Origin of the sequence: Celeribacter arenosi (genome assembly GCF_039539485.1) — a bacterium.
Taxonomy (GTDB): Bacteria; Pseudomonadota; Alphaproteobacteria; order Rhodobacterales; family Rhodobacteraceae; genus Celeribacter; species Celeribacter arenosi.
Genome location: NZ_BAABDF010000002.1, coordinates 1 through 112576 on the forward strand (window position 1 = coordinate 1; position 112576 = coordinate 112576).

The 112576-nt window shown below is 57.9% G+C and carries 115 protein-coding genes (1 of these 115 cut by a window edge); 58 read left to right on the top strand and 57 right to left on the bottom strand.

What is annotated here, in order from left to right; genetic code table 11:
* The 4 genes from ABD815_RS01455 to ABD815_RS01470 all read left to right on the top strand — a co-directional run.
* The coding region (locus tag ABD815_RS01455) for a tyrosine-type recombinase/integrase (protein ID WP_344842462.1) at positions 1–817 on the top strand (817 nt) is incomplete at its 5' end.
* Positions 814–1962 (top strand): basic helix-loop-helix domain-containing protein, encoded by a 1149-nt coding sequence (locus tag ABD815_RS01460; RefSeq protein WP_344842465.1) that lies wholly within the window; start codon positions 814–816, stop codon positions 1960–1962. The genes ABD815_RS01455 and ABD815_RS01460, both read left to right, overlap by 4 nt.
* Positions 1963–2070: 108 nt before the next feature.
* Positions 2071–2298: a MerR family transcriptional regulator gene (locus ABD815_RS01465; RefSeq protein ID WP_344842467.1), complete on the top strand. Its 228-nt coding sequence runs from the start codon at positions 2071–2073 to the stop codon at positions 2296–2298.
* A complete protein-coding gene (locus ABD815_RS01470; protein ID WP_344842471.1) occupies positions 2285–2659 on the top strand; it encodes a helix-turn-helix domain-containing protein in 375 nt (124 codons plus the stop codon). The genes ABD815_RS01465 and ABD815_RS01470 overlap by 14 nt, the downstream gene beginning before the upstream one ends.
* 722 nt (positions 2660–3381) lie before the next feature.
* Here ABD815_RS01470 and ABD815_RS01475 read toward each other — a convergent pair.
* The 6 genes from ABD815_RS01475 to ABD815_RS01500 are packed head-to-tail and all read right to left on the bottom strand — an operon-like array spanning position 3382 to position 9975.
* Positions 3382–4674, bottom strand: coding sequence for a TRAP transporter large permease (locus ABD815_RS01475; protein ID WP_344842474.1), 1293 nt, complete (start codon positions 4672–4674; stop codon positions 3382–3384).
* Positions 4675–4685: 11 nt separating this feature from the next.
* Positions 4686–5222 (bottom strand): TRAP transporter small permease, encoded by a 537-nt coding sequence (locus ABD815_RS01480; RefSeq protein WP_344842476.1) that lies wholly within the window; start codon positions 5220–5222, stop codon positions 4686–4688.
* Positions 5223–5225: 3 nt separating this feature from the next.
* Positions 5226–6209 (bottom strand): TRAP transporter substrate-binding protein, encoded by a 984-nt coding sequence (locus tag ABD815_RS01485; protein WP_344842479.1) that lies wholly within the window; start codon positions 6207–6209, stop codon positions 5226–5228.
* 53 nt (positions 6210–6262) lie between these two features.
* Positions 6263–7438 carry a 4-hydroxybenzoate 3-monooxygenase gene (locus ABD815_RS01490; protein WP_344842481.1) on the bottom strand — a complete coding sequence of 392 codons (1176 nt, stop codon included), beginning with the start codon at positions 7436–7438 and terminating at the stop codon, positions 6263–6265.
* Between the two features lies 1 nt (position 7439).
* Positions 7440–8621 (bottom strand): OsmC family protein, encoded by a 1182-nt coding sequence (locus tag ABD815_RS01495; RefSeq protein ID WP_344842483.1) that lies wholly within the window; start codon positions 8619–8621, stop codon positions 7440–7442.
* A gap of 19 nt (positions 8622–8640) precedes the next feature.
* Complete coding sequence (locus tag ABD815_RS01500) at positions 8641–9975, bottom strand: OsmC family protein (RefSeq protein WP_344842485.1); 1335 nt, start codon at positions 9973–9975, stop codon at positions 8641–8643.
* 100 nt (positions 9976–10075) lie between these two features.
* Between ABD815_RS01500 and ABD815_RS01505 the strand changes: the two genes are divergently transcribed.
* Positions 10076–10816: a GntR family transcriptional regulator gene (locus tag ABD815_RS01505; protein ID WP_344842488.1), complete on the top strand. Its 741-nt coding sequence runs from the start codon at positions 10076–10078 to the stop codon at positions 10814–10816.
* A gap of 20 nt (positions 10817–10836) precedes the next feature.
* Here the strand turns inward: ABD815_RS01505 and ABD815_RS01510 are convergent, their stop codons facing one another.
* The 5 genes from ABD815_RS01510 to ABD815_RS01530 all read right to left on the bottom strand — a co-directional run bounded on the left by ABD815_RS01510 (position 10837) and on the right by ABD815_RS01530 (position 14152).
* Positions 10837–11592 carry a sulfite exporter TauE/SafE family protein gene (locus tag ABD815_RS01510; RefSeq protein WP_344842491.1) on the bottom strand — a complete coding sequence of 252 codons (756 nt, stop codon included), beginning with the start codon at positions 11590–11592 and terminating at the stop codon, positions 10837–10839.
* 218 nt (positions 11593–11810) lie between these two features.
* Positions 11811–12098, bottom strand: coding sequence for a nitrate/nitrite transporter NrtS (gene nrtS / locus ABD815_RS01515; RefSeq protein WP_344842494.1), 288 nt, complete (start codon positions 12096–12098; stop codon positions 11811–11813).
* Positions 12099–12121: 23 nt separating this feature from the next.
* Entirely contained in the window at positions 12122–12814 is a 693-nt protein-coding gene (locus ABD815_RS01520) for an OsmC family protein (protein ID WP_344842497.1), read from the bottom strand.
* A 22-nt stretch (positions 12815–12836) separates the two neighbouring features.
* Positions 12837–13301 (bottom strand): hypothetical protein, encoded by a 465-nt coding sequence (locus ABD815_RS01525; RefSeq protein WP_344842500.1) that lies wholly within the window; start codon positions 13299–13301, stop codon positions 12837–12839.
* Between the two features lie 92 nt (positions 13302–13393).
* On the bottom strand, positions 13394–14152 hold the full coding sequence (locus tag ABD815_RS01530; protein ID WP_344842502.1) for a GntR family transcriptional regulator: 759 nt from the start codon (positions 14150–14152) through the stop codon (positions 13394–13396).
* A gap of 122 nt (positions 14153–14274) precedes the next feature.
* On the opposite strand from ABD815_RS01530, the gene ABD815_RS01535 reads away from it, so the two are divergent.
* The 6 genes from ABD815_RS01535 (at position 14275) to ABD815_RS01560 (ending at position 20406) form a co-directional block, all read left to right on the top strand.
* A complete protein-coding gene (locus tag ABD815_RS01535) occupies positions 14275–15345 on the top strand; it encodes a TRAP transporter substrate-binding protein (RefSeq protein ID WP_344842505.1) in 1071 nt (356 codons plus the stop codon).
* 118 nt (positions 15346–15463) lie between these two features.
* Entirely contained in the window at positions 15464–16006 is a 543-nt protein-coding gene (locus ABD815_RS01540) for a TRAP transporter small permease (protein WP_344842507.1), read from the top strand.
* On the top strand, positions 16003–17361 hold the full coding sequence (locus ABD815_RS01545) for a TRAP transporter large permease (protein ID WP_344842510.1): 1359 nt from the start codon (positions 16003–16005) through the stop codon (positions 17359–17361). The genes ABD815_RS01540 and ABD815_RS01545 overlap by 4 nt, the downstream gene beginning before the upstream one ends.
* Before the next feature lie 19 nt (positions 17362–17380).
* Positions 17381–18820: an aldehyde dehydrogenase family protein gene (locus tag ABD815_RS01550; protein WP_344842513.1), complete on the top strand. Its 1440-nt coding sequence runs from the start codon at positions 17381–17383 to the stop codon at positions 18818–18820.
* Positions 18817–19638 carry a glutathione S-transferase family protein gene (locus ABD815_RS01555; protein ID WP_344842516.1) on the top strand — a complete coding sequence of 274 codons (822 nt, stop codon included), beginning with the start codon at positions 18817–18819 and terminating at the stop codon, positions 19636–19638. Before ABD815_RS01550 ends, ABD815_RS01555 begins: the two co-directional genes overlap by 4 nt.
* A 15-nt stretch (positions 19639–19653) precedes the next feature.
* A complete protein-coding gene (locus ABD815_RS01560) occupies positions 19654–20406 on the top strand; it encodes an SDR family NAD(P)-dependent oxidoreductase (RefSeq protein ID WP_344842518.1) in 753 nt (250 codons plus the stop codon).
* A 143-nt stretch (positions 20407–20549) separates the two neighbouring features.
* Here the strand turns inward: ABD815_RS01560 and ABD815_RS01565 are convergent, their stop codons facing one another.
* Positions 20550–20849, bottom strand: a complete 300-nt coding sequence (locus ABD815_RS01565) for a LysR substrate-binding domain-containing protein (protein ID WP_344842521.1) — start codon at positions 20847–20849, stop codon at positions 20550–20552.
* Positions 20850–21136: 287 nt separating this feature from the next.
* On the opposite strand from ABD815_RS01565, the gene ABD815_RS01570 reads away from it, so the two are divergent.
* Complete coding sequence (locus ABD815_RS01570; protein WP_344842524.1) at positions 21137–21319, top strand: hypothetical protein; 183 nt, start codon at positions 21137–21139, stop codon at positions 21317–21319.
* Between the two features lie 57 nt (positions 21320–21376).
* Entirely contained in the window at positions 21377–21574 is a 198-nt protein-coding gene (locus ABD815_RS01575) for a hypothetical protein (RefSeq protein WP_344842527.1), read from the top strand.
* Between the two features lie 747 nt (positions 21575–22321).
* On the opposite strand, the gene ABD815_RS01580 is transcribed toward ABD815_RS01575, so the two are convergent.
* Positions 22322–22657 (bottom strand): winged helix-turn-helix transcriptional regulator, encoded by a 336-nt coding sequence (locus tag ABD815_RS01580; RefSeq protein ID WP_344842529.1) that lies wholly within the window; start codon positions 22655–22657, stop codon positions 22322–22324.
* Between the two features lie 109 nt (positions 22658–22766).
* Here ABD815_RS01580 and ABD815_RS01585 point away from each other — a divergent pair, with 109 nt between their 5' ends.
* Positions 22767–23237 (top strand): SRPBCC domain-containing protein, encoded by a 471-nt coding sequence (locus ABD815_RS01585; RefSeq protein ID WP_344842532.1) that lies wholly within the window; start codon positions 22767–22769, stop codon positions 23235–23237.
* A 159-nt stretch (positions 23238–23396) separates the two neighbouring features.
* On the opposite strand, the gene ABD815_RS01590 is transcribed toward ABD815_RS01585, so the two are convergent.
* The gene (locus ABD815_RS01590) at positions 23397–24062 is read right to left on the bottom strand and encodes a DUF4259 domain-containing protein (protein ID WP_344842535.1); all 666 of its coding nucleotides are present in this window, start codon (positions 24060–24062) and stop codon (positions 23397–23399) included.
* Between the two features lie 419 nt (positions 24063–24481).
* Between ABD815_RS01590 and ABD815_RS01595 the strand changes: the two genes are divergently transcribed.
* The 5 genes from ABD815_RS01595 (at position 24482) to ABD815_RS01615 (ending at position 28011) form a co-directional block, all read left to right on the top strand.
* Entirely contained in the window at positions 24482–25486 is a 1005-nt protein-coding gene (locus ABD815_RS01595) for an AraC family transcriptional regulator (RefSeq protein ID WP_344842537.1), read from the top strand.
* A gap of 108 nt (positions 25487–25594) precedes the next feature.
* Positions 25595–26422 carry an NAD(P)H-binding protein gene (locus ABD815_RS01600; protein WP_344842540.1) on the top strand — a complete coding sequence of 276 codons (828 nt, stop codon included), beginning with the start codon at positions 25595–25597 and terminating at the stop codon, positions 26420–26422.
* Between the two features lie 41 nt (positions 26423–26463).
* A complete protein-coding gene (locus tag ABD815_RS01605; protein ID WP_344842543.1) occupies positions 26464–26892 on the top strand; it encodes a DUF4345 domain-containing protein in 429 nt (142 codons plus the stop codon).
* Positions 26893–26990: 98 nt separating this feature from the next.
* Complete coding sequence (locus ABD815_RS01610; RefSeq protein WP_344842546.1) at positions 26991–27488, top strand: anthrone oxygenase family protein; 498 nt, start codon at positions 26991–26993, stop codon at positions 27486–27488.
* 58 nt (positions 27489–27546) lie between these two features.
* Entirely contained in the window at positions 27547–28011 is a 465-nt protein-coding gene (locus ABD815_RS01615) for a GNAT family N-acetyltransferase (protein ID WP_344842549.1), read from the top strand.
* A gap of 243 nt (positions 28012–28254) precedes the next feature.
* Here the strand turns inward: ABD815_RS01615 and ABD815_RS01620 are convergent, their stop codons facing one another.
* The 17 genes from ABD815_RS01620 to iolD all read right to left on the bottom strand — a co-directional run bounded on the left by ABD815_RS01620 (position 28255) and on the right by iolD (position 45797).
* The gene (locus ABD815_RS01620; RefSeq protein WP_344842552.1) at positions 28255–28737 is read right to left on the bottom strand and encodes a VOC family protein; all 483 of its coding nucleotides are present in this window, start codon (positions 28735–28737) and stop codon (positions 28255–28257) included.
* Between the two features lie 66 nt (positions 28738–28803).
* Positions 28804–29505, bottom strand: a complete 702-nt coding sequence (locus ABD815_RS01625) for a DUF4386 domain-containing protein (RefSeq protein WP_344842555.1) — start codon at positions 29503–29505, stop codon at positions 28804–28806.
* 26 nt (positions 29506–29531) lie between these two features.
* A complete protein-coding gene (locus ABD815_RS01630) occupies positions 29532–30383 on the bottom strand; it encodes an alpha/beta fold hydrolase (protein WP_344842558.1) in 852 nt (283 codons plus the stop codon).
* Positions 30380–31258: an EamA family transporter gene (locus tag ABD815_RS01635; protein WP_344842561.1), complete on the bottom strand. Its 879-nt coding sequence runs from the start codon at positions 31256–31258 to the stop codon at positions 30380–30382. The genes ABD815_RS01630 and ABD815_RS01635 overlap by 4 nt, the downstream gene beginning before the upstream one ends.
* Before the next feature lie 194 nt (positions 31259–31452).
* Positions 31453–32103 (bottom strand): DsbA family oxidoreductase, encoded by a 651-nt coding sequence (locus ABD815_RS01640; protein ID WP_344842564.1) that lies wholly within the window; start codon positions 32101–32103, stop codon positions 31453–31455.
* Positions 32103–32726 carry an NAD(P)H:quinone oxidoreductase gene (gene wrbA, locus ABD815_RS01645; protein WP_344842567.1) on the bottom strand — a complete coding sequence of 208 codons (624 nt, stop codon included), beginning with the start codon at positions 32724–32726 and terminating at the stop codon, positions 32103–32105. The genes ABD815_RS01640 and wrbA overlap by 1 nt, the downstream gene beginning before the upstream one ends.
* Positions 32727–32831: 105 nt before the next feature.
* Positions 32832–33719: a LysR family transcriptional regulator gene (locus ABD815_RS01650; protein ID WP_344842570.1), complete on the bottom strand. Its 888-nt coding sequence runs from the start codon at positions 33717–33719 to the stop codon at positions 32832–32834.
* Positions 33720–34436: 717 nt separating this feature from the next.
* The gene (locus ABD815_RS01655) at positions 34437–35489 is read right to left on the bottom strand and encodes a sn-glycerol-3-phosphate import ATP-binding protein UgpC (protein ID WP_344842573.1); all 1053 of its coding nucleotides are present in this window, start codon (positions 35487–35489) and stop codon (positions 34437–34439) included.
* Positions 35490–35495: 6 nt separating this feature from the next.
* The gene (gene ugpE, locus ABD815_RS01660) at positions 35496–36332 is read right to left on the bottom strand and encodes a sn-glycerol-3-phosphate ABC transporter permease UgpE (RefSeq protein ID WP_344842859.1); all 837 of its coding nucleotides are present in this window, start codon (positions 36330–36332) and stop codon (positions 35496–35498) included.
* Between the two features lie 26 nt (positions 36333–36358).
* Positions 36359–37240, bottom strand: a complete 882-nt coding sequence (gene ugpA, locus ABD815_RS01665) for a sn-glycerol-3-phosphate ABC transporter permease UgpA (protein ID WP_344842575.1) — start codon at positions 37238–37240, stop codon at positions 36359–36361.
* A gap of 62 nt (positions 37241–37302) precedes the next feature.
* Positions 37303–38613, bottom strand: coding sequence for a sn-glycerol-3-phosphate ABC transporter substrate-binding protein UgpB (gene ugpB, locus ABD815_RS01670; RefSeq protein WP_344842578.1), 1311 nt, complete (start codon positions 38611–38613; stop codon positions 37303–37305).
* Positions 38614–39380: 767 nt separating this feature from the next.
* Positions 39381–40367 (bottom strand): inositol 2-dehydrogenase, encoded by a 987-nt coding sequence (gene iolG / locus ABD815_RS01675; protein WP_344842581.1) that lies wholly within the window; start codon positions 40365–40367, stop codon positions 39381–39383.
* Positions 40364–41200: a class II fructose-bisphosphate aldolase gene (locus tag ABD815_RS01680; protein ID WP_344842584.1), complete on the bottom strand. Its 837-nt coding sequence runs from the start codon at positions 41198–41200 to the stop codon at positions 40364–40366. Before ABD815_RS01680 ends, iolG begins: the two co-directional genes overlap by 4 nt.
* A 61-nt stretch (positions 41201–41261) precedes the next feature.
* Positions 41262–42110 (bottom strand): 5-deoxy-glucuronate isomerase, encoded by an 849-nt coding sequence (locus ABD815_RS01685; protein WP_344842587.1) that lies wholly within the window; start codon positions 42108–42110, stop codon positions 41262–41264.
* An 11-nt stretch (positions 42111–42121) separates the two neighbouring features.
* Entirely contained in the window at positions 42122–43108 is a 987-nt protein-coding gene (gene iolC, locus ABD815_RS01690; RefSeq protein ID WP_344842589.1) for a 5-dehydro-2-deoxygluconokinase, read from the bottom strand.
* A complete protein-coding gene (locus ABD815_RS01695) occupies positions 43105–43944 on the bottom strand; it encodes a phytanoyl-CoA dioxygenase family protein (protein WP_344842592.1) in 840 nt (279 codons plus the stop codon). The genes iolC and ABD815_RS01695 overlap by 4 nt, the downstream gene beginning before the upstream one ends.
* Positions 43944–45797, bottom strand: a complete 1854-nt coding sequence (gene iolD, locus ABD815_RS01700; protein ID WP_344842595.1) for a 3D-(3,5/4)-trihydroxycyclohexane-1,2-dione acylhydrolase (decyclizing) — start codon at positions 45795–45797, stop codon at positions 43944–43946. The genes ABD815_RS01695 and iolD overlap by 1 nt, the downstream gene beginning before the upstream one ends.
* Positions 45798–45920: 123 nt before the next feature.
* On the opposite strand from iolD, the gene ABD815_RS01705 reads away from it, so the two are divergent.
* Genes ABD815_RS01705 through ABD815_RS01715 form a run of 3 tightly spaced genes read left to right on the top strand, consistent with a single transcriptional unit; the run spans position 45921 to position 49073 of the window.
* Entirely contained in the window at positions 45921–47024 is a 1104-nt protein-coding gene (locus ABD815_RS01705) for a Gfo/Idh/MocA family protein (RefSeq protein ID WP_344842598.1), read from the top strand.
* A 13-nt stretch (positions 47025–47037) separates the two neighbouring features.
* Positions 47038–47928 carry a TIM barrel protein gene (locus ABD815_RS01710; RefSeq protein WP_344842600.1) on the top strand — a complete coding sequence of 297 codons (891 nt, stop codon included), beginning with the start codon at positions 47038–47040 and terminating at the stop codon, positions 47926–47928.
* Between the two features lie 11 nt (positions 47929–47939).
* On the top strand, positions 47940–49073 hold the full coding sequence (locus ABD815_RS01715) for a Gfo/Idh/MocA family protein (protein ID WP_344842603.1): 1134 nt from the start codon (positions 47940–47942) through the stop codon (positions 49071–49073).
* Between the two features lie 7 nt (positions 49074–49080).
* Here the strand turns inward: ABD815_RS01715 and ABD815_RS01720 are convergent, their stop codons facing one another.
* A complete protein-coding gene (locus ABD815_RS01720) occupies positions 49081–50082 on the bottom strand; it encodes a LacI family DNA-binding transcriptional regulator (RefSeq protein ID WP_344842606.1) in 1002 nt (333 codons plus the stop codon).
* Between the two features lie 197 nt (positions 50083–50279).
* Here ABD815_RS01720 and ABD815_RS01725 point away from each other — a divergent pair, with 197 nt between their 5' ends.
* From ABD815_RS01725 to ABD815_RS01735, 3 genes are all read left to right on the top strand, one after another.
* Entirely contained in the window at positions 50280–51230 is a 951-nt protein-coding gene (locus ABD815_RS01725; RefSeq protein ID WP_425549831.1) for a sugar ABC transporter substrate-binding protein, read from the top strand.
* A 96-nt stretch (positions 51231–51326) separates the two neighbouring features.
* Complete coding sequence (locus tag ABD815_RS01730) at positions 51327–52439, top strand: ABC transporter permease (RefSeq protein WP_344842610.1); 1113 nt, start codon at positions 51327–51329, stop codon at positions 52437–52439.
* A gap of 1 nt (position 52440) precedes the next feature.
* The gene (locus ABD815_RS01735; protein ID WP_344842612.1) at positions 52441–53220 is read left to right on the top strand and encodes an ATP-binding cassette domain-containing protein; all 780 of its coding nucleotides are present in this window, start codon (positions 52441–52443) and stop codon (positions 53218–53220) included.
* Positions 53221–53414: 194 nt separating this feature from the next.
* Here ABD815_RS01735 and ABD815_RS01740 read toward each other — a convergent pair whose 3' ends face one another.
* Positions 53415–54596 (bottom strand): MFS transporter, encoded by a 1182-nt coding sequence (locus tag ABD815_RS01740; protein ID WP_344842614.1) that lies wholly within the window; start codon positions 54594–54596, stop codon positions 53415–53417.
* An 84-nt stretch (positions 54597–54680) separates the two neighbouring features.
* Between ABD815_RS01740 and ABD815_RS01745 the strand changes: the two genes are divergently transcribed.
* Entirely contained in the window at positions 54681–55577 is an 897-nt protein-coding gene (locus ABD815_RS01745) for a LysR family transcriptional regulator (protein ID WP_344842617.1), read from the top strand.
* Positions 55578–55686: 109 nt separating this feature from the next.
* Here ABD815_RS01745 and ABD815_RS01750 read toward each other — a convergent pair whose 3' ends face one another.
* The 5 genes from ABD815_RS01750 to ABD815_RS01770 all read right to left on the bottom strand — a co-directional run bounded on the left by ABD815_RS01750 (position 55687) and on the right by ABD815_RS01770 (position 58711).
* Entirely contained in the window at positions 55687–56181 is a 495-nt protein-coding gene (locus ABD815_RS01750; RefSeq protein ID WP_344842619.1) for a VOC family protein, read from the bottom strand.
* Positions 56182–56414: 233 nt separating this feature from the next.
* The gene (locus ABD815_RS01755) at positions 56415–56966 is read right to left on the bottom strand and encodes a TetR/AcrR family transcriptional regulator (RefSeq protein ID WP_344842622.1); all 552 of its coding nucleotides are present in this window, start codon (positions 56964–56966) and stop codon (positions 56415–56417) included.
* A gap of 51 nt (positions 56967–57017) precedes the next feature.
* The gene (locus ABD815_RS01760; protein ID WP_344842624.1) at positions 57018–57662 is read right to left on the bottom strand and encodes a DsbA family oxidoreductase; all 645 of its coding nucleotides are present in this window, start codon (positions 57660–57662) and stop codon (positions 57018–57020) included.
* A 2-nt stretch (positions 57663–57664) separates the two neighbouring features.
* Positions 57665–58081 (bottom strand): hypothetical protein, encoded by a 417-nt coding sequence (locus tag ABD815_RS01765; RefSeq protein WP_344842627.1) that lies wholly within the window; start codon positions 58079–58081, stop codon positions 57665–57667.
* A gap of 60 nt (positions 58082–58141) precedes the next feature.
* Positions 58142–58711 (bottom strand): carboxymuconolactone decarboxylase family protein, encoded by a 570-nt coding sequence (locus ABD815_RS01770; protein ID WP_344842629.1) that lies wholly within the window; start codon positions 58709–58711, stop codon positions 58142–58144.
* Between the two features lie 436 nt (positions 58712–59147).
* Between ABD815_RS01770 and ABD815_RS01775 the strand changes: the two genes are divergently transcribed.
* Entirely contained in the window at positions 59148–59822 is a 675-nt protein-coding gene (locus ABD815_RS01775; protein WP_344842632.1) for an NAD(P)-dependent oxidoreductase, read from the top strand.
* A gap of 114 nt (positions 59823–59936) precedes the next feature.
* On the opposite strand, the gene ABD815_RS01780 is transcribed toward ABD815_RS01775, so the two are convergent.
* From ABD815_RS01780 to ABD815_RS01790, 3 genes are all read right to left on the bottom strand, one after another.
* Entirely contained in the window at positions 59937–60629 is a 693-nt protein-coding gene (locus tag ABD815_RS01780) for an alpha/beta hydrolase (protein WP_344842635.1), read from the bottom strand.
* 7 nt (positions 60630–60636) lie between these two features.
* Positions 60637–61542 carry a VOC family protein gene (locus ABD815_RS01785; protein ID WP_344842638.1) on the bottom strand — a complete coding sequence of 302 codons (906 nt, stop codon included), beginning with the start codon at positions 61540–61542 and terminating at the stop codon, positions 60637–60639.
* 65 nt (positions 61543–61607) lie between these two features.
* Positions 61608–62027, bottom strand: a complete 420-nt coding sequence (locus ABD815_RS01790) for a DoxX family protein (protein ID WP_344842641.1) — start codon at positions 62025–62027, stop codon at positions 61608–61610.
* A gap of 124 nt (positions 62028–62151) precedes the next feature.
* Between ABD815_RS01790 and ABD815_RS01795 the strand changes: the two genes are divergently transcribed.
* From ABD815_RS01795 to ABD815_RS01840, 10 genes are all read left to right on the top strand, one after another.
* Positions 62152–63048, top strand: a complete 897-nt coding sequence (locus ABD815_RS01795) for a LysR family transcriptional regulator (RefSeq protein ID WP_344842644.1) — start codon at positions 62152–62154, stop codon at positions 63046–63048.
* A 557-nt stretch (positions 63049–63605) separates the two neighbouring features.
* Positions 63606–64286: a MarC family protein gene (locus ABD815_RS01800; protein WP_344842647.1), complete on the top strand. Its 681-nt coding sequence runs from the start codon at positions 63606–63608 to the stop codon at positions 64284–64286.
* A gap of 54 nt (positions 64287–64340) precedes the next feature.
* Positions 64341–64985 carry a PEBP family protein gene (locus tag ABD815_RS01805; RefSeq protein WP_344842650.1) on the top strand — a complete coding sequence of 215 codons (645 nt, stop codon included), beginning with the start codon at positions 64341–64343 and terminating at the stop codon, positions 64983–64985.
* Between the two features lie 1227 nt (positions 64986–66212).
* Entirely contained in the window at positions 66213–67304 is a 1092-nt protein-coding gene (locus ABD815_RS01810; RefSeq protein WP_344842652.1) for a LacI family DNA-binding transcriptional regulator, read from the top strand.
* Entirely contained in the window at positions 67301–68560 is a 1260-nt protein-coding gene (locus tag ABD815_RS01815) for an extracellular solute-binding protein (protein WP_344842655.1), read from the top strand. Before ABD815_RS01810 ends, ABD815_RS01815 begins: the two co-directional genes overlap by 4 nt.
* A 61-nt stretch (positions 68561–68621) precedes the next feature.
* Positions 68622–69692, top strand: a complete 1071-nt coding sequence (locus ABD815_RS01820; protein WP_344842658.1) for a carbohydrate ABC transporter permease — start codon at positions 68622–68624, stop codon at positions 69690–69692.
* Position 69693: 1 nt separating this feature from the next.
* On the top strand, positions 69694–70572 hold the full coding sequence (locus tag ABD815_RS01825) for a carbohydrate ABC transporter permease (RefSeq protein WP_344842661.1): 879 nt from the start codon (positions 69694–69696) through the stop codon (positions 70570–70572).
* Positions 70573–70575: 3 nt separating this feature from the next.
* The gene (locus tag ABD815_RS01830) at positions 70576–71559 is read left to right on the top strand and encodes a glycoside hydrolase family protein (protein ID WP_344842664.1); all 984 of its coding nucleotides are present in this window, start codon (positions 70576–70578) and stop codon (positions 71557–71559) included.
* Positions 71559–72629, top strand: coding sequence for an ABC transporter ATP-binding protein (locus tag ABD815_RS01835; protein ID WP_344842667.1), 1071 nt, complete (start codon positions 71559–71561; stop codon positions 72627–72629). The genes ABD815_RS01830 and ABD815_RS01835 overlap by 1 nt, the downstream gene beginning before the upstream one ends.
* Positions 72630–73000: 371 nt before the next feature.
* The gene (locus tag ABD815_RS01840) at positions 73001–73579 is read left to right on the top strand and encodes a hypothetical protein (protein WP_344842670.1); all 579 of its coding nucleotides are present in this window, start codon (positions 73001–73003) and stop codon (positions 73577–73579) included.
* A gap of 104 nt (positions 73580–73683) precedes the next feature.
* On the opposite strand, the gene ABD815_RS01845 is transcribed toward ABD815_RS01840, so the two are convergent.
* From ABD815_RS01845 to ABD815_RS01870, 6 genes are all read right to left on the bottom strand, one after another.
* Positions 73684–75132: an aldehyde dehydrogenase gene (locus ABD815_RS01845; RefSeq protein ID WP_344842673.1), complete on the bottom strand. Its 1449-nt coding sequence runs from the start codon at positions 75130–75132 to the stop codon at positions 73684–73686.
* A gap of 12 nt (positions 75133–75144) precedes the next feature.
* Entirely contained in the window at positions 75145–75867 is a 723-nt protein-coding gene (locus ABD815_RS01850; protein ID WP_344842675.1) for an ABC transporter ATP-binding protein, read from the bottom strand.
* Entirely contained in the window at positions 75860–76588 is a 729-nt protein-coding gene (locus ABD815_RS01855; RefSeq protein WP_344842677.1) for an ABC transporter ATP-binding protein, read from the bottom strand. Before ABD815_RS01855 ends, ABD815_RS01850 begins: the two co-directional genes overlap by 8 nt.
* Complete coding sequence (locus ABD815_RS01860) at positions 76585–77499, bottom strand: branched-chain amino acid ABC transporter permease (protein WP_344842680.1); 915 nt, start codon at positions 77497–77499, stop codon at positions 76585–76587. Before ABD815_RS01860 ends, ABD815_RS01855 begins: the two co-directional genes overlap by 4 nt.
* Entirely contained in the window at positions 77496–78365 is an 870-nt protein-coding gene (locus tag ABD815_RS01865; RefSeq protein ID WP_344842683.1) for a branched-chain amino acid ABC transporter permease, read from the bottom strand. Before ABD815_RS01865 ends, ABD815_RS01860 begins: the two co-directional genes overlap by 4 nt.
* 67 nt (positions 78366–78432) lie before the next feature.
* Entirely contained in the window at positions 78433–79650 is a 1218-nt protein-coding gene (locus tag ABD815_RS01870; protein WP_344842686.1) for an amino acid ABC transporter substrate-binding protein, read from the bottom strand.
* A gap of 190 nt (positions 79651–79840) precedes the next feature.
* On the opposite strand from ABD815_RS01870, the gene ABD815_RS01875 reads away from it, so the two are divergent.
* Positions 79841–80710 carry a helix-turn-helix domain-containing protein gene (locus ABD815_RS01875; protein WP_344842688.1) on the top strand — a complete coding sequence of 290 codons (870 nt, stop codon included), beginning with the start codon at positions 79841–79843 and terminating at the stop codon, positions 80708–80710.
* A gap of 59 nt (positions 80711–80769) precedes the next feature.
* On the opposite strand, the gene ABD815_RS01880 is transcribed toward ABD815_RS01875, so the two are convergent.
* Entirely contained in the window at positions 80770–81810 is a 1041-nt protein-coding gene (locus tag ABD815_RS01880) for a LacI family DNA-binding transcriptional regulator (protein WP_344842690.1), read from the bottom strand.
* Positions 81811–82013: 203 nt separating this feature from the next.
* On the opposite strand from ABD815_RS01880, the gene ABD815_RS01885 reads away from it, so the two are divergent.
* The 7 genes from ABD815_RS01885 (at position 82014) to ABD815_RS01915 (ending at position 89272) form a co-directional block, all read left to right on the top strand.
* Positions 82014–83336 (top strand): ABC transporter substrate-binding protein, encoded by a 1323-nt coding sequence (locus ABD815_RS01885; RefSeq protein ID WP_344842693.1) that lies wholly within the window; start codon positions 82014–82016, stop codon positions 83334–83336.
* Between the two features lie 147 nt (positions 83337–83483).
* Positions 83484–84431: a carbohydrate ABC transporter permease gene (locus ABD815_RS01890; protein ID WP_344842696.1), complete on the top strand. Its 948-nt coding sequence runs from the start codon at positions 83484–83486 to the stop codon at positions 84429–84431.
* Positions 84428–85366: a carbohydrate ABC transporter permease gene (locus ABD815_RS01895; RefSeq protein ID WP_344842698.1), complete on the top strand. Its 939-nt coding sequence runs from the start codon at positions 84428–84430 to the stop codon at positions 85364–85366. Before ABD815_RS01890 ends, ABD815_RS01895 begins: the two co-directional genes overlap by 4 nt.
* Positions 85363–85551, top strand: coding sequence for a hypothetical protein (locus tag ABD815_RS01900; RefSeq protein WP_344842701.1), 189 nt, complete (start codon positions 85363–85365; stop codon positions 85549–85551). The genes ABD815_RS01895 and ABD815_RS01900 overlap by 4 nt, the downstream gene beginning before the upstream one ends.
* Before the next feature lie 4 nt (positions 85552–85555).
* The gene (locus ABD815_RS01905; protein WP_344842704.1) at positions 85556–86653 is read left to right on the top strand and encodes an ABC transporter ATP-binding protein; all 1098 of its coding nucleotides are present in this window, start codon (positions 85556–85558) and stop codon (positions 86651–86653) included.
* Complete coding sequence (locus ABD815_RS01910) at positions 86646–87641, top strand: ABC transporter ATP-binding protein (protein ID WP_344842708.1); 996 nt, start codon at positions 86646–86648, stop codon at positions 87639–87641. The genes ABD815_RS01905 and ABD815_RS01910 overlap by 8 nt, the downstream gene beginning before the upstream one ends.
* An 11-nt stretch (positions 87642–87652) precedes the next feature.
* The gene (locus tag ABD815_RS01915) at positions 87653–89272 is read left to right on the top strand and encodes a dihydroxyacetone kinase subunit DhaK (RefSeq protein WP_344842710.1); all 1620 of its coding nucleotides are present in this window, start codon (positions 87653–87655) and stop codon (positions 89270–89272) included.
* An 84-nt stretch (positions 89273–89356) separates the two neighbouring features.
* On the opposite strand, the gene ABD815_RS01920 is transcribed toward ABD815_RS01915, so the two are convergent.
* Entirely contained in the window at positions 89357–90391 is a 1035-nt protein-coding gene (locus tag ABD815_RS01920; protein WP_344842712.1) for a LacI family DNA-binding transcriptional regulator, read from the bottom strand.
* A 162-nt stretch (positions 90392–90553) separates the two neighbouring features.
* Here ABD815_RS01920 and ABD815_RS01925 point away from each other — a divergent pair, with 162 nt between their 5' ends.
* From ABD815_RS01925 to ABD815_RS01935, 3 genes are read left to right on the top strand one after another with little or no spacing between them, the layout of a single operon-like run.
* Positions 90554–92074 carry a sugar ABC transporter ATP-binding protein gene (locus ABD815_RS01925; RefSeq protein ID WP_344842715.1) on the top strand — a complete coding sequence of 507 codons (1521 nt, stop codon included), beginning with the start codon at positions 90554–90556 and terminating at the stop codon, positions 92072–92074.
* 30 nt (positions 92075–92104) lie between these two features.
* A complete protein-coding gene (locus ABD815_RS01930) occupies positions 92105–93112 on the top strand; it encodes an ABC transporter permease (protein WP_344842718.1) in 1008 nt (335 codons plus the stop codon).
* 55 nt (positions 93113–93167) lie between these two features.
* A complete protein-coding gene (locus tag ABD815_RS01935; protein ID WP_344842720.1) occupies positions 93168–94109 on the top strand; it encodes a substrate-binding domain-containing protein in 942 nt (313 codons plus the stop codon).
* Positions 94110–94200: 91 nt separating this feature from the next.
* Here ABD815_RS01935 and ABD815_RS01940 read toward each other — a convergent pair whose 3' ends face one another.
* From ABD815_RS01940 to ABD815_RS01970, 7 genes are read right to left on the bottom strand one after another with little or no spacing between them, the layout of a single operon-like run.
* Positions 94201–95559, bottom strand: a complete 1359-nt coding sequence (locus ABD815_RS01940; RefSeq protein ID WP_344842723.1) for an FGGY-family carbohydrate kinase — start codon at positions 95557–95559, stop codon at positions 94201–94203.
* Positions 95556–95870: an L-rhamnose mutarotase gene (gene rhaM, locus ABD815_RS01945; protein ID WP_344842726.1), complete on the bottom strand. Its 315-nt coding sequence runs from the start codon at positions 95868–95870 to the stop codon at positions 95556–95558. Before rhaM ends, ABD815_RS01940 begins: the two co-directional genes overlap by 4 nt.
* A complete protein-coding gene (locus ABD815_RS01950; protein ID WP_344842729.1) occupies positions 95870–96853 on the bottom strand; it encodes an ABC transporter permease in 984 nt (327 codons plus the stop codon). The genes rhaM and ABD815_RS01950 overlap by 1 nt, the downstream gene beginning before the upstream one ends.
* Entirely contained in the window at positions 96850–97830 is a 981-nt protein-coding gene (locus ABD815_RS01955) for an ABC transporter permease (protein ID WP_344842732.1), read from the bottom strand. Before ABD815_RS01955 ends, ABD815_RS01950 begins: the two co-directional genes overlap by 4 nt.
* Positions 97827–99347: a sugar ABC transporter ATP-binding protein gene (locus tag ABD815_RS01960; RefSeq protein ID WP_344842735.1), complete on the bottom strand. Its 1521-nt coding sequence runs from the start codon at positions 99345–99347 to the stop codon at positions 97827–97829. Before ABD815_RS01960 ends, ABD815_RS01955 begins: the two co-directional genes overlap by 4 nt.
* A gap of 54 nt (positions 99348–99401) precedes the next feature.
* Positions 99402–100397, bottom strand: coding sequence for a rhamnose ABC transporter substrate-binding protein (gene rhaS, locus ABD815_RS01965; RefSeq protein ID WP_344842738.1), 996 nt, complete (start codon positions 100395–100397; stop codon positions 99402–99404).
* A gap of 48 nt (positions 100398–100445) precedes the next feature.
* Positions 100446–101252, bottom strand: a complete 807-nt coding sequence (locus ABD815_RS01970) for a DeoR/GlpR family DNA-binding transcription regulator (RefSeq protein WP_344842741.1) — start codon at positions 101250–101252, stop codon at positions 100446–100448.
* A gap of 189 nt (positions 101253–101441) precedes the next feature.
* On the opposite strand from ABD815_RS01970, the gene ABD815_RS01975 reads away from it, so the two are divergent.
* The 7 genes from ABD815_RS01975 (at position 101442) to ABD815_RS02005 (ending at position 108703) form a co-directional block, all read left to right on the top strand.
* Positions 101442–103544 carry a bifunctional rhamnulose-1-phosphate aldolase/short-chain dehydrogenase gene (locus ABD815_RS01975; RefSeq protein ID WP_344842743.1) on the top strand — a complete coding sequence of 701 codons (2103 nt, stop codon included), beginning with the start codon at positions 101442–101444 and terminating at the stop codon, positions 103542–103544.
* Between the two features lie 10 nt (positions 103545–103554).
* The gene (gene rhaI / locus ABD815_RS01980; RefSeq protein WP_344842746.1) at positions 103555–104829 is read left to right on the top strand and encodes an L-rhamnose catabolism isomerase; all 1275 of its coding nucleotides are present in this window, start codon (positions 103555–103557) and stop codon (positions 104827–104829) included.
* A gap of 111 nt (positions 104830–104940) precedes the next feature.
* Entirely contained in the window at positions 104941–105114 is a 174-nt protein-coding gene (locus ABD815_RS01985; protein WP_344842749.1) for a hypothetical protein, read from the top strand.
* Positions 105111–105740 carry a ParA family protein gene (locus ABD815_RS01990; protein ID WP_344842753.1) on the top strand — a complete coding sequence of 210 codons (630 nt, stop codon included), beginning with the start codon at positions 105111–105113 and terminating at the stop codon, positions 105738–105740. Before ABD815_RS01985 ends, ABD815_RS01990 begins: the two co-directional genes overlap by 4 nt.
* A gap of 68 nt (positions 105741–105808) precedes the next feature.
* On the top strand, positions 105809–106978 hold the full coding sequence (locus ABD815_RS01995; RefSeq protein WP_344842755.1) for a pyridoxal phosphate-dependent aminotransferase: 1170 nt from the start codon (positions 105809–105811) through the stop codon (positions 106976–106978).
* An 8-nt stretch (positions 106979–106986) separates the two neighbouring features.
* Positions 106987–107931 (top strand): 2-hydroxyacid dehydrogenase, encoded by a 945-nt coding sequence (locus ABD815_RS02000; RefSeq protein ID WP_344842757.1) that lies wholly within the window; start codon positions 106987–106989, stop codon positions 107929–107931.
* Position 107932: 1 nt separating this feature from the next.
* Complete coding sequence (locus tag ABD815_RS02005) at positions 107933–108703, top strand: HpcH/HpaI aldolase family protein (RefSeq protein WP_344842760.1); 771 nt, start codon at positions 107933–107935, stop codon at positions 108701–108703.
* A 28-nt stretch (positions 108704–108731) separates the two neighbouring features.
* On the opposite strand, the gene ABD815_RS02010 is transcribed toward ABD815_RS02005, so the two are convergent.
* Complete coding sequence (locus ABD815_RS02010) at positions 108732–109880, bottom strand: fumarylacetoacetate hydrolase family protein (protein WP_344842763.1); 1149 nt, start codon at positions 109878–109880, stop codon at positions 108732–108734.
* Positions 109881–109943: 63 nt separating this feature from the next.
* Here ABD815_RS02010 and ABD815_RS02015 point away from each other — a divergent pair, with 63 nt between their 5' ends.
* The 3 genes in view from ABD815_RS02015 to ABD815_RS02025 are tightly spaced (at most 16 nt apart) and all read left to right on the top strand, a layout consistent with a single transcriptional unit that may run on beyond the window.
* On the top strand, positions 109944–110765 hold the full coding sequence (locus tag ABD815_RS02015) for an SDR family oxidoreductase (RefSeq protein ID WP_344842766.1): 822 nt from the start codon (positions 109944–109946) through the stop codon (positions 110763–110765).
* Positions 110766–110781: 16 nt separating this feature from the next.
* On the top strand, positions 110782–111705 hold the full coding sequence (locus ABD815_RS02020) for an NAD(P)-dependent oxidoreductase (protein WP_344842769.1): 924 nt from the start codon (positions 110782–110784) through the stop codon (positions 111703–111705).
* Positions 111702–112576 carry the beginning of an IlvD/Edd family dehydratase gene (locus ABD815_RS02025; protein WP_344842772.1) on the top strand. The gene runs 898 nt beyond the window's last position, so the window shows 875 of its 1773 coding nt (coding positions 1–875); the start codon lies at positions 111702–111704; the stop codon falls past the right edge of the window. Before ABD815_RS02020 ends, ABD815_RS02025 begins: the two co-directional genes overlap by 4 nt.

The following is a 112576-nucleotide window of genomic DNA, read 5'->3' on the forward strand; positions in this document are numbered from 1 at the left end:
CACGCTGCGCGATTATGCCTTCCCGAAGATCGGGCGGATGCCGGTCGATAGCATCGGCCAGCCCGAAGTGCTCATGTGCCTCGCGCCGATCTGGACCTCCAAACACGAAACCGCTCGGCGGCTCGCGCAGCGGATCAAGACCGTGCTCGACGTGGCCCGTTCGCGTGGATTCCGAGACGGGGAAAACCCGGTCACGGCCATCCGCGATGGCGGCGTTCTGCCAAAAGTTGCCAAGAAGCCGCGCCACCATACCGCGATGGTGTGGCGCGATGTGCCGGAGTTTTACGCGCGTCTGGGCGCGCAAAGTGGCATGGCGGCGAAAGCGCTCATGTTCACTTGCCTGACTGGCGCGCGGACGGGCGAGGTGCTCGGCATGCGGTGGGACGAGATTGACGGTGAGGCGCGCCTGTGGACTTGCCCTGCGGGGCGCATGAAGATGGGAGAAGACCACCGCGTGCCGCTGACGGAGGCGATGCGGGCCCTGATCGAGCCCTTGCGAGATCTGCGCTCCGAGGTGGTGTTTGAGGGGCAGAAACGGCACAAGCCGCTGTCGAACATGGCGATGCTGATGCTGCTGCGCCGGATGGGTGTCGAGGATGCGACGGTGCACGGCTTTCGATCGACTTTCCGGGACTGGGCCGGCGAAGTGGCAAATGCGCCGCGCGAGGTAGCGGAGATGAGCCTCGCGCATAAAGTCGGCTCGGACGTGGAGCGGGCCTATGCGCGCTCGGACCTGCTCGAGCGGCGGCGGGAGTTGATGGAGCAGTGGTCGGCCTTTGTGACGGGCGGCGCCATAGAAAAAGGGGCAGGGCTTTGAGCGACACACCGGAGAAGCGGCAGCTATTATGGCACGGGGAGCTTTATGAAATTGGCTTGGAGGAACTCTTGAGCCTGAACGACATGCCGCTAAGTGCCAGAAAGGCGCGCCGCGACACATTGGCGAAGATCGTGCCGATGCGGATGTACGGCGATGGCACTGAGGCCTACGAAGACTTTATTAAGCCCCATCATGCCGCAGATCCCGAACAGGGCGCTGCCGCAAATGAACTCTTCTGGATCCGAAAACTCTTTGGTGAGATCGAGACGACCCATCCGAATGAAGACACCACATTCTTTGCGCAGGCCGCCGAACAGGCACGGCGCTCCTTGCGCGATATGGGAATCGACTTTCGGGGATGCATGAATACGGTGGTCTTCTGGTCAGAACGGCGCGGGCGCCATGTTCAGATCGACCTCGATCTCTATCAAAAGCTGCTCACGAAAGGGCAAAGTCAGATTGGGTACAGGTTCGGGACCCCGCTTCGGTACGAGCGTAATTCGCCGACCAAAGACCTACCGAGTGGGAACCACCCGGCTATTACGGCAGAGCAGAGAGAACGCGCCGAAGTTTGGCTTCGCAAATACCCTTGGCGTCACGGGTCGAAGTTGCTGAGCATGCTGGGCACCATACCCAATCTCGAACCCAAAACACAGCTCTGGCATGCGTTGACCGTGGTGTTGAACCATGAGCGTTTTACAGGTGATCTCCAACAGTCGGTGCAATCGGCACAAGAAGCCGGGCTCGGGCCGAGCGAGGTTGAAAGCACCGTGAAAGACGCCTCTGAGGTCAGCTTTACCGCAGGCTTTAGTGCGGCCGCTCTTCTCAGGAAGCCATTGGAATATGAAGTGGTCAAACTTCAAGAGGCCAAGCGCAAACGCAGCAAAGCATCCGGCAAGGCGTCGATGAGCAATCGGGCCAAGCGTGTGGCGGCGTTTTGGGCACAGATCGTCGAATTGGCGCCGTTTTACCCAAAGATGAGCGAGGACCGCATTTTAGAGCAGGCGTTCGACCATGCGGTGGAGAAAGATCCCGATCTTTGGCGGCAGGGTAAGGGCCAGATGGAGGCCTATTTGTCCGACGACATCCGTTCCAAAGAACCCTACAAATCTCAGTACTACGCACTGTTCCAGAAAACCCCTTAAGCGGTTTTGGGAAATCTGCGAGCCGCTTGAGGCATCGGAAAACTCTGTTCCCAACCCAAAAGACCTGAAGATAATTGGAAGCCTGAGTTCGAAACTTGAGGCAATCCAATGAACAATCTTTTTGATGAAGCGCGGGCCTATTTGCCCGAAGATCCGGAAATCCTGGCGCTTTTGGGAAGCAAAGCCCGCCAGGCACAGTTGCGTCACCATGGTCGGTCTCCGGCCTACTTCCGGTTGGGGCGCAAGATCGTCTACCACGGCGCGGATCTGAACGCCTGGGCCAATGCGCGGCGTATCTCGCCTCGCTCGGAGGGCCAGGCGCATGGCAAAACGTGACAAGCGCGGAAATGCCGCGAGCTTTATCAAACTCGATACTTGGATTTTTGGACGACCCGCCTACCGGCGTCTTGGGCTCGGGGCGCGAGCTCTGCACTGGGAGCTGATCCGCGTTTACAACGGCCACAACAACGGGCGGCTGTTCCTCTCGCAGCGCTTGGCTGCCGAGAGGCTAGGGTGCTCGCGCAATACTGTCAGCCGCTACTATCGCGAGCTCGAAGAGGCGGGCTTCGTCGTCAAAACGCGGGGCGCCTGCCTTGGGCCTGAAGGTGTGGGCCAGGCGGCGCATTGGGCCCTGACGCATCTCAGTGTCGACGGTAAGCCGGCGACACTGGCGTTCAAAAACAAAACCCCGGCATGATATTGGGGCATGACATGGCACGGATTTGGGGCAGGCCGGCGCAATAATCGAGCCTAAGGGAAGCCCGAAAGCCCGAAAACTGCGCCATAGAACCAGCCCCCGCCACTGCGCAAAAAATGCGCCATATATATATCCTACCATACCAGCGAAATCACAGCGCGCCGCCCAAGCGCGCAGGGCAGGAGGGGTACCTCAAAATTCTAGCGACCTGCCTATCGGCCGGAGGGGGGACCTTTATTCTTGTGCGGTCGTATTTGAGGAAAAAAGCCCAGAGTTGTTTGGTGGAGGGCGCGCGGGATGGGCGGATTGCCGACGTTCGCAGCAAGTGCGAAAGTAAATTCCTCTTTGCAAGAAGTGCATGTTCGTTCGAGGTGATGAGCCGCCTCAGACCAATCAGAGTTCGTGCCCCCACGGTGGCGACACGGTCAATCAAACGGGAAATGCTGCTCGAGGATCAACTGAGAATGCTGCTGTATCTGGCACTTTCTAACAGCAGTTTTGTCTCGGGTCAGAGGTTGAGAGACGATCGAGGCAAGGTAAAAGTCTAAATACGAACACTGAGGCTCTCGGCAGCCGATGTGGATGCCGAGGGCCTTGTTTAGTGCTCTGGTTTTGGGCCTGTTGCCTCTGTGTACTATGCGAGGAGGCTATTTTCGCGCCGACGCCGACGTCGAGCTGTACGCCACGTGGATGATGGTTTGGCCATCACCCCTGCGGCCTTATCAGCCAAACATCTGGTGCGGTAGGAACAAGGCGATTTGCGGGAAGAGCAGGATGAGAATTGCTGCGACCAGCATCGCGATCCAAAACGGCCAGATGCCCCGGAAGATTGTGTTAAGTGAAACGTTGGGCGCGATCCCTTTCACCACGAACACGTTGACACCAACGGGAGGCGAAATCAGTGCCATTTCCAGAACGATGACCATCAAAACCCCGAACCAGATGAGATCCACGCCAAGGGATTCCAACAATGGCTGCAAGAGCGGCACGGCCAGCACGAGAATGGCGAAGCCTTCCATAAAAGTTCCCAGCAACATCAGACCTATAAGAACCGCGATAACGACCTGAGTGGGGCCGAAACCCTGCGCCTCGACCCATTGGGTCATCGCAAAGGTAACGCCCGTAAACCCGACGAACGTCTTGAATACGAACGCCCCGAACAGGATGAAGAACACCATTCCGGTCGATTTTAGTGTACTCGTTATGACGTCTTTCAGGGTTTCCCAAGTGATACATCGCCGGATCAAGCTGACGATGAAGGCAAGGAAGGCACCGATTCCCGCGGCTTCGACTGCAGAGAAGACGCCAGTGTAGATGCCGCCGATGGTCAGGACGATGATGCCAATGATCCAAAGCGCCCGTTTAAGGGCCGCCAAGCGAGCGCCCATAGTTTCTACTTGCGCGGCTGTGGGCGCTTTCGCGGGGTTGAGGGATACGACGATCATGATGGCCACAATGAACAGGGCGGTCAAAAGGAGGCCCGGGAAAATACCGGCCATAAAGAGACGGCCGATCGATTCCTCGGTGAGGATGGCGTAGATCACGAAACCTGCGGACGGCGGGATCAGAATGCCCAAGGTACCACCCGCCGCAATGGCACCTGTGGCCAAACCGTTATCGTATTTGTAACGCTGCATTTCAGGCAGGCTGACTTTGCCCATCGTCAAAGCAGCCGCGAGTGATGAGCCAGACAGCGCAGAGAACCCGGCACAGCCGACTATGGTTGCCGTCGCCAGCCCGCCTTTCATGTGCCCCATCCAACTATGCGCTGCATCATAAAGGTCGCGGCTCATCCCCGAGATCCCTGCAAGATTACCCATTAGTATGAACAAAGGCAGGATTGTCAGGTTATAATTGGTAGCCTCGCCAAAGATTTCGCCGGCCACCACTGGAAGGCTGGCCGCAGGGCGGATCATATAGATCCCGACGGCACCGACCAGCATCATTGCCGCACCGACGGACATCCGGAACAACAGCAACAACAGCAGAACGACGAAGCCTAAAATCGCAATCATAGACCCATCCATTAGACATCTTCCTCATTCGGGTCGGCTCCGGCCCAGTGCTGCAGGCCGACGATCAAGTGATAAAACGTAAGTGCTGCAACCACTGCCATTGCGGCAGACAGCATGAAGTAGAACGGCATTTTGGGGATCACCAGGTTTTCGGTGGTAAGCCCGCAAGACAGACCACAGGATCCCTTTTTGGCCAAGGCGTATGCGGCATAGGCACAAATGGATCCTCCAAACCCGCGAACGACGACATCAGTGAGCCGCGTAAGTTTTCGCCCCAAAATGGCGGCGATGATATTCACCGTGATATGCGCGCCGTAGACTGCGCCGTAGGCAACGCCGGCGGACACAACAACCGCAAGCGTCATGGACGACAGATCGCCTACGCCAAATATCGGGTCGCGCAGCGCGTAGCGCCAGAACACCGACACAACGGTGATGCCCATCAATACGATCAGACCAAGTCCGCCAATGACTGCAAAGACATTCGCGATGTGGTAAAACCACCGGTCGATCCGACCGGTGGTTTGCGAAGCGTTATGCACGCTCATGGCTTATTCGCCCTTCATCAGGCGCATGACGTCTTCACCTGTCATGCCTTGCCCGACTTCGCTTACGTACCACGTGTCCAGTACCGGCTGGATAGCCGCATCCCAACGGGCACGTTCATCGTCGCCCAAGGTGATGACTTCAACGCCGTTCCCGGCAGCAACCTCGAGCCCGCGAATGGCAAGGTCGTGGTAGACTTGCGCACCCTGCATCGAAAGCCATTTGCCGGACGCCTCGTTGACCCAAGCCTTTTCCTGATCGCTTAAGGCATCATAAACGCCTTGGTTCATCAACAATGCGAAGGACGTGACAGATCCGGGGACATTGGTGGTGATGTAGTTCGCAGGTTCATCAAGTTTGAACGACATATTGGCCGATGTGTCGATGGCAATACCGTCAATAACGCCGTTGGCGAGGTTTTGGTTGATGACCGAGACCGGCTGCGAGGCACCTGAGGCACCGAGCGCTTCCATGAACGGAACGTCTTGTGCCGAGGACACCCGAACGATCATGCCGGACATATCTTCGAGAACACGCACAGGTTTGTCTGCGGTGAAAATCACACTGGGATCGGTCGTCCAAAGCGCGAGGATTTGGGCGTCAAACTCCTGCTCGATCACATCATAGGCACGCCACAATGCTTCGGTGCATTCGACCGCGTCTTCACAAATACCCGGAGTGGTCACGGATGTCGTGACAGGGAACAGCTGTGCGGTGTAGCCAGGTGGGTGGAATGCGATGTCGGTTACGCCATCACGCAAAATGGAATATTGCTGTGTCGGCGATGAATTCAGCGCGCCACCGGGGAATTGGGTGACGGTCAATGCGCCATCGGACACCTCTGCGAGCTTTTCCGCGAATGGTGTAAACACCGCGCCGTTCATCGGGTGGTTCGGGCCCATAAAATACGCCAAGGCAAAATCATCGGCCATCGCCATTGGCGCCGCCGCAAGGCATGAGATGGTTGTCAGTGCATATAGTGTCTTCATTTTAGCTCCTCCCTGAGCTTGATTATTTTTTTGCGCAGCCTCCCGCTGACCGCTCAATCGTCGAATGGCAGTCCGATATATTCGTAGGCCAGCGCGTGCTGGGCCGCTTCGGACATCAAAAGCAGGTCGTAGTCGTTTTCACGGATCTTCTGTTCGAATGGATCCTCGTTGGGGAAAACGTGCAAAAGTTTGGTCAGCCGCCATGAGATATTTTCGGCCGACCACACGCGGCGCAACGCCGTTTGCGAATAGTCTTCCAACAATGCGTGTTTGCCATCCTTGAAGAAGGCAACGAGTGCGCGTTGCAGGTAATGCACGTCCGAGAACGCAAGGTTCAGCCCCTTGGCTCCGGTGGGGGGCACGATGTGCGCGGCGTCGCCCGCGATGAAAAGCCGCCCGTGGCGCATGGGTTCAGATACAAAGCTGCGCAATGGGGCCATGGATTTCTCGATCGTGGGGCCCGTCTGGATCTGGGCTGCTACCTCGGCTGGAAAGCGGTGCAGCAAGGTTTCCCAAAACCGGTCGTCGGACCAATCAGAGGGGCTGTCGGTGATAGGGGCCTGCACGTAGTACCGGCTGAGCATCGGGTTGCGCTGCGCCGCCATCGCCATCCCGTCGCTGTGATAGGCGTAGATAAAATCATCGAGGGGTGGCTTTTCGACCATGACACCCATCCAGCCAAACGGATATTCGCGCGTGAATTCGCGACGATGGGTCTGCGGGATCGCGCGACGGGACGGGCCGTGAAATCCGTCGCATCCGGCAATGATCTGACAGTCGACGCGATGTTTCGCCCCGTCCTTTTCATAGATCACGAAGGGTGCGTCGGTTTCGATGTCGTTCAGCGCAACATTGTCGGCTTCGCAGATCACCGCGCCGCCGGCACTTTCGCGGGCCGCGTATAGATCTTCGGTAATGTTTGTCTGGCCATAGGCCATCATCTGTTTGCCGGTCCATTTCTTCACGTCGATGAAGAATTCGGGCCGGTTTTCCCAAAGTATGAGCGTGCCGTTTTTCGGCTTCCCGATACGGTCCATCCGCTCACCCAGTCCGTAATCGCGCAGCATCTGAACCGAGTTATGTTCAAGCACGCCGGCGCGAATTCGGCCCAGGACGTAGTCCTTGGTCTGACGTTCCAGCACCACGTTGTCGATGCCATTCAGATCAAGGATATGGCTTAACAACAGACCCGACGGGCCGCCGCCGATGATACACACCTGCGTCTTCATCTCAGACTCTCCGAATTCGCAGTTTGGTTTTCAGATCCGTCCGGCAGAAGGCATGAAGGAAACAGGTCTGTTCGGAAATATCCAACATCTCCTGCGCGGTTTCTTCGCTCTCGCTGGTCTGGAGATAGACATGGGTTTCGATTGGATCGGCCTCGCCGGGCTTGCCGGTGCCCCCCGATGCGCCGCCCAACGAGAAATGCGTATCCTGCACGATACGGTAGTCCGGCAGGTCCAGCTTGAGCATCGAGACGAAGCGTCCAAACTGCGTCATGAAGCAGAACCCGATGCCCGCCGAGATTAGCGAGTTGGCATCTGGCGCGCGCCCGTCCTCGGAACTGAGGAAGCGGAACGAGGTGCCGTAAGGCGAATACTGCATCTGCTGGATTTCCTTGATCCCATCCTCGCGCAGCACCGCCACCGCACCGATGTTCAGCCGCCGGTCCTGTTCATCGGCCAGCGACGATCCTCCAGATGTGGTCCCCAGCACGACTTCTTTCTTCGGCGTTTTGCCGACCGGCTCCATCAGTGTCAGATCCGAGGTTTCCGGCAGCGAGGTGTCGAAATGTTCGCCCGGATCGGGGAACAGGGGTGCATCCAGTTCGGCGACCTTCCTGGTCGCCAGTTCCTGACCATTGCGGCCCAGCCTGAACAGGCTCTCCAACTGGCCGCGCATCAACCCGTTGAGCGGGGAGGCAAAAGTTGCATCCAGCAAAAACTGGTGCAGCGCCGTGTCGTCGAGATCGCAATCAATCTCGACCTGCAAGTCGATATTCTCGGCCCCGCCCACCATGGTGCGTTTTGGCATCGAGCCTTTCATGGTGTAGTAGTTGTCTTGGATCAGCTTCAATTTGCGGATCTTCACACCACGGATTTCCGAAAGCGCCGTGATCTCGTTCATGAAGCTTGCGACCATGCCAGTCGACAGGAAAGCTAAAGGACATGGCGCCGCGTCGTGACCGTTGAGGTATGGACCTTCATCGGAGACAAGCCGCCACGTGTCGCCCGTTTTGGCCGACCGCACCAGCGCCTCTTTCTGGAACCCCGAAAGCGACCGCACCCGCGTGCGAAGTGCGTCGCCCTTGCGGTTCTCGGGCGCGTCGATACCAACCTCATCTGCGTTGGCCAATTTGAAGAATGGCGCAAGTCCGCTTTGCGCAATGAGGTTTTCACCAAGTTTGGTCATGATGGTCTGTCTCCCGGTCTCAGGCTGTCAGCGATTGAACGTCACGCAGGCTTGTTTTCAATTTGGTTTTCAGGTCGGTGCGGCAGAACGCATGCAAGAAGCAGGTCTGCTCGCTTAGATCGAGCATCTCGCGCGCGACATCGTCGCTTTCGTTGGTCGTAAGGAAGACGTGGGTTTCAACCGGATCGGCCTCACCAGCTTTGCCTGTACCGCCAGACGCGCCACCCAGACTGAAATGAGTGTCCTGAATGATCTGATATTCGGGCAGATCGAGGCCAAGCATTGGCACCAGACGCCCGAATTGCGTCATGAAGCAAAACCCGATCCCCGCTGAAATGTAGCTTGCCGCGTCGGGCGCGCGCGCTTTGCCGCCGTCGACTTCGGCTTCTTCCGACAGGAAAAGCCATTCTTTGCCGTGGGGGGAGTAAAGTTGTTGGCGGATTTCTTTCATGCCGTCAGCGCGAAGGGTCGCGACGGCGGCAATGTTCAACCGGCGATCTTGGTGTTCAGACAGGGAGGATGCGGCTTTTTCAGTGCCGCCTTGAACGTTTTTTTTGGTGGTCTGGCCAAGATGGATTAGCAGGTTTTCTCCAATTTCGCCTGCTTTGGCTTTTTGCACGGCGTCGGCAGGGTCAGGAAGCAAATCAGCATCCAACTGCCCCACTTTCAGGGGCGCGATTTCTTTACCGTTCCGCGATAGTTTGAACAGGCTATGGTGTTCGCCTCGCATCAATCCGTTAAGCGGAGAGGCATGGACCGCATTCATCAAGAATTGGTTGAGCGCAGCCCCTTCAAGGTCGCAGTCTATTTCAACCTGCAACTCTACCGGTTCGGCACCACCGATCATGGTGCGTTTCTGCATCGACCCGGTCATCGTATAGTAGTTGTCCAGCGTTAGCTTAAGATGGCGAATTTCAACGCCATCACGCTGCGCCAACGCAGTGATCTCATTCATGTATGACGCGACCATGCCGACCGTCAAAAATGACAAGGGCGGAGGTGCAGCATCGTATCCATTCAGGTATTTGCCTTCGTCAGATACCATGCGCCAGGTTTTCCCAGAGCGACAGGAGGCGACGAGAGCTTCCTTTTGGAAGCCCGAGAGGGAGGTGACCAAGGTCCGAAGTGCGTCGCCGCGGCGTATCTGGGGCGTTCCGACGCCAAGACTGTCGAAGTTGCTCACTTCGTAGATAAGCGGCCGACCAGACTCCAAGATTTTGTTGCTGCCTAGGGGCATGGGATTCTCTCCTGTGATAGGTCGCCTGCGAGGCTGGATCAAAAAAATCGTATCCCTTATGTGGTTATCCTGCAGGGATTTGGATGAAAACTTGGCAATAATGTATCCATAAGTCAACAACGCATCCAATGATGTGGGTTATGTCGGCGCCCTTGCAAAAAATCGGCTAATTTCGGATACATAAGGACTTTAAGGCGTAGGTTTACGGGGAGCACAGATGGGCACAGCTGTCGAAACTGCAGTCACAAGACTTCGATTCATGATCGTTAACGGCGAGTTGCCGTTGTCGAATCGAGTCACAGAAAGCAGTGCTGCGACTTTATTGGGCCTGTCCCGAACACCCGTCCGCATGGCGTTGATCCAGCTTGAGGCAGAGGGCCTCTTGGTCAAACTGGACGGCCGAGGATACCAGGTTCGACCGTTTGAATTCAGTGATCTGGAGAAGGCGGCCGAGGTGCGCGGCGCGCTGGAAGGCATTGCCGCAGGTCGGTTGGCCGCGATGGAATTGACGCAGGACACCATCGGAGCGATCGAAAAGTCGATCGCAATGACCGAAGCGATCATCCGGCGCAGCGCGGTAACTAAATTAGAGATCGGGGTCTATCAGGAAGCTAACAAGATATTTCACTCCACGATAGCCACCGCCTGCGGCAACGAATTCGTGTTGGAAGGGTTGGATCGGATCGCAAATGTTCCGATCATTGCGCCGGGCGCGTTCACCGAGGTCGAAGGCATGGCCCATGCCGAAATGTTGCGCATGACCGTAGGGCATTCCCAACACGTCATAATCTGGGACGCGATCCAGTCAGGGGATGCAATTCGTGCAGAGAATATGATGCGCGAACATGGCGCAGCGCCCGTGCGCTATGCTCGCCTGTTCATAGGTGACGGGTATCACAAGAAGCTTTTGGAAACCGGGATCGTCAATCAGGTGGAAACAGAACCGCAGGACGACTGAAGCGCGTTTTCCGTCCGATGTTAGAGCACCGCGTCCGCAATCAGTTTGAGCGAGAGCCCAACCAATAAGATCAGCACTAGCCTGTCAAAGGCCTTTGCAGAGATGGACTTGGCGGCAAGAGCACCGATTGGCATGCCGATAGACAGCGGGACCAGCGCCGCAATTCCTAGAAGCAAGACTTGCGGCGTCATGACCTTAACTGCGACCAGCAACGGTATCTGCACCAAGGTCATCGCGACGAAGAAAAGCGAAATCGTTGGAATGAACACGGCGCGTGACAGGTTCATCGCATTGAGAAAGCTGACGGAGACAGGCGCAGACACGCCGGCCGCACCCTGAAGTACACCTGCAAGCGTTCCCATCGGTATTGCAAGCCGGTTGGCCAATGTCGTGGAAATGGCGAAATTCGGACGTGAAACACGTAAGAAGACGTAGCCCAGAACCGCCGCGGCGATCATCGCCTTGAGTGTGCTGGCCGCGAAGTTTACCAACATGACCGTCCCCAAAATCGCTCCCACTGCGCCCGCGATCGCAAACACCCACCGGAACATCCCCGGGATTGAGTTGCTCCGATAGGTCCAAAGCTGCCAAATATTGGTGCTGAAATTGGGCAGAACCATCAGCGCCACAGCGATCTTAACATCAAAGAAAGACGCGATAACCGGCACCGCAATGACCGGAGCGCCCATACCAACCGCCCCCTTAAGTATTCCGCCGAGCAAAAGAGCAAAAACGATCATCACTATCGAAAACGACACGTCTATCACTGGTATCATTGCGAGGAATCTTTCTGGATTGAAGTGCGACGTCTATAAATCGCACAGGCACGCGCGCGCATTATTCTTGCGGCATCAGTGAGGGGATCCTGAAGTGCCACGCTGAAATCGGTTCTTTCCGCCTCAGCACGATCGACATGGGCGTCCCCCAGCACGGTGTGTTGCGTCTTCATTTCCAGTGTCTCGCGGTCCGTCGTTGTCCTTGTTTCAAGGCCGCTCTATAAGCGACGGCCCTGAATTGGCGTTTGGCCTTCGGCTGGGTTGATGAGTTGGAGCCGTTCGCGAATGGCGAGGACCGACGAGAACGTCGAAACGCAATACGGGACAAGGAAGGTCAGCCCCATTTTGAACGCTGTCACAGCGGTGACCTCGCCTGAGATCAGTTTGTCGCCGTGATTGATTATGGCCAAAACCAAACCGACCACAGCCGCAATCCTAACGGCCCTAATGACGACGCTCCTTTGCAATGCAAGCTGCAACAGGCCCATATTTTGTTCGTCCGACATCAATCCTCGCTCCTTTTGCAATATCAGGCCCGCACGATTTTAGGTTTTGTCTTCACGTCTGTGCGGCAGAAGGCGTGGAGGAAGCAGGTTTGCTCTGAATTATCGAGCATCTCTTGCGCAACTTCGTCAGTCTCCGAGGTCTGCAAATAGACATGTGTTTCGATTGGGTCCGCCTCACCCGCTTTGCCGGTAACGCCCGAGGCACCGCAAAGGTTGAAATGGGTATCCTGGACGACGCGGTATTCGGGCGGTCCCAACTTCAATATGGAAGCGAATCGTCCGAACTGCGTCATAAAGCAGAACCCGATGTCCGCACTGATCAGCGAAATCGCATCCGGGGCACGCCCATCTTCCGAACTTAAGAAACGGAAGGACGTCCCGTAGGGCGAACACTGCATCTGCTGGATTTCCTTAATGCCATCTTCGCGCAGGGTCGCTACGGCACCAATGTCCAGCCGCCGGTCTTGTACGTCAGCAAGGCTACCTGAGGCAGCGATAGTGCCAAGGACGACGTCCATCCTGGGGGTAAGGCCGATGGGCTCCAGTAGAGTAAGATCCCCAGCAGTTTCTTTAGCCATTCCAAAATGGTCGCCCGGATCGGTGAACAGTGGGGCATAAGTTTCGACGGCTATTACTGTTGCCAGCTCTTTGCTGTCCGTTCTCAGTTTGAACAGGCTTTCCAACTGGCCGCGCATCAGGCCGTTGAGGGGGAGCATGGGTTGCGTTGATAAGGAATTCCTACAGCTTCGCATCTTCAAGGTCGCAATTAATCTCGACCGGAAGGTCAATAATTTCGGCACCGCCGACCAATGTCCGCTTCGGCATCGAGCCTTTCATCGTGGAATAGTTGTCTTGGATCAGCTTCAGTTTCCGGATTTCCACGTCCTGGATTTTGGCCAGTGCAGGAATTTCATTCATGAAACTTGCGATCATGCCGGATGACTGGAGAGCCAGCGGGCAAGGTGCGGCATCTTGGCCATTCAAATAGGGATCCTTATCAGAGACAAGCCGCAACGTATCCCCTGTTTTCGCAGACCGGACGAGGGCCTCTTTTGGGAACCCGCTAAGCGAGCGCACCCACGTTCTGAGAGCTTCGCCTTTGCTATTCTCTGGCGCGTCAATGGAGGCATCGTCCGCGTTTTTGACCTTAAAGAAGGGCGCGATGCCACTGGTGCCGATGACATCTTCGCCAAGTTTTGTCATTGGGCTATTACTGCTATTCGTGTTCTCGCGCGGGCAGAGTTCTATAAAGCCGCGTTGACGCGTTGACTGCGATGACGCGCAGGCTTGTGTCCTCAGAGGTTTGGATATTCCGCAGTCGCGGCCGAATAGGCGACGAGGTCAGAAACGGACAAACGGCTGTCCCGCTTTTCGAATTTTTCGATGTATTCAACCATTGTGTGTGAATGCTCGCTCATCATGCGCTCGGCGCGCGTGGGATCGGTGCTGGCGATAGATTCGTAGATAACTTGATGCTGAGCGTTGCCGAGGCGTAGCCTAAAGAGGCCGCGTTCCAGCTGCTCTGGTGATTCAAGCACTGCGCGATCAAACACCATTGAGCCCGCCGCAAGCATGGGGAGGTGGCTGATCTGGCGGCACGTGAAGGCCACGTAATCGTTGCCGCAGGCATCAAGGATGGATGTGTGAAACACCTCATTGGCGGCCTGCATTTGCTTAATCGTTGGTTCGTCCAGTTTGCCAGCAGAGATCAGATCGTCGATCGTGCGGATCGCCTGGGCCATGTCGGGCAGAAAGTCGACTTTGTTGGGCGACAGCGCCATCAGGCGTGCCGCGAGGCTTTCAAGGTGGCCACGCACCTGAACCGCCTGAAGGATATCGGCAATTGTCGGGCTCTGGATACGGTAGCCGCGGCCTTCGCCGCGGAAAATCAGACCCTCCCGTTCAAGGATCCGCAAGGCGAGCCTTACCGGCGTGCGTGACACATTGTGTGCCTCACAAAGCTGCGCCTCTGACAGGCGCACCCCTTCTTCATAGGCGCCATGAATGATGTCGTGGCGGATGCGGTTAGCGAGTTCTGTGTCAATTGAGTCCATAGGTAAGTCATGCCATTTGGGATCCCAAAGTCAAGGCAAATCTAAGTGTTTTGGACGATACTGGCAGAAAAAGCTTGATTTGGGATCCAGAAGCATGCCTTTGTAGCTCAGGGAGTCGGTCGATGGCGCTGTTTGGGATCCCAAGTGCGCGTCGGCCCTTAGGAGAGAAAAGGGAGAATAGCATGGGAATTTCCAGATTTAGTTTGGTTATGGCGCTGACCTCGGGGCTTGGGCTTTCGGCGCATGCCGTATCCAGTGAAGAGCTCACAGTCGCGACGTTTGTTCCACCGCAGCACCATACCAACACAGTTATGTTTGCGTGGTTCGCCGAAGAGCTGGAGGCGCGCTCTGGCGGTGATCTAACGATGCAATTGTTTCCGGCAGGACAGCTTGGTGCTGGCCCAGTACAGCAATACAAGCGCGCCGTAGAGGGCGTGGCGGATATCACGTTCGGCGTTTCTGCCTATACGCCTGCGCTGTTCCCCAAAACGATGCTCGCCATTCCGCCCGGCGCGTCAGAGAATTCGGCAGAGGCGACCCAACGTATTCTGGCGGTGTTCGATGAATATCTGGCGGATGAATATGAAGACGTGAAAGTCATTGCCTTGTCCACGGCCGCCGGTATCGGGATTGCGGCAACGCAGGACATGTCGACGCTGGAAGGCATGGGGGGCGCAAAGCTTGTTCCCTATGCGGCAATGACAACGCCGATCATCGAAGCAATGGGTGCTGTCCCGGTGCAGATGCCAGTGTCGGAAATGTACACAGCGCTTTCGACAGGCACGATCGACGGCGCGTACGCGACCTACAACAACATGACGCCACCTTGGAACTTCTGGGATGTGACAACGCATTTTGTTGACAATGTTCCAGTTCAGCATGCGGTGATTTTCGTGGTGATGAACCGCGAGCGCTACGAGGGTCTTAGCGACCAGCATCGCGCGATCATTGATGAACTCGCGGGTGAGCCCGCTTCGATGAAGCTCGCAGAAAGCTTCGACGGCGCCGATGCGCGGTCTTTGCAGATGATGATGGATACCGAAGGCAAGGGTTACGAGCTGGTCACAGTAAGCGACGAGGAGCGCGCCCGCATGGATGCTGCGGTGGCTGACGGCATGGCAGCGATCTTCGCCGACTACGCCGAGCGCGGCATCGATAATGCCGAGGAAATCTACAACGCAATTAATCGGTAAGTTCGGAGTGGGGATGCCACACCGGTTTCCCCATTTCTCCATGATTTCCACCGTTGCAGCGCCATCGCAATGGCGCTGCAACCAACCGTACCCAAAAGGGAAGCTAAAGGGGGCCAACATGGATGATGATGCACTGAAACCGCCACGCGCGATCCAGCTTCTGGATACCGTTCTTTCACGGTTGGCGCTGGTGTTGGGTGGAACAACCTTGTTGTTTATGACGGCCTTTTCCGTCTGGAACGTGCTGATCATGCGTAAGGTATTGAACAACCCGATCGTCGGGGCCGAGGACCTTCTGGTTCTGGCGCTGGTTGTCATTGTCGCTCTGTCTGTGCCGTTGGGCGCCCGAACAGGCGCGCATATCGAAATCGAAGTGCTGGAAAACACGATGTCGGCGGGCTTTGCGAAATGGTCCATGATCATTGTGAAGATCCTCGGGTTCGGCGTATTGGCGATCATGTCCTGGAGGCTGTGGCATGCAGGCGAGACTGCAGCGAAGTTCGGCGAGACGACGCAGCAGCTGCTAATCTCTTACGGCCCGTTCTACTACCTTCTTGCGGTTTCAATCGGGATCTACGCCGTCGTTGTCCTGCTGGATATCTGGCAACTGATCCGGTCGGACAAGGTCATCCCCTTAAAGCTCTATGGAGACACCCTATGATCGGTATGACCTTATTGGGGATCCTCGGACTGGTTGGCCTCTTCGTCCTCTTGGCGCTGCGGATGCCAGTCGGCCTGTCCATGCTGGCGGTCGGGCTGGTCGGGACGGTTGTGGCAAATGCCAACCAGTTTATTGCTGTCGGCATGGCATCGGATCAGGCATGGGCCCGAGGGCTGCGGATCGCCTATTCCAATATCTCGGGCGAGACGTTTGAAGCCGCGTCGAACTACAATCTGCTTGTGATACCGATGTTTGTGCTTATGGGGACATTGGCGGGCGTGTCGGGCATGTCGAACGACCTCTTCACAATGGCCTATCGTTGGATGGGGCATCTGCGTGGTGGGCTGGCGTCAGCTACAATCGCGGCCTGCGCAGGCTTTGCCGCCCTTTCGGGGTCATCGCTGGCTTCTGCAGTGACGATGGGCCGTGTCGCTTTGCCAGAAATGAAGCGCTACAAGTACGCGGATGGATTGGCGACCGGATCCGTCGCGGCGGGTGGCACGCTTGGGTTCCTGATCCCTCCTTCGGGAGGGATGATCATTTATGCCGTGCTGACCGAACAATCGATTGGCCGGCTGTTTATGGCTGGTGTCTTCCCGGGCATCATTCTGACGCTGCTCTTCATCGGTGCGATCTACCTGATCGTCCTGCGCAAACCGGAGGCCGGACCACGGGGCGAAAAATCTTCATGGCCGGAGCGCAAAGCCTCTGCATTGGCCGCACTGCCCATTCTTTCGGTTGTCGTTCTCACCATCGGCGGAATGTACACCGGGTTCTTCACGCCTGTGGAAGCTTCGGCAGTGGGCGCTTTCTTTACTTTCGTGATCGCGGCGTTCCGCCGGTCCCTGAGCCCGACGGCGTTAAAGACAGTGGTGTTACAAACCATGAACGCAACCGCTACGGTGTTCCTGATCATAATCGGGGCATTCGTATTCATTCCCTTTATGTCACTGACCGAAGTGCCGGCCCAACTGGTGACTCTTCTCACCTCGCTGCCAATCGGCGAGCTCGGCGTGCTTTTGATCATTATTGCGGTCTACATCTTTCTGGGGATGTTTTTGGAATCTCTGGCCATGCTGGTTCTGACAATTCCAGTCGTCATTCCTATCGCAATTGGCCTTGAGTGGGATCTGATCTGGTTCGGGATCATCGTTGTTATCGTTCTTGAGATGGGGATGATCAGCCCGCCCGTTGGGATCAACGTCTTTATCGTCAAATCCATCGCACCCGAGGTGCCGATGGGAACGATCTTCCGCGGCATCTGGCCCTTCTGGTTCGCCATGGCGCTGATGATCGTTCTGCTCATCATATTCCCACAAATTGCACTGTTTCTTCCGGAAACTTTAGTCGGCTGAATAGCTTAGGAGACTTACTATGGTTGCAATAACCGAAACGAAAACCCTTCAGCTATTTATCGGCGGTGATTGGGGCGACGCAAAAAACGGCGAAACCTTTGAGGTGCTCAACCCGTTGGATGACAGCCTGTATTGCCATGCTGCGAAAGGGTCTGGCGATGACATGCGCCGTGCCGTAGCTGCGGCAAAAGCAGCCTTTCCGGCGTTCAAAGAAACGTCGCCTACGCAGCGCGAACGCTGGTTGTTGCGTGTCGCAGAACTGATGGAAGAGCGGCAGAAAGAGCTGGTGGACTGCCTGATCGACGAAATCGGATCGCCCGTTCAAAAAGCGATGTTCGAGTTCAACAAGGCGCTGACGATGGTCCGCGCTGCGGCTGGTCTGTGTCGCAACGTACGCGGAGAGACGATCCCGTCAGACGCGCCAGGCAAATTTTCGATGTCCATTCGCAAACCATTGGGTGTGGTGGCCGTTATCACGCCATTCAACGTGCCGCTTATCAAAACCGCGCGGCTTGTGGGGAACGCATTGGCGGTGGGCAATACGGTGGTGCACCTGCCATCGGAAATGGCACCACATTTGACCGTGCTGTTTGCTGAAATCGTTGCCGAGGCAGGTTTTCCGGCGGGGACCTACAACGTTGTAACCGGCCTTGGTCACGAGATCGGTGATGATCTGACCGCCCACAAGGAAATCAATTTCGTGACCTTCACAGGGTCGACCATAGTAGGCCAACACATCAACGAAATCTGCGCTAGGAACAAAACACCCGCGACATTGGAATTGGGTGGCAAGAGCCCGACAGTGATTATGGCCGATGCGGATCTGGATAAGGCGATGCCATTAGTCGCGCGCTCGATCTTTATGTTCGGCGGACAGGCCTGCATCGGATCAAGCCGGTTCTATGTTGAACGTCCGATCTTTGACGAATTCGTCAAACGGTTCGCGATGATTGCGGGCAAGTTGGGCATGGGCGATCTGCGGGATCCGAACACGGTGATTGCGCCGATTATCTCGGATCGTCAGCGCCAGCGCGTCAAGGATCACATCGCAGATGCGGTTGCCAAAGGTGCCACCGTGGTGACGGGCGGCGAATGGGAGGGGAACCGGTGCCAGCCCACACTTTTGACAGGCGTCAGCGGAGAGATGACCATCTGCAAGGACGAAACCTTCGGGCCGGTCACGTCAATCTATCCGATCGACAGCTACGAGGAGGGTTTGGAGAAGGCCAATGACACCGAGTACGGATTGTCGTCGGCGATCTTCACCAAAGACATCAACCGCGCGTTCCACTTTGCCAAGAACATCGAGGCAGGGATGTGCCACATCAACGGGCCGACCATTCACGACGAGGCCCATGTGCCCTTCGGCGGCAATGGCGAAAGCGGCGTGGGGCGTGAAGGAACGGATGCGGATATGGACGCAATGACAGAACTGAAATGGGTTACGGTGCAATTATGAGCTTTACACTTTATCACCACGGATCATCGGTTTGCGCCGCCAAAGTGCGCTTCGCGATGGAGGAAAAGGGCCTTGAGTGGGATGGCGTCTATATCGATATCCTAAAGGGTGAACAGTTTGAACCCGACTATCTGAAACTGAACCCCAAGGGTGTCGTGCCGACACTGGTGCATGACGACACGGTTGTTCCCGACAGCACGGTGATAATCGAATATCTGGATCAGATCTCGCCTGAAAACAGCGTTCACCCGACGGACCCATGGGAACGGGCGCAGGCACGGTATTGGACCAAGGCCGTTGACGAAGATCTGCATCCGGCCTGCGGCGCGGTGACTTTCGTATGCTCGCACCGCCATACGGTTTTGAAGAATCTCGGCGAAGAGGGGGTTAAGAAATTTCTCGCGTCAACGCCGACGATGTCAGTGACGTCGAACTGGAAAGACCTGAAAGACGGCTACACCCGCTACGGATTCGATGCGCCCGGTGCCAGTGAGAAGGTAAAGCTCTACGACAGTTACCTGGCTAAAATGGAAACGGCCCTGAGTGGTGGGGACGACTGGTTGGTCGGCAATAAATTCTCGATCGCGGACATAGCGATGACGCCCTATGTGAACCGCCTCGCGATGATGTCGATGCGTGGCATGTGGGAAAACGGGCGAAAGCCAAACGTCGAGCAATGGTTCGCACGGATTGAGGCGCGGCCGAACTTCAAAAAATGCCTGATTGACTGGGTCCCCGAAGACCTGACGAAGGATCTACGTGAAAACGGGGCCATGAGTTGGCCCGAAGTTGCTAGAATTCTAGAAATCGAAATCTAAGAGCGGGAGGACGCAATGGATCGTCTTAAAGGAAAAGTCGCGGTTATCACGGGCGCCGCACAAGGCATCGGCGCGCTTATGGCCAAGGCCATGGCGGACGAGGGCGCGGAGGTCCTCGTGACGGATGTTCAGGATACCGACAAAGCCGTTAAAGCGATCACGGATGCAGGCGGCACAGCGCAGGGCATGACGGTCGACGTCACGAACAACGACGACCTGAAAGCGATGGTCGAGACAGCCAACGCGATGGGCGGCCTCGATATTATGGTCAACAACGCGTCGATCTTTGCGACGCTGACCCCTAAGCCGTTCTTTGAAATCAGTGACGAGGAGTTCGACACGATCATGCGGGTGAACGCACGTGGCGTGCATCAGGTCATGAAGGCCATCGTGCCGACAATGATCAAGGCGGGCGGCGGTAAGGTGATCAACATCGCCTCGGGCACGTTCTACTACGGCCCTCCAGGTTTGTCGCATTACACGGCTTCGAAGGGCGCTGTGATTGCGCTGACCCGCTGCCATGGGCGCGAGTTGGGCGACAAGAACATTCAGGTCAACGCGATCGCGCCCGGCCTGACGGAGAGCGAAGGCATTGTGGCCAACAAGGGCTTTGACATGGCCCGCGCGCCCACGGTGGCCACGCGTTCGATCAAACGTGAAATGTTGCCTGAAGATCTGCTTGGGACATTGCTGTATCTGGCGTCTCAGGACAGCAATTTCGTGACAGGTCAGACGTTGAACGTCGATGGCGGCAAAGTGAATCTGTAGGGCCGAAAGAAGAGGCCGCTGCTTTTTTCAGATGCAGCCTATTCCTTGCTTTCGATGCTTGGATTTTGCCCCCACGTGCTAGGCGTGTGGGCGTTTCGCGTATGTTTCGGCATACTTAGGTTTGATCTGGGCAGCTTTGCCTTTCAGCGACCGAGTTCCGCAGCCAGAAACCGTACAAAAAGCAGCCCCAGGTTTTCCCGTCGCGAGGAGTCCGGCCAGACGGCATGCAGGTCGATATCGGGCGACCGCCATTTGGGCCGTAGTTGGTCGAGTGCGCCGGACGCGACATCCTGCTCGGCCAGATATTCCGCAAGGACCGTTACACCCACATCTTGCAGGGCAAAGTGATAGAGCGCGATGACGCGATCAACCTCGATCTGCGATTGCCCATTCACCTCCTCTGTTTTGCCCGTCGCGGACATCAGATCGACCGTTTCCGACATGGCTCCGGCCGAAGGCCGCAAACAGCAACATCGCAACGTGATCTATATCGAACTGGATGTTGAGTGCATCGGCAGCTACCGCGCCAAAGGCGAGATCGCTAACAGCGCGGACACTGGCAAATTCGGCTACACCACACCATCGGAATTGGCATATGCATACGCCGCATTGGTGGCGCAGGGCGGCCTAAATGGCGAAACGGTCAAGCTGAAAGGCACGCCCATCACGCAAGATCAACGGGCCGGATATCTGAACACCGCGTTCGGCACTGACCTAGACGTATCGCGCGATGACATCGGCAGAGTTTGTCGAGGATCGTACAGCAGAACTTGGCGATTTCATCGGCCCCATCATCGGCGGCATCTACGACGGCATTCGCAAAGGCAGCTACGACCGCGCCGGCGATTTCGAGGCCGTGACCGGCCGCCCCTATCAAACGTGGGACAGTTATTTCTCGTCCCTCGCGAAATAGCTTCGAAGGAAGCGCAGCGTGGCTTGGTATAATCTTCGATCATTCGGAGAAAACCCCATGTCCACACTCAAACCCATCTGGGACCATCCCTACACTTTCTGGGCGCTGCTCAGCCTTCCGGCTATTCCTATGCTCTTGGAGCTCACCTCCGGCGACCCCGATGCCGTCGAGAATGTCCTGCACCCATCCGGCGAATTCGCTGTGCGGTTCATGATCATCACCATTATGATCACACCGCTGATGATGCTGTTCTGAAACGCAATCTGGCCGCGCTGGCTGGCCTTCCTGATCTTCGTGCCACTGGCCATCACATTGACAGAAGGTTGGGTGCGCAAACTTGGCCGCAATTGGAAGACATTTCAGCAATTCGTTTATGGGGCCGCTGTGCTCACCCTCGTTCACTGGGCTGCGCTGCATGATTGGGGCAGTGTCGGACCGGCCCTGGTTCATTTTATGCCGCTTGTTCTTTTGGAAATCTACCGCATCTGGTCGACCCAATCGCGCCGTCGTCAGCGTGCAGCGGCCTGAGGTGGCTGCGTAAGCCAAACCCTATACGCCGTCGTTCTGGCGGCGGGGTTTGCCGTTGATCCGATTTCACGGTTTGTCCTATATGTGCTTGCGCGGGAAGCCAGACAATTCCTTCTGGGATGCCAACTCAAGGCCAAGGCGCCATAGTTTCATTTTCGGACTTGCCGCAAACGGTCGCTCTCGGGGGCGCGCGCACCGCTAAATCCGGGCTTCTAGGCGGACAGCTATTTGGGCCGTGATCTTTGAATCAAGCTTGTTTGTTTCCCATTTGCAGACTTTGGCTGCGGTAAAACTTTTTTTAAGATGGGCCGTTTGCGGTCCTAGACACCAAGGACGGATAGCTGCGGTTCGCCGCGCCTTGCATAGAGGTCCGCTAAGCGGGACTTCCCCGGCATCCGCTACGGCTTCGGCAAGGTCAGCTTTTCTTAGGGTTTCTTCAATTTCCAGCCATATTACGCAGCGATATCGCGGCATTTATGGTGCCTTTGGCGAACGCTTTCGTGTTTCCCACCATGAGTGCATTTCCTTGAATGCGGGCATTAGCCCGACGCCGTCTTCGGTGGCGCTGTATTCAACTTTTGGGGGCACCTCGGCATAAACCACTCTTTCGACGAGACAATCGCGTTCCAGATCCCGTAGTTGTTTTGTCAGCATCGTCTGTGTGATTTCAGGGATCGCTTTCCGAAGCTCCCCAAACCTCTTTGTCCCATCAAAGATGAGTATCTGCAGTATCGACAGCTTCCATTTTCCACCGATCATCGCGAAGACAAGTGGGGCGGGGCAAGGGTTCGAACTGGTATCGTCTTGCAATTGAAGCTCCAATAGTATCGTTTTGATACTTAAGTATCAAAATACTGCCTACTTTCCAAACCGAATGTGTTGAGTATGGTCAGATCAAACCACCTCAATGGAGCTTACCTTGATCGAACTGTCAAAAAACTATGAAGAAACCATCCAAGTGTCTGCATCTCAGGAGGCCTGTTTCCAAGCTGTCGCGACACAGATGGACAAGTGGTGGACCCGGTCCACCGAAGGGTGCCTCAACGGGGTTGGTGACAAAGTGACTGCGCGGTTCCCGCCCGACTATGGGTTTTGGACGTTTGAGGCCACATCTTTTGAAAGTCTCAACCGCATCGAGATGATATGCACTGACGCGCACCACAAAGTCGAAGGCCAACCGAAGGAGATCGATCAAGAGTGGCTGGGAACAAAGATCATTTGGGAATTCAAAACGGTTGGAGACAAGACCGAGATCAAGATGACACATGATGGACTAACGCCGACGCTGAATTGTTGGGGGATTTGCCTTGATGGCTGGAACCACTTCTTCAAAAACAGTCTGAAGTCGTTCTTGTGTGGCGAAGAGCCAAGCCCGCATGTCTCAACTTAGCAGACATTCATCCAACGCGCAGCATCGGTGAGTCTGGGCTCAAAGCCGTCGTTCGCCGCAGCTGCATTCGGTTTGGACCGTCGAAAATGTCTCTGATAACTGCTATGCGGGACAAAACCGACCTTCGCCGATTTAGTATCCACGGCGGCTTTGGGTTGGCTAGGACTCAACCTCAACGCCCATGTCCTGTAACAACTTTTTCTGCGTTTGCACGGTAGGCGAACCGTCGAAATTCCAATGCGGTCCGGGGATCTGGTCTTCGATGCATTTGCGGTGAGGATGGATCGCACAGGTACCAGCACCGTCCTCGGTATGCTCAAAATAGATGCCGTTCCGTGCGGTGACTTCCCCATAGCAGACATAGCAGTACCCCAAGAAATCGTCGGGGAGCTCCGGGCTTTCCTGCCTTTCCGGACTTTTGTAAGGAATTGATGGTGTGAGGCGTAGGATCAAATCATCCAGAACCATTTGCCACTCGGACTCCTCGCCCTCGGCCCAAAGTTCGGCCAGTTCCGACGTTTCCCGCACACGCGCAACGAGAGACTTTGCACTGTCTAGAATGGCATCAGGGACGCCTTCTTCTTTAAAACCAGGTACATCTGGGAGATCGGCCGAAGGACGTCCAATGCTTGCCGCCAACAGATCGCATGCTGCGAGCAACATGCATGACTCATCTGTGTCCAATTCCCCTGCGCGACTTGCGGCGTCAGTTATGGCACTGCGTATGTCTTTGAAATCACTCAGGCCATCAACGAAATCCAAAGCGGTGTCGTTTCCAAAACTACCTGCAGCCCAAATACCCAAATGCACATCCTCGTTTTGCATCCATTTACTGCACAGCCTAAGTGTAGATGCGGGCGTTTTGATGGCGTTACGCGAAGAATTCTAACTTGAGAAGCACCCTTCGCGGTTGGAATATGGATTCAGATCTATAGCGCGAGCGAACACTTTGCGGTCGTTCAAGGTCAACGCAGCATCAGCCAAACTGGCCTCGTTCCTGTTGTCAGCTGCCAAATGTGCAAAGGTCCGAGTTGGGCCGTTCGCGGTCCTCAACACTAAGGGGTCGCACCTGCCATTCGCGCAGCGTTTCGTAAATGTCAGCAATGGGCCGTCTCTGCATCCTGCGGGTCGGGCGAAAGCAACCCTTCCTTGCATTTGCAGGCTGGATGCATGGCAAAGCACAAAATGGACTCCAGTCCGCCGCGCGCTTGGCGGCTCACCGAGCGCATCGTAGAATGCGCGGCATGGGATATGTGACGTCGCTCTTCGCGCATAAGGTGGTCGCCGCAGCGGGCGGTAGGGTCGATGCTGCGGCGATGTTGGCCAGTGTCGGGATCGCCCCCGACGACCCCTGGGACGCTGGGAAGATGGTTCCGGCCGAGCGCTACTACGACATGCTCGAAAGAATTGCCGATCAGATCGACGTGACCGACTTGCCGGTGCGCACCGGCGCCTCCATGCGGCTTGACGAATACGGCGCGCTCGGGCTGGCCTTCAAGGCGGCGACGACGCTTGGGACTTCCTATGCGCGGGTGGAACGCTATGCGCGGCTCTGGACCAGTGTCGTCGAATACGAGCTGCGGCCGGTGACCGGAGGCACGCTTTTCATCCTGCATCGGGCGGGCGAAAGGCGCCTCGGGATGCGGTTGTCGAACGAGGCCACCCTCGTGAGCGCGGTTGCCATCGCAAGGCAGGTTTGCCCGATGCCTCTCGCGCCCGAGGAAGTTCTGGTCCGGCATCCCGCTCCGCGCTCGATCGCCGCGCACGAAGATTGGTTCGGCTGCCCGGTGCGCTTCGGCGCGGAGCTAGACGCGATCCTTTATACCGATGAGGTTCTGGGCCGGCCCAACATCCTCGGGGACGAGGGGATCTCGCAATACCTTACCAGCCATCTCGACGCGGAACTGTCCGAAATTACCCGAGAGCCGCCGCTTGTCATGCAGGCGAGGGCCGCAATCGCTCAGGCCCTCAACGAGGGGGCGCCGAAGTTGGCAGAGATTGCCGGCGACCTAGGATTCAGTGCGCGGTCCTTCCACAGACGCCTCTCCGAGCACGGAATGACCTTTCAGAGCCTCACCGAGGAAACCCGCCGCGACCTCGCCGAGGGGCTCTTGCGGGACGAACGGCATTCACTGGCCGAAATCGCGTTTCTCACTGGCTTCTCCGAACAGAGCGCCTTCACCCGCGCGTTCAAGCGCTGGGTCGGCACGACGCCCGCGACCTATCGCAAGGAAATGGCCCGCCGCTGACGGGCGCATTGGCGACGGCGGTCAAAAGGCTGGCATCGACGATCAATACCGCGCGGCATCTCCGCGCCTATCCCTTGGCTACCAATACCGAAGTCAGGGAGACACCCCATGAAAGATCAAGAGATTCTCGTCATCGGCGCAACCGGCAAAACCGGCCGCCGCGTCGCCAGCCGCCTCGCGGCGCGTGGCCTGCCCGTGCGGCGTGGCTCGCGCAGATCCGTGACGCCCTTCGACTGGGAGGCGCCGGAGACGTGGGGGGCGGCCCTGCGCGGGGCTCGTTCGGCCTATGTCACCTACTATCCCGATCTTGCCTTTCCCGGAGCCGTGGAAAAGCTCGAGTCCCTCTGCGAGACGGCCCGCGACATGGACGTCGAGCACCTCGTGCTGCTTTCCGGACGCGGCGAACACCACGCGCGGTTGGGTGAAGAGGTGGTGCGCAGGTCCGGCCTCGACTTCACCATCATCCGGGCGGCTTGGTTCGCTCAGAACTTTTCCGAAGGCTACCTGCGCGATCCGGTCCTGTCCGGCGTCCTTCCGATGCCCGGCGGCGGTGTTGTCGAGCCTATCATCGACATCGACGACATTGCCGATGTCGCCGTCGCGGCCCTGACCGAAGAGGGCCATAAGGGCACGCTTTACGAGGTGACAGGCCCGAGGCTGATGTCCTTTGCAGATATGGCAGATGAACTCTCGCAGGCCACTGGTCACGAAATCCGGCACATTCCGATTAGCTTCGAGGAGTTTCACGCGACGATCGCCGATGCTGGTGGCAGCTTCGTCGCCGACGTCTTCACCGCCATCGCACGCGAAACACTGGACGGTCGCAACGCTCACACCACGGACGGTGTGAGGCGCGCGCTCGGCCGAAGCCCCCGCGACTTTGCGGACTTCGCCCGCGCCGCGGCCCGGTCCGGTGCCTGGACCTGCGCCGCCTGACACCACCCCAGCCTGAAACCTCCCCATGAAAGGATCATGACATGAATCCCACCTTGTTCGAAAAGATCGCGCTCGGTCTCTCCGGCCTCACCGCGCTCACCATCGGCGGCTTCATCCTGTTCGCGCCGCACGCCTTCTATGCCAGCTACGGCATCACGCTTGGCCAAGACGCCAGCCTGCTTAGCGAATTGCGCGCGCCCGGCGCCGGTCTCGCGGGGTTCGGCGTTCTTATGCTGATTGGCATCTGGCGGCACGCGGTCCTGCCCATCGGCATGGCGGCGGCCCTGACGGTCTTCTTCGCCTTTCCGGCCGGGCGGCTGATCGGGCTTGCCGTGGACGGGATGCCATCTAGCAACGTCATCGGCGCCCTTGCCGCGGAACTGATCATCGCCGCGCTCTGTCTCGCAGCCTTCCGTCGCCGCCTTTGGCAGCCGTCCCCCCGACTCTCCACGGCGCAGCCCGCGCGCTGAGCCTGCCACGGATAGCTGAAGCGGCTTGGCGTCGAGCGCAGCCACCCTCACCACGCCGTCGCCATTTCCAACTGATCGCTCCCAAAGGGGACACGCCAATGATCGAACAACTCTTCGAAATAAGCCTCGTCACCGCAACACTTGCTACGGGCCTCGTCGCAGGAGTGTTTCTCACCTTCTCCGATTTCGTGATGCGCGCGCTTGGCCGGGCCGAGCCCTCCGCCGGGATCGAAGCGATGCAGATGATCAACCGTGAGGTCTATCGGTCGCTGTTCGCGACGCTCCTCATCGGCCTGGCCTTTGTATCGATCCTGCTCGCCGTTGTCGGGTCGTTGTTTGCCGGGCGTGACGTGGCGCTCTGGCTTGCCGCCGCTGCAGGGTTCTACATCCTCGGCGTCATGGCGGTCACCGCCCGCAAGAACGTGCCGATGAACCAGCGCCTTGATCAGATGGAGCATCGGAGCACCAGCACCCACACCTATTGGTCCTCCTACGTGCGGGACTGGAGCCGCTGGAACCACCTGCGCTGGGTCGCGGCCTTGGCCGCTTCGGTCTGCTACCTCAGCGCGACTGTCACGGTTGCCGGACAGGTGTGACACAATCTGAACCGGGCCGGCCACGCTCGGCCTTGCTCCCCAATACGAGGACAAAACCATGACCGATGCATCACTGACCATGCGCCCGGCTCGTGAGGCTGACTTGGCCTCAATTGTCGAGATGCTGGCTGACGACGAGCTTGGTGCGTCGCGGGAAACCCCCTCGCCACCCGTAAACGATTGCTACCGGGCTGCATTTGCGGAGATTGATGCCGACCCGAACCAGTTTCTTTGTGTGGTTGAGGACGGGCAAAGGATTGTTGGAACTTTACAGCTCACCTTCATCCCGGGTCTCTCTCGCAAGGGCACCAAGCGAGGACAGATCGAAGCGGTGCGGATCGCGAGCGACCGTCGGGGCAGCGAGCTTGGCAAGTCCATGTTTGCTTGGGCGATCAGCGAATGTCGGTCACGCGGGTGTTCGTTGGTTCAGCTCACCACGGACAAGTCCCGACCAGACGCCCATCGCTTTTATGACCGTCTGGGTTTTGAACCGACCCATATCGGATACAAGCTGAAGATATAAGGACGGGGGGATAACCACGCTTCATGCCGGGGAGCTCGCAGTTGCGGCGAGGTTTGCGCACGGGGCGAACGTCCGGTCTGAGGCGCGGCAGTGCAGCAATCCGCGGGTCGCACAAACGTCCGCTTTGGGCCGTAAAATGTTCTTTGCCAGCGGGGTGGCGTTTTCGGGTGCCGAGAATGTTTGCTTCGAGCCCATGCCCCCCGACATGCTACTGCGCGGCCAATGTCCGCTTTGCAGTGTGGTTCAACGGGTAGCAAGTTCTGGCGATGGGCTTGAAGACTCGCTCCACTGCGGGTTCTTGGCGACAAGTTCGACGGTGTTGCCGTCGGGATCGAAGGTAAAAACACCGCGCCAGCCGACCCAATCGAACGCTTCTATGGTGTAGTCCCGACCGAGTTTTTCGTACCATTCAATGACGGCGTCTTGTTCCTCCCAGGGCAGGCTGAGCGCAATGTGATGTAGCGATGACCCCGAACCTGTCACGGGCGGGACGGCACCCGCCTTGGTGTGGCCCGCGCCTTCGATGTCGTGACGAAAAAGCGCTAACACGGCGGTGTGGCCGCCAAACCCTTCAGCAATGCGAAAAAAAACAATGCGACCGTTGTCCGGATCGCCAAGCGGTTCAAGCCCGATCACGTCGCGGTAGAACGCGACCATCGCGTCAAGATCAATGCAACGGATTGCGATTTCGCCAAGGGCGCGGACAGTGAAACCTCGTTCTGTCATAAAGCATCTCCTAATCGTTCATTTTACAACTAAGTCGGATCCAGTGAAACTATTGAGCCAATGCGCTCAACCCCGGTTGGGTGCGAATTTCCCTGCCGACAAAAGCCACAAGCAAAACGCGGCTTCGGCAATCGCGGTCAGCCCGTAGGCCGGAGCAAACGATGCCGAAAGCTCTGGCGCGAAGAACCGCAAGGCGCTGCCGATCAGATAGACCACGCCAGCCAGCGAGACGCCTACGCCAAAGGCTTTTTGAATGAAGTCCGCGCGCCAGATCAGGGCACCTGTCATCAAGCTGTTGATACCGAAAAACACCAGCCCGAGGTCATAGCCATGACCATGCAGGTTGAGAAACAGCAGGGTCATTGCGTCGACTTGGCCGGACGCGAGCGCGGCGGTTTCCTGAGCGCCCGTCAACAAAAGCACCGCAGCCTGCAGGTTCATCAGGTTCGAGCCGATGATCACTGACTGAACCAGCCGGAAGACCATCGCCGCCAGCGCAAGAGTGGGGGCAACAGGGCGGAACAGCACGAAAAGCAGGATCGCAAGTCCTGCATCGGCCAGCGCCATAACCAGATCAAAGGCAATGGAAAGCCGGAAGCTTCCCAGGGACGCAAGAATTTCCTCTGCGGTGCCGCTGGCGTCCATGAGGTCAATCAGCGGACCGCGCAGCATGACTTCGGCGCTGATCCCGCATGCAATGATGACGAAGTAGAGCAAACCGGCACTGCGCGCGGTCGCAACTTCGGTTTGGGTTAGCCGTGTATGCATGGGTCTATTCCTTTCGTTGGGGGCTGTCAGTCCTTCAGGAAGGCCGAAACGGTTTCTGTGAAAAGTGGGGCGAGCGGCGCCGAAAGATGATCGGCGTCGGGGATCATGACAAAAGAGAAGTCGGGGATTGCTTCGCCAAGGCGGGCGACATTTTTGCGCTCTTCGTCCATTTCTCCTGCGATACCCAGCACCGGAACGCCAATTGCAGAAAGCTCTGCAGCGGAAAGCCCGATCACCTCGTGCATCCCGCCAGCGGTCGCGGCCAGTGGTGCGGCGTCCTGATCCGGAGCGATGCCATGCGCGCTCAGCATTGCGAATCCGGTTCGCACGTCCTTTTCGCTTGTGCCAGTTTCGTCCGGGGCCATGGCGGCCATGAAGTCGCCAAACGTCGCGACACCGCCAAGGGCGTCGGAAATGAACCCGTAGGTCTGTGCCTCGGCTTCACCCGACCAGCCAGAGCCGGCAACGACCAGTGACAGCACGCGGTCCGGATGTGTCGTGGCGAGTTTCAATGCGGTTTCGGCCCCCATCGAGTAGCCGACGATATGCGCGGTTTCGACACCGCGAACGTCCATGATACGGATCGCGTCGTCGACCATTTGTGTGCCATATGCATCGGATGAAGTGGGCTTGCCGCTATCACCGTGGCCACGGGCGTCTAAACTGATCACGCGAAAGCCGTCCAGCGGCATGAGTCCGTTGCTCTCCCACAGGTCCGAAGACCCGGCAAAAGCGTGCAACATCACCACAGCGGGCCCAGTGCCTTCGTCGGAGTAGTGAAGCGGCACGCCGTCAGAGATAATGGTGCCATCGTCGGCAAGCAGAGCAAAGGGCAGAGCAAAGAGCGCCGCAGACGTCAGGGAAATGATGCGTTTCATGGCGTAACAATCCTATCTGATGGACTTTTAAGGACGTTGGTGATCTGGCCGAGCCAGACCGAGGCGAGCAGGATCGCCGCGCCAATGGCTTGTTCAGGCGACAAGGATTGATCGAGCCAGAACCATCCCAGCAGAACTGCGGTGAGCGGGCTCATCAAGCCAAGCATCGATACGGCACCGGGTTCAATTCGGGCGACGCCGCGAAACCAGAGCCAATACGTGAACGCCGCGCCGATCAGGCCGAGCCAGACAAGCCCCGCCAGATTGGATGGTGTGAGGGACGGCAGGGGCGGCTCGAAAACAAGCGCCACAGGCAAGAGCAGCAAGCCCCCTGCCATCAGTTGCCAGGCCGTGAATGTAAGGGCTGGCACAGGTGGTTGCCATTTGCGGGACAAAACTGTGCCCAGGGCCATCGACGCGGCTCCGCCCAATCCGGCAGCTATCCCGACAGGATCAAGGGTTGCTTGCGGGCCGAGGACCAGAAGTGCCACCCCGCCGATACCCGCAAGTGCGGCAAGCATCGAGGCAGGTCGGATCCCCGTGCCGAGCAAAGCGCGCGATAGGCCAAGCACCATTAGCGTTTGCGTCGCGCCCAGTGTGGCCGCAACACCACCCGGAAGACGATAGGCGGCTACGAATAACAGCGACCAGAAGATCGCAAAATTGAACGCACCAAGTACGAATACCCGCCCGATCCAGGCCTTCGACGGCAGGTTTCGGGTGATCACCAAAAGGAGGAGCCCTGCAGGCAATGCCCTGAGCGCCGCGAGCGTCAGCGGAACATCGGCAGGCAGTGCCTGCGTCGTGACAAGGTAGGTACTGCCCCAGATTGCCGGGGCGAGTGCGGTGAGTACGGTATCTCTCATGTGGGTCATAGCGGGGCTCCATTTGGGGCCGATGGCAGCAGAAACGGCTACCAAAGGCGGGGGATTATGACAGGCCGGTCGGGCCAGGGTTCAAGGCCGATATCGCGCATCAGGTGCGGTGACAGATCGCGTAGAGCGCCACGCCGTTGACGGCGCGCTTCAGAGCGGGGGGAAGGTTTGCGAAACATCGAATGAGCCTTTCTCTAGTCAGGGTTGAGGTGGATTGCGGCGCGGATCTGCGCGCGCAGGTCTTGAAGCGTGCCATTCACAAGTCGGGTGCCCGTTTCACGAACGACCAGGGCCGGGATTGCGCCCACCTGCAAAGCGCGGGCGTATTTGCGATCGGCCGCAACGTCGCGCGCTATCGCCGGATCGGTCATCGCCAAGCTGAACTGCTCCGGATCAAGGCCGACATCCTGTGCGAGTTGCGCAAGTTCCGCAGGGTCTGCGACATTGCGGGCTTCGGACAGGTGCGCGCGCTGGATCCGGTCGAACAGGTTCCAGTGGAGTTCCTGTCCTCCGAGAATTTCTGCGGCCTTGCAGGCAAGCGCGGCGGTGTATCCATGCGGATAGTCAAAGTCTGCTTCGCGCATGGCGTCGACATCAATTAACTCGGGCTGGTCGCTTACGGAGCGGCACGTGTCCCAGTGACCCAGGATGGTTTGACGTGCTTCATCGGGGCTTCCCCAACGCGTGCGCATCTCGGCAGGACTTGCTTGCAGCACGAAGGTGCGGTGCCGGATGTCGAGATCGAACTCGCAGGCCAGCCTGCGCATCCGCGACGAGATGTTGAAGCACCAGCAGCAGACGACATCGTGAAAGAAGTCGAGGGTAAGATCGGGTCGGCTGGTCATCAGGCAACTTCCGCCACGTCCCGCGACGAACTGAGGGCAACAGCCAGTCGGGCGACGTGTGCGCCCTGAAATCGGGCACCGGCAAGATCGGTTTCGGTTGGCTGTAACGCACCATCCGCCCCGGCAATGGTTCCGGCACCGTAAGGTGCGCCACCGATGATACCGTCGCGGTTGGTCTGATCGGCAAAAGTGTAGGGCATACCGGCAATCACCATACCGAAATGCAAAAGCGGGATGTGCGAGGACAGCATCGTCGCCTCGTGTCCGCCATGCTGCGATCCGGTTGAGGCGAACACCGCGCCGACCTTACCGACCAATGCGTTCTGCGCCCAAAGGCCGCCGGCCATGTCGAGAAACTGTTTCATCTGGCTCGCCATCATGCCGAACCGCGTTGGCGTGCCAAAGATAATGGCGTCATAGTGTGCCATATCTGCGGGGGTCGCCTCGGGCGTGTCATCTTCGACAAAACCGGAAGACTTGCGGATGTCAGCCGGAACGGTTTCGGGCACACGGCGCATATCGACGATAGTGCCCGGCACTGTTCGCGCGCCTTCGGTCTCGGCCTCGGCGAGCGTGCGGACATGGCCGTAACTGGAATAGTAAAGAACGAGTATGCGGGTCATGTGATCCTCTTGAGCTGGTTAGTTCGTTGCTCAGAGGATGCGGATTTAACGGCGCTGGATTAACCGGGCTTTGCGCAAATCATTTTTTACAGGGCGTTAAGAATGTCAGGGCGCGAGGGTGGCGCGCAGATGATCGAGAAATGCCGTGACCTTGGCGTCAGACCCCAGCCGCGAGGCGGTCACGGCGAAAACGTGGCGAGGGGGCAGCTCGTAGTCTGGCAGGACCCGGACAAGTCGCCCGTCAGCTTCGGGGATGTCAGATATGAAATCCGGAAGCGCGCCTATTCCAAACCCTTCGATCAGCTGATCGCGCAAAATTAGGCTTGAACCGACCCTCAGCCGGGGTGTGAGTGGGACGACTTCTGTGCAATCTTTTCCGGTCAGCGTCCAATGCATGGCATCTTCGGCGAGGGTGTAGGTTGCTGACGCATGGTCACGCAGTGCCATCGGCGTGTTTGGCTTGCCGGCCCGCACAATATAGTCTGGGCTGGCAAATAGGCGCTGGCGGACCAGGGAAAGCCTGCGTGCGACCAACGCGGAATCCGGCAACTCGGCGCGAATGCGGATCGATAGATCAAACCCGCCTTCGACCATGTCGATAACTCGGTCATCCAGTGAAAGCGTCACTTCGAGATCGGGATGTTGGGTTAGAAACTCGGGTAACAGTGGCGACAGCACGATCTGCCCGAATGAGTTCGGTGCATTGATTCTGAGATTCCCTCGCACCTCGCCTGAGTGCCGCCGTATCCGGTCTTCAACCTGACCGACTGCGTCTAGGATCGCCTGTGCCTGATCGTAGTAGTGACGCCCATGGTCGGTCAGCGACATGGTGCGCGTGGTCCGGGTGAGAAGCACGCAGCCGAGGCTCTCTTCGAGCAGCTTCACCTCGCGGCTAAGCAGCGCCGATGATACGCCAAGATCCTCTGCTGCGCGGGCAAAACTGCCGCGATCGACGATCCGGCAAAAAGCGTTCATGACCGAAAGTTTGTCCATTGCTCAGTATTTTCAGTTCCCGGTTGGGAGGGCGTTCCTCTTCTAGCTCCCCAGCAACACTATGCCAGAAGCCGGTCCAGGAATGAACAGTTGCATAGAAACCGTTCAGTCCTCTTGAACCGTTAGACAGAAAGCACCCATGCAAACGATCGGTTTGGATGGCCAAGCATTTGTGATTTGATGCGAGGCTAGGATCATCGGTTCATCACCTCGCGAAACCCATGAAATGCCGCGCTGGCAGCCAAGGCCCACTTTGGATCAAAAGCAGCAATATGAGTAGAAAGGCCGAACGGTGTTTTTGACCCGCCGTTCAGGCATCTACGGCCGTTGGTATCGAGCAAACGCAGCGAACGGCTACTTCGGCGGGCCGCACTGCGGAAACCCTAGCAATTTGTCAATGTCCGGTATGGGACGTTCGCATCGATCAACACCAGGGGGCGGGAAGCGGACATTCGCTGCAGCGCAGCGTCGAGTTTCCTGATTTACGCCAAAACGGACGTTCAGTGGGGCTCGCACATTCTCAAAATACGAGCCAAACTATGAACTTGTTGACCCACATTCGTTTGCCGAACTTCGAGGTCTTATGGGAAACTGGCGAAGTTGTCCTGTTGAGCGATGATCGATACGGGCAATCCTTACTGTAGTATCTTGATTACCGGTTACCTCTCAATGCGCGGACCAATTGTGCCGTTGCTGATGTGGAGGGGCATAGTCGATTTACCCGTCCAGCCGCACGCCGGTTTCTGTGTCGAAGAAGTGCAGGTTGTCGGGGTCAACGCGAAACCGCACGACGTCCCCCTTCACTGCATGATGAACGCCGGGGAGACTAACTGTGAAGGCGTCGTTGCTGCCTGCGATGCGCCCATGCAGTAGCGTATTGGCGCCCAACGGTTCCCCCATCTGAACGCTGATCGAGAGAGGTCCGTGCGGATCCGAAATGATGTGTTCGGGTCGGATGCCGACCGTGACCCTTCCAACTCTCTTGAGGTGTGCCGGAACCTTCGTATCGCCAATCGCCAAGCCATCGGCCGTCATTTCGCCATCAAGGACGTTCATTGAGGGGCTGCCGATGAACTGCGCCGCGAACAAGCTTTGAGGGCGCTCATAGACCTCAAGCGGGGTGCCGATCTGCTCAGCGCGCCCCGCGTTCATCACGATCATGCGGTCCGCCATAGTCATGGCTTCGACCTGGTCGTGGGTTACATAGAGCGCCGTTATGCCGAGGCGGCTTTGCAGATCGCGGATTTCCAGCCGCATTTGAACGCGCAATTTCGCGTCGAGGTTGGACAGCGGTTCGTCAAACAAGAACACGGCGGGTTCACGTACAATCGCGCGCCCCATGGCAACTCGCTGACGTTGTCCGCCAGAAAGGTCGCGAGGGCGGCGATCCAGGTATCCATCCAGCTGTAACAACTTCGCCGCCGCTTCGACTTTTTGATTAATCTCGGCTTTGGGAAGCTTGGCTATCTTGAGCCCGTACCCCATGTTCTCGCGCACAGACATATGCGGATAGAGCGCGTAGTTTTGGAACACCATCGCGATGTCACGATCCATTGGCTCAAGTTCGTTGACCCGATTACCGCCGATGCAAATCTCTCCCTCGGAGATAGATTCCAGCCCTGCTACCATCCTCAACAGAGTGGATTTACCGCAGCCTGACGGGCCGACAATGACGATGAACTCGCCATCCTCAATCTCCGTGCTGACGCCGTGAATGACTTCGGTATTGCCAAAGCGTTTCTTGATGTCGCGAAGCGTTACAGTTGCCATGTTTGCCTACTTTTCACTGTCCACGAGGCCGCGGATAAACAGCTTTTGCATTGAGATGACGACAATGATCGGAGGGATCATCGCAAGGATTGAAGTTGCCATGATGACGGGCCAGTTCGCCGTGTCATCGCCCGACGGGAACATTTGTTTGATGCCCATGACGATGGTGTTCATCGATGGGTCAGTGGTGATGAGCAGCGGCCACAGGTATTGGTTCCAGCCGTAGATGAACAGGATCACAAAGAGTGCTGCGATGTTCGTGCGGCTCATCGGGAACAAGATGTCCCAGAAAAACCGCATGGGCGATGCTCCGTCCACGCGCGCGGCTTCGGCCAATTCATCGGGCACCGTCATGTAGAATTGGCGGAACAGGAATGTTGCCGTGGCAGATGCGATAAGGGGCAGGATCAGCCCCCCGTAACTGTTGAGCATCCCGAAGCTTGCGACGACTTCGTAGGTTGGGACGATGCGCACTTCAACGGGCAGCATCAATGTCAGGAAGATCAGCCAGAAGAAGATCATTTTGCCAGGAAACCTGAAATACACGATGGCAAAGGCGGATAAGAGCGAGATGATGATTTTACCGACCGCAATCCCGATTGCCATGATGAGAGAATTCAGCAGCATCGTTGCGACTGGCACGTTGACGCCAGACAACAGGGCTTCGCTGTAGTTGTTCAGAAACTGATCGCCTGGCCACAGAGGCATCGGAGGACTGACGATTTCCGGTTGCGTCACGGTTGAAGCCACAAATGCAAGCCAGATTGGAAAGAACACGATCAGCACGCCGGTGATCATGATGACATGGGACATCCAAAGGCCAGCGCCGCGTTTTTCAACCATGCCGGGGGGCGGATCAGTCGAATGGGTCAATAGTGCACCCTCCGTTCAATATACTTGAACTGGAAGATGGTGAGCGCCCCAACGACAACCAGCAAGATGACGGATTGCGCGGCGGATGAGCCGAGATCCTGGCCCACGAACCCATCCGAGAACACCTTGTAGACGAGAATTGTGGTCGATTGCTGCGGGCCCCCACTGGTTATCGTGTGAATGACGCCAAACGTCTCAAAGAACGCGTAAACGATGTTCACGACGAGCAGGAAGAAGGTGGTTGGCGACAGCAGCGGTAGAACAATGGTCCAGAACCGTTTCCAGAACCGTGCGCCGTCGATCGCAGCGGCTTCGACTACAGATTTGGGGATCGCCTGCAGGGCCGCGAAGAAGAACAGGAAATTGTAGCTGATACGGCCCCAGGCAGAGGCGACGACGACAAGGCCCATGGCCTCACCTCCGTTCAAGACGTGGTTCCAGTCATAGCCAAACTGGCCGAGATACCAGGCCACCACACCGACGCGGGTGTTGAACATGAACAACCACAACACGCCCGCAATGGCAGGTGCCACAGCATAGGGCCAGATCAGCATTGTTCGGTAAACGCCTGCTCCCTTGATCAGGCGGTCGGCGACGACGGCAAGAAACAAGGCGGGGATCATGGAGCACAGTGTCACAAGCGTCGAGAAGATCGCCGTGGTCAAAAATGAGATCCGGTAATACGGGTCCGAGAGCAGGAATTCAAAGTTACCAAGGCCAACATACTGCATCGACAACCCGAAGGGGTCGGGGATGAATAAGGATTGCCAAATGGCCTGCCCGGCGGGGTAGAAAAAGAAAATCGCAGAGACGAGGACTTGTGGCGCAATCAGACACAGCGGCAAAAGCCAGCCTTTGAATGTGACCCGTTTTTCCATAGCGCGACCAGCCCCCCAAGAGCACGCGGGCGACCGTGATAGGCCGCCCGCATGAATGTTACCTAGTTTGCAGCTTCGAAACGGCGCAGCAATTGGTTGCCACGCTGGACCGCGCTATCAAGTGCAGATTGCGCGTCCTTGTCGCCCGACCAGACGGCCTCAAGCTCTTCATCGATGATGCTACGGATCTGGTCGAAGGACCCCAGACGCAAACCTTTGGAGTTTGCAGTCGGCTCGTTCGTGGTCATCTGGATGACGGCCACTTCGGTGCCGAGGTTCTCTTCGTAGAAGCCCGACTCGCGTGTCGCATCCGCAGCGGCATTGGTGATGGGCAGATAGCCCGTATCCTTATGCCATTGGGCCTGAACGTCAGACGAAGACAAATACGCAAGGAACTGTGCAGTACCTTCGTATTCAGCGTCTTCGTGGCCTTCCATCACCCACAACGACGCGCCACCAATGATGGTGTTTTGTGGCGCATTGCCGACCCCGTCCCAATAGGGAAGTGGGCGCACGTCAAACGGGAATTCTGCTTCGGCTTTGATGCCGGCATAGCCCGCTGAGCTTTCGGTGAACAAAGCACACTCTCCAGAACGGAAGTTTGCGCCGCCTTCGTTACGACGACCCGCGTAGAAGAACCGGCCATCTTGGGCCCATTCGCCCATCGCCGAGATATGCGCAACCTGTGCTGGGCCATTGAACGCCAGCTCCGTATCGGTGCCTGCAAAGCCATTCTCTTGGGTGGCGAATGGCACATCATGATACGCCGAGAAGTTCTCAAGATGGATCCAGCTTTGCCACGCAGTTGTCAGCGGGCATGTGCTGCCCCCATCCTGCAGCTGAGTCAGAACCTCGCCCACGTTCTGCCATGTAGACAGATCCGTGTCAGGATCGACGCCTGCGGCCTCGAACGCATCACGGTTGACCCATAGAACGGGTGTGGATGCGTTGAACGGCAGCGACAGCATTTCGCCGTCAGTGGTCGTGTAGTAGCCTTTGACCGCGCCGATATAGGCATCGGGGTCAAACTCGGCGCCGGAGGCTTCCATAACTTCCGTCACAGAGCGAACAGCCCCTTGTGCGGACATCATCGTTGCGGTGCCTACTTCGAACACCATAAGGATTTGTGGCTGCTCTCCGGCGCGGAACGCGGCAATACCGGCGTTCAGCGTTTCGGAGTAATTGCCTTTATGAGATGCAACGACCGTATATTCGTCTTGGCTTGCGTTGAAATCTTCGACTTGCGCCGCGACCAATTCCCCAAGGCGGCCCGTGAAGGCGTGCCAAAAGTGGACTTCGGTTTCCGCATAAGCCGCAAATGGTGACAGCATCGTTGATCCGGCGATCAAAGCGCCGGTAGCAAGGTTTTTCATGTTTTCCTCCCAGAAATCGCATCGCTTTCCTTAACGACGCGCAACCTCCACACGTTATCCGAGCGCTGAAAAAACTCAAACGATTCCCCAGATTTGGGAAGGCAGCATCGGTGCCGAGCTGTCGGGTGGGCAGATTTTGAAGGGTTCGTCGGCCGGGGAGGATCAGGTTTACCATCGTGTTTCAATGCTGGAACTATGACGACGCTCTCTTGAGGGCCGACTTGCCTTTAGTCGAACCGATTGCGGATCACCGCAACGGCGTTGGCCAACAGGACGAAATCTGAAACATGTTGTGTGATCCATGAATGGCTGCCTTAGATAAGCTGCACCGCAGCTGCGAGAACCTCAGAAAACGTCCGGTATGGGACTTTTGCATCGATCAACGCCAGGGGCGGAGAGAGGTCATTCGCCGCGGATGCGAAACTTGGTTTCAACATAGGAAGAAGCAGACGTTCGGCAGCACACGCCTCTTTCAGAGGCAGCAAAGTCCGCTTTGAGCCCAAGGTGTGAATTCGTTTTCTAACGGTTTGCGATCATAACATGATTGAGGCCGCCGTGGCGTGAATGCCGGCATCGCAAGGCAGCGAGAACATCGAACTTTCGCTTTTCTAAGGCAGAGGCAAAGAAGCCCGCATTTGTTGTGCGCAGACTAATTTGACGTATCCTTGCGACCAATACGAAAGCTCCACGACAACATTTATGGTATCAGAAAACCCGTTGAGACGAGGTCGCTACAGCTTTCGCTGATCAATTGGGAAAACAACAATTCAGATCAAAATAGGCAATCCTTGTTCGAGAGACAGAGCTGCTGCGTCCGCAAGGATCTGAGCTTTCAATCCGTCGTCAATGTTTGGGATCGCCACACTCGAATCTGACAAGTGGGCCACAAAGGTTTCCATCTCGATAGCGTAGGCTTGCTCGTATCTTTCCAAGAAGAAATTGACCGGCGGAGCTGTTTGAAAGCCCCCTGCTGTTGCAAGATCTACGGTGTTTTCCAACACATTGGCAGCACGCAACATTCCGGCGGAACCGTGCACTTCAATTCGTTGATCGTATCCATAGACGGCCCTGCGCGAGTTGCTGATCTGGCAGATTTTGCCGGTTGCGGTCGTGAGGGTGACTGCGGCGGTGTCCACATCACCAGCTTTGCCAATCTCGGGATCGACGAGACAGGACCCTGTAGCGTAAACACTTACTGGATCTTCGCCGAGAAGAAACCGCGCCATATCGAAATCATGAATCATCATATCGCGAAAAATGCCACCGGAAGATTTGAGATAACTGATGGGCGGCGGGGATGGGTCGCGGCTCAGGATTGTGACGATTTCGACATCTCCGATTTCGCCCGCAGCAATTCGTTTCCGGACATTGGCAAAGTTCGGATCAAAACGACGATTGAACGCAGTGAAGAATGCCACGCCTGCTTTGTTGACGTGGGTGATGAGCTCGCGAATGTTATCTGCGGACATATCTACCGGCTTCTCGCAAAAGATATGTTTGCCGGCTTCGGCGGCGGATTTGATGATGGCAAAGTGAGTATCCGTCGGCGTTCCCACGACCACCGCGTCGATGTCAGGGCTTGCGATGATGTCGTCAGTACTGCGCACCTCCGCCCCACAAAGCCCGGCAAGGGTTTCAGCGGCCTCGGGGAAGAAATCGGACACAGCGACGATTGTTGCGTTGTCCATGCGGCGAAGAGTGCGCGCGTGGACCTGCCCGATGCGGCCGCAGCCTAAAATTCCGATGCGGATCATTGTGTGTCTCCCTTCAAGGCGTGCAGCACGTTGCGGGTGGCCGCGACGAGTGGGTCGTGCGTGTCTTTGAGGATCTGGTTGCGATCAAAACGATCGGGGTCCGCGTTGACCGCCGTGCGCAGGGCGGCGCCAAAGGCCATGCGCAACTCGGTCCCGATGTTGAACTTGCAGATGTTGGACGTCCGCGCGAGCGCGCTGCGCTGGGCCACGGGAACGCCGGATCCGCCATGGATGACAAGCGGCGTGTCGGTCACAGCCTCGATGGCGCGGATGCGCGGTTCGTCCAGCCCGCCCACCTTGTCCTGTTGCAGATGCGTGTTGCCGCAGGAAATAGCCATGGCATCTACGCCGGTCTCAGTTGCGAATTTGGCGGCCTCCGCAGGGTCGGTGCCAGCAGATTTTTCGCCATTGGCATAGCCCACGAAACCGATTTCGCCCTCACAAGAGATGCCCGCGCTGTGGGCCATGTCTGCGATTGCAGCGGTCTCGTCGATGTTTTGTTGCAGCGGTTTGCGCGAGCCGTCGAACATCAGAGAGGTGAAGCCAGAGTCCAGCGCTTCGCGACATTCCTCCAAGGTATAGCCGTGATCGAGGTGGGCGACGACGGGCACCGAGGCGCGTTCGGCGAGGTGGCGAAACATCTTGCCCAAGATCGGCAGGGGCGTGTGTTCGCGACAGCTGGGGCCTGCTTGCAGGATGACGGGCACATTTTCGGCCTCGGCAGCGGCAATATAGGCGCGCATGTCTTCCCACCCCAAGGTGACGAGGCCTGCCACGGCGTGGCCATTTTGCAGGGCGGGTTGGAGGACGTCGCGCAGGGTTACGAGGGGCATAGGCAATCTCCGAGTGGCCCCGTGGGGCGCGATTATTTGGCCTGGTGAAAGGGGCGCGACGTTATTTGAACTTCGCGACCATGTCTTTGATTCCGGGAATGGTTTCGACCTGATAGGCGTGGGTCGGCTGGAAGAACTGCACCAAGCTGCGCTGGGTCGCGCCACCGAGGATGGTGAAGTAGTACATCTCGTAGCCCGGCATCACGACGCAAGGATGATAGCCCGACCCCAGCAAGATCGTAGAGCGGTCCATCAGTTGATGGGCGTCGCCGGGCACGCCGTCTTCGTGCTGGATGATCTGCACGGCCGACCCGTGGTTGGGGCGGAAACGGAAATTGTAGGTTTCGTCGTGTTTGGTCTCGATCAGTTCGCCCGCGTCATCGCGCCGGTCGGTGTCATGTTTGTGAGCGGGAAAGCCCGACCAGCCGCCTTGGCCAACAGTAAATAGTTCGGAGACCAGCAGTCGGCCGACTTTGTCGTGCTGCTTCTGGCCCAAGATATGTTTGATGCATCGATGGGTTTTTGTGTCGTCCGAACCGTACTGCACGAAGTCATGTTGGCGCACGTCGAACGGATCAAGCACCTTGTCGTATTTCGCGCCTGCGATGAAGGTTTCGGTGTCGGTGGTAGCGATGATCGTCGCCTTGGCACCCGAGGGGATGTAAACGCCCTGCGGCTCACCATCCCAGACATCAACGCCTCGCCCGCCTAGGTCGGTGTAGGTCAAACCCTCGACCTCGACAGCGACGGTTCCGGTGGCCGGTACGATGCAGGTTTCATAGCCTGGCACCTGATAATTGAACGCCTCACCCGCCTTGAGTTTGACGATGTTGAAGTAGTTCAGCGGGACCGTCGGATCGTCCACATCCACGATCGGTTTGTTCTGGTTGTCATGTGGAGCGATGTGCATGGGCTTGGTCCTTATTGGGTTGGGCCGGGCGTTGGCCCCGGATGGTCGAGCAGAAAGGTTTCGAGTTGGTCGGTGTCGGGCATGGCAGGAGCGCAGCCGGGCTGTGCCACCACGATGGAGGCGCAAGCAGAGCCGCGCAGGATCGCCTGTTTCAGGTCGCGCCCCTGCGAGAGGGCCGCCATGAAACCAGCCATAAAGCTGTCGCCCGCGCCGGTGGGTTTGACGGCCTCGACAGGGAAGATGCCGGTGGGAATTTCGGCACCACCCGAAAAGGTGATCGCGCCGTGCTGGCCCAATTTGTAAACGACGATGTCGGCAGATTTGCTGGCAAGCGCGCGGGCCTTGGCCAGCCCTTTGTCTATGCCGCCGGCCATAAAACCGAACTCTTCATCATTGCCCACGATCACGTCCGACATGTCGCCAGCGCGGGAAAGAACTTCTGCAGCGACCTGCGGGGACGGCCATGAATAGGGGCGGTAATCGACGTCGAAGATGATCGGCAGGTTCGCCTCTTTCGCTAGTTCGAACGCGCGGAAGGCCGCCGTGCGGCTGGGTTCGACAGCGAAGACGGTGCCTGCCGTGATGAGGGCGGTGAACTGGCTGTAATCGACTGTTTCGACGTCCTTGAGGGACATCTGGAAATCGGCGGCGTTGTTGCGATAGATCACCGATTGGTGGTCCTCGACGCGGGTTTCATAGACCGCGAGCGAGGTGCGCTCTTCGCCCTGAATGGTGCGCACATGTGCGCGGCCCACGCTGTAGTTGTCCAATTGGTTCAGACAGTAACGCCCGACCGCATCATCGCTGACGCAAGTGACAAGATCGGCCTGAAGCCCCAGTTTGACCAAACCTGCCGCGATATTGGCAGAGGATCCGCCCATGGCGACCATCATTTCCGTGGCCTTTTCTGTCTGCGCGCGGTCGGTGGGGGAAAGGTCCATCCCGACACGGCCCACGACGATAAACTTGCCGCCCTTGATGCCCTCTAACGCGTTCATGTGCGGCCCTCGGCGTTGCCGGCTTTCGCGGCGTCGAGGACTTCGGGGTAGGGGTAGTTCAGGCCTAATAGCTGACGCATGTCAGGGCTGGCCCTGTCGATGAAGGATTGTGGCAGAGCGGCGGGCATGTCCTCCATGGGTTTCACCCATTTGGGCAGATACTGGATCAACACCGCGTTGCGGTCGTGGTCGGAGGTGTTGGGCATCGCGCAGTGCCAAGTCACGCCATAGAAGAGGGCGACATCGCCTGGGTTCCCCAGCATCCGTTCGGCCCGCCCATGGAAGTCATCGGCTTCAGTCGGATAACGCAATTCACGCTGCGATCCGGGCACGTAGGCCGTTGCACCGCTTTGTTCGGTAAAAGGATCAAGGATGACAGAGACCTGCGCATTCATCGGGAAAGAGCCGTTCAGGCCGACCGGATGCGTTTCGGGGCTGTGAAAGTCCCAGTAGGGATAGTCCACGTGGGGTTCTTGGCCGGGTCCGCCGGGCAGAATGCGATTGGCCGCGATGGAGCCCATAATGAATTCCGTGCCCAGAAATTTTCGCAGGATATCCATCAGCACCGGATGTGCGGCCATGGCGGAAAACACGTCGCCCTTGGCCAGCAGGTTCCAGACGCGTCGTTGCAGGGCAATCTTGCCGTCGGCTTCTGCGGCCCCTTGGAAATGGGTCGCTTTGTTGGCGTCGTTTTCCGAATGCTCCATAATGATCGCGCGGGCCTCGGCAATCTGCTCTGCCGTGAACAAGCCCGAGATCTTGACGGCCCCGCCGCCGTGAAGGAGTTCATCGACGACCGCATCTGGATCGGCAGTCTGTGCGGTAAAGGCTTTCATTACAGACCTTTGCGCTGTTTGGGGCGGGTAGATTCCAAGTCTGTGTGGGCATCGCGCACCTTGTTGCTGTCGGAGACTTCGGGCGTTCCGACTTCCCACCAAGCGTGGCCTTCGGTCGTCCAGCCCTCGTAGGCGTCGACGTTCATAACGATGACCGAGGTCTTGTCGGCGGCTTTGGCGCGCTTGAACGCCTCGGCGAGCTCAGCCGCATTGGCGACGGTTTCGGCATTGGCCCCCATGGCCGCGGCGTGGGCTTCGAAATCCACTGCGAACGGCGTGGCCGTGGGCGTGTCGGCGATCAGGTTGTTGAAGCTTTCGTTGCCGGTGTTGTTTTGCAGCTTGTTGATGACGGCAAAACCGCCGTTGTCCAGCACCAGGATGATCAGCTTTTTGCCCGTCAGAACGGAGGAATAGATGTCCGAGTTCATCAGCAGGTATGAGCCGTCGCCTGTGAAAACGATGGTGTCCTTGTCGGGTTCACGTTGGCTTTGCGCGATGCGCGCGCCCCAGCCGCCGGCGATCTCGTAGCCCATGCAGCTGAAGCCGAATTCGACATCGACCGTGCCGATGTCCAACGTGCGCCAGTTGGCAGTGACTTCGGCGGGTAAGCCGCCCGCGGCGGCGACGATCCGGTCGCGTGGATCACACAGCTCATTCACCACGCCGATGGCTTGGGCATAGCTGTTGGGGCGGTTGCCCGGTTTCACGTTCCCGGCGACATAGGCGTCCCATTTGGCGCGTTCGGCTTGGGCGAATGATGTCCATTCGGTCGGGGCCTTGTAGTCGCCTGTGAGGGAGGCCAGACAAATCGCGGCGTCACCAACGACAGGCAGCGACATGTGCTTCATCGCGTCGTGGCGGCCCACGTTGATGCCGATGATTTTGGCGTCCTTGGCAAAGGCTGTCCAAGACCCGGTTGTGAAATCCTGCAGGCGTGTGCCCACCGCCAAAATGACGTCGGCCTGTTCGGCGATGGCATTGGCGCTGTTGGAACCTGTTACGCCGATTGGCCCGATGTTGAGCGGGTGGTCGGACAACATGTTGGCGCGGCCCGCGATAGTTTCGACGACAGGAATGCCGGATTCTTCGGCAAAGGCGGTCAGTTCGGCCACCGCACCGGAATATTGCACGCCGCCGCCCGCGATGATCATCGGGCGTTTGGCGGTTTGCAGCAGGGCGTAGGCGTCGACGACGTCTTGCATGTCGGGGGCCTGCTTGCGGATGCGGTGCACCTTCTTGTCGAAAAAGGCCTCGGGGTAGTCATAGGCCCAGCCCTGCACGTCTTGTGGCAGGGCGATGAAGGCAGGGCCGCAATCGGCGGGGTCCAGCATGGTGGCAAGGGCAGCGGGCAGCGACTGGATGATTTGCGCGGGGTGCGTGATGCGATCCCAGTAGCGGCTGACTGCCTTGAAGGCGTCGTTCACGCCCAACGTCGGATTGCCGAAGTGTTCGAGCTGTTGCAGCACCGGATCGGGCAGGCGGGTGAGAAAGGCATCCCCGCACAGCATCAACACGGGTAGGCGGTTGGCATGGGCCAGCGCGGCAGAAGTCAGCAGGTTCGCGGTGCCCGGCCCCGCGCTTGCGGTGCAAAACATGAACCGCTGGCGCAGCCATTGTTTGGCGTAGGCCGCAGCCGCAAACCCCATGCTTTGTTCGTTCTGCCCGCGATAAAGCGGGAGGGTATCTTGCACGTTATAGAGAGCCTCGCCCAGGCAGGTGACATTGCCATGTCCGAAGATGCCAAAGCCACCGCCACAGACGCGCAGCTCTTCGCCGTCGATCTTGATAAACTGGTTGTCCAGATAGCGGATAATCGCCTGCGCGGTGGTCAGGCGAATGGTCTGATCGCTCATCGCGAAAGCTCCTCCAAATCGCAGGGCGCCTTTTTTGACGCTTGCGTGATTTCGAATCCAAGGATACAAATTTTGCAACCGGTTGCAAACAATTTTCCGCAAGCCGAATTCAAGGGGGGGCAAATGGCCGATATCGGAATCGGAATCGTCGGTGGCGGCTATATGGGCAAAGCGCATGCGGTGGCTATGGCTGCTGTGGGCGCGGTGTTCAACACTGCGCTGCGTCCCCGATTGGAGATGGTCTGTGCGTCCTCGGCGGCGTCGGCGGAAAGGTATCGCGCGGCGTTCGGGTTCGCGCGCGCGACAGAAGACTGGCGCGTGCTGGTCTGTGACCCAAAGGTGGAGGCGGTGGTGATCGCTGCGCCGCAAGCCTTGCACCGCGACGTGGCAGAGGCGGCGTTTGCCGCGGGAAAGCCTGTCTTTTGTGAAAAGCCGTTGGGCACAGATGTGGACGACAGCCGCGCTATGGTGGCCGCGGCCGAGGCCGCAGGTGCGATCAACATGACCGGCTTTAACTACATCCGCACACCCGCCAGCCAATTCGCGCGCCAGCTGATCGAGTGTGGTGAGATTGGTGAGATCATCGGTTTTCGTGGCGAACATACCGAGGATTTTCTGGCCGACCCGGACGCCCCCGCGACGTGGCGCACATCGGGTCTGCCCAATGGCACCATGGGCGACCTCGCTCCGCATCCGGTCAACTGCGCGCTGCGGCTGATGGGCCCTATCCAGAGCCTGCTGGCCGAGGTCGAGACCGTCTATCACGACCGTCCTGGAGGCAAAGTCACCAACGACGATCACGCGCATATGCTGTGCCGGTTCGAGAGCGGGGTGCTTGGGTCGATCTATGCCAGCCGCGTCGCGACAGGCCGCAAGATGGGCTATGCCTATGAGGTGACAGGGTCCAAGGGGGCGATCCGTTTTGACGGCGAAGACCAGAACGCGATCCACCTCTACAAGATGTCAGGACCAGAGGCGCAGCGCGGGTTCACCAAAATCCTGACTGGCCCCGCGCACCCCGATTACGAACCCTTTTGCCAAGGGCCGGGGCATGGCACCGGCTATCAGGACCAGATTATCATCGAGGCGCGCGACTTCCTGCAAGCGATTGAAACAGGGCAGAATATCTGGCCGACCTTCCGCGACGGGATGGCGGTAAACCAAGTGATTGCTGCGGCCCATGCGTCCTCGGACGCGAAGGCCTGGCGTAACGTCAACGACTTCTAAAGGACCAAGATCCATGACTATCCGTATCGGCAATGCGCCCTGTTCCTGGGGCATCGAATTTGCATCCGACCCGTCCTACCCCAGCTGGCAATCGGTGCTGCAACAGTGCGCGCAGGCGGGGTATAAGGGGATCGAACTGGGGCCGATTGGCTATATGCCAGAGGACCCTGCGGTGCTGCGCGACGAGCTGCAAAAGAACGATCTGAACATCATTGGCGGCGTGATTTTCCGTGCGTTTCATGATGCGGGCAAGTGGGACGATGTGATGGATGCCTCTGTTCGCACCTGCGAGGCGCTTGTGGCCCATGGGGCGCAACACCTTGTTTTGATTGATTCAATATCACCACGCCGTGCGCCGACGGCGGGGCGTGCGGCGGAAGCCGAGCAGATGGACGCGGCCGAATGGGCCGCCTTTCGTGATCGCATCGCGACCGTCGCCAAGATGGGGGCGCAAGAGTACGGGCTGACCGTGGGCATTCATGCCCATGCGGCGGGGTTCATGGACTTCGAACCCGAACTGGAACGCCTGCTGGATGAGGTGGACGAGAGCATCCTGAAAATCTGTTTCGACACCGGCCACCATTCCTATGCGGGCTTTGATCCGGTGGCTTTCATGAAAAAGCACGTGAGCCGGATTTCCTATATGCATTTCAAAGACATCGACCCGAAAGTGAAGGCCGATGTCGTGGCCAACCGCACGGATTTCTACACCGCCTGCGGACAGGGTATTTTCTGTAATCTGGGACAGGGCGATGTGGATTTCCCGACCGTGCGACAGGTGCTTCTGGATGCAGGATTTGAGGGCTGGTGCACGGTTGAACAGGACTGTGATCCCAGCATGCCGGGCACGCCGATGGAAGACGCCAAAGCGAACCGCGAGTATTTGCAAAGCATCGGTTTCTAAGGAGATATCACATGAAGCGATTGAATTGGGGCATGATCGGCGGCGGTGAAGGCAGCCAGATCGGGCCCGCGCACCGTTTGGGCGCGCAGGCGGACGGCAACTTTGTGCTCGCGGCAGGTGCGCTGGATCACAATGCAGACGCGGGGCGCGCGTATGCGCAACGTTTGGGCGTGGCGGCGGATCGCGCCTATGGCGACTGGCGCGAGATGCTGTCGGGCGAGTCTGCGCGCGAGGATCGCGTTGATCTCGTCACCGTGGCGACGCCCAATTCCACCCACTTCGAGATCACCAAGGCCTTCCTTGAGGCGGGGTTCAACGTGCTGTGCGAAAAGCCGATGACGATGACCGTCGAAGAGGGCGAGGAGATCGTAAAGATCGCCGCAGCCTCGGGCAAGATTTGCGCGGTGAACTATTGCTATTCCGCCTATCCGATGGTGCGCGAGATGCGCGAGATGGTGCGCACGGGGCAGATTGGCAAAGTACGTCTGGTGGTGACGAATTTCAGCCACGGACACCACGGTGATGCGACGGATGCGGACAATCCGCGGGTGCGCTGGCGCTATGATCCGGCCATGGCGGGCGTGTCGGGGCAGTTTGCCGATTGCGGTATCCACGCGCTGCACATGGCGAGCTTTATTGTAGGCGACCAGGTGCGCGAATTGAGCGCGGATTTCGCCTCGACCATTCCCAGCCGCGAGTTGGAAGACGACGCGATGGTGAACTTCCGGATGGAGGGCGGCACCGTTGGGCGGCTTTGGACCAGCTCGGTTGCGATTGGCCGCCAGCACGGGTTCGACATTCAGGTGTTCGGGGAGACGGGCGGCATGCGTTGGCGGTCAGAAGAGCCGAACCAAGTGTATTATACCCCCGTCGGCGGGCGCACGCAGATCATGGAAAAGGGCGAAGGAGGCCTAAGCCATGAGGCAGGCCGGATGAGCCGTGTGGCCATTGCCCACCCCGAAGGATTCCCGCTGGCAGTGGCCAATATCTATGTCGATCTGGCGGCCAGCATTCGCGGCGAGCTGCGCGATGGTTTGCCTTTGGCCGAAGACGGGCTGCGGTCCATGGCGGCGGTGCATCAGGCGGTGGTGTCGGCTGCGGACCGCGGCGCATGGGTGGATGCGCGCCCGCCAATGTATCGCTAGAGGCGGGCTAGGGCGCGGCTCGCAACGTGCCGCGTTCAACAAGTTTGCAAGGGAACAGGCGGACCTCGGGAGAGCGGTCAGGGTCCTCGAGCATCGAGACCATCAGATCGACCGATGATTGCAGGATCTGGTCAATCGGCTGGCTGATCGTGGTGAGGTTGATGTTTTCCCAGCGCGCCATTTTCATGTCATTGAAGCCGATGATGCCAACATCGCGGGGCACGTTCAGCCCCGCGTCGGCCACCGCGGAAAGCGCCCCGATTGACAGGACATCGTCGCCGCAGAAATAAGCCTCTGCCATGTTGCCCGCCGCGATAAGGCGTTGCATTTCGGCGCGTCCTGCGTCGAAGGAATAAGCCTCAGCGAAACTGTGGGAATGGGCGACGTCAGGGTGTTTGGCGAGCTCCTGAAAGAAGCCGCGAAAGCGGTCTTGGGTGGAGGTTGCGGCCTCGGGCCCGCCTAGGAAAGCGACTTTGCGGTAGCTCCGTTCCACCAACGTGCGCGCCGCCATACGCCCACATTCGGAGTTGTCGACGCCCACCACGTGGACTTCTGGCGACGTGGAAAACCGCCCGAAGGAGTTAACCACCGGCACGCCGGCATCGCGGAACGATTTGGAGAATTCAGGGGACAGGGTGGAGGAGGCAATGATCGCCCCGTCGACCGAGTATTGCTGCAACATGCGCACGGCGGTTCTGGCATCTATTTCCCCCGTCAGGTTTAGCAGGAGGGGGCGCAGCCCTCTATCCTGCAATTTGCGGGTCAGCAGGTCGAAGACCTCAAGAAAGATCGGGTTGTGGAAGTTGTTAGACACAAGGCCGATCAGCTTGGTGCGCCCCGTGGTGAGCGACGAGGCCAGCGCATTGGGCGAATAGCCAAGATCAGCGGCGGCTTTTTCTACCTTGCGGCGCATTTTTTCCGACACCGAAGCCCCGTCGGTGAATGTGCGTGATACCGCCGAGGTCGAAACACCGGCGCGGTTGGCGACATCTTTGAGGGTGATTGGCATGGCGCAGCTTTAAAATTGGGACCGGTTTTGGTGTAGTTACAAGGTATTTGCTTTGGACGCAGTATGAATTTTTACGGAAAATTTTGCAACCGGTTGCAAAAAAATCCGACTCATGCTTTGATCTGTACGGAGGAGGGGCTGAGTCCTCTCTTTAGAGGCTGGAATTTAAGTTCCTTGGGAGGAAAAACATGAATACGATGAGCAAACTGCTTGCGACAGCAGCGATTGCCGCAGCGCCTTTTGCGGCTGCGACAACCGCCTCTGCGGACGGGCATGGCGATAACCTGACCTACGTTCTGGTCAGCCACGCACCCGACAGCGACAGCTGGTGGAACACCGTCAAGAACGGCGTGGCACTGGCCGGCGAACAGATGGGCGTGACCGTTGAATACCGCAACCCGCCTACCGGTGACCTTGCCGATATGGCGCGGATTATCGAGCAGGCAGCTGCATCCCAGCCCGATGGTATCATCACCACACTGGCTGACTTTGACGTTCTCAAGGGGCCTATCATGGCGGCTGTCGACCAGGGCGTTGACGTGATCATCATGAACTCCGGCACCCCTGCACAGGCGGCCGAAGTTGGCGCGCTGATGTATGTTGGCCAGCCCGAGTATGATGCCGGTCTGGCTGCGGGCCAGCGGGCAGCACGCGACGGCGTGGGGTCGTTTCTATGTGTGAACCACTACATTTCCTCGCCGTCCTCCACCGAGCGTTGCCAAGGCTTTGCCGATGGTCTGGGTGTTGATCTGGGCAATCAAATGATCGATTCAGGTCAGGACCCTGCAGAGATCAAGAACCGCGTTCTCGCCTATTTGTCTGCCAACCCTGAAACCGACGCCATCCTGACGCTTGGGCCGACCTCTGCGGACCCGACCCTGCTCGCGCTGGACGAAAACGGCATGGCTGGCGACATCTACTTTGGCACCTTTGACCTTGGCGAAGAGATCGTGAACGGCATCAAGGCGGGCACCATCAACTGGGGCATCGACCAGCAACCGTTCCTGCAGGCCTACCTGCCGGTTGTTGTTCTGGCCAACTATGACCGCTACGGCGTTCTGCCTGGCAACAACATCAACTCTGGCCCCGGCTTCGTGACTGCCGACGGCCTTGAGAAGGTTGAAGAATTCGCGGGTGAATTCCGCTAGGATCGCACTGCGATACCGCTAAGAGGGGCGGCCATGGCCTGAGCCGTGGCCGCCCTTTTTCGATCCAAATCACTCATCGATCCAAGGAGGTCGGCCATGTCTGAGGCCAGTCAAACCGACGAGCGCGTCAAGGAAATATCCGGTTTCCGAAAAGCGTTGATCCGCCCCGAACTGGGCGGCATCGTGGGGACCGTTGCAGTCTTCGTTTTCTTTTTTCTGTTTGCTTTCGACAGCGGCATGTTCAACGCGCAGGGTGTGCTGAACTGGTCTGTCGTCTCAGCACAATTCATGATTATCGCCGTGGGCGCCTGCCTGCTGATGATTGCGGGCGAGTTTGATCTGTCAGTGGGGTCGATGATCGGCTTTGCGGGCATGATGATCGCGATTTTCGGCGTCACCTTAGGGTGGCCCATGTGGATGGCGATCATCGTGACCTTTGTGATCTGTACCGCCTGCGGAGCGTTGAACGGATACATCGTCGTCAAGACGGGGTTGCCGTCGTTCATTGTAACCTTGGCAACCTTGTTCATCCTGCGCGGGTTCACCATTTTCATTCCCCAGACAATTGAGCGCAAAACCATCATTGGGGGTATCCGAGAGGCCGCAGAGGGTGATTGGCTCGCATCCATATTCGGCGCCAAGATCGGCGGGCCGATCTTTACCTGGCTTGGAAATGCCGGAATTATCTCTACCTTCGAGAGGGGCAACCGCGCGGGCGAACCGGTGGTCGATGGCATTCCGATGCTGATCATCTGGGCGCTGGGCTTGGTCATTTTCGGACATTGGCTGTTGACGCGCACACGCTTTGGCAACTGGATTTTCGCCGCTGGCGGGGATGCAGATGCGGCGCGTAACTCTGGTGTTCCGGTCAACGCAGTGAAGATCCAGATGTTCATGTTCACCGCCTTCTGCGCCACGGTCTTTGCCGTGTGTCAGGTGATGGAGTTTGGCTCTGCTGGCGCGGATCGTGGATTGCTCAAGGAATTCGAGGCAATCATCGCGGTGGTCATCGGGGGTGCCTTGCTGACCGGCGGCTACGGGTCGGTCATCGGCGCGGCTTTGGGTGCGTTGATCTTTGGCGTGGTACAGCAAGGTCTGTTCTTTGCCGGCGTCGAAAGCTCGCTTTTCCGCGTGTTCCTCGGCGTTATCCTTTTGGCTGCCGTGATCCTGAACACCTACATCCGTCGCATCATTACGGGGGAACGTTGATATGGCCGATCCAATTATCCAAATGAAGAACATCGAAAAACATTTCGGCAGAGTGATTGCTCTGGCGGGTGTATCGGTCGACGTGTTTCCGGGCGAGTGTCACTGTCTGCTGGGCGACAACGGCGCAGGCAAGTCGACCTTCATCAAGACAATGTCCGGGGTGCTTAAACCCACTGCCGGAGAGATCATCTTCGAGGGTAATCCGCTCGATTTCAATGACCCTCGCGATGCGATTGCGGCGGGGATTGCGACAGTGCACCAGCATCTGGGCATGATCCCATTGATGAGCGTGGCGCGAAATTTCTTCATGGGCAATGAGCCGATCAAGAAGTTCGGACCAATCAAGTTGTTCGACCATGAACACGCCAACATGGTGGCCATGCAAGAGATGAAGACGATGGGCATCAACCTGCGTGGGCCGGACCAAGCGGTGGGCACTTTGTCCGGCGGTGAACGTCAGACGGTAGCCATTGCCCGCGCGGTGCATTTCGGTGCGAAAGTGCTGATTTTGGACGAGCCGACCTCAGCGCTGGGTGTGCGCCAGACCTCGAACGTTCTTGCAACCATCGACAAAGTCCGCAAGCAAGGTATTGCCGTTGTGTTCATCACACACAACGTGCGCCACTCGCTGGCGGTGGGGGACCGTTTCACGGTTCTCAATCGCGGCAAGACCCTTGGGACAGCGATGAAGGGAGAAATAACGCCTGAAGAACTGCAAGATTTGATGGCAGGCGGGCAAGAGCTGGCGACCCTCGAGGGTAGCCTTGGGGGCACCGTGTAGAACGACATGCTAAAGGAGCCGGGGTGCGGACGGCAGTAGAGCATGTCAGTGAACGCGAACTATTTCGAGCTCTCGTGATCTACAAATGCCAAAAGTCATGCGATCTTTGTAAATAAGGTTCAGGGCAGACATGAGACACACCTCCAGTTGAGTGTCTTGCCCCGCCGCACCGGAATGAGACGGGGCAAGTGAGGTTATTCAGCAGCAACAGCGCGGGGTGCTGATGTATTCAGTCGGCCTGACAGGCGCACCAGAACAATCCCGACACCCACCACACCAGCGGCGATGTAGGGCGCAGCGGCAAGGCCGATGCTTTCCACCACAAGCCCCCCGGCCCATGCACCCCCGGCAATGCCAAGATTGAACGCACCGATGTTCAAACCGGACGCCACATCAACCGCACCCGGCGAGACTTCGCGTGCGATTTGCACGACGTAAGACTGCAGCGGTGGCACGTTGGCGAAGGCAAAACCGCCCCAGAAGGCCGCAACCGCAATGGCTGCAATCGGGCTGGTGAGGAACGCGCCAAGTGCGACCAGTGAGATGGCAAGGCCAGCAAAGATCACGGTCAGGGACGCCACTGCACCGATGCGGTCGGCCAGTTTGCCGCCCGCGATGTTCCCCACGGCGACAGATGCACCGTAGAGCAACAGCACAAGGCTAACCGCACTCGCAGACAGACCTGTGACTTGGTTCAGCATCGGCGCAAGGAAGGTAAAGGCGATGAAGTTGCCACCATAGCCAATTGCCGTGATCAGATAGACCAGCAGAAGCCGTGGCGAGGTCAGTACCTGCAATTGGGCTTTGATCCCCGCTGACGCAGCCTTGGTCAGATTGGCGGGCACCAGAATGGAAGACGCGATGAACCCGATCACGCCAAGCGCGACAACGCCAAGGAAGGTCGACTGCCAGCCGAAGTTCTGGCCAATGAAGGTCCCCAAAGGCACACCCGTCACCAGCGCGACTGTCAGGCCAAGGAACACCAGCGCTATGGCGGAGCTTTCCTTTTCGGGCTCCACAAGATCGGTCGCGATGGTCGAGGCGATGGCAAAGAACACGCCGTGAGCGAGACCGGTAATAAAGCGCGCAGCGACAAGGCTGCCGTAATCCGGCGCGAAGGCGGCATACCCGTTGCCGAGGATGAACAGCCCCAGCAAGAGCAGCAACAGTGTCTTACGCGGCAAACGGTCGGCCATGGCGGTCAGCACCGGCGCGCCAATGGTCACGCCAAGGGCGTAAAGACTGACCAAAAGGCCAGCGGAAGGGATAGAGACGCCCAGATCGGCGGCGATGGTGGGAAGCAAGCCGACGATAACGAACTCGGTCGTTCCGACGGCGAAAGCGCTGATGGTCAGCGCCCAAAGGGCAAGTGGCATCGGTTTTCTCCAGTAAATTTGATGTCGACGCCGTATATGCCAGCCGCTATCTATTGCGAGAACGGACAAGTTTGGAATGGATCATTGCAAAAATTGCACGAATTGCTGCGCATGGGGGATTTGGCTGCCTTCGTCGGAATCGTCGATGATGGGGGCTTTGCTGAATCCGCGCGGCGCAGGGGGATGTCTGCCTCCACGCTTAGCCGGTCAGTCACGCGGCTCGAAGAGCAATTGAATGTCACATTGTTGCGCCGCACGACGCGATCCATCGAAATCACCCCCGAAGGTGCCGCAGTTCTGGCTGAGGCGCGCGAAATTCTGGACCGCAGTGAAACCCTGCAAGAGATCGCAAGCAGTGGGCAGGCGCCCGCCGGACCGCTCCGGGTGAACGCACCGGTTCCTTACGTCCTGCATGTTCTCGCTCCGCGCCTGGTTGAATTCCACGCGCAATACCCCGGCATCCAGCTGTCGATCGACATGACAGACACGCTGGTGGATCTGATCGGCAGTCACGCGGATGTTGCCATTCGGCTGGGCCAGCTGCCCGATAGCGAAATGTTGCACCGACCCCTGGGGCGCACGGCTTGGAAATTGGTGGCGACCCCGGAATATCTCGATCGCAAAGGCTGGCCAAAAACACCTGCCGACCTCGCGCGGCTGGAACAGGTCCGCTTCGCGTCACCTGATCATATCAACACATTGCGCTTTGCCGGTCTGTCCACCCCTGTAACGGTGCCCCCCGCTCTGAGCGCGGGCAATGGAGAGGCCGTTCGCCAGATGGTACTAGGCGGTCTGGGCATTGCGCGTTTTTCCGACTTCATGATCGCAGACGACATCCAGGCCGGGCGTTTGATTGAGCTATTTCCCGGCCAGCTCGACGCCGCCCCTTTGAATATCTCGGCGCTCTACCTGACCCGCGTCTCGGGCCTTCGCCGACTGGGGGTCTTTCTTGATTGGGTGGCGAACATTAGCGGAGACTAAGTTTTGCGAGCGTCATCGCCGCAAACTCGGTGAACGAACGCTTTGCCCAGCTGAGCTGACCTAGATGACAAATGCAGCGAAGCGTTGGTTGGTTCCCAAACGTATGTCGCTAGGCGGGCTCATTCTCGCCTTTTCGAGCCGCGTCTATCGCGGCGACGTCAATCTTCTTCATCTGCATCATGGCTTCAAAAGCACGTTTTGCTTCTGCCCCTCCTGCGGCCATGGCCTCGGTGAGGGTGCGGGGCGTGATTTGCCCTGAGACCCCCCACTTGTCCTTGCACCAGCCACACATGCTCTCTTCACCGCCGTTGCCAACGATTGCATTCCAGTACATGTCCGTTTCTTCTTGGGTATCCGTGGCGACCTGAAACGAGAACGCCTCTCCGTGTTGAAAATTTGGCCCGCCGTTGACGCCGATACAGGGAATTCCAAGGACGGTGAACTCCACGACCAACACCTCGCCTGCGCTCCCGGAAGGGTTGTCGCTCGGCGAATGCTGCACGCTTTCAACTGAACTGTTCGGGAATGTTTCGGCGTAAAAGTTCGCCGCCGCTTCAGCGTCCTTATTGAGCATGAGGCAAATTCGGTTGTTTGGCACCGTCATGTGCTGGCTCCTGCGCGAACGAAGTTATCCGTCGTCAGATTATCACAAAATGGGCGCTTTCCCAAAGCAGAGATCAATCGATTTTGCGGTGCCTATGTTCCGAATTTTTGTTTGTGCAGCGAAGCAGCGGATCACAGTGGCTTAAGGAGCTTTGGGAGGTGATGCGAAATTACATGCGCTCAACTCGCGCGAATTTCTTCGCGCTGGAATTGCCCCCTAATAGACGTTGAGCTTTAAGATGAGATACCGAGCCCCATCGTCTCCTGTGCCATATCAGCCGCGAGTTTTGAGATGTCGTCTTGAGGCGTTCCCCGCAGCATTTCGACACGCAAAGCGGATATATTGGCTTGATATCGCAGGGCGAGGCGCTTTGGATCTGCATCTGACGGGAGCTCACCCGAGGCACGGGCTGCCTCGAAACTCTCTGCGAATTCCACGCACATTTGATCAAGGTATCGCTTTGAGGCGTCAGCAATTTCGGGGTCGGTGGATGTTGTATCAACAACCGTTTTCATCAACATACAGGCCCGCCGCGCGGGATCGTCCTTCGCAAGATCCGCATAGTTTTGGAACTGCGCTGCTAACCCGGTAAGCGGTGTTGCAGCCTTGGCCATTTCCGAGCGGAAGTTGTCGCGAGATGCTTCAAAGTAGCGATTGATCGCCAGAAGGTAGAGGTTTTCCTTGCTGTCGAACGCGGCATAAATGCTGCCGGGTTTCATGTGCAGCGCCGATTCCAGATCCTTGAGCGATGTTGCGTGATAACCCTTGCGCCAGAACAGGATCATAGCCGCATCAAGGGCGGCGTCACGATCATAAGTGCCGGCGCGGGCCATGGGTTATCCTTCCATTTCGGCAAGTTGAGACAGAATGTTGGTGTAATTTTCCACGCCCTGCGCCCCTGTGACAAGATGTTTGCGGTTAAACACCACGGCAGGGACACCGGAAATGCCTTGTTGTTGCCAGAACCGTTCGGCGCTGCGCACGTCATTGGCAAAGCGTTGATCGTCAAGCACGGCGGCTGCCTCAGCACGGTCCAGCCCGATTTCGGCCGCAACATCGGCCAGTACGGCGTCGTCAGACAGGTTGCGTTGATCTGTGAAATGGGCGGTGAATAGCGCCATCTTCAAATCATGCATGCGGCCTTGGGTGTTCGCCCAATGCAACAACTGATGAGTGTTGAACGTGTTGTGCATACGCGAGTCTTTGGTCCAATTGAAATCAAACCCCAGCGCGCCCGCCAGTGCTTTCATCTGCTGGCGTGATTGTTCGGATTGTTCGGGCGTGCTGCCGTACTTTTCCATAATGTGCTCGCGCGTGTTCTGGCCTTCCGGCGGCATCTGCGGGTTCAATTCAAAAGGATGCCAATGGATTTCGTGATCTGTGCCCGCGGCGTCCAGCGCCTTTGACAATTGGCGATACCCGATGATGCACCACGGGCACATGACATCAGATACGATATCGATATGTAGAGTTTTGGACATTTTCATACGCTCCGTTCGTGGCCAATGACGCGGCGATCGCCGCCAAGCCAAAGTCGTAAATCATTGATGTCAAACAGCAGGGACAGGAGGTTCACCGCCAACAGTATGGCTAAATAGGTGTCGTAAGCGCCATTTGCCACAGGGCGCGCAAAGACCAGTAGCAGAACCAACGGCACCCAAAAAATGACATGGCCGCCTGAAACAAGCTTGGTAAAGCCGCGATGGCGCATAAGTACGATTTGGCTGGTCAGCATTCCGCCCCATGCAAGTGCTGTAACGAGAATGCCCATCGGCTCGGACGCGAAATAGAGGCTAATCATATTGATTGGCGCAAGGATGACCATCATCCAGATTATCACCCAGAGCGGCAAGGCGCGAAAGGATGTCCAGATATCTGCAGTGAGATTGGTTTTTCGCATTGGGTGGCCCATGGTTGATCGCGGGTGTGCCGGAGCGTTTTGCCCGCTCCGGCCATTGGATTATTCAGCAGCGACGGCTGTCTTCTTTTCCCAGGCAAACTTTTGGAACACTTGGTCAACGGGAGTTTTTGCAAAGTGGTTGGTGTAGTTGGACATCAGTTTTTGCGCAGCGCCCAGAATGATTTCGAGGATGTTTGTCTCGGTAAAGCCTGCGTCCAGGAACGCCTGTGTATCAGCGTCTGAAACAAATCCACGATCGCGTACCAGCGCCAATGTGAAGGTGCGGAGAGCTTCAAGTTTGGCAGTCGGCAGCGGAGTTTCGTTGCGCAATGCTTCAGTGATCTCATCGTCAACCTTCATCATCTTCGCAATCCCGGTGTGGGCTGGAACACAGTAGTGGCAGTTGCTTTCGACGTTGATTGTCTGCCAGACGACAGTTTTTTCTTCGTCCGTCATAGATGTCGCCATGAACTGCTGGTGGGCGAAGCTATAGGCGGCCAACAGAGGTGGGGCGGCGGCCATTGTGCCGTGCAGGCCCGGAATGCGACCGTTGGCTTTTAGCGACGTTTCCAAGAGCGGCTTGCCAGCCTCCGGTGCGGATTCGATGGTATGGATTGGGAAGGTTGCCATGGTATGTCCTTTCAGGAGCGAAGTTCTGTGTTCGATGAAAGTGACATAGGTTGTATTGAGTGATCACTCAAGTCGCTATTTGAGTGATCACTCAATAGTGAGTGACGTGATCAGGTGCGAAGCATTGCACGTAACCAACCGCACGCCCGTGGCCTTAGCAAAAAGACGACAGACAGCCGAAGGTCCGCTTCTACAGTTTTATTGGCATTGAACGGGTCGCATTGCGCGGCCTTTTTCATTTGGTGGCTGTCGGCTCTTCTTGGAAGCGCGCCATTCGTCACGCGGACCTCAACTGTTTCTTCTAAGGAGATGCTGCGTCAAGTATCGGGCCGATGAACCGCACCCAATAAGGTCCTATATTTTCACCATAAAACGGAGACCATCCGTGACGCAATCGCGCGTGAAGGACAGGCTCTGCACATTTGGGAAATACACTATGAGCAAACACATCTTTCTTCTGGGCGGTTCTGGTCGCACAGGTCTCCTTGTCATCGAAAAGGCGCTGGCTTCGGGTCACAAAGTCACGGCTTTGGTTCGAAACACTGCAAAAGTCGAGATATCACATGCAAACCTCACCCTTTTCGAAGGGTCGCCATCCTCGGCCAAAGACCTCGCCGCTGCGATGCAGGGCTGCGACTCTGTGATCGTGACACTGAACAATAGCCGTCAGACGGACTCCCCCTTCAGCAAGATCATAAACTCCGACACCCTCCTGACAGACACCATCAGTGAAACGGTTGCGGCGATGAAAGGCCACGGCATCACACGGATTTCCATGCTTAGCGCGGCGGGAACAACCGACACGTTTGTGACGGCCCCTTGGGTCATGCGTCTCATGATCAAACACACAAACTTGGGACATGCCTATCGTGATCACGAAGGGGTGCAGGCGGTGTTGGAGGCCTCTGGTTTGGACTGGACGTTGGGCCGTGCGATGATGTTGGGCAAAAAACCGGGCACAGCGCCGGTCATCGAAAGCTATGTGGTCAATGGTAAAGCCGACCCAAAGCCTGCGATGCAAATATCGCGCGCGTCAGTAGCGCAGTGGCTGATCGACAGCCTTGATCGTGATGATTTGGCGGCGAAGGCCCCTATGATCTCGCAAAAATAGTCGCGGATCGGCTGTACGTTTTTGTCGAGAGTATACCGGATCATACATTAAACAGACAGGCGACATTCCTGCCGCCTGTCTTTTGAATTCTGCTTTTGGTGCTGCGAATTGGCGCTACTGCGCGGTGCGCAAAGCCTCGATAAAGCGAATGAAATCAATCCATTGCGGACCGGAAGCCGTGTGCCCTACGTCATCCTTGGACACGGCCACGCATAGCCCCAAATTTTCTAGATAGGACTGTGTCGCCACCGCTTGTTCTACGGATATAAACGGGTCTTGGTTGCCAAACCCGAGAAAGACTGGTTTTGCCTGCAGCGCGTCGTGGCCCGGGATCTGTTGCTTGATCCCATCCATGATCCGGCCACCAAAGGCGCCGCTGGCCAGATAGTTGCTCGGACTGGTCAAAAACAGATTGAGAGACAAGGCAGCGCCCTGACTAAATCCTGCGACAACGATCTGGTTCGGGTCCGCGTTATGCGCGCGCACCATCTCAACAATGAAGCCGGAAACCTGATGTCGCGCAGCACGTTCGCTTTCGACATCAACGACCATCCTGGGATCAGTCCGTCCGCCTTCAAACCAATCGTCGATCCGCTCGACCTCAAACCATTTGTATTGGTTGGGGGCGACCTTAATCGTGCCACGCGCGGTGATGACCAACCATTCCTCAGGCACATGTTTCGACAGTGGATGTAGATTGCGTTCGTTACTGGCGAACCCGTGAAAAAGGAACAGCACGGGTGCAGGGTTTGCCGGATCTTTTGGCGGCCGCACCAGATACTGCAGATCAAAGGTGGATTGTGCCATGGCGCGATCAGACCTCAAATTTTGGCCAGAGCTTTGCTTCCAGCCCTGCAACATCAAGGCCGGAAAGCTCCGTACCAGACGGCGTAAGCCCCTTTGCGTTGGCGAACGTGTCTTTGTCTTGGACGTCCAATTCATATCCGATGAGGCGGGCCATGTTTGACGGCGGGCGCTGGATGTCGGGCCCTAACCAGTTGTTCAGAGCGATGCGGTGCCCATAGGGATCACCCGCGCCCAAATCGATCATCCCCATTTGTGGCAGCACAATATTCTTCGCGAATCCAAGGTCTTGGTACCAATCTGCGGCGGCTTCCAGTTTTGGCACACGCAAATGGAGGTGGGACAGAAAGGTATCCTCTGAAATATGTGCTCTCAGGTCGGCATCTTTCGCAGGCGTCAATTCTTTTTGAACGTTTAACCGCTCGCGCCCACTGTGCAGATTACCATTCACATCCGTCATCACGCAGCCGTTTCTGACCTCGTGATAGGTCTTCAACCGCTCTGGTGTTTCAAGCGCAAACTCGACCTCGAGACCGTCGGGATCGGCGAGATACAGCGACTTCGACGTCAAATGGTCTACCGGAGATACCCGCAAACCCAAGGCCACGAACCGCGCATAGAGCCGCGCAAGTTCCGCCAGTTCCGGCACGCCAATGGCCAAGTGATACATTCCCATATACCCCGGTTCGGCCTTTTGCTGCGCACCAGCATGTAGAATGACCAGATCGCGTTTGTTGGTCCCGAGCGCGACAGATGTCTCTGTTTCATTACGAATGCGAAGCCCGAAGGCTACCGTCCAAAAATGCGTTGCAGCCTTGAGATCTGTTACTTGCAGATCAAAATGTCGCCAAGAAAACCGCTCCGGCAATCCAGCGCCGCGCAGGCGTTTTGCGAGGTTTTGTGCGTCAGTTAGCATGTCACTTGCTCCCGAAAAAGCAGGGTGCGATCCGACTATTAAAGTCGGATCGCGTCTGTTTGCGTTCAGGTGCGGGGTGCAATCGGTGCTTTGCGGTTGCGGCCCCAGATCACGAGCGCGGCCAAGGCGAACAGAACAAAGTTCACAGGCAGCACTTCGAATTCACCGCGGAAAATGTGCACGCCGGATGCCAGAACCATGATTGTGGCCAACCCCAGTGCTGCAAGCTTGGTCAGGTCAGGTTTAATACGTGTGGCCGCAGGGAGGATGACGCCGATCGCGCCGAGCACTTCGGCCAAGCCAATGAATTTGATCAAAGCAACTGGCGCGTTTTCGGCCCAAAGCATTCCCATTGCTGCCATGTCGGCGGGGCTGCTTGTCAATTTCATAAAGCCAGCCATCGCGAACATTGCGGCCAATGCCACTTGTGCCACCCACAGGCCGATGTTCCATTTTTTGGATGAGTTCGTTTGGATCGTTGTCATTTCATGTCTCTCTTTCATGTCACCGTTCAGGACGGGTTTTGTTTCTGGGAGGAGACATAACTGCTTCCCTTGAGTTGATCATCCGTCCATATATTGACACACCGGAAACTGTGAGTTGACAAACATGGATACCCTTCTCAGCCTGCGCGTCTTCACAGAGGTCGCGGATCACAAGAGTTTTACAGCCGTTGCTGACCGAATGGGGATGTCGCGTGCCATGGCCAGCAAGCACATCCAGCACATTGAGGCACGTGTTGGCGCGCGCCTCCTTAGCCGGAACAGTCGCAATGTGAGCCTGACCGAAGCGGGCGCGCGGTATTTGGTGACCGTCCGCCGCCTTCTGGAAGACTTGAGCGACGCGGAAAATCTCATCTCAACAGACACGCTTGTCCCGCGCGGGACCTTGAAAATCTCGATGCCGGTCTGGATGTCGACACCAGCCTTTGCACGGATGCTATCGGATTATCATCGTGATTTCCCACATGTGGTCTTCGATTTCGACCTCAGTAGCCACAAGATCAATTTGGTCGAAGAGGGCGCGGACTTGGCTTTGCGGGTGGCGTTCAAACTGGATGAGGGGTTGATTGCGCGCAAATTGTCCGAAGTCACATTTCAAATGGTCGCGGCGCCTGACTTTCTCGATCACACGACACGCCCTCAAACCGCGAACGACCTGATTGATGCACCGCTTTTGGCCTACTCCCCTGTGGCATCAGATGGGCGCATCAAGTTTGGCGGTTCAGAAGGCCTAGATGTCAAAATGCGCCCTGTGATGGTCAGCACAAATGAATCCCATCTGCATCTATCCGCTTTGTCCGGCATGGGCTACGCAATCCTGCCCAACTGGATGACCAAAGGCGACTTGGACGCCGGACGATTGGAGACCGTGCTGCCGCAGGTCACTTGGCCCAAGCTCCACGTGCACGCGATCTATGCAGACCGCAGCTACCTGCCCGCAAAAGTGCGCTCTTTTCTGGATTTCCTCGCGAGCAAGCAAGGTCTTGAATCGGGGCTAAGCTGATACGTCATTGATGCGGACCGCGTGTGGATGTTTGGCGGCCTCGGCCGTGCGTGCATGCCGTAGCAAATGGCGGGGTCGAGTTGAGATCCCCGTGTCCTGCAATGATGCGCGCCGTCGCGCGTTCGAATTCACCTCTCAAATCTGGGTGACTGACGCGAAAGACAGTTCAGAGTTTGGTATCGATAGGGCATACCGGTAAATGGGAACCCTTTTCATTTTCGCGGCGCAAATCACATGGACAGATTGGAGAGACGCATTGCATTTAAGAGCCGCCTTTCTTTGCCTCAGTCTGGTCTGTCGCAGCCGTGGCAGAGAAAATTGGCGACACTTTGCATGATCTCGCGCAATTGTTTGAGGCAACGCACGATCGCGCGGGAACCGCGCCTGTCGATTGCACGCTGTCCGAAGTAGGCGCGACCACATGTTTTAAGATCACGTTTGCCGCAAATCGCCCGACCTATACACTGGGTCCGTGGTGCCCAACGAATAACAGCGACGACGCCGATGGTATCTGCGATGCCTCTGCGCGTTCACCACGTCCCTAAAGAGAGACATACATGACCTGGACCCTAATCGATTGGCCATTACTTCTCAGAGAGTTCATCACATTGCTTGTGGTGATCGACCCTGTTGGCACGATCCCTGTCTACCTTTTTGCCGTCGCAGGCATGCCAGCACATCTGCATCGCCGCTTTGCTATTCGTGCCGTGGCGATCGCAACGCTGGTGTTGCTGGCGTTTCTGGTGGGCGGTCAGGTCGTCTTGGAAACCTTGGGTTTGCGGCTCGGCTCTTTCCAGATAGCCGGTGGGATCATTCTGTTTCTGTTCGCAATGTCGATGATCTTCGGACAATCGAAACCACAGTCTGAAATCGCCGAGGCAGAGCGCGATCATTTGTCGGGGGCGGTGTTTCCACTGGCAATGCCCTCTATTGCTTCGCCCGGTGCGATGCTCGCCATTGTGTTCCTGACCGAGAACAGTTCGAACACCTGGTCCGAACAGGCGACAACTGCGGGGCTGCTTGTTCTGGTCCTTGTGGTGACGCTCGCACTGTTGCTTGCGGCCAGTTTCGTGCATCGTCTGATCGGAGATACCGGCGCGTCGGTGATCTCACGCGTCATGGGGATCATTCTCGCCACGATTGCCGTGGATGCCGTTCTCGAAGGTTTCGACACGCTCGATGTCTTCGATGTCGCCCCGGCCCAGAACCCTAGTCCGTTCAGCGAGGCGACGGAATAACGGGACTTTCGCGTTCAACCCTTAATGTCATCGGCCATTTTGAAAGGGTTGCCCATGAACCGGACCATTTCCGCCGCCTTGATCGCGGCATTCACACCGACGCTCCTGTGCGCGGAAACCTTTTCTGCCGAAGTCTGGGCCGACAACTGGTTTGAAATGCGCGTGGATGGCGTGCTGGTCGGCGAAGACAGCGTGCCGATCACGACCGAGCGATCCTTCAATGCCGAAAGCTTTACCTTTGAAGCCGAGCGCCCCTTTGTCATAGGACTCGTTGCGCGCGACTTCATCGAAAACGACACAGGGCTCGAGTATATCGGGACCCGTCGTCAACAGATGGGCGATGGCGGCGTTATAGTGCAGATCACGGATGGCGCAGGGAATACCGTCGCCGTCAGTGATGCTGGCTGGCAATGTCTCGTCACGCACACAGCCCCACTCGACAAGTCCTGCGAAGATGAGAGCGACCCCGTAGCGGGCGAGGGCGCGTGCGCCTTTGATATATCTGACGAACCGGAGGGCTGGGACGGGGCGGGTTACGACGCCTCTGGCTGGCCACAGGCCGATGTCTTCACCGCCGCACAGGTCGATCCGAAAATGGGCTATGAGGATATCGATTGGTCAGGCGAAGCAGAGTTCATCTGGGGCCCCGATCTGGAGCAAAGCAACACCGTCCTTTGTCGTCTGACTGTCAACATGTGACGGCAGGGCAGAGCAGACTTTTGATTTTTCAGGTGAAGGACCGATCACGCTGACCGGCGCCCCCATACCTACCTGACACCGAGCGAGGACACGTGCACCGCGCGCGAGTGACGAAGATTTTCGTGGTCTAAATCGGGTTGTGTCGATCAGTGGGTTAAACGACCGGATGTGCGACCTCGCCGCATGGGTAACCCGCAAACTGCTCAAACAGGGCAGGGGGGAGTGGGCAGGTCAGCGTCATTTACACTGATACAGGACCCTATACATGCGCACGACGCGCTTGGTGTAGGCTGTCGGATAAACCGATCCTTGGCCCACGACGCGACTGATTTCGGTCATGCCATTGGGGCACTCTTTCCAGATCCAACCCTGCTCATACTGTTTTTGTACTTCGTATGCTTGGTCCAGGGTGGGGTGGGGCGTATTCAATTCACGCGTAAACCTTGCCTGGTAAACAGGTTTTCCGTTTAATTCCGAGACCGCGTCAGTCGGGCTTGAACAGGCAGACAAAATTCCCACAGCGAGTAGAGCGAACGTCTTTTTCATAATGATCTGCCTATTTTGTATCAATGTTTTACCGGTCTAAGGGAACGGCACACTCAACACAACGGGCCCGACCCCTCGGCTCACTCGGGGTATTCCGCCGAGCCTGCCGAGATTGAACGTGAGAATTGGGCCTGCGTGCAAACCGCCTGAGCGTGGAAACCTCATGAAAGCATATTCGTGTAGATCGCTCGTGCAACCGCTGCCGCCATGCCGGAAACCGGCAGGTGAACAGCTGAACCAGTGGCCGTCGAGAGGTGATTGAAAGTGCAACCGAGCCAAAGGGTCACGGCCGATGGGGGCGCGAACCAAGCTGAGGACGGTAACAGCGGGTTCCCCAAGTAGGCGGCTTCGAACCTTCTGAAATGTCGAAACGCATAGCACCATTGATTGTGGAAAAGACTGTTCGATAAAGCTCTAGTCGCGGGTGTATATTTATGATTAAAAACAATAACATGCGTCTGTATCATATCCCTCGAATTTGACTGAAGATATCGTCTCGAATTTGGATTTCGCCCTGCGGGAGAAAACGGACATCTGGTCCCGGAATTGCTGACCCGCTCGGTTTTAAGGAACCGTTAAGATTCTTGACAAGCAAATGACATCGGTGTCATGACATCGGTGTCATTAGTTCATTGAGGCGAATCGAGGGTCTCAAATGTGCGGCTTGGGAGGGCTTCAGACATGGCTACGATCTACGACGTCGCGCGTGTTGCGGGTGTATCGCCCAAGACCGTCAGCCGTGTGCTAAACGGCGATGCGCCGGTTAAGAAACACACCAAAGAAGCCGTCAATAAAGCCATCGCAGAGCTGGGTTATGTCCCGTCAACCGCCGCAAGGGCGATGCGATCCAATAAGTCGGGCCTCGTGGGGTTGATTACGGGGGCGATTTCATTGTCGCCTAATCGGTCCGAAAACTCCGGTTTGCCCGATCTATATATCGTTCAGGGCATCCAGCGTGCCATGGAAGCCAGCGGAAAAACGCTTTTGATCGCCGATACCGGTGGCAAGATGAACAGGGTGCCCCAACTTATCCGCACTTTCGAAGAGCACCGTGTTGAAGGGCTGATCTATGTGGCCGATCACCACCGCGAAGTGTCACTGCCGCCTGTGTCGTCCACCACTAAGATGGTGCTGGCGAACTGTTTCGACCAAAAGGGCACGCCCTCGGTTCTGCCCAATGATTATCAGGGCCAGTTCAATCTGGTGAACAGCCTGATCGCCAAAGGACACCGCCGGATCGCCTATCTGGCACTCAGCAGACAGCTTGAGGCGACGAAACTGCGCGTTGCGGGATACAAGGACGCGCTGGCGGCGGTCGGCATCAAGTTTGATCCAGCACTTTTGGTGCCCGCCGAAGTCGATGTCTCGGAGGATGATGCGGGCGTGCAGTTGCTTTGGGATGCGATTGACCGCGTCCTGTCTCTGCCCGAGCCACCCACCGTCATTTGCTTTGGCAACGACCGCATGGCGATGCGCGCCTACGGTATCTTGCGCAGTCGTGGCGTGGCCTTGCCCGATGACCTGTCGGTTGCGGGCTATGACGGCCACCGTTTGATCACTGACACCCTGTACCCGACCCTCACATCCGCCGAACTGCCTTATGCGGCTATCGGCATCCGTGCCACTGAGTTGTTGCTTGGCATGATCAATGGCACCGCAGACGTGCCCACCAAACCCATTCTGGTTGGTGGCCCCGTAACCCCCGGCAATTCCGTCAAGGATTTGCCATCTCCAATCACTCATCTTTCGTCAATAGGGAGGACGACACTATGAAACTCGGCATTACTCTGAGTACAGCACTGGTTGCATCAGTGAGCTGGGCCACAATGGCCGCAGCACAAACCGAACTGAGCATGTGGTACCACGGCGCAGGCAACGAGGCGGAATCTTCCGCACTGCAGCTGATCATCGACGACTTCAACGCAAGCCAGCCTGACTACAAAGTTGTGGTAGAGAGCTTCCCACAGGAATCCTACAACGACTCCGTTGTTGCCGCCGCCCTCGCGGGCAACCTGCCTGACATTCTGGACGTTGATGGTCCGGTCATGCCGAACTGGGCATGGGCTGGCTACATGCAGCCGCTGCAAATCGATGAGTCCGCGATCGAGGGCTTCCTCGCGGGTCCGTTGGGCTATTGGGACGGTCAACTCTACTCCGTCGGTTTCTGGGATGCAGCCGTTGCGATGATGTCGCGCCAATCCACGCTCGACGCTTTGGGCCTGCGCACTCCAACCGTTGATAACCCATGGACGGGTGAGGAATTCATGGCCGCTCTGGACGCTGCAAAAGCATCCGGCGATTTCGAATATGCTTTCGATCTGGGTATGCCGTGGACGGGTGAGTGGTATCCATATGCCTTCAGCCCCTTCCTGCAGTCCTTTGGTGGCGACATTGTTGATCGCTCCACCTACGCAACTGCGGAAGGCGCACTGAACGGTCCCGAAGCATTGGCATTTGGTGAATGGTGGCAGTCGCTGTTCGCAGACGGTTACGCACCGGGCACATCTCAGGATCCAGCGGATCGTGACACGGGCTTTATCGACGGCAAATATGCCTTCTCTTGGAACGGCAACTGGGCAGCTTTGGGTGCTCTCGCAGCCCATGACGACGTTGTGTTCCTGCCTTCGCCTGACTTTGGCAACGGCCCGAAAATCGGTGCCGCTTCCTGGCAGTTTGGTGTTTCCGCGTCTTCTGAAAACGCTGAAGGTGCATCCGCCTTCATCGAATTCGCATTGCAGGACAAATACCTTGCGAACTTCTCGAACGTCACGGGTCTGATCCCTGCGACTGCTGAGGCGGCTGCGATGACAGACAACTACGCAGAAGGCGGCCCATTGGAAGTGTTCTTCGGTCTCTCCGAAGGTCAGGCGATGGTGCGCCCTGTGACGCCTGGATACGTCGTTTCCGCGAAGGTGTTTGAAAAAGCAATGGCGGATATCGCCAACGGTGCAGACGTAGCTGACACGCTGGACGCGGCTGTTGACGAAATCAACTCCGACATCGAGCGCAACGGCGGCTACGGCCACTAATCCGAAAACGTGGGGCGGCCCGTCGGCCGCCCCATCTTTCTCATTTCGAAAGCAGTGAAAAATGGCATCCAAGCTGACAACATCTAACCGCGCAGGCTGGGGCTTTGCCATGCCGGGATTCGGGTTGATCCTGTTGTTTATCGTGATCCCCTTTTTCTTTGCCTTCTATCTGTCGCTCACCAACCAGCGGCTGATTTCGCCCAATCCGACCGAGTTCGTGGGGCTGAGCAATTATGACCGATTGCTCAGCATTTCGGTTCTGACGCTAGAACCCGAACGCGATGACGCCGGCGCGGTGATCCGCGATGAGGCTGGCGAAATTGAATACCCTCGCGTGCGGACCTTTACCCGCAATAACCCTGACTACCCGCAATATGACGGCATGCGGGAATGGTTCCGCTGGCAGTGGGGCGAGGAAGCGAAGGTTGTTGTGGCCAAGGACGTGGTGTTCTGGAAATCGCTGCGCAACACGTTGATGTTCGTGCTGGTCGTGGCCCCTGTGCAGGCCGGGCTGGCGCTAGGTCTGGCGTTGCTGATCAACCAGCGTTTGCGAGGCATCAACATCTACCGCGCGATCTATTTCATGCCCGTTGTCGTCTCGATTGTGGTTGTGTCGTTGTTGTTCCGTTTCATCTACGACGGCAATGACGGCCTGCTGAACAATGTCCTTGGTTTTGTCACTTTCGGCCTATTCGAGGGGCGAGATTGGCTCGGGTCCGAAAACACTGCCTTGGGCGCCATTATGGGCATGTCGATTTGGCAGGCTGTCGGATTCCACATGGTGATCTGGCTGTCCGGTCTGCAGACCATTAGCCCCACGTTGTACGAAGCCTCTTCGATCGAGGGGGCGAGCAAATGGCAAACGTTCCGCTATGTGACCTGGCCCGGACTGCGCAATACGGCTGTGCTGATCCTGATCGTGATCACCATGCAGGCCTTTGCCCTTTTCGCGCAGATCGACGTGATGACACGCGGCGGTCCCTTGGATAGCACAACGACGATCGTGTTCCAGGCGGTTGAGCGCGGCTACGGAAAACAGGACATCTCTGGCGGCTCGGCGATTTCGGTTCTTCTGTTCCTGCTGGTTTTGAGCATCAGCCTCATCCAACGCTATCTCACGAGGGAGAGATAAAATGGCGACGATTAATCCCGACAACCGCGGGCTGCGTCTGGCCGTGCGCTATCTGGTTCTGACGCTGATTGCGGTCATCTTTATCTTCCCGTTGGTGTTCATGGTCATGTCGAGCCTGAAGCCCGACCTGCAATTGCTGCGCGATACATCCAGTCTGCGCGCCTTCCTGCCCGTTGGCGACATCAGTCTGGACAACTACTACAACGCCTTCTCGCGGGTGCCGATTGCCAAGTTCATGTTCAACTCGCTCTTTGTGACGGCGACCACCGTGGCTCTGTCACTTTTGCTATGTTCTTTGGCTGCGTTTTCCTTTGTATTCCTGAACTGGTCGGGCAAAAACGTCGCCCTGTCGATCATCATCGCTACGCTGATCATCCCCTTTGAAACCATTGCGATCCCTCTGCTGCTGTTCGTGTCGAAACTGCCGTGGATCGGAATGGAGGGGCTGACGTTCGGCTGGCTGGATACCTACCGCGTCCAGATCATTCCACTGGTGGCCGATGGTCTGACGATTTTCCTTTTCGTGCAGTATTTCCGCGATCTTCCGCGCGATCTGATCGAGGCATCGCGCGTCGAAGGCGCAAGCTGGATGCAGATCTATTTGCGGGTAGTCATGCCATTGTCCGGCCCCATTGTGGCGACGGCTGCAATCCTGAAATTCCTCGCGATGTATAACCAATACCTGTGGCCCCTCATGGTCGTTCAACAGGAAGCCTACCGTCCAGTTATGGTCGGCGTTCAATACTTCTTCCAGCTCAGCACAGCGTGGGGGGAAATCATGGCCTATCTGACGATCATCACCGTCCCAGTACTGGTCTTCTATCTTATTTTGCAGCGCGCGTTCATCGCGTCGATTGCCTCTACCGGCGTGAAAGGCTGATCTATGGTTCTCGCTCTCAAAGACCAATTTATTTGGGATAGCTGGTATGTTCACGATGGTGAAAAATACCACGGCTATTACCTCAAGGCACCTCGCTCTATTGGCGATCCGGAGCAGCGTCACTTTAATGTCAGCTATGGTCACGCGACCAGCACTGATCTGGTGAACTGGGACCACATTGGCGAATGTTTCCGTCCTTCCAAAGATGGTTGGGACAACTACACGACATGGACCGGGTCGGTCGTGCGCGGCGACGATGATCTGTGGCACCTCTATTATACCGGCACCCGCAAGAACGATCCGCAATTGGCACAAAAGATCGGCCACGCGACCTCAACCGATTTGCACAATTGGGAGCGCGTGGGGGACGGGCTGATCCTCGATCTCATTGGCCCGAACTCCGAGCACTACGAATGCGATGTGTCCAATAAGGAGTGGCATGATCGGGCGATGCGCGACCCGTGGGTGATGCGCGATCCCGAAGGCCTCGGTTGGATTATGTATTTCACCGCGCGCGCACCGGGGATCGAGGAGGCAAACGATGCGGGCTGCATCGGTTTTGCCACGTCCCCTGATGGCTACGATTGGACGCTTCAACCGCCGGTTTTCACCGGTGGGTTCGGGCAACTCGAAGTTCCGCAGGTGTTCGAGAAAAACGGTACTTGGTATTGCCTGTTTTGCACCGCCGCGCATCACTACTCGCAAGAGCAGACAAAGTTGCGTCCGGTCGTCACGGGCAACCACTATCTGATCGGTGAGGGGCCCCGCGGCCCATGGCAGATCGCCCCCGGTTTCCTTGACGGCACGCTACCCTGCACCCGCTATGCCGCCCGCATCGTTGATACGGACGATGGCATGGTGATCCTTGGCTTTGCCGATCGTCCAGAGGGCGCTGATTTTATTGGTCACATCATGGACCCCGATCCAGTCGAACTCACCGACGAGGGCCTATTGGTCATTCCACCCCAGTTGAAGGCAGCAGAATAATGGCAACCGTAAAGTTGCGCGATGTGCGCAAGAGCTATGGCGACGTTGAGGTGATCAAAGGCGTCGACATCGACATTGAAGATGGCGAGTTCGTTGTATTTGTCGGCCCGTCGGGCTGTGGTAAATCCACGCTGCTGCGCATGATCGCAGGGCTTGAGGATATCACCGGCGGCACGCTTGAGATCGACGGTCAGCGCATGAACGACCTTGAGCCATCCAAGCGTGGCATCGCCATGGTGTTCCAATCCTATGCAATCTTTCCCCACATGACGGTGCGCGAAAACGTGGCCTTCGGTCTGACGATCAACAGGGTGGGTAAGACCGAGAAAGCGGAAAAAGTGGCCGAGGCCGCCCGCATTTTGCAAATGGAACATCTCCTCGATCGTCGCCCGTCTGAGCTCTCGGGGGGCCAACGCCAACGCGTCGCTATCGGTCGTGCCATCGTGCGTGATCCCAAGGTGTTCCTGTTTGACGAACCGCTCTCGAACCTCGACGCAGCGCTGCGCATGGATATGCGGATGGAGATCGGAAAGCTGCATCAGGATCTGGACGCGTCGATGATCTACGTGACCCACGATCAGGTAGAAGCGATGACATTGGCCGACAAAATCGTTGTGCTGAAGGACGGGCAGGTCATGCAGACCGGTGCACCGATGGAGCTTTATCATGAACCCGCCAACCTGTTTGTGGCAGGGTTCCTGGGCGCGCCTTCGATGAATTTTCTGAAGGTGACCGTGGATGATATCGGCGATGATTGGGTGCAGGTTTCCAGCCCGATCCTCTCCAGCGTTAAGGTCCCAAGAAAGGGACGCATTTTCACCACCGGCCAAATTGCCACCCTCGGCATCCGCCCGCAATATCTGACGACCAGCGCAGAAGGCGAGGGGATGATGAAGGGCAAAGTTGTGTTGACCGAGCGTTTGGGCAGCGAAACGGTGGTAAACCTCGCCGTGGCGGACGGAAGCACATTGATCGCGGCAATCGCTGAGGATGCTGTGCTGGTTCCAGGAAACGAGATGTCATGGACCTTCGATCCCGCATTGGTGCACGCTTTCCCTGAAAGCGTGTGACGCACGGGATTTCATCGGCTTGAAGCCCCTCGTGGCAACTGGCTTGTCCGGTCCCTTTTGCTTGCCAGACTGGGCCTAGACCGGACAGAGGCAGCGCTGCTTTCGACGGCGGCAGTGAGCCCGCCCTCACGGCATGCATCACCGTAAGGTTGCTCGGTTGCGGCTTGCCCACCGAGGTCGCCAGAATGACGTTCCAAAGGCGTTTGGGTTAGATATCCAAACCCCGAGCGACTGCCTGCGATTTGAAGCGCATTCATTGCCGCCGACTTCGGTTGGGACGCAAAATAGGCCTTGAGGTCGATCAACGAAATACCAGCCGACATCGCGTATGGAGACCGTGTAGGTACATATGCCGAGAACGGAGGATTGCGATGACCGATACCGAAGAACTAGTGCGCAAAACGACAGTTATCGAAGTGCCCGAGGCCGTTGGTGTGTTTGAGAGTTTCGAAGACCTACAGACGGCTTTCTATGATCTCAGGATGGCCGGCTTTAGCCGGTATGACATCAGTGTGCTGGGCAAACAGGACATGATGGAGGAAAAGATGGGTAAATCATACTGGCGTGCCTCTGAGTTGGAGGACGACCCCCACGCGCCTCGCGCCGCGTTTGTTTCCGAAGAAGCGATTGGTGAACTCGAGGGGGCCGTGGTGGGCGGGTTTCTCTTTCTGGGCTCTTACGTGGCCATGGCCACAATGCTCACCGCTGCCAGCACGGTTGCCGCCTCCATCGCGGCTGTTGCGATCGGGGGGAGTCCGGCCCTCGTGATCGGGGCGCTGCTGGCCCGCCGGATTGGTAAACATCACAAGGACTATTACGCCAGTCAGATCGACCACGGCGGCATTCTTTTGTGGGTGCGCGTTAAGGATAAGGAACGCGAGGACCTCGCCGTCCAGATCATGAAGGGGCACTCAGGCCGTGACGTGCACGTTCACGGGTGGAGCGAGTGAGCCGAGGCCTTGAGGTTCATCAGTGCAAAAATGCGGGCGCAGGGGTATAACCTCTGCACCCGCACGGACCCGTTACAGGTGACTTAATAGGCCCATTCTCAGGGTTAAATCGGGTAGTGCAGGTCTCCGTCCTGCATGGTGATCCAACGCAGCTCTGTGAATTCGTGGATGCCCCAGGTTCCCCCAAAACGCCCGTAGCCGGATGCCTTCACGCCACCAAAGGGCATCTGCGCTTCGTCGTGAACGGTCGGGCCGTTGACGTGGCATATGCCGCTTTCGATACGCTTGGCGACGGCGAGGGCGGCCATTGTGTCGTGGCCAAAAACGGCCGCCGATAGTCCGAATTCGCTTTCGTTGGCAATCCGCACGGCTTCATCCACGGAGCCTGCGCGAATGATTGCGACGACGGGCCCAAAGCTTTCTTCGGTGTAGATGCGCATGTCGGGTGTCACATGATCGAGCGCGGCTGCGTTCAACATCGTGCCGCTGCCGCCGCCGCCGATCAAAGTCGCACCTTTGTCCAAAGCGTCCGCGATCAGAGACCGGATCCGGTCTGCACCGGCCATGTTAACCAACGATCCAAGGGGGGCGTTGCCCGCGCTCGGGTCGCCGGCGGTCAGGGTTTCAACCTTTCCGGTGAAGGCTTCTGCAAACCGGTCACCCGCATCGCCCACGGTGATGATCCGTTCTGTGGACATGCAGATTTGGCCCTGATTCATGTAGGCGCCAAACCCCGCGGCCGCGACCGCCGCCTCGACATCGGCATCCTCGAGCACGATCATCGGGGCCTTACCGCCAAGCTCCAGCAGAGCCGGTTTGAGGTGGCGACCGGCCAATTCGCTAATGACACGGCCAACGCGGGTCGAGCCGGTGAAGTTCACCCTGCGGATGGCGGGGTGTTCGATCAGGGCAGCGACAACTTCGGGCGCTTCGTCGGGGTCGTTGGAGATCGCGTTAAGGACGCCCGCGGGCAGGCCTGCCTCTGCCACGGCTTCCACGATCAGGGCGTGAACGCGGGGACAAAGCTCTGACGTTTTCATGACAACGGTATTGCCACAGGCCAGCGGGGTCGCAATCGCGCGCACGCCGAGGATCACGGGTGCGTTCCATGGCGCCATGGCGAGAACGACACCAGCGGGTTGACGGACTGCCATGGCCGTCGATCCGGGACGGTTCGAGGGGATGACCTCGCCCTTGATATGTGTTGTGAGCGAGGCGGCTTCGACCAACATGTCGGCTGCCAGCATGACGTTGAAACGGGCCCATGCTTCGGTCGCGCCAATTTCGTCCTTCATCGCCTGTACGATGTCGTCGCCGCGCGCATTGAGGTTGTCCGCGGCGGCCAAAAGTTTGCGACGACGTTCGCCGGGAGAGGTCACAGACCAAGTCGCGAATGCGGATGCGGCGGCGTCGACGGCCTTGGCCACGTCGGACAGGGAGGCTGCTGCGGCCACTGTTGCCACGTCTCCCGATATCGGGTTCGAGCGGGTGAATGTGCGATCGCCTTGTGCGGCGACATAGGCTCCGTTGATATAGAGGTCGAGCTTTTCCATCGAGGTCTCCTGTTACTCTGTCTGCGCGAGTGCCCCGCCAAGAAAGGCGCGGATCACGGCAGGATCGGTTTTGATTTGGGATGCGGGGCCAGAGCCGGAAATCCGGCCGACCTCCATGAGATAGGCATAGTCTGCGAGTTCGAGTGTCGCGCGCGCGTTTTGTTCGACAACGAGAACGGTCAGGCCGGTGGAGCGGATGCGCGAGAGGGCGGCAAAGACCTCCTTCACCACAATCGGCGCGAGACCGAGCGACGGCTCATCCAGAAGCAGCAGATCAGGGTTCGACATCAGAGCGCGTCCGATGGCAACCATCTGCTGTTCACCGCCTGACATCGTGCCTGCGAGTTGTGTGCGGCGTTGGGCGAGTTTGGGGAACAGGGTGAAGACATCCTCCATCCGCCCCGTCGCGTTTTCGCGGGCGCGACTTGGAATGGCGCCAAGGCGCAGGTTTTCCTCTACCGACAGGGCAGGGAAGATACCCCGCCCTTCGGGGACGAGAGCGATGCCCTGTTCGACCAATTGGTGCGCGGGCACCCCGAGCAATGACTGCCCGCGGTAGGTAATGTCCCCCGAGGTCGGCGCGACCCGTCCACCGATGGCGCCGAGGAGCGACGACTTACCTGCGCCATTTGCGCCGAGAATGGCCACCATTTTGCCCTTCTCAACAGATAGGGACGCGTGGTCGAGCGCGACGTGTTTGCCGTAGGCGACTGTGAGACCTGTGACTTCAAGCATCGACATCACCTCCCAGATAGGCGGAAATTACCTTTGGATCGCTGAGGGCCGCATCGGTCGCTTCGTCAGCGATCAGTTGCCCCGAATTCATCACAACAACCCGCGGGCAGAGCGCGCGCACCGCATCGATGATGTGTTCGACCATCAGAATGGTCAGGCCGCCCTGATGCAATTTGCGGATCAGCGCGACGCCCTCAGAGAGTTCCGTCGGGTTCAAACCGGCGAGCCATTCGTCGAGCAGCAGGATTTCGGGCTCGGCGGCCAGCGCACGCGCCAGTTCCAGCCGTTTCTGGTCGATGTAGGTCAGATCGCCCGCCGCAGCGGTGGCGCGCGCGGACAGGCCGACCATGTCGAGCGCGTCCATCGCCACGCGTTTAGCGTCGTCCCCCCAATGGGTGTTTCGCCCGAACACCGCGGTGATCATCACGTTTTCCATAAGACTGAGCGAGGGGAGGATCCGAACCAGTTGAAAGGTGCGTGCAACTCCGGCCCGCGCGATCCTGTCGCGACGCAGCCCCGTGAGCTGCATCCCGTTGAGGCGAATGTCCCCAGAGGTGGCAGGCAAAGCGCCGGAAATGAGGTTGATCAGCGTCGTCTTTCCCGACCCGTTCGGGCCGAGAAGCCCCACGATTTCGCCGCGCTCCAAAGAGAAAGATACATCGTCGACAGCACGCAATCCGCCAAACTGCTTCACCGCATTTTCGATTTCAAGAAAGCTCATTCTTTTGCCTCCTTACGACCACGAAACAGCGTTTCTGCCTGCGCGATCAGGCCGCTGGGAAACAGGAAGACGACGCCGATGAACAGCAGACCAAGTAGGATCGGATAGGAATCCGGGAAGTTGGAGGAAAGCCATTCAAAGACGAGGAACAATGGCACCGCACCAAGTGCCGGCCCCCAGAGCCGGTTGGCCCCCCCAAGCAGAGCCATGATGACGGTGAGGAAGCTGATCGTAGGGTTGAACACGATGGAGGGCTCCACATAGACATAGCGTGGCGAGGTGATTGCACCGGCAAGTGTGAGGATCACGGCAGATAGAACAAAGGCGATGATTTTAACGCGCGCGAGGTTGATGCCCGAATGCGCGGCCACGGTTTCGTCGTCACCGATGACCCGCAATGCCATGCCGAGGCGGGATCGGTTAACCCACGCCGTGAGCGCAATGGTCGCCGCGCCGAGCGCGAGCATTTGCCAGTAAATCTGACGGCTGGTGATCTCGAGGAAAATATAGCGCCCGAGGGTGCCTGTGACGTTCACTTCGTACCATGTGATGAGCTGGCGGACGAGCTCGGCCAGACCAAAGCTGAAGATCACGAAATAGACACCGCGAAGGCGCAGGGTCGAAAGTCCGACGATCAGGGCCATGGCCCCGCCGATCAGGGCCGCGCAGAGGAGAACAGCACCGTAGGGGAGGGCTTCGTTCAGGACGGCGACGGTGTAGGCGCCGGTGCCATAGAAAGCGACGGTGGCAAGCGAGATATAATGTGTCTGGCCCGAAAACAGGGCCCATGCGGAGGCCAGCGTCACATAGGTGGCAGCCCCGATGAGCAGACCCAGACCATAGTCGGACACCAGAAAGGGCACGAACGCCAAAAGGGCCAGAGCGATGAGTGGCAAAACAGTCCGGATCATGAGCGCGCTCCGAACAAACCCTGCGGACGCCAGAGCAGAACCAGCAGGAAGATCGCGAAGGTCGCTGCAAGCGTCAGGCCGGGGTCGATCGCAGTCGCCACGAAAGTCTCCAACAACCCGAGCCCAAAGCCCGCCGCGAGTGCGCCGGGAACATTTCCGACACCCCCCATGATGACGATGACCAGAGCCTTCATCGTAAAGACCACGCCATCCGTGGCCGAAAACGTCTGATACATCGATATTGACGCGCCCGCCGTTGCGGCCAGTGCAGAGCCGAGGGCAAATCCCTGACGCGCAATACGGTTGACGTCGATGCCGACGAGCGGCGCAGACCCCGGGGCCAGAGCAACGGCCCGCATGACCAGCCCCCATTTCGTTTTCTTGAGCGCCAGCACCAACGCCGCGCCTGCAGCGACACAAATTGCGAACGCAATCAGCCGGTTAAGCGCCACAGAGACACCAAGAATGTTCACCCCTTGATCGAGATAGGAGATCGAGGTGAAGTTCGCCCCGAATACCACCAACAGGATACCCTGAATGAGGAAGAGCAGGCCAAAAGTCGCCAGAATGCTGTCGACCTCAAGCCGTCCGCTTGAACCGGACCGCTTCACGAGGGGGCGCATCATTACCTGATAGAGGAGCCATCCGACGCCATAACCGCACAGCGCGACGGCCGGCAGCATGAGCAGGGGCGATATCCCCAAATTCTGGAACAGCGCGACAACCACGAAAGCCGAGACCAAAGTCAGCTCGCCGTAGGCGAGGTTCATGATCCGCGCGATCCCGTATTGCAGCGTCAGCCCGAGAGCGAGCAGCGCATAAGTGCCCCCCAGCACGAGGCCGAGGATAAGTGTCGTCGTGAGCATTCAGTAACCTTGATGGGTTTGAGCAAGAGCGGCCCGCACGGCCAAAAGCCGCGCGGGCGATGAGGGTTTACCACTCCGGTTTTGGGATCACCGGATCGGATGCGCCTGCTTTGTCGGACGGGTTCACAGCGCGGAACGCACCGCCCTGCCATTGGCCGACCCACCAGAGGTCACGCAATTGGTTGTCCTCCAGCTTGATCTCACCGACGACGGTCTGGAAAGTCCCGTCGGAGAGTTCTTTGGCCAGTGCCGCGTGATCGAGACCGACACGTTCAACCGCCTGCGCGAGCATTTCGAGCGAGGCATAGGTGATTGCCGAGGCCCAGCTGTCGGGCGGGTTCCCGACAAACTCGGTATGGCGGGCGAAATAGTCCTGAATTGCCGGGTTTTCGGCATCCACGCCGCCAATAGCCATGACCCCTTCGGCCTTACCATCGGCCACGCCCGGGAAAATCGGGAATGCGCCGCCCACGGAGATGTAGAACACCTTCGGGTTGTAGTTCATCGACTGCGCGGTCTTGGTCATGCCAAACGATCCCGGCGGGTAAGAGAAGGCGACAAAGCTGTCGGCTCCGGACCCTTGGGCTTCGCTCATGATGGCGGCGAAATCGGATGTGCCCAGCGGATAGGATTTGTCGTAGACGAGCTCGAAACCCGCCTCTTCGAAAGCAGGGCGCGCGCCGTTGATCAAATCGATGCCAAAACCGTCCGCGACAGAAACCACGGCGACCTGATTGTTGATCACTCCCGCGTCATGTGCCTTTGAAAGAACGTCGACCAGACCGGTGGCATAGTCATGACCGCCGCCGAGCATCCAGAAGCTCCGGTCCCAACGTGCGGCAAATTCCGCCGCTTTGTCCGTGACCGCAGTCACGGCGAGTTGCGGGTAGCCGAACTTAGCCATCAGGGGCGCGATCGCGAGGTTCCCGCCGGTTCCCCATGGCGGAAGGATCAGATCGACTTCATCCTGTGAGGCAAGGCGCTCGATTGCGCGCACCAGATCTTCGTTTGCTGACCGGTTGTCGTATTCGACAACCTCGATCATCATCTGTGATCCGTCGGGCATCTTGAGGCCACCGGCTTTGTTCACGGTATCGACCCAGAGTTCATAGTTGGGGATCGTTGTGATCCCCGCACCGGTTGCATTCGGACCGGTCCGTGCCACAGCATAACCGATCTTTACAGTGTCAGCCTGCGCCATGGCGACACCGGCCGTGAGGGCCAGCGCCGAGGCAATGCCAACGGAAACCGCGCGCAGACCTGCGCGCCGCGAAATACCTATCATGAGTTCCTCCCTTTCGGCCGCTCCAAAGTCGGCCTGTTGTCGTCTCATCGGCCCGTCTTGCGCGGATCAACGAAACTGAAAGATAGGGTACATCCCGACGGTCACCAGAATAAATGCACTCTTGCGGCCATTTTTTGTATTTTTAATTGATTTTGCGACCGCAGGCGACCAGTTTGGACCCATTATGCCCATGTCCCATCGCACCGCCCGGATGCGCCGCCCCACATTGGGGCTGCATCAGATCAGAAGCCCGTTGTCGCGCATTGCGTTCGCCTTGCCCGAGGGCGCGGCGCATCTCCTGTGGCTCGAGCACGGGTCTGTCCACATCCGGCCGAACGCTAATGGGCCGGAACCCGAACGCAGCGGGCCGCGGTTCTTTTGGTGGGCCAACGGCGCTGGGCGCGAATTGATTGCAGAGGTCGGCGCGCGGGGCATGTTACTGTCAATTCCGGAAGTTTCGCTGATGCAGGCGCTGCCGACGTCCTTGATCGGTGAGCAGATGCAAAGAACGTTGTCACAGGACCTCGATCTGGCGGCCGAGGCGTCGGGGTCTGCGGCCGAAATCCTGAACGGGTTCGCCCGTGAACGAAATTCCGGGGAGGCCGGCGCCGATATCGCGACATCGAACTACCTCAGCCTGCTCCTCCTCCAACTGTGGCGTCTCGCGCGCAAAGACCTCGTGAACCTCGGTGGTGCGCCGCAGGGGTTGTCGGAGCGTTTCATTTTGATGGCGGCGCAACGGGCCCGCGAAAATCGCCCCGTCGAGGATTACGCCCGCGACCTCAAGGTCAGTCGCGACCGCCTCGGGTCTGCGGTAAAGCGCGCAACCGGTTTGTCGCCACAGGCCTATTTGCACCGCCTATTGATACGCGACGCAATGGAACTCCTCGCGAACACCGGTATGCCCGTGTCTCAGGTGGCGTTTCGTCTCGGCTTTGTCGATCCGGCTTATTTCACGCGGTTTTTCAAACGCGAAACGGGGCAAAATCCCGGGGCTTACCGGAAATCCTATCGCAAGAAAGAGGACGCGCAGGCACAGTCCTTTGCGGCGTGGCCATAATTTGATGCGATTATGGCGTCCAGCCCTTTGTTGATGCGCTGGCAGCCGGTCCTCATAGCTCAAATGTTGGTGCGCAGGTGGATTTCGATGCGAATGCTTTCCTGCGACCCGAGCGTATCGCGATCATCTACGATACCTTTCAGGCGACGAATGGCGCTGCGCACGAGGTGGCCGGGGTTCTGTGCGATTACACCGTCGAGCGTGCGTGTTCGCAGGGCTTCCTCTGTGTAGGGGGTCATTTCGTGCGCGATTTTCACAATCGAGGGTGACACATCCAGCTCTTGAACGACGCTGAGGGGCGCGCGCGCCTCGGATGCCATGACGTAGATTCCGACGATGTCTTTGTTGTTTCGAAGGGTTGCGGCGATAATTTCGCGTGCGCGATCTTCGTTGCCATATGTTTCGAGCGAGGGGAGGGCGCGCAGGTTTGGAAAGCTGTCGTTCATGATGCCGTCAAACCCGAGCCGCCGTTCGAGGCTGTCACGCGATTGCATGCTTTCGGCAATCACCATGACAGAGCCGGTCCTTTGTCCGACGAATTGGCCCAGTAGTAGGGACGCCGTGGCCCCTGCGGCGCGGTTGTCGATACCGACCCAATCCGCGTCCATCATGGTCTGGTTCGAAATGAACGGCAAAGCGGCGATGCCGCGTTCTTGGAGCCGCGTAATGGCGTCGCGCACCTGTGGGGTTTCCGGCGACATGATGGCCACCCCTGTGACGTCTGATTTGTCCAGAGAGGTCAGGAATGCGGAGATGCTGTGGGGGTCATTTTCATTGATGTGTTCCACGTCGCACCAGACATGGTCGGCGGCAAATATCGTCTGGGCTTCCTGAATGCGCGCGACGATACGCTCCAGAAACTGGTCGCCGGAATTGGGCAGGGCAAAGACAAATCGATAGTTCTTCGATTTAGCGAGATTTGCGGCCTGAAGATTGCGGACGAATCCCAAATCCTTGATCGCTTTATTGACCCGATCCACGGTTTTTTGCTTCACGCCTTCGCGACCATTGAGCACGCGATCAACAGTTGCGCGGCTGACGCCGGCCGCTTTGGCAAGATCTTTTGTTGTGGGTCGCAGTGTCGGGTTCGAGGACGGCATTCTTTATATTTCTTCTTATATTTCAGTCATGTGTGTAGCGTGTTTAAGCACTTTTTTCAGGCTAGTGCTACCGTCCATAGCAAAAATTGAGGCACGTGTCTCAGAAAAACCTTGTTTTGAGACACGTGCCTCAATATCAAAGATTGTACGAGAGGGGCGCGGCGAAGGGGTCGCGTATATTGGGATCCATGGGAGGATTAAAAATGAACACCAAACTGATGATGACCGCTGCCGCGGGCGCGATTTTCGCCGGCGGATTTTCCACCGCCGCATCTGCAGATGACCTGACTTTGTGCTGGGCTGCTTGGGATCCGGCGAATGCGCTGATCGAATTGAGCAAGGATTTCGAAGCGCAGTCCGGCCACAATATGAGTTTCGAGTTTGTGCCGTGGACCAGTTTCGCGGACCGCATGTTGAACGAATTGAACTCAGGTGGTCAGCTTTGTGATTTGATGATCGGGGACAGCCAGTGGATCGGAGGCGGTGCGGAAAACGGCCACTATGTGAAGTTGAACGACTTCTTTGATGCCAATGGCATAAGCATGGATGATTTCATTCCCGCGACTGTGACAGGCTATGCCGAGTGGCCCAAAAACACGCCGAACTACTACGCACTTCCGGCCTTTGGCGATGTGGTGGGGTGGACCTATCGCAAGGACTGGTTCGAGCGGCCCGAACTCAAAACCGAATTCATGGACACCTATGGTCGCGAATTGGGTGTACCGGCCTCGCTCGAAGAGCTCAAAGATATCGCTGAGTTCTTTCAGGGTCGCGATATCGACGGGACCACGGTTTACGGCGCTGCGATCTACACAGAGCGCGGGTCAGAGGGCATCACAATGGGCGTCACCAACGCTCTCTATAACTACGGGTTCCAATATGAAAACCCCGAGCAGCCATATGATATCGACGGGTTTGTGAACTCTGACGGGGCTGTTGCCGGATTGGAATACTACAAAGCGCTCTATGATGTTGGCACGCCTCCGGGCTCTTCAAACTGGTACATGGGTGAGAACATTGACGCCTATCGTTCCGGTCAGGTCGCCATGCAAATGAACTTTGCGTTCATCTGGCCGGGTGTTGAAGCGGATGAGAATGTCGGTGGCGGCAAGTCGGGATATTTCCCCAACCCTGCCGGACCCGCCGGACAATATGCGCAGCTCGGAGGGCAGGGCATTTCCGTGGTTTCCTATTCCGATCACCAGGATGCGGCACTGGAATATATCCAATGGTTTGCGCAGCCAGAAGTCCAATCCAAGTGGTGGGAGTTGGGCGGATATTCCGCACTTAAAGCGGTCGTCGAAGATCCGGGGTTCGCGACCAGCCAGCCCTATGCGCAGACCTTCCTCGACAGCATGGCAATCGTCAAAGATTTCTGGGCCGAACCTGCCTATGCCGATCTGCTGATCGCGATGCAGGAGCGCATGCATAACTACGTGGTTGCGGGCGAAGGCACAGCCAAGGAAGCGCTCGACGGTCTTGTACGCGATTGGGTCGAAGTCTTTGAGGACGAAGGCAAAATCTAAGCCATCTCCCTGTCTGGCGCCCCGCAATAGGGGTGGCAGACTCCTGGTCCCTGGTCGGCTGTATCTGGCCGGGGACCCATTTAGCCAAAGCCATTTTACGTCGAGAGACCGCAGGCGTTTGCGCCTGAGCCGCAAGGGACCACCGCAATGTCAAACAATGCAATCGAAACGGCTGTGCGCATGACGCCAAATGGGGTTGCGCGTCGCATTCGGGGGCTTTCGGATCGCGCCATCGCGTGGATCTTCGTAGCGCCCACGATTTTCCTACTCTTGGCGGTCAACATTTTCCCGCTGATCTGGACAATCCGGCTTAGCTTCACGAATTTTCGGGTCAACCGTCCCAACAACGACGTGGAGTGGGTGGGGCTGCGCAACTACCAACGCATCCTCACGGACCCAGACATCTGGAACACGATGCAGGCGACCGCACATTTCCTGATCTGGACCATCGTTTTGCAGGTTCTGATCGGTTTCGCGCTCGCTTTCCTGATCAACAAAAAGTTCAAGGGTAACGATCTGTGGACGACCATCATCGTCTTTCCGATGATGTTGTCGCCTGCCGTCGTCGGCAATTTCTGGACCTTCCTCTACCAACCACAGATCGGGCTTTTCAATTACGTGGTCGGCTTTTTTACCGGCGCGGATCCGGCAAGTTTTTCGATGATTGGCGACGTTCATCTCGCGCCTTGGGCCATCATCATTGCCGATACTTGGATGTGGACACCCTTTGTGATGCTGATCTGTCTCGCAGGGCTAAGATCCATTCCCGACAGTATCTACGAAGCCGCGGAATGTGACCGGGCGAGTAAATGGCGCCAGTTCTGGACACTCACACTGCCGATGGCGCTGCCCTTCCTGATGCTCGCAGTTCTCTTTCGGGGCATCGAGAATTTCAAGATGTTCGACCTCGTGGTCCAGCTCACGGGCGGTGGTCCGGGCAATACCACAACTCTCACCTCGATCGACCTGAAACGGGAAGCGTTTGAGAAATGGCGAACCGGCTATTCATCGGCCTACGCCGTGATCCTGTTTGTCACCGTCTTCGGTCTCGCGTCGATCTATGTCAAAGCCCTCAACAAGGTAAAAGAGAGATGAGTTTCGCCGTCACAGAGCCCTCAAAGGGCACCAAATGGTTCGCGGGTATTCTGGTCATCGGCTATGCCGTCATCACCTTGATCCCATTGTTGTGGATTATCGCAACAGGGTTCAAATCCCCCACGGATTCAATCGCCTATCCGCCTGTCGTTGTGTTCGAGCCGACGCTGGAGGGCTATGTGAACCTCTTCACCGATCGCACCCGCGCAACCGAACAGATGCTGGAGGAGGCGGGTGAGCCGACCACGTGGTATGACAAGATTGCGCGCGGGCGCGGCACGGTCATCTCGGGGCCCTCACGCTATGGCGAGCGGTTCATGAACTCCGTTATCATCGGGTTCGGGTCTACCGCATTGTGCATGGTTTTGGGGACCGCTGCGGCCTATGCGTTCAGCCGGTTCCGCGTGCCTCTCAAGGATGATTTGCTGTTCTTTATCCTGTCGACGCGGATGATGCCGCCGATTGCGGTGGCCATCCCGATTTTCCTGATGTTCCGCCAATTGGGTTTGAACGATACGCATATCGGCATGATCCTCCTTTATACGGCCGTGAACCTGTCTTTGTCGGTCTGGCTTCTCAAAGGGTTCATCGATGAAATTCCGATTGAATACGAAGAGGCGGCTCTCATCGATGGCTACACGCGGTTTCAGGCCTTTTACAAAGTGGTCTTGCCACAGGCGGCCACGGGGATCGCATCGACGGCGATCTTCTGTCTGATCTTTGCGTGGAATGAATACGCCTTTGCGGTTCTTCTGACCTCGGGCACGGCGCAGACCGCACCGCCATTCATCCCCAATATCATCGGCGTGAATGGCAAAGACTGGCCCGCCGTTGCGGCAGGGGCCACGATATTCCTCGTCCCCGTCATGGTGTTCACAGTCCTTCTGCGCAAACACCTATTGCGCGGCATCACATTCGGAGCGGTACGCAAATGACAGATTTCATTCGAGGATTGCTGAGATTGCGCCGTGGTGCGTGGGAGATGCTGGCCTCCATCCTGATTGCGGTTGGCGTGGTGATGCTGATGCAACCCTTTGCCTTGGGCCTCTACACCTACTCCTTCATTGTCACCCTTGTTGGCACGGTGATGTTCATCATCGTCAGCCACTTTCCGGAGTAAGCACATGGCACAAATCCGAATTGAAAATGTGCGCAAGGATTTTGGATCGTTCAATGCGGTGAAGTCTTCGACATTCACCATTGAGGATGGTGAGTTCTTCATGCTTCTAGGGCCGTCGGGGTGTGGAAAAACCACGACCCTGCGGATGATGGCGGGGTTGGAACTGCCGACATCGGGGCTGATCTACATCGACGGTGAAGAAGTCGGTCAAAAACCCGCCAGCCAACGCGACATCGCCTTCGTGTTTCAGATGTTCGCGCTCTATCCGCACATGAATATCCGCAAAAACATCAGCTACCCGTTGATCAGCCAAGGCATGCCCAAGGCCCAGGTCAAAAAGAAGGTCGCCGAGATCGCCGAAATCCTCGGTATTTCCGATATCCTAGATCGCCCCGTCGGGGGGCTGTCGGGGGGCGATCGCCAAAGGGTCGCTTTGGGTCGCGCTATCGTGCGCGATCCCAAGGCGTTCTTTATGGACGAACCCCTCGGAGCACTCGACGCGGAGTTTCGCGAACACATGGCCGAAGAATTGCGCGCCCTTCATGATCGGATGAATGCGACAACCGTCTATGTGACCCATGATCAACTAGAGGCCATGCAGATGGGCGACAAAATCGTGGTGATGAACCACGGCGTCGTCGAACAGTTCGGCGTTCCACAGGACATTTACGACTGGCCCGCGACCAAATTCGTGGCTGAATTCATCGGCTCGCCGCCCATGAACTTTCTCGATTTCCACGGGATGGTTGGAATTGGTGAAACCGATGTGTCGTTTGCGGGGTCCAATTTCGAAATCCCGCGCCAGCTGGAGGGCCGGAACGGGGAACTGACATTCGGGGTGCGCCCCGAACACGTCCACCTCGACGACAGCGCTGACTACCGCGGGGAAATCGCCGCGACCGAGTATCTGGGCACGACGCAGATTGTGACGCTCGACACGCCTAATGGCGCCGTGAAGGCGCGGGTGCCTTCATCGGTGAATGTCAGCGTCGGCACGCGGACCGGACTGCGTTTCGATGCGCGCACGGTCACGATTTTCGACGCCGCGAACGGGCGCGCATTGAAAAGCCAAAACAACGAAGGAGTGCTGGCACATGGCTGAAGTATCCCTGAGCGGTGTGTCGAAATCCTTCGGGAGCGATGTTGCATTGTCGGATGTCACCATGACGGTTCCCGATGGGTCTTTCGTTGTTTTGCTTGGGCCCACCGGTGCCGGTAAAACCACGGTTTTGCGTATGGTTTCCGGTCTCGACACCCCTGACGCGGGGCAGATCTCGATCGGCGGGCGCGACATGTCCGGACTGACGCCTGCGCAACGCGATGTGGCGATGGTGTTTCAACAGTATTCTCTCTACCCGCACCTCACAGTGCGCCAGAATCTCGAATTTCCTTTGAAATCGCCCGTGCTGCGCACGCCGGATGCCGCGATCGCCAAAAAGGTTGGCGAAGTGGCCGAAGTTCTGCAGATCAGCCACAAGCTCGACAACAAAGCCACGGCCCTGTCGGGGGGCGAGATGCAGCGGGTGTCCATTGGGCGGGCGCTGGTGCGCAATCCGTCAGTCTATCTGATGGACGAACCGCTGAGCTCTCTGGATGCAAAGCTGCGATCGGATTTGCGTGTGGAGCTAAAGAGCATTCAGGCCCACTCCGGGGCGACATTGCTATACGTGACCCACGATCAGATCGAGGCGATGACCATGGCCACACATGTGGGCGTACTCGATCAGGGCAGGTTGGTGCAATTCGGCACCCCCCGCGAAATCTATGAAAATCCGGTCAGCGTTTATGCGGCCAGCCGACTGGGCCTGCCGCGCATCAATGTGTTGCCTGCGGATATCTTTGGCCACGGACCGACCGGAGCCACAACGATCGGGCTGCGTCCCGAACATATCGTGCAGGGCGAAGGGGAGGAGAGCATGGTGCAACGCGTCGAACACCTGGGGGACCAGACCCGTTTGCATCTTGTGTTCAGGGATCACGACCTCGTCACGGTCACAGATGCACATACCACTCTCACAGAGGGCGATATCGTGAGAATTCGCCCCGAAAAACCGTACTATTTCGACGCCACTGGCGCGCGCGTGGGTTAAGGGGGAAGACCATGAAGCAGTTCATCAACCAAAAAGAAGACATCGTCACAGAGGCCATCGAAGGCACGATTGCCGCATCTGGCGGTGCGTTGGCCCGACTTGATGGCTATCCCCATATACGGGTTGTGGTGCGCTCGGATTGGGACAAATCCAAAGTTGCGCTCGTGTCCGGTGGCGGGTCAGGTCATGAACCGGCCCACGCAGGGTTTGTCGGGAAGGGAATGTTGACGGCTGCGGTCTGTGGCGATGTCTTTGCCTCGCCTTCGGCGGACGCGGTTTTGGCAGGGATTTTGGCGGTGACGGGGCCGGCGGGGTGTTTGTTGATCGTCAAAAACTATACCGGTGACCGGTTGAATTTTGGTCTCGCGGCAGAGCGGGCCCGCGCATTCGGTCATAAGGTCAATATGGTGATTGTCGATGATGACGTGGCTCTGCCTGACCTCCCCCAAGCCCGCGGGTTGGCCGGCACGTTGTTCGTACATAAAATTGCCGGAGCGATGGCCGAAAACGGCGCGTCACTTGACGACTGCACCCGTGCCGCGACGCGCGTCATTGCCAACAGTCGCAGCATCGGCATGTCGCTAGATACCTGCACCGTTCCCGGATCGGTAAAGGAAGACCGGATACCCCAAGGTATGGCAGAGCTCGGGCTCGGCATCCACGGCGAGGCGGGTGTCGAACAGGTCGTCTCAAACGGCGCCAGAGGGGCGGTGGTGAAGGTCGCAGAAAAGCTGGCGGCGACGATGTCGGATGCCCCGCACGCGGTGTTGATCAACAATCTGGGCGGGGCCTCGGTGCTCGAAATGTCGATCCTGACAATTGAATTGCTGGGCTCGGTTATCGGCGACAGAATTCAACTTATCATCGGGCCGGACGCGATGATGACGGCGCTTGATATGCACGGGTTCTCTGTCTCGGTGCTTGAATTGACACAGGACGATACAACTCTGCTGGCCCAATCGGTTGCGTGCCCGGGCTGGCCCGGTTGTCATTCGATTGCGCCGTCGGTCATTCTGCCCTTGCCCGATGGGCTGTCACCCGTTCGAGCACCCGCGTCCAGCCATGAGCCCACACGGGCATTTCTGACGTCGTGTTGTGAGGTTTTGATTGCGGCAGAGGCGGATCTGAATGCCCTTGATGCAAAGTCTGGCGACGGCGATACCGGTTCGACACTGGCGACCGCTGCCCGCGCGCTTGTTGGCGCAATGGACACATTGCCTCTCGCGGATCACACGCAACTTTACCGCGCCATTGGGTTGGAGCTGAGCCAGACCATGGGCGGCTCGTCCGGTGTCTTGCTCGCGATTTTCTTTGCCGCAGCAGGGGATGCATCGTCGTCGGGTAAACCTATGCCTGAAGCCCTTCAAATCGGGCTGAACCGGCTGCGTCAGGTTGGTGGAGCCAACCCGGGAGACAGAACCATGGTGGATGCTCTCCTCCCCGCGCTCAATGCTCTACCGAGCGGGCTGGCTCAGGCGGCGAAGGCTGCGCGAGAAGGGGCCAATTATACGGCCACTATTACGACGGCAAAGGCAGGGCGGGCGAGCTACATCAACCCCGATCAACTGAACGGCCATGTCGACCCGGGTGCGGAGGCCGTGGCGCGGTTGTTTGAGCATCTCGCACGATAGGTTGGCGGTTCGCCTGAGAATTGAGGCAGGGTCCTCAGGGGCCCTGACAGGTCCAAGATGACAAACGGTGCGCGATGCCGATCTCTAAATCGGCGTTTGTCGCGGGGTCGTGACGGAGCCGCGCAGAACCAGATCTGGTGAAATCAGGTCTTCTTTCGGGGTCTCGGTGGCAGGGTGGTCCGCCTCAATCAGCGCCATCAATCGTTCGATGGCCGTTTTGCCAATGATAGAGCGGGGCTGGCGAATGGTGGTGAGGGCAGGGGAGATATAGGTCGCCTGTGGCACGTCATCGAACCCTGTCACCGAGAAATCCAGTGGCACGTTGTAGCCGCGCGCGGCCAGCGCGTTCATCACGCCGATGGCAGTGGTGTCATTCACGCACATGAAAGCCGTGGGGAGGGTGTCGCGCATGAACAATAGCTCCACCGCATGGCGCCCGCTTTCGATGCTGCCGTCACCTTCCACGATAAGTCTGTTGTCCTGATCCACCCGTGCGGCGTCCATGGCGAGGTCAAATCCCGCGCGCCGTCGGCGGAAGGCAGCACGCATTTGAGTGTCGCCGACGAAAGCAATCTTGCGATGGCCTGCGGCGAGCAGGTGTTCGGTCGCTTTGCGTCCACCGGCGATGTCGTCGACCCCGACATAGGGGTAGGCGGCGTCCTGAACGGGTTCGAAAACGGCAATCGTAGGCGGAAGTGGCATGGCTGAGACCGCATCACTCAAGGGCAGTCGACCGGTAAATAGAACGAGGCCGGCCGCTTTGTGCGAGGTGGTGTAGCGCAGGTAGTCGATGGCGCGTTGGGGGTCATTTTGAGTGTGCCCGATGAGGATCGCATGGTTGCGTGCGCGGGCCTCGGTTTCGATCCCGATTAAGGTGGAGGAGAAATTCGGATCACCGATATCAGGGGCCAGCACGAGAATGATGTTCGATCGTCCCATGCGCAAACTGCGGGCCATGGCGTTGGTCGTATAGCCGGTCACAAGGATCGCTTGGTTGACCTTTTGGCGCGTCGTTTTGGCCACGCGTTCTGGGGAATGCACCGCGCGGCTGACGGTGGCGATCGATACCCCCGCGATGCGTGCAACATCCTCGATAGTGGCCTGATTTTTCGGCGCCAAACTGGCTTTCCCCCTGGCTTCACCGGATCCAAAATTTGTACGTTAATGCCAGAACTAAGGCAGGCACGCCATAGCACCGTGCCTCTATGTAAACCTTTACATGAATCATGAAAAGGTTTACCGATTCACGTCACCGGAGTTGGGGAGCTCTTGGGAGGGGCAATGTCAAACACAGTCGAGAATGTTCAACCCGTGGTTCTTTCCGCGCGCAGGATTTCTAAATCCTTCTCGGATGTGCCGGTCCTATTCAGCATAGATTTCGATATTCATGCAGGCGAAATCCATGCTCTGATGGGGGAGAACGGGGCCGGGAAATCCACCTTGGTGCGGATACTGTCCGGCTATGACGCGCCGACGTCGGGCGAGTTGTTTCTGGATGGAAAGCCGACGGTTCTGCCGCCTGATGGCACCGCCGAAACGCTTGGCATTGCGTTGATCCATCAGGAATTGAACCTCGCCGAACATCTGACGGTGAGCGAGAGCCTGTTTTTGGGGCGCGAGATCACCCGTTTTGGCATGTTGGACAGGGCACAGATGCGGATGTTGACGCGCACCGCTCTCGACGAGCTCGGCGCGACGATCAATGAAAACGCGCTCATCTCCGATCTCAGCATCGCCGACAAACAAATGGTCGAGATCGCCAAGGCTATCAGCCGCAAGGCGCGCGTCATCTTCATGGACGAGCCAACAGCGGTGCTATCCCAAGAAGAAGTCGGGCGACTGTTTTCGCAGGTCCGCAAGTTGCGCGAACAGGGCACCAGTTTTGTCTTTGTGTCCCACAAGCTTGACGAAGTCATGGAGTTGACGGATCGGGTAACGGTTCTGCGCGATGGCCAGTGGGTGAAAACCGAAGCCACGGCGAACCTCGACAGCGAGATGATCGCGCAGTTGATGGTCGGTCGCGAGCTATCGAGCCTGTATCCGATCAAGCGCGAGCCGGATGTGGATGCGCCCGTGGTTCTATCGGTCTCGGGCCTGTCGACGGGATTTGTGCGCGATGTCTCCTTTGATCTGCGGCGTGGTGAGATACTCGGGTTTTCCGGTCTCGTCGGCTCCGGTCGCTCGGAGTTGATGGAGGCGATCATCGGGCTTCGCCCGCGGGTCGCAGGCCGCGTGTCGGTGAATGGCGTGGCGCTCCCCGGTGAGCGGATGGAAACCGCCGCGGCTATGGGGCTGGCTTATCTGACCAAAGACCGCAAAGGCAAAGGCCTCCTTCTAGGCGAAGCCATGACGCCGAACCTCACGCTGCAATCTTTGAACCTGCATGCCCGACACGGGTTGCTGTCCCCGTCCAGCGAGGCACGCGCATTGGATCGTGCGCGGCGGCGGTTTGACATCCGCGTGCGCGATCCACGTGTGACGGCGGGGCGGATGTCAGGTGGCAATCAGCAAAAACTGTTGTTGGCCAAAATCATGGAAACCGAGCCCAAGATTGTCATTATCGACGAGCCGACGCGCGGGATTGACGTGGGCACGAAACAGCAAATTTACGAATTCATCGCGGTTCTGGCGAGCGAGGGGCATTCGGTGATCGTTGTGTCATCCGAAATGCCCGAGATCATCGGAATGTGCGCGCGCGTCGCCGTCATGCGGGAAGGCCAGCTTGCCGATATTCTCGAAGGGGACGACGTCAACGAAAGCCAGATCATGCGAGCGGCCGCGGGCCTGCGCAAAGCCGGCTAGAAAAACGAACAAGACGAGGGAGTTGCGAAGGTGAGCGAGACAGGTGGAACAGGGCAGGTGACTGCAAAATCACGCATGCAATCGGTCGACATGCGCGCGGTCGCCCCATTCATCGCATTGGTTCTATTGCTGTTTGTCGGGGCGATGGTGAACCCGAATTTCATCAGCCTGACGAACCTCGGCAATGTGGCGACACGCTCGGCGTTTATTGCGATTATCGCGGTCGGGGCAACCTTTGTGATCTCATCGGGCGATCTCGACCTGTCGGTCGGCTCCATGGTCGCCTTTGTGGCCTCTGTCATGATCCTGTTCATGAACACCGGTCTGTTTGAAAACCCGTTGCTCATGATCCTCGCGGCGATGGTATTGGCGACCGTTCTGGGGGCAGCCTGCGGGTTTCTCAACGGTGCTGTGACCACTTGGGGCCGTATCGAGCCGTTTATCGTCACGCTGGGAACTATGGGGATTTACCGGGGTTTGACGACATGGCTCAGTCAGGGCGGTGCGATCACCTTGGGTTCCATGGAGCAGCAGGACATCTATCGCCCTGTCTATTTCGGGCGCTTTCTGGGCCTGCCCATTCCGATTTGGATCATCATCGCTGTGACTGTTGTCGCCGCCGTGTTGATGTATCGGACCCGTTTCGGGCGCCATGTTGTTGCCGTCGGATCCAGTCGCGATGTAGCGCGCTATTCGGGCATCAAAGTGGACCGTGTGCGGATGATGGCTTTCATCATCCAAGGGGTCTGCGTCGCAATAGCCGTTATTCTCTATGTTCCGCGTCTGGGGTCGACAACCGCGACGACGGGCATGATGTGGGAGCTTCAGGCGATCACTGCGGTGGTTGTCGGGGGCACAGCGTTGAAGGGCGGCGCAGGGCGTGTCTGGGGCACGATTTGCGGGGCGTTCATCCTCGAGCTGGTGGGCAACATCATGCTCTTGTCGAACTTTATTTCCGAATATCTGATCGGGGCCATCCAAGGCACGATCATCATCATTGCCATGCTCGTGCAGAGGTCACTGTCACGAAAGGCATAAGGGGGCCGAAATGGACGCCGGCCGGTAAACGCGCGTCCGACTTAGGGAGGAAACTATGAAGAAAACCATTCTCGCCATTGCGCTAAGCTCGGTCGCGTTTGTCGGCTCTGCCTTTGCCCAGGATATGAAGATCGGTGTGTCCATTCCTGCGGCCGACCACGGTTGGACGGCAGGGGTTGTCTACCACGCCAACCGGATCGCTGAAAAACTCGAAGCGTCCCATCCCGGTCTCGATGTGATCGTCAAAACATCACCCGATCCCGGTTCGCAGGCCAATGCTCTGCAAGACCTCGAAATTCAGGGTATCGACGCGTTGGTGATTTTGCCGACCAACCCTGATCCGCTGGTGAACGCGATCAAGGAAGTGAAAAACAAAGGCATCTTTGTCGCGCTTGTTGACCGCGCTCCATCCAATAACGACACCTCTGTGCGCGACCTCTATGTGGCTGGCAACAACTACGCACTCGGCGAAGTCGCCGGCAAATACATCGCAGGGCGCAATCCCGACGCGAAGGTCGTGGTTATTCGCGGCATGCCGATCCCGATCGATCAGGAACGCCAGGACGGTTTCGACGCCGGTATTGCCGGTTCGGATATCGAAGTTCTCGACCGTCAGTTCGGCAACTGGAACCGCGACGACGCCTTTAAGGTCATGCAGGATTACCTGACCAAATATGACCACATCGACGTGGTTTGGTGTCAGGACGACGATATGTCCGTGGGCGTGTTGCAAGCCATCGAACAGGCGCAGCGCGACGACATCCAATACGTCGTTGGTGGTGCGGGATCGAAAGACATGATCAAACGCGTGATGGATGGTGATCCGATGATACCCGTTGATGTGCTCTATCCGCCTGCAATGGTTGGGACCGCGCTCGAAATGACGGCTGCCGCGCTCTATGACAACGTGCCGACGGCGGGTGTCTACACAATCGACGCGACGCTGGTGACGCCTGAAAACGCGGAGCATTACTACTTCCCCGACAGCCCGTTCTAAGGGGCTGACAAATCAACGAAGACGGGGGGGCGGTTGCTTCCCCGTTTTCATGTGGCAAGGGCAGTCAGGGTAAGCCGGTTAGGGTCACAGGTCATGTGGCGACCGCGTCAAACCACGCATTTGCGTAGGCTGACATGCGGGCATTCTTGACCACTTCCGGCAGGGTCGGATCGGCCTGACCGGCGCGTTCCGGCGCGAGCAACAGGGCCGCGCCCTGTGCCGTTCCTGTCGCGCCACCTGCCGCAATCACCGGTGCATTTGTAGCGACGGACAGCATGTCGAGACAGGCGCGGTTGCGCGAAAACGGTCCCTCGACAATCACCGGACCCATATGGCCTATCAGCCTCAGACAGGTCGCCGTCATCAAGGCGAGATAGAATGACAGCGCGGCAGTGCGCGCACCGGTACCGCTTTCGGGTTCTTGTCCTAGCCAACCCGCTCTGCGTCCCGCAAAGGGTCCGGAGTCCTCGGGCACTGATGGTAGAAGCATGGTTTTCTGCGTCAGGATTTCCGCGATCTCGCTGTCCGATGGGATCGGCGGTGCCTTTCCCGCCAAAAGGTCAAATGCCCGCCCGCCCATGAACCGCGCAGAGGGCACAGGTGCGCCGGTCGCCGCGACATTGACGAGCGTATCTCGCGCAGGGTCGAGATCGGCGTTCACCCCTATGCCCATGGCAATGACCCATGTGCCGGTCGAGACCACCGAAAACGGCGCTTTGCGCCCGAGGATGTGGGGCAGGAGAGAGGCGTTTGAGTCATGAATGCCGCAGGCCACGGGCGTGTCAGGCGCAAGCCCCGTTTGCGCGGCAATCTCGGGCAGAATGGTCCCGAGGATGTCAGAGGCGGCGCGCGCCGGTGCGATTTTGCCAGAGAGGCCGAGGCGTTCGACAAGCGGTGAGAATGTACCTTGGTACGGGTTCCACAGATCCGTGTGGCATCCCAGAGACGACACATCGCAGGCAGCAACGCCGGTCAGTCGCACGCCCCAATACTGCGGGTAGGTGACCAGAGTGGCGAGACGGTCGCGAAGTCCGGACTGGGTTTCAAGGAGCCAGTGGATTTGAGCCCCAAGGTTCAGCCCGTGCTGCAAGCGTGGCGATCCGGTCTGGGCAAAATCCGGTCTGAGCGCGTCATATTCAGCCGATAGTTCGTCCGGTCCTGTGTGTTCGTAGTCGAGCACGGGTGTGGCAAGCCCGCCGTCTTTGTCGAGCAGGACGCCACATGCCCCATGCGTCGTGATCGAAATGCCATCCACGCCGTGATCGCGATGAAAATCCTTCAGACCACGAAGCAGAAACGCCCAATGCCCATCCACGTCGAAATGCGGGTAAGGATCTTCGAGCGGGATATTCGGGCGGGTGAGTACCGCAACCTCGTCCAGCGTTTCCAGATCGACGAGTGCGAGCTTTGCATTGGTTTTGCCAATGTCGATAACGGCGACATGTTTCATGGCATGTGAAAAACGGTTTCAAGCGGCGTTGCCACAGGTTCGTTATCCGCGCGCGTAACCATGATGTCTGCCATGTGATCCCACCATTTGCGCATCACGGGGTGAGACGCGAGGCTGTCCATACGGTGCTCGTCTTCGCGCCACAAAACGGCAAACAGGGTGCTGGTCTCGCGGTCCAGATGGATCGAGTAATCCGACACACCTGCGTCTTTGAGAAGTTCTGCGAGGTCGGGCCAAATGGCGTTATGGCGTTTTTGGTATTCGTCTTCTGCACCGGGATTGAGGTGCATTTTGAACGCGTATTTCTGCATTACTGTCTCCACATTGCCCATAGACGGGGCAGGGCGATGACGCCGATCAAAAGCGCGCCGATGACGATGGACATCACGATACCGGGAACGTTCAGCAAACCAAGTCCAAAGGTCACGAGCCCCATCACAAAGGCCGCAATCACGACGCCGGGGATCGAACCTGATCCGCCCAGAATATTGATCCCGCCGAGGACGACCATGGTGACGATTTCGAGTTCCCAGCCAACCGCAATCGAGGGACGCGTGGAACCAAGGCGCGAAGTCAGGCAAATGGCCGCGACACCCGACATCAGGCCGGTTAGCAGAAACAGGATGAACTTCACCCGCCCGACACGGATGCCCGAAAACAGCGCGACGGTGGCGTTGTTCCCGATAGCAAAAACCGCGCGCCCGAAATTCGTTTTGTGTAGCAGGATGGCGTAGATTACGGCGATAATGGCGAAGAGGACGAATTCGAACGAAATGACCCAGAACACATATCCTTGCCCGAAAAAGCTGAAATCGCTTGGGTAGCCACGATAGGCCTGATCGCCCAGAACAATGTAGGAGATGCCCCGGAACAGCGACATGGTGCCGATTGTGACCACGATTGAAGGCAGGCCCATGCCCGTGACCAGTATGCCGTTGAAGGCGCCACAGATCAGCCCGGTTGCCAGTCCGATCGCGATCAGTCCCGGTGTGTCGATACCGATTTGAACGGCCGCGCCCATCGCCGTAGAAGCAAGCGCGATAATCGAGGCAACCGACAGGTCGATTTCGCCGGAAATGATCAGGAGCGCCATGGCAAAGGCAATCATCGCCTTTTCGGTGAAGTTGAATGTGGCGTCCGACAGGTTCCACGCGTTCAGGAAGTAGGGCGAGGCGAAACTGTTGACGATGAAGATCGCGATGGCGACAGCCAAGAGGAGGCTTTCCCAGCTTTTGAAGCGTCGCGCCCATGGGCTCTGCAGGCGGTCGGGGAGGTGGCGGTCTGATATGCTCATGTTGATTGCTCCGCGCGTTTGAGGATCACGCGGCCTTTCGTGCGGCCAGCCTGGGCATTCAATGCGACGGCGATGATGATTGCCGCGCCCGAAATCGCCAATTGCCAGAACGGCGAGATATTGACGACCGGCAGCGCGTTCTTGATCACCCCGAGGAACAGGGCCCCGAGCAACGCGCCCCCAACCGTGCCAACGCCGCCCGCGATGGATACGCCGCCAATGACGCAGGCCGCCACGACGTCCAATTCGAACCCGCCGGCGATATCGACGTAGGAGACAGCATAGCGCGACACCCAGAGGTAGCCGGTGATGCCCGCCAAAGCGCCCGAGATCGTGAAGGCGATAAATTGCGATTTGCCCACATTAATGCCCGCATAGGTCGCTGCATGCGGGTTGTTGCCCACGGCATAAAACTGGCGCCCCAAGGTGGTGCGTGTCATCACGATTGTGAACGTTATCACAACGAGTATGGCGATCCAGCTGAGCATAGGAAGCCCGAGGATTTCTGCGCGGGGGAAGGCTTTGAACGCGGGCGACATTTCATGGCTGTTGACCCATTTGCCGCCCGAAAGCAGAAAGACCGTGCCACGGAAAATCGTCATGGTTCCCAAGGTGACGACGATTGGCGGGATTTGCAGTTTCCAGACCAGAATGCCGTTGAACATGCCCAGAAGCGCACCCAAAGCTACCGTCACACATAAAATCACCGAGATTGGCAATCCGGGCGCTGCCACGTTGAGCATAGCGGCCACCATCCCTGTAAGGGCGAGGTTTGCGGCAACCGAAAGGTCGATACAGCGGGTGAGAATGACGATCATCTGACCTGTCGCCAATATGATCAACGGAGCCGTGTCGTTGAACACCCCCGCAAGGTTGGAGGGCGCGACAAAACCGGGAAAACGAAACGCGACGAGGGCCAGAAGAGCGGCGATTGCGAAGAACAAAAGCGCCTCGCGTGAAGTGATGAGCCGTGTCATGCCGCGACCTCGCTGATGCCGGCCGCGTGGCGGACCAATGTTTCGGGTGTGAGATCGGTGCCTGACAATTCGGCGGCGATCCGGCCTTCGCGCATCACGATTACCCGATCCGACATGCCGAGGATTTCGGGGATTTCCGAGGACACCATGATGACGGCCAACCCTTGGGCAGCGAGTTCGGCCATGAAGGCATGCACCGACGCTTTGGAGCCGATATCAACGCCCTTTGTCGGTTCGTCGAGAATGATGACGCGGGGTTTGGTGGCCAGCCATTTAGCGATGACCACCTTTTGCTGGTTCCCGCCCGACAGGGTCCCGACATTGGTGTCGAGCGAGGCCGCGCGCAAATCGAGACGACGGGTGTACTCGCGCGCCAGCGTGAATTCTTCGGCCATGCGGGTAAATCCTGAACGGGATGTCTGGGAGAGCGACGGGAGCGTGACGTTTTGAAAAATCGCCATCTCTCCGATGGCGCCCTGTTTGCCGCGATCTTCGGGAACATAGACAATCCCTGCGGTGATCGCGTCCACGGGCGAGCGGATGACCTTGATTTTCCCGTCCAGTCGCACAACACCTTTGGATGGCTTTGTGATGCCAAACAGCGCCTGCATAAACTCGGACCTACCCGCACCGACGAGCCCGTAAAACCCGAGTATTTCACCGGCATGCAGGTCAAAGCCAATGTCGGCGAATTCGGTTGGATGGTCGTAACCCACGACTTTCAGCACTTCTGCACCGACGTTGTGGTCGCGTTCGGGGAAGATGTGGTCGACGTCGCGACCGACCATCATTTTCACCAACTCGGCGCTGCTGACGTCTTCGATCATACCGTCGCCGACGGGCTGCCCGTCGCGCAGCACGGTGTAGCGGTCGCAAATGCGGAAGATCTCGTCGAACTTGTGCGAGATGAACAGGATCGCTTTGCCCTGCGCCTTTAGCGTTTCGACGAGCGTGTAGAGTTCGTGAATTTCTGTCTGGCTGAGGGCCGCCGTAGGTTCATCCATGATCACCACGCGGGCGTCGATGGAGAGGGCGCGGGCAATACCGACGAGGTGTTTGCTCGCGATGCCGAGGTCTTTGAGTTTGGCGTCGGGGACGATTTTCGCGCCTATCCCTTCGAGGACCTCCATGGCGCGCGCCCGCATGGCTTTCCAGTCCACGAGTCCGAGACGCGTCTTTGGCGCATGCCCGAGGAATATGTTTTCGGCCACGGTGAGTTCATCGAACAGCACGGTTTCCTGATGGATGGCTGTGATGCCTGCGGCGGTGGCGTCCTGCGCGCTGGAAAAATGTGTCGGCGACCCATCGACGGAGATTTGGCCGCCATCGGGTTGGTAAATGCCGGTGAGGACCTTCACCATGGTCGATTTGCCCGCGCCGTTTTCGCCCACAAGGGCGGTGACCTGACCCGGATAGAGCGCCAGAGAAACCTCGCTGAGCGCGCGCACACCGGGGAATGTTTTGGTGATCTGGTCAAGCGTAAGGATCGGCGACACGTCAGTCACGGTAGGCCTCATGGGGTAAAAAGTGGGGGCATCCGGCGCGATTGCCCGCGCCGGATGGTCGGTGCCTTAGAAGATCGACTTGAACTGGTCGATATTCGAGGCGTCGTAGACGAACGGATCGGCCATCGCGGCAGAGTTCGTATCGTCGAGCGTGATCGTGCCCATGCGGCCGATGGAAATCTCCGCACCTGGCTCTGCAGTTGCGGCATCAGACGCAAGTGCATGCGCGATCATCGCCGCCGAGTAGCCCAGGTCTATCGGGTTCCAGATGGCAAAGGACTTCGAGGACCCACTTTCGATGGCGCCCGCCATTTCGGACGGCAACCCCAGACCGGTGACGTTGATTTCGCCGATCTTACCGGCATCCTGAACAGCCTGAGCGGCCGCCACAATGCCCACCGATGTCGGCGCGATGATCGCGTCGAGATCGGGGTAGGCCTGCATGAGGCCCTGTGCTTCACGATAGGATTTATCCGCGAGGTCGTCCCCGTAGACAGTCCCGACGACTTCAATGCCCGGGTAGTTGCCCATGACCTTGTTCATCTCGTCGATCCAGATGTTCTGGTTCGTGGCGGTCGCGGATGCGGACAGCACGGCGACCTGACCGCCATCGGGCAGATTGTCCGCCGCGAGTTTGATGATCATATTGCCGATGAGGGCGTTGGACGACGGGTTAAGGTGCACCTGCCGACCTTCGGGGGCAACACCGGAGTCCCATGAGATCACGGAAATACCGCGGTCCATGGCCTTTTTCAGCGCTGGCACCACGGCATCGGGATCGTTGGCCGAAATGGCAATGGCATCCACGCCCTGAGCGATCAATGCGTTGATGACCTCGATTTGCCCTTCCGCGGTGGTGTCCGTCGGTCCGGTGTAGATGATTTCTACATTGCCGAGTTCGCCAGCTGCTTCTTCAGCGCCCTTTGCGGCAGCTTCAAAGAAGCCGATACCAAGAGCCTTTACCACGAGTGCAATGCGCATATCGTCCTGTGCGCTTGCGGCCGTTCCTGTCAGCCCTGCAACGATTGCGACGGACGTCAGAATCTTGTTAATAGCTCGCATGATCTCCTCCCTGAGTTGATGCGATTTTCCGAAATGGCGGTTACTTTTCTAAGAGGCCGCCCCCTCCTTTAACTGGCTACGACCGGGTGTGACCGTGACCAGAGTTACGTCCGCGGCGTCCAACATGGCGGCGGATTTGTCCGAAATTTTGTCGTCGGTAATGACCGTGTCGATCCGCTCTAGCGGGCACAGCACAAGGCTCGAACGGTTATCAAATTTGCTGCTGTCGACCAGCACGACGAGTTCGTCTGCCTGTCCGATCAGTTTCTGTTCGGCCTGGATGAGAAGGGGGTCCGCCTCCATCAGGCCAATCGGACCCAAACCTTGCGCACCCATGAACATGCGCCGCGCGTAGAAATTACGCGTCACATCGTTCTCGAATGGGGACAGGATGATATTCTGTTCGCGGTAGATCGCGCCGCCCGACAGCATGATCGTGTTCTTTGAATGCTTGAGCAGGTGTTCGGCGATCGGAAAGCTGTTTGTGAAGATCTGAAGGCGGCGATTGACCAGTGGATGCACCATCTGGAACGTCGTCGTACCGCCGTTGATGATGATCGAGTCGCCGTCATCACACATCTCGACGGCGGCGAGCGCGATGGCCTGCTTTTCCGCTGTGCGCATGGTTTCATTGACCGAAAACGGGCGCCCAACGAGACCGGAAATGGCCGCGGGCGTGATCGCTTCTGCGCCACCGCGCACGCGGCGCAGCCTTTTCTGCATGTGCAGGGCTGCGATGTCGCGTCGAACCGTCGCCTCGGATGCGCCAGTGAGCGAACATAGTTCAACCACGGTTGCGACAGGGCGATCCTGCACAGCCGAGATAATCAGACGATGGCGTTCTTTTTCATGCATTCGAGTCTCCGTTGTTTCGAAACCGTGTTGTTATTTTCGCGCCAAGTCAATCATAAATGCGCATCTTCAATCATTCTGCGACCGCAAATGACGTTTTTTGCGCGTTGATGATTGACATTCTGTCGCAACCCTCACACCCTGCGATCAATTGCCCGCGCGTCCGTTTCGCGAGGTTAGGAGGAGGAAGTTATGCTGAAATCAGCAGCCGTGAAACCGTTGGAAAACGGTTGGGATAACACGATCGCAGACGCGATGAGCGAGCCTGAAAAGCTGCTTTATCGATCGAATCTCTTGGGGTCAGACAAACGAATCACCAATTTCGGCGGTGGCAACACGTCGGCAAAGGTTATCCAGAAGGATCCGTTGACCGGCAAGGATGCAGAGGTCCTTTGGGTCAAAGGATCGGGCGGCGATGTCGGCACCATGAAAATGGACGGGTTCTCCACCCTCTACATGGACAAATTACGCGCACTCAAATCTGTCTACAGGGGTTTGGAATTCGAAGACGAGATGGTCGGCTATCTGCCCCATTGCACCTTCAACCTGAACCCGCGCGCGGCCTCTATTGATACGCCGCTACACGCATATGTCCCCCAAAAACACGTCGATCACATGCATCCGGATGCGGTAATCGCAATTGCGGCTTCCAAGACGTCCAAAGAACTGACGCAGGAAATCTACGGTGATGAGATCGGTTGGCTCCCGTGGAAGCGACCCGGTTATGAGTTGGGGCTATGGCTCGAAAAATTCTGTCTGGAAAATCCTGACGCGAAGGGTGTCGTTCTGGAGAGCCATGGGTTGTTTACATGGGCCGATGACGCGCAGGAGTGTTATGAACTCACGCTGCGCATCATTCAAAAGGCAATGGATTGGTTCGCGGAACGCACTGCGGATGTGACGCCCTTTGGGGGCGCCATTCATCAAAACCTCGACGCGGATGCGCGCAGGGGTATTGCGGCCAAACTGATGCCGGCCATTCGCGGTTTCGTGTCGGGCAATCAGCACATGGTTGGCCATTTCGACGATAGTGACGCTGTATTGGAATTCGTCGGTGCCAAAGATATGCGCCGTCTCGCAGCGCTCGGGACGTCGTGCCCGGACCATTTCCTACGCACGAAAATTTGCCCTCTGGTCGTCGATTTTGATCCCGCGAAGGGCAATCTGGACGCTGTGCTCGATAATCTCGGCGAACAGGTTGCGGCCTATCGCGCGGATTACGAAGCCTATTATGATCGGTGCAAACACCCCAATTCGCCACCGGTGCGTGATCCGAATGCGGTCGTCTATCTGGTGCCGGGCGTGGGTATGATCACCTTCGCAAAGGATAAAGCAACAGCGCGGATATCGGGCGAGTTTTATGTCAACGCAATAAATGTGATGCGGGGCGCGGATGCCGTGTCTGAATACTGTGGTTTGCCTGAACAGGAGGCCTTTGATATCGAGTATTGGCTCCTTGAGGAGGCTAAACTTCAACGCATGCCAAAACCCAAGAGTCTCGCAGGGCGGGTTGCTTTGGTAACCGGCGGTGCGGGGGGCATCGGAGCGGCCATTGCGGCGCGCTACCTTTCCGAGGGCGCTTGCGTGGTGCTGGCCGATATTGATCAAGGCAACCTTGATAAAGCCAAGGCGCAACTACAGGGCGCGTTCGGGGCGGATGTGGTGCGCTCGGTCTTAATGGATGTCACGTCCGAAGACGCGGTCGCCAATGCCTATTCGCAAATGGCGGTTGAATTCGGGGGCGTCGACATTCTCGTCTCCAACGCAGGAATCGCGTCATCGGCGCCGATTGAAGAGACCACTGTCGAACTTTGGGATCGCAATATGGACATCCTTTCCAAAGGGTATTTCCTCGTCTCGCGCGAAGCATTCAAGGTCATGCGCAGACAGGATATGGGCGGCTCTATCGTCTTTATCGCGTCCAAAAACGGTTTGGCGGCGAGCCCTAATGCAGCGGCCTATTGCACGGCGAAGGCGTCCGAAATTCACCTTGCCCGCTGTCTCGCCCTTGAAGGGGCAGAGGCAGGTATCCGCGTTAACGTGGTGAACCCGGACGCGGTTCTGCGGGGCTCCAAGATTTGGGAGGGTGAGTGGCTCGAACAGCGCGCTTCCACCTATGGCACCGACAAGGATGGGTTGGAGGAGATGTATCGCAATCGCTCCATGCTCAAACGTTCGGTTCTTCCCGAGGACATTGCCGAAGCGGCCTATTTCTTTGCGGCGGACACCTCCGCTAAATCGACCGGAAACATTCTCAACGTGGATGCCGGCAATGTGCAGGCGTTCCCACGCTGAAGGAGCGGACATGATCGACCAGACCATAATCGACAAAGACAACGAAGCGCGCCGCGCGGCCTTGGCTGCGGATTACGACGCGTTGGGGGCAAGTCTTGACCGGCGCGGTATCGACATCGCGGCGATCACTGCGAAGGTGACGGCCTATGGCGTCGCTGTGCCCTCATGGGGCGTTGGCACCGGCGGGACACGATTTGCGCGTTTCCCCGGTGCCGGTGAGCCGCGCCACATCTTCGATAAACTCGATGATTGCGGTGTGATCCAACAGCTCGGGCGCGCGACACCATCGGTGTCTCTGCATATCCCGTGGGACAAAGAAGATCCCGCCGATCTGCGCGCCAAAGCCGAAGAAGTTGGCCTGACCTTCGATGCGATGAATTCAAATACCTTTCAGGATCAGGAAGGGCAGGCGCATAGCTACAAATTCGGCTCGCTCAGCCACAATGATGCCGCGACCCGCGCGCAGGCGGTCGAGCACAACCTCGAATGCATCGAGATCGGGCAGGCCATCGGATCGCGCGCCTTGACGGTGTGGGTTGGCGACGGGTCGAATTTTCCCGGCCAGACCAACCTCACCGGTCAGTTTGAACGATACCTCGACGCAATGCGCCAGATCTACGCAGGCCTGCCCGACGATTGGCGTCTGTTCAGCGAGCACAAGATGTATGAACCGGCGTTCTATTCGACCGTTGTTCAGGATTGGGGCACCAACTATCTGATCGCGAAGGAACTGGGGGAAAAGGCATTTTGTCTCGTCGATCTCGGTCACCATGCGCCGAATGTGAACATCGAAATGATCGTCGCGCGGCTGATCCAGTTCGGAAAACTGGGCGGGTTCCATTTCAACGACTCCAAGTATGGCGATGACGATTTGGATACAGGGTCGATTGATCCTTTCCGGCTTTTCCTTGTATTCAATGAATTGGTCGCCGCCGAGAGCGTGGAAGGGTTCGATCCTGCGCATATGCTTGATCAGAGCCACAATGTAACCGACCCGATTGAAAGCCTGATTTCATCTGCATCCGAGGTGCGCCGCGCCTATGCGCAGGCGCTCTTGGTGGATCGTGAATCGCTCGCCGGATATCAGGGTGACAACGATGCTCTGATGTCGGCCGCGACGTTGAAGGCGGGGTTCCGCACCGATGTGGAGCCGATCCTCGCCATGGCACGTTTGGGGGCGGGGGGCGCAATTGACCCTATCGCAGCTTACCGTGCGTCGGGCTACCGTGCGCGCGTGGGCGAAGAACGCCCTGCGGTGAGCGGAGCGGGCGGCGGAATCGTCTAATCCTGTCGTGAGCTAACCTGCACGAGCGCCCGTAATCGGGCGTTCGACGTTGCATTGCGCCTCGCTTTCATGGTGGTATATACTTTGTATATGCAATCCGAGGCGTGTGTGATGCCCAAGTCCGGCAAGAAAGACAGTAGTCTTATCATCCGAATTCCCAAAGAAGACCGCGATGAATTCGTCCGGCTTTGCGATGAAATGGATACATCTGCATCGCGCGAATTGCGCAGGTTCATCCAGTCGTTTCTGAAAAAGAATGCCGCGAAAAAGGAGAAGACGTCGTGAAGACGATCCTGGTCGCCAATTCAAAGGGCGGGAGCGGGAAAACCATGACTGCGATTACCCTTGCAAGCGCGATCCGCGCATCCGGTGCGCGTGTCACCTTGGCGGATGGGGACCCGCAAAGGTCGGCGCGCACATGGGCAAAGCGACGCTCGCCCTATGCCGCGCGAATTCAATGCGTCAAATGGTTGTCCGGCGATGCGCCGGAGTTTGTGCCCGCAAAAACCGATTGGTTGATCATCGATAGCGCGGCAGGGCTGAGCGGCGCCCGGGCCTCCGCCATGATTGGTCTCGCGAATTACCTCGTGACGCCGGTTATGGCATCCGTGTTCGATGAACTGGCTGCGCGGAAATTCCTGCGCAATCTGTCCTCAATCAAGCGGTTGAAAAAGGGCAAGGTTGAGGTGCTCCCCGTTGCCTCCCGCGCGGATTTGCGGCGCAAGGACACGGTGTCTTTGGCCGAGTTCATGAAGGCGAACGGCTTTCCCTTGGTTGCGACGATTTCCGAGAGGGCGGCCTACGTGGAATTAGCGCGCGAAGGATTGTCGGTTTTTGATCGCACGCAGGCGCCATTTCGCAAAATGCAGGCGCAATGGGCGCCGCTTCTGACCCGCCTCGGCATTCAATAGCGCTTCACCCCCTTGCGCATCGGGGCCGCACGATGTTTTGGTATACCAAAGTTGCCGGAGGACGTGTGATGAGCCAGCTTAGACTTGCAGACAACCTGTCGCGCCTGGGCACGGAGAGCGCCTTTACCGTTTTGGCGCGGGCAGGGCGGCTCGCCGCTGAGGGGCGCGACATCATCAACCTTGGCATTGGCCAGCCCGATTTCGCCACGCCGGAGCACATCGTCGAGGCCGGCGTGAAGGCGCTGCGCGACGGGCATCACGGCTACACGCCCGCAAACGGACTGCCGGTACTGCGCGAAGCGGTGGCGGCGGATTTGCACGGACGCCATGGTGTAGATGTCGATCCGGATACGGTCGTTGTAGTTCCGGGCGGAAAGCCCACGATGTTCTTTTCCATCATGATGTTCGGGCAGCCGGGGGCAGAAATCCTCTATCCCAATCCCGGGTTCCCGATCTATGAAAGCGTGATCCGATACTCCGGAGCGACGCCGGTGCCGATCCCGCTAGAAGAGGCGCAGGGTTTCGGGTTTTCGGCGGATCAGGTTCTGGAGAAGATCACGGATCGCACAACGCTCCTGATCATCAATTCTCCCGCCAATCCAACCGGAGGCGTGACGCCAAAGTCCGAAATAGACAAATTAGTCAGAGGGTTGGAGGAACACCCTCATGTAGCGATCCTGTCTGATGAAATCTATTCACAGATGCTCTACGGCGGGCGAACCCACGTGTCGCTTTTGCAATACCCGTCGATCCGCGACCGGCTCATCATGCTCGACGGGTGGTCGAAAACCTATGCGATGACAGGCTGGCGTTTGGGCTATGCGGTCTGGCCAAAGGCGCTGGTCGATCCGGTGACACGTCTGTGCATCAACGACCATTCCTGTGTGAATGCCGCCGCGCAATACGCCGGTCTCGCCGCGCTTACCGGACCGCAGGACGCAGTCGAGAAAATGGTTGGTGAGTTTGACGCACGCCGCCGTGTCATCGTGGAGCGGCTCAACGCACTGCCCGGGTTTCGATGCGCCGATCCGGGGGGCGCGTTTTATGTCTTTCCCAATATCGAGGGTACGGGGCTGCATGCCACGCAGGCGCAGGATCTGTTCCTTGACAAGGCCGGTGTAGCGACCATTGCCGGCACTTCTTTTGGCGCGTGGGGCGAGGGGTATTTGCGCTTTTCCTACGCGAACTCGCTCGACAATATTCAAACTGCGATCGACCGGATCGCCAAGCTCATTTAGGAGACCCGATGTCCAACCCAGAACTCGTCGTCGTCGCACCAGACCTCTCTGACAGGGAGCGTGCGGGATTTGAAGCCATCACCCCCTTCGTTCATCTCAACAGCCAAGAAGACGCCGTGAACCTGTCCGCGCAGGCCCGCGCCGCGGTGACCGCTATGGCGGTGAAATTCCACGGCGCGGTTGGCGGAGATCAGATGGACCGGTTTGAAAACCTCAAAACCATTGCCAACTTCGGTGTCGGCTACGACCAGATTGATGTGGCAGCGGCCACGGCTCGTGGCATCACCGTCACCAATACGCCCGATGTCCTTAACGATGATGTGGCCGACCTGACGCTTGCTATGATGCTCGCCGTGGCGCGCACAATTGTGGACGGAGATGCATGGGTGCGCTCGGGCCGTTGGGCCACGGGAGAGGCTATGCCGCTGAACCGTAAAATGTCCGGCGCATCGGTCGGGATTGTGGGATTGGGGCGGATCGGTCAGGTGATCGCCAATCGCCTCGGCGCATTTGACATGGACATTCATTACCATTCGCGCAGCCCGAAAGACGTGCCCTACACATATCACGCCGATGTCGTCGATCTTGCACGTTCGGTCGACTGGCTCGTCATCGCACTGGTCGGTGGGAAAGAAACCGAGGGCTATATTTCGCGCGAGGTAATCGATGCGTTAGGGGCGGAGGGTGTTGTCATCAATATTTCTCGCGGCTCGACTGTGGATGAGGGCGCGTTGCTCGACGCGTTGGAGCAGGGACGGATCGCGGGGGCCGGTCTCGATGTATTCTTGAACGAGCCGCGCATTGATCCGCGGTTCTTGGCACTCAATCAGGTTGTCCTGCAGCCACACCAAGGGTCGGCCACCGTTCAGACCCGGGTCGCGATGGGGGATTTGCAGCGCGACAACATTGCGGCCCATTTTGCTCAGCGGCCACTTTTGTCGCCGGTGAACTGAGATGGATTTGCCCGTAAATGCCTTCAAGCGTGCCCTAATTGCAGGGCAGCCACAGATCGGGTTCTGGTCAACAGTGCGCGATCCATTGGTAACCGAAATGCTCGCGGGATTAGGGTATGACTGGCTTTTGATCGACTGCGAACACACGCCGCGCGATATCAGTGATGTCCTTGGCAGTCTTCAGGCAATGAACGGGTATCCGACGTCTCCTGTTGTTCGCGTCACGCAGAACGATACCGCCGAGATAAAGCGCCTATTGGACATCGGCGCGCAATCGCTACTGGTGCCCTATGTGAACACGGTCGCGCAGGCGGAAAGCGCCTGTGCGGCAGTGACTTACGCACCGAACGGTGTGCGGGGCATGGGCGGCTCCATGCGTGCCAACCGGTTTGGGAGCGTGGAGGGCTACATCGAAAAGGCGAGGGCAGAAATCTGCCTGATACTGCAGATTGAAACCGTCGAGGCATTGGAAAACCTCGAAGCTATTGCGGGTGTCGAGGGTGTGGATGCGCTGTTTGTCGGGCCTGCGGATTTGGCGGCCTCGCTCGGCTATCCGGGGCAGATTGGTCACCCTGTGGTTCGCTCTGCCGTGATGGATGCGATCCGTCGCATTCGGGCCTGTGGCAAACCGGCAGGCTTTTTGTCGCTCGATCCCTCACTGGTGGACGAAGCAGTCGCCGCGGGGAGCCTGTTTACCGCGCTGGACCTCGACCACATCGCGCTGAGACGCGAAGCGATGAGCCAACTGGCCGCGTTTAAAGCCAGACACTAACGCAAGACTCCGCGGGATGGCCGCGCTGTCAGAGCAATCCACGCTCTGCGAGATTGCGCATCAGGGCGGCGGTGCCAAAGGTCCATGGCGCGCAATCGGGCGAACGGCGCACGGTATTGCTGAGCGCACCAAGGTGGGGCTGTGAAATCGTCACGACGTCCCCCATTTTATGTGTAAACCCCTGACCGGGTGTGTCGCGGTCCTGCACAGGGGCAAAGAGCGTGCCCAGAAACAACATGAAGCCGTCGGGATATTGGTGGTGCGCGCCAATGGTCTGCGCCACGAGATCAGTGGGTTTGCGCGAGATTTTTGTCATTGAAGAATGCCCGTCGAGCGTGAATCCTTCCGGCCCTTCCACACGTAGGGTGAGCTCGGCTGACGCGACGTCTGCGAGTCCATAGGTGTCGTCAAACAGGCGCAGGAAAGGCCCGATCGCGCAGGAAGCATTGTTGTCCTTTGCTTTGCCGAGAAGGAGGGCGGAGCGACCCTCCACATCGCGCAGATTGACGTCATTGCCGAGCGTCGCGCCCTTGATGTCACCACGCGAATTCACGGCGAGGACGATTTCGGGTTCGGGGTTGTTCCACGTCGATACCGGATGCAACCCGACCGCTGCGCCATAGCCCACGGCACTCATCGGTTGGCCTTTGGTAAAGACCTCCGCATCGGGGCCAATGCCGACCTCCAGATACTGGGACCACAGGCCTTCGCTCTGCAACACCGCTTTGACCTCCATCGCGCGGGGTGATCCGGGTTCGATGCCAGAGAGGCTGGTGCCGATGCGGTCCTTGATCTTTGCACGAATGGCTTCGGCGGCGTCCGCGTCACCGGCGGCTTTTTCCTCGATCACGCGTTCAACCATGGACTCAGCGAATGTAACGCCACAGGCCTTGATCGCCTGAAGGTCACAGGGGGCGAGCAGGCGAGTGCCGGTCTGATCGGCAGTCGACCCTTGGGCAATGGTGTCGAGCGATCCAATACGTTCGCCCGCAGCCTTCGCCACATAGCCGGCCGGGTCATCCATTTCCATCAGGTCGCGAACCGTGGGCACATCGCGCGAAGTGATGTCGTAGAGATCACCGTCCCTCAGTGTTGCAACACAGGGACCTATGCCTTCGCGCCATACGCGGGTGACGAGCGTTGCCGGATTGGCGGTCGCGGGAAAGGGGTGTTGCATGGGCATTCCTCAAGGTCGGCTTTGCGTTTTGTCAGTACGGGAGCCGCTTGCATCGCGGCTCAAATGGTATACCATTTTTGCCATGAACACGAGTTCGCCATCCGATGTCAACCGAGGGGGGGTAATCAAATCTTCGATCTGTCGGGAAAAACCGCCCTCGTAACGGGGTCGTCCAAAGGCATAGGGTTCGCTTTGGCGACCGGGTTGGCGCAGGCGGGCGCACGCGTCGTGATGAACGCGCGGGACGCGCAGCGTCTGGATCAGGCCGCCGCGCAGTTGCGCGCGACAGGCGCGGTTGTTGACGTGCTGCCCTTTGATGTCACCGATGTGGATGCCGTGCAGCGCGCCATCAGTGACTACGAGGCCTCAAAGGGTCCGATCGACATCCTCGTCAACAACGCGGGCATGCAGCACCGTGGCCCTTTGGAGGATTTTGATCCCGCCACCTTTGACCACCTGATGCGCACCAATGTGAACAGCGCCTTTTATGTCGGGCAGGCCGTTGCGCGGAACATGATTGCGCGCAGGTCGGGAAAGATAGTCAATATCGCCTCCGTGCAATCCGCGCTCGCGCGGCCGGGTATCGCACCCTACACCGCATCCAAAGGTGCGATCACCAACCTGACAAAGGGGATGGCGACCGATTGGGCGCGACATGGCCTGAACGTGAATGCAATTGCGCCGGGGTATTTCGAAACCGAGTTGAATGCAGCCCTCGTGGCCGATGTCGATTTCTCTGCGTGGCTGGAAAACCGAACGCCACAGGGACGATGGGGGAAGGTAGAAGAGTTACAGGGCGCCTGCGTCTTCCTCGCATCCGACGCGGCATCATTTGTGAATGGCCAAACGATCTATGTCGATGGCGGCATAACGGCGAGTCTTTAGGGAAAGGGACAATAACATGACTGACACACCCGTGATCGGCTTTATCGGGCTGGGGTATATGGGGCATGGTATGGCTGCGAATGTCCTCAAGGCGGGCTATACGCTCTATGTTAAGGGCAACCGGAACCGCGCGCCCATCGATGACCTCGTCGCGCAAGGTGCCAAAGAGGCTGCGACACCCCGTGAGATGGCGCAGGCCTGTGACATCATCCATCTGTGTCTTTCCAATTCGGCGCAGGTCGAGGCGGTTTTTCATGGGGATGACGGGCTTTTGGCGGGCGCGCGTCAGGGTCTGATCGTCATTGATGCCACGACCGCTGATCCGGTTTCCACACTGGCGCTATCTGCGTTGCTCGCCGAAAAGGGCGGGGAGATTGTCGATGCGCCGCTCGGACGCACACCGAAAGAGGCAGAAGAAGGCACGCTCGACACAATGGTTGGGGGCACGGATGCGGCGGTGGCAAAGGCGATGCCTTTGATCGAATGCTGGGCTGCCAACATCACGCGCACGGGGCCGGTCGGCACAGGGCATAAGATGAAGCTCCTGATGAACTTCACCTCCATGGGATACGCCGCGCTCTATAGCGAGGCGATCACATTGGCGGCAAAGTCCGGATTGTCGCCGGATATCTTCAACGAGGTGATCGGGAAGTCGCGTCTGTCCAACGGGTTCTTTGAAACCTTTATGCGCGGGTCAATCGGTGGTGAATCCGAAATCCACAAATTCACCATCGCCAATGCGGCGAAGGATTTGCGCTACGCGGACGCCATGGCGACCCAGGCGGGCGTCGTCAATTTGCTGGGCAGCACCTTCAAACAGTACTTTACCCACGCCGAGGCGAAAGGTCATTCTCAGGAATACGTCGTCACCATGGCCCGCCACATTGCCGCATTGAACGGCATCGATCTTGAAAAATCACTAGAGGAGTTCCGCGCGTGAGCAACGACACCCGAGCCGGAAAACGTTTTCGTTCGCAAGAGTGGTTCGATAACCCCAATAACCCGGGCATGACGGCGCTCTATATCGAGCGTTACCAGAACCAGGCATTCACCCGTGACGAATTGCAGAGTGATCGTCCCATCATCGGCATTGCCAACACCGGGTCCGACCTCGCGCCCTGCAACAAGATCCACGTGTTCCTGATGGACCGGATCAAGGCGGGCATTCGCGATGGTGGGGGCATTCCGATGGAGTTCCCTGTGCATCCAATTCAGGAGACAGGTAAACGGCCAACTGCCGCATTGGATCGCAATCTCGCCTATCTCGGCCTCGTCGAGGTGCTGCATGGCTACCCGATCGACGGTGTCGTGCTGACAACGGGGTGTGACAAGACCACGCCCGCGATGCTCATGGGGGCGGCGACGGTCGACATACCCGCGATTGCGCTCAACGGTGGGCCCATGCTCGACGGGTGGTGGAAAGGCAAACGTGCAGGCTCCGGAACCATCATCTGGGAAAGCCGCCGTCTCTTGGTCGAAGGGAAAATCGACTATGACGAATTCATGGGGCGGGTCTGTTCCTCGGCTCCGTCGCTCGGGCATTGCAACTCCATGGGTACGGCCTCCACGATGAACGCCATGGCCGAGGCGCTGGGCATGTCCCTCACCGGAAATGCCGCGATCCCTGCGCCGTTCCGTGAACGCATGGCGATGGCCTATGACACAGGCAAACGGATCGTGCAGATGGTCCTCGACGATCTCAAACCCTCCGACATTCTGACCCGCGAGGCCTTTGAAAACGCGATCAAGGTCAATGCGGCGATCGGCGGGTCCACCAATGCGCCGCCCCACCTGCAAGCCATCGCGCGTCA

Excerpts from the sequence above, each read along its gene's own strand:
- ABD815_RS01465 (WP_344842467.1), top strand. The coding sequence starts at position 2,071 with ATGAACAATCTTTTTGATGAAGCGCGGGCCTATTTGCCCGAAGATCCG.
- ABD815_RS01470 (WP_344842471.1), top strand. The coding sequence starts at position 2,285 with ATGGCAAAACGTGACAAGCGCGGAAATGCCGCGAGCTTTATCAAACTC.
- ABD815_RS01475 (WP_344842474.1), bottom strand. The coding sequence starts at position 4,674 with ATGATTGCGATTTTAGGCTTCGTCGTTCTGCTGTTGTTGCTGTTGTTC.
- ABD815_RS01480 (WP_344842476.1), bottom strand. The coding sequence starts at position 5,222 with ATGAGCGTGCATAACGCTTCGCAAACCACCGGTCGGATCGACCGGTGG.
- ABD815_RS01485 (WP_344842479.1), bottom strand. The coding sequence starts at position 6,209 with ATGAAGACACTATATGCACTGACAACCATCTCATGCCTTGCGGCGGCG.
- ABD815_RS01490 (WP_344842481.1), bottom strand. The coding sequence starts at position 7,438 with ATGAAGACGCAGGTGTGTATCATCGGCGGCGGCCCGTCGGGTCTGTTG.
- ABD815_RS01495 (WP_344842483.1), bottom strand. The coding sequence starts at position 8,621 with ATGACCAAACTTGGTGAAAACCTCATTGCGCAAAGCGGACTTGCGCCA.
- ABD815_RS01505 (WP_344842488.1), top strand. The coding sequence starts at position 10,076 with ATGGGCACAGCTGTCGAAACTGCAGTCACAAGACTTCGATTCATGATC.
- ABD815_RS01510 (WP_344842491.1), bottom strand. The coding sequence starts at position 11,592 with ATGATACCAGTGATAGACGTGTCGTTTTCGATAGTGATGATCGTTTTT.
- nrtS (WP_344842494.1), bottom strand. The coding sequence starts at position 12,098 with ATGTCGGACGAACAAAATATGGGCCTGTTGCAGCTTGCATTGCAAAGG.
- ABD815_RS01520 (WP_344842497.1), bottom strand. The coding sequence starts at position 12,814 with ATGCTCCCCCTCAACGGCCTGATGCGCGGCCAGTTGGAAAGCCTGTTC.
- ABD815_RS01525 (WP_344842500.1), bottom strand. The coding sequence starts at position 13,301 with ATGACAAAACTTGGCGAAGATGTCATCGGCACCAGTGGCATCGCGCCC.
- ABD815_RS01530 (WP_344842502.1), bottom strand. The coding sequence starts at position 14,152 with ATGGACTCAATTGACACAGAACTCGCTAACCGCATCCGCCACGACATC.
- ABD815_RS01535 (WP_344842505.1), top strand. The coding sequence starts at position 14,275 with ATGGCGCTGTTTGGGATCCCAAGTGCGCGTCGGCCCTTAGGAGAGAAA.
- ABD815_RS01540 (WP_344842507.1), top strand. The coding sequence starts at position 15,464 with ATGGATGATGATGCACTGAAACCGCCACGCGCGATCCAGCTTCTGGAT.
- ABD815_RS01545 (WP_344842510.1), top strand. The coding sequence starts at position 16,003 with ATGATCGGTATGACCTTATTGGGGATCCTCGGACTGGTTGGCCTCTTC.
- ABD815_RS01550 (WP_344842513.1), top strand. The coding sequence starts at position 17,381 with ATGGTTGCAATAACCGAAACGAAAACCCTTCAGCTATTTATCGGCGGT.
- ABD815_RS01555 (WP_344842516.1), top strand. The coding sequence starts at position 18,817 with ATGAGCTTTACACTTTATCACCACGGATCATCGGTTTGCGCCGCCAAA.
- ABD815_RS01560 (WP_344842518.1), top strand. The coding sequence starts at position 19,654 with ATGGATCGTCTTAAAGGAAAAGTCGCGGTTATCACGGGCGCCGCACAA.
- ABD815_RS01565 (WP_344842521.1), bottom strand. The coding sequence starts at position 20,849 with ATGTCGGAAACGGTCGATCTGATGTCCGCGACGGGCAAAACAGAGGAG.
- ABD815_RS01570 (WP_344842524.1), top strand. The coding sequence starts at position 21,137 with ATGACATCGGCAGAGTTTGTCGAGGATCGTACAGCAGAACTTGGCGAT.
- ABD815_RS01575 (WP_344842527.1), top strand. The coding sequence starts at position 21,377 with ATGTCCACACTCAAACCCATCTGGGACCATCCCTACACTTTCTGGGCG.
- ABD815_RS01590 (WP_344842535.1), bottom strand. The coding sequence starts at position 24,062 with ATGCAAAACGAGGATGTGCATTTGGGTATTTGGGCTGCAGGTAGTTTT.
- ABD815_RS01595 (WP_344842537.1), top strand. The coding sequence starts at position 24,482 with ATGGGATATGTGACGTCGCTCTTCGCGCATAAGGTGGTCGCCGCAGCG.
- ABD815_RS01600 (WP_344842540.1), top strand. The coding sequence starts at position 25,595 with ATGAAAGATCAAGAGATTCTCGTCATCGGCGCAACCGGCAAAACCGGC.
- ABD815_RS01605 (WP_344842543.1), top strand. The coding sequence starts at position 26,464 with ATGAATCCCACCTTGTTCGAAAAGATCGCGCTCGGTCTCTCCGGCCTC.
- ABD815_RS01610 (WP_344842546.1), top strand. The coding sequence starts at position 26,991 with ATGATCGAACAACTCTTCGAAATAAGCCTCGTCACCGCAACACTTGCT.
- ABD815_RS01615 (WP_344842549.1), top strand. The coding sequence starts at position 27,547 with ATGACCGATGCATCACTGACCATGCGCCCGGCTCGTGAGGCTGACTTG.
- ABD815_RS01620 (WP_344842552.1), bottom strand. The coding sequence starts at position 28,737 with ATGACAGAACGAGGTTTCACTGTCCGCGCCCTTGGCGAAATCGCAATC.
- ABD815_RS01625 (WP_344842555.1), bottom strand. The coding sequence starts at position 29,505 with ATGCATACACGGCTAACCCAAACCGAAGTTGCGACCGCGCGCAGTGCC.
- ABD815_RS01630 (WP_344842558.1), bottom strand. The coding sequence starts at position 30,383 with ATGAAACGCATCATTTCCCTGACGTCTGCGGCGCTCTTTGCTCTGCCC.
- ABD815_RS01635 (WP_344842561.1), bottom strand. The coding sequence starts at position 31,258 with ATGACCCACATGAGAGATACCGTACTCACCGCACTCGCCCCGGCAATC.
- ABD815_RS01640 (WP_344842564.1), bottom strand. The coding sequence starts at position 32,103 with ATGACCAGCCGACCCGATCTTACCCTCGACTTCTTTCACGATGTCGTC.
- wrbA (WP_344842567.1), bottom strand. The coding sequence starts at position 32,726 with ATGACCCGCATACTCGTTCTTTACTATTCCAGTTACGGCCATGTCCGC.
- ABD815_RS01650 (WP_344842570.1), bottom strand. The coding sequence starts at position 33,719 with ATGGACAAACTTTCGGTCATGAACGCTTTTTGCCGGATCGTCGATCGC.
- ABD815_RS01655 (WP_344842573.1), bottom strand. The coding sequence starts at position 35,489 with ATGGCAACTGTAACGCTTCGCGACATCAAGAAACGCTTTGGCAATACC.
- ugpE (WP_344842859.1), bottom strand. The coding sequence starts at position 36,332 with ATGGTTGAAAAACGCGGCGCTGGCCTTTGGATGTCCCATGTCATCATG.
- ugpA (WP_344842575.1), bottom strand. The coding sequence starts at position 37,240 with ATGGAAAAACGGGTCACATTCAAAGGCTGGCTTTTGCCGCTGTGTCTG.
- ugpB (WP_344842578.1), bottom strand. The coding sequence starts at position 38,613 with ATGAAAAACCTTGCTACCGGCGCTTTGATCGCCGGATCAACGATGCTG.
- iolG (WP_344842581.1), bottom strand. The coding sequence starts at position 40,367 with ATGATCCGCATCGGAATTTTAGGCTGCGGCCGCATCGGGCAGGTCCAC.
- ABD815_RS01680 (WP_344842584.1), bottom strand. The coding sequence starts at position 41,200 with ATGCCCCTCGTAACCCTGCGCGACGTCCTCCAACCCGCCCTGCAAAAT.
- ABD815_RS01685 (WP_344842587.1), bottom strand. The coding sequence starts at position 42,110 with ATGCACATCGCTCCACATGACAACCAGAACAAACCGATCGTGGATGTG.
- iolC (WP_344842589.1), bottom strand. The coding sequence starts at position 43,108 with ATGAACGCGTTAGAGGGCATCAAGGGCGGCAAGTTTATCGTCGTGGGC.
- ABD815_RS01695 (WP_344842592.1), bottom strand. The coding sequence starts at position 43,944 with ATGAAAGCCTTTACCGCACAGACTGCCGATCCAGATGCGGTCGTCGAT.
- iolD (WP_344842595.1), bottom strand. The coding sequence starts at position 45,797 with ATGAGCGATCAGACCATTCGCCTGACCACCGCGCAGGCGATTATCCGC.
- ABD815_RS01705 (WP_344842598.1), top strand. The coding sequence starts at position 45,921 with ATGGCCGATATCGGAATCGGAATCGTCGGTGGCGGCTATATGGGCAAA.
- ABD815_RS01710 (WP_344842600.1), top strand. The coding sequence starts at position 47,038 with ATGACTATCCGTATCGGCAATGCGCCCTGTTCCTGGGGCATCGAATTT.
- ABD815_RS01715 (WP_344842603.1), top strand. The coding sequence starts at position 47,940 with ATGAAGCGATTGAATTGGGGCATGATCGGCGGCGGTGAAGGCAGCCAG.
- ABD815_RS01720 (WP_344842606.1), bottom strand. The coding sequence starts at position 50,082 with ATGCCAATCACCCTCAAAGATGTCGCCAACCGCGCCGGTGTTTCGACC.
- ABD815_RS01725 (WP_425549831.1), top strand. The coding sequence starts at position 50,280 with ATGAGCAAACTGCTTGCGACAGCAGCGATTGCCGCAGCGCCTTTTGCG.
- ABD815_RS01730 (WP_344842610.1), top strand. The coding sequence starts at position 51,327 with ATGTCTGAGGCCAGTCAAACCGACGAGCGCGTCAAGGAAATATCCGGT.
- ABD815_RS01735 (WP_344842612.1), top strand. The coding sequence starts at position 52,441 with ATGGCCGATCCAATTATCCAAATGAAGAACATCGAAAAACATTTCGGC.
- ABD815_RS01740 (WP_344842614.1), bottom strand. The coding sequence starts at position 54,596 with ATGCCACTTGCCCTTTGGGCGCTGACCATCAGCGCTTTCGCCGTCGGA.
- ABD815_RS01750 (WP_344842619.1), bottom strand. The coding sequence starts at position 56,181 with ATGACGGTGCCAAACAACCGAATTTGCCTCATGCTCAATAAGGACGCT.
- ABD815_RS01755 (WP_344842622.1), bottom strand. The coding sequence starts at position 56,966 with ATGATCCTGTTCTGGCGCAAGGGTTATCACGCAACATCGCTCAAGGAT.
- ABD815_RS01760 (WP_344842624.1), bottom strand. The coding sequence starts at position 57,662 with ATGTCCAAAACTCTACATATCGATATCGTATCTGATGTCATGTGCCCG.
- ABD815_RS01765 (WP_344842627.1), bottom strand. The coding sequence starts at position 58,081 with ATGCGAAAAACCAATCTCACTGCAGATATCTGGACATCCTTTCGCGCC.
- ABD815_RS01770 (WP_344842629.1), bottom strand. The coding sequence starts at position 58,711 with ATGGCAACCTTCCCAATCCATACCATCGAATCCGCACCGGAGGCTGGC.
- ABD815_RS01775 (WP_344842632.1), top strand. The coding sequence starts at position 59,148 with ATGAGCAAACACATCTTTCTTCTGGGCGGTTCTGGTCGCACAGGTCTC.
- ABD815_RS01780 (WP_344842635.1), bottom strand. The coding sequence starts at position 60,629 with ATGGCACAATCCACCTTTGATCTGCAGTATCTGGTGCGGCCGCCAAAA.
- ABD815_RS01785 (WP_344842638.1), bottom strand. The coding sequence starts at position 61,542 with ATGCTAACTGACGCACAAAACCTCGCAAAACGCCTGCGCGGCGCTGGA.
- ABD815_RS01790 (WP_344842641.1), bottom strand. The coding sequence starts at position 62,027 with ATGACAACGATCCAAACGAACTCATCCAAAAAATGGAACATCGGCCTG.
- ABD815_RS01795 (WP_344842644.1), top strand. The coding sequence starts at position 62,152 with ATGGATACCCTTCTCAGCCTGCGCGTCTTCACAGAGGTCGCGGATCAC.
- ABD815_RS01800 (WP_344842647.1), top strand. The coding sequence starts at position 63,606 with ATGACCTGGACCCTAATCGATTGGCCATTACTTCTCAGAGAGTTCATC.
- ABD815_RS01805 (WP_344842650.1), top strand. The coding sequence starts at position 64,341 with ATGAACCGGACCATTTCCGCCGCCTTGATCGCGGCATTCACACCGACG.
- ABD815_RS01810 (WP_344842652.1), top strand. The coding sequence starts at position 66,213 with ATGGCTACGATCTACGACGTCGCGCGTGTTGCGGGTGTATCGCCCAAG.
- ABD815_RS01815 (WP_344842655.1), top strand. The coding sequence starts at position 67,301 with ATGAAACTCGGCATTACTCTGAGTACAGCACTGGTTGCATCAGTGAGC.
- ABD815_RS01820 (WP_344842658.1), top strand. The coding sequence starts at position 68,622 with ATGGCATCCAAGCTGACAACATCTAACCGCGCAGGCTGGGGCTTTGCC.
- ABD815_RS01825 (WP_344842661.1), top strand. The coding sequence starts at position 69,694 with ATGGCGACGATTAATCCCGACAACCGCGGGCTGCGTCTGGCCGTGCGC.
- ABD815_RS01830 (WP_344842664.1), top strand. The coding sequence starts at position 70,576 with ATGGTTCTCGCTCTCAAAGACCAATTTATTTGGGATAGCTGGTATGTT.
- ABD815_RS01835 (WP_344842667.1), top strand. The coding sequence starts at position 71,559 with ATGGCAACCGTAAAGTTGCGCGATGTGCGCAAGAGCTATGGCGACGTT.
- ABD815_RS01840 (WP_344842670.1), top strand. The coding sequence starts at position 73,001 with ATGACCGATACCGAAGAACTAGTGCGCAAAACGACAGTTATCGAAGTG.
- ABD815_RS01845 (WP_344842673.1), bottom strand. The coding sequence starts at position 75,132 with ATGGAAAAGCTCGACCTCTATATCAACGGAGCCTATGTCGCCGCACAA.
- ABD815_RS01850 (WP_344842675.1), bottom strand. The coding sequence starts at position 75,867 with ATGCTTGAAGTCACAGGTCTCACAGTCGCCTACGGCAAACACGTCGCG.
- ABD815_RS01855 (WP_344842677.1), bottom strand. The coding sequence starts at position 76,588 with ATGAGCTTTCTTGAAATCGAAAATGCGGTGAAGCAGTTTGGCGGATTG.
- ABD815_RS01860 (WP_344842680.1), bottom strand. The coding sequence starts at position 77,499 with ATGATCCGGACTGTTTTGCCACTCATCGCTCTGGCCCTTTTGGCGTTC.
- ABD815_RS01865 (WP_344842683.1), bottom strand. The coding sequence starts at position 78,365 with ATGCTCACGACGACACTTATCCTCGGCCTCGTGCTGGGGGGCACTTAT.
- ABD815_RS01870 (WP_344842686.1), bottom strand. The coding sequence starts at position 79,650 with ATGATAGGTATTTCGCGGCGCGCAGGTCTGCGCGCGGTTTCCGTTGGC.
- ABD815_RS01875 (WP_344842688.1), top strand. The coding sequence starts at position 79,841 with ATGTCCCATCGCACCGCCCGGATGCGCCGCCCCACATTGGGGCTGCAT.
- ABD815_RS01880 (WP_344842690.1), bottom strand. The coding sequence starts at position 81,810 with ATGCCGTCCTCGAACCCGACACTGCGACCCACAACAAAAGATCTTGCC.
- ABD815_RS01885 (WP_344842693.1), top strand. The coding sequence starts at position 82,014 with ATGAACACCAAACTGATGATGACCGCTGCCGCGGGCGCGATTTTCGCC.
- ABD815_RS01890 (WP_344842696.1), top strand. The coding sequence starts at position 83,484 with ATGTCAAACAATGCAATCGAAACGGCTGTGCGCATGACGCCAAATGGG.
- ABD815_RS01895 (WP_344842698.1), top strand. The coding sequence starts at position 84,428 with ATGAGTTTCGCCGTCACAGAGCCCTCAAAGGGCACCAAATGGTTCGCG.
- ABD815_RS01900 (WP_344842701.1), top strand. The coding sequence starts at position 85,363 with ATGACAGATTTCATTCGAGGATTGCTGAGATTGCGCCGTGGTGCGTGG.
- ABD815_RS01905 (WP_344842704.1), top strand. The coding sequence starts at position 85,556 with ATGGCACAAATCCGAATTGAAAATGTGCGCAAGGATTTTGGATCGTTC.
- ABD815_RS01910 (WP_344842708.1), top strand. The coding sequence starts at position 86,646 with ATGGCTGAAGTATCCCTGAGCGGTGTGTCGAAATCCTTCGGGAGCGAT.
- ABD815_RS01915 (WP_344842710.1), top strand. The coding sequence starts at position 87,653 with ATGAAGCAGTTCATCAACCAAAAAGAAGACATCGTCACAGAGGCCATC.
- ABD815_RS01925 (WP_344842715.1), top strand. The coding sequence starts at position 90,554 with ATGTCAAACACAGTCGAGAATGTTCAACCCGTGGTTCTTTCCGCGCGC.
- ABD815_RS01935 (WP_344842720.1), top strand. The coding sequence starts at position 93,168 with ATGAAGAAAACCATTCTCGCCATTGCGCTAAGCTCGGTCGCGTTTGTC.
- ABD815_RS01940 (WP_344842723.1), bottom strand. The coding sequence starts at position 95,559 with ATGAAACATGTCGCCGTTATCGACATTGGCAAAACCAATGCAAAGCTC.
- rhaM (WP_344842726.1), bottom strand. The coding sequence starts at position 95,870 with ATGCAGAAATACGCGTTCAAAATGCACCTCAATCCCGGTGCAGAAGAC.
- ABD815_RS01950 (WP_344842729.1), bottom strand. The coding sequence starts at position 96,853 with ATGAGCATATCAGACCGCCACCTCCCCGACCGCCTGCAGAGCCCATGG.
- ABD815_RS01955 (WP_344842732.1), bottom strand. The coding sequence starts at position 97,830 with ATGACACGGCTCATCACTTCACGCGAGGCGCTTTTGTTCTTCGCAATC.
- ABD815_RS01960 (WP_344842735.1), bottom strand. The coding sequence starts at position 99,347 with ATGAGGCCTACCGTGACTGACGTGTCGCCGATCCTTACGCTTGACCAG.
- rhaS (WP_344842738.1), bottom strand. The coding sequence starts at position 100,397 with ATGCGAGCTATTAACAAGATTCTGACGTCCGTCGCAATCGTTGCAGGG.
- ABD815_RS01970 (WP_344842741.1), bottom strand. The coding sequence starts at position 101,252 with ATGCATGAAAAAGAACGCCATCGTCTGATTATCTCGGCTGTGCAGGAT.
- ABD815_RS01975 (WP_344842743.1), top strand. The coding sequence starts at position 101,442 with ATGCTGAAATCAGCAGCCGTGAAACCGTTGGAAAACGGTTGGGATAAC.
- rhaI (WP_344842746.1), top strand. The coding sequence starts at position 103,555 with ATGATCGACCAGACCATAATCGACAAAGACAACGAAGCGCGCCGCGCG.
- ABD815_RS01985 (WP_344842749.1), top strand. The coding sequence starts at position 104,941 with ATGCCCAAGTCCGGCAAGAAAGACAGTAGTCTTATCATCCGAATTCCC.
- ABD815_RS01995 (WP_344842755.1), top strand. The coding sequence starts at position 105,809 with ATGAGCCAGCTTAGACTTGCAGACAACCTGTCGCGCCTGGGCACGGAG.
- ABD815_RS02000 (WP_344842757.1), top strand. The coding sequence starts at position 106,987 with ATGTCCAACCCAGAACTCGTCGTCGTCGCACCAGACCTCTCTGACAGG.
- ABD815_RS02005 (WP_344842760.1), top strand. The coding sequence starts at position 107,933 with ATGGATTTGCCCGTAAATGCCTTCAAGCGTGCCCTAATTGCAGGGCAG.
- ABD815_RS02010 (WP_344842763.1), bottom strand. The coding sequence starts at position 109,880 with ATGCAACACCCCTTTCCCGCGACCGCCAATCCGGCAACGCTCGTCACC.
- ABD815_RS02015 (WP_344842766.1), top strand. The coding sequence starts at position 109,944 with ATGGTATACCATTTTTGCCATGAACACGAGTTCGCCATCCGATGTCAA.
- ABD815_RS02020 (WP_344842769.1), top strand. The coding sequence starts at position 110,782 with ATGACTGACACACCCGTGATCGGCTTTATCGGGCTGGGGTATATGGGG.